The sequence below is a fragment of the Bacteroides faecis genome (assembly GCF_020091505.1).
Taxonomy (GTDB): Bacteria; Bacteroidota; Bacteroidia; order Bacteroidales; family Bacteroidaceae; genus Bacteroides; species Bacteroides faecis.
Genome location: NZ_CP081916.1, coordinates 1095759 through 1211101, shown reverse-complemented (window position 1 = coordinate 1211101; position 115343 = coordinate 1095759). Strand labels below are relative to the sequence as shown.

At 42.4% G+C, this 115343-nt stretch carries 86 protein-coding genes, 1 tRNA gene and 4 pseudogenes (2 of these 91 cut by a window edge); 32 read left to right on the top strand and 59 right to left on the bottom strand.

All coding sequences use genetic code 11. From position 1 onward, the window contains the following. The 3 genes from K6V30_RS05085 to ruvB form a co-directional block, all read right to left on the bottom strand. Positions 1 to 424: the 5' portion of a lipopolysaccharide biosynthesis protein gene (locus tag K6V30_RS05085; protein WP_010536028.1), read on the bottom strand. Its footprint begins 1028 nt before the window's first position; the window shows 424 of its 1452 coding nt (coding positions 1-424); it begins with the start codon at positions 422 to 424; its stop codon lies beyond the left edge, outside the window. A 35-nt stretch (positions 425 to 459) separates the two neighbouring features. After that, positions 460 to 1227, bottom strand: a complete 768-nt coding sequence (locus tag K6V30_RS05080) for a carboxylesterase family protein (RefSeq protein WP_010536027.1) — start codon at positions 1225 to 1227, stop codon at positions 460 to 462. A gap of 106 nt (positions 1228 to 1333) precedes the next feature. After that, positions 1334 to 2365: a Holliday junction branch migration DNA helicase RuvB gene (ruvB, locus tag K6V30_RS05075; RefSeq protein WP_055269530.1), complete on the bottom strand. Its 1032-nt coding sequence runs from the start codon at positions 2363 to 2365 to the stop codon at positions 1334 to 1336. A gap of 119 nt (positions 2366 to 2484) precedes the next feature. On the opposite strand from ruvB, the gene K6V30_RS05070 reads away from it, so the two are divergent. Together K6V30_RS05070 and ybeY are read left to right on the top strand one after the other, a co-directional pair. After that, entirely contained in the window at positions 2485 to 3717 is a 1233-nt protein-coding gene (locus K6V30_RS05070) for a nucleoside recognition domain-containing protein (protein ID WP_010536025.1), read from the top strand. Between the two features lie 15 nt (positions 3718 to 3732). Continuing rightward, entirely contained in the window at positions 3733 to 4146 is a 414-nt protein-coding gene (ybeY, locus tag K6V30_RS05065; protein WP_008767506.1) for an rRNA maturation RNase YbeY, read from the top strand. Between the two features lie 93 nt (positions 4147 to 4239). Here the strand turns inward: ybeY and K6V30_RS05060 are convergent, their stop codons facing one another. From K6V30_RS05060 to K6V30_RS04995, 14 genes are all read right to left on the bottom strand, one after another. Then, positions 4240 to 6789, bottom strand: a complete 2550-nt coding sequence (locus K6V30_RS05060) for a zinc-dependent metalloprotease (RefSeq protein ID WP_010536024.1) — start codon at positions 6787 to 6789, stop codon at positions 4240 to 4242. Between the two features lie 19 nt (positions 6790 to 6808). Further along, positions 6809 to 7708: a hypothetical protein gene (locus K6V30_RS05055; protein WP_055269502.1), complete on the bottom strand. Its 900-nt coding sequence runs from the start codon at positions 7706 to 7708 to the stop codon at positions 6809 to 6811. A gap of 6 nt (positions 7709 to 7714) precedes the next feature. Continuing rightward, positions 7715 to 9175, bottom strand: coding sequence for a RagB/SusD family nutrient uptake outer membrane protein (locus K6V30_RS05050; protein WP_055269501.1), 1461 nt, complete (start codon positions 9173 to 9175; stop codon positions 7715 to 7717). Between the two features lie 14 nt (positions 9176 to 9189). Beyond that, entirely contained in the window at positions 9190 to 12738 is a 3549-nt protein-coding gene (locus K6V30_RS05045) for a TonB-dependent receptor (RefSeq protein WP_010536021.1), read from the bottom strand. 33 nt (positions 12739 to 12771) lie between these two features. Then, on the bottom strand, positions 12772 to 13956 hold the full coding sequence (locus K6V30_RS05040; RefSeq protein ID WP_010536020.1) for a FecR family protein: 1185 nt from the start codon (positions 13954 to 13956) through the stop codon (positions 12772 to 12774). Positions 13957 to 14154: 198 nt separating this feature from the next. Next, positions 14155 to 14724: an RNA polymerase sigma-70 factor gene (locus tag K6V30_RS05035; protein WP_010536019.1), complete on the bottom strand. Its 570-nt coding sequence runs from the start codon at positions 14722 to 14724 to the stop codon at positions 14155 to 14157. 262 nt (positions 14725 to 14986) lie between these two features. Next, positions 14987 to 17593 carry a zinc-dependent metalloprotease gene (locus tag K6V30_RS05030; RefSeq protein ID WP_055269529.1) on the bottom strand — a complete coding sequence of 869 codons (2607 nt, stop codon included), beginning with the start codon at positions 17591 to 17593 and terminating at the stop codon, positions 14987 to 14989. An 8-nt stretch (positions 17594 to 17601) separates the two neighbouring features. Next, entirely contained in the window at positions 17602 to 20184 is a 2583-nt protein-coding gene (locus K6V30_RS05025) for a zinc-dependent metalloprotease (protein WP_055269528.1), read from the bottom strand. A 65-nt stretch (positions 20185 to 20249) separates the two neighbouring features. Next, positions 20250 to 21881: a PKD-like family lipoprotein gene (locus tag K6V30_RS05020; protein WP_010536016.1), complete on the bottom strand. Its 1632-nt coding sequence runs from the start codon at positions 21879 to 21881 to the stop codon at positions 20250 to 20252. Between the two features lie 19 nt (positions 21882 to 21900). After that, a complete protein-coding gene (locus K6V30_RS05015) occupies positions 21901 to 22611 on the bottom strand; it encodes a DUF4843 domain-containing protein (RefSeq protein WP_010536015.1) in 711 nt (236 codons plus the stop codon). 26 nt (positions 22612 to 22637) lie between these two features. Beyond that, positions 22638 to 24104, bottom strand: coding sequence for a RagB/SusD family nutrient uptake outer membrane protein (locus tag K6V30_RS05010; protein ID WP_010536014.1), 1467 nt, complete (start codon positions 24102 to 24104; stop codon positions 22638 to 22640). 13 nt (positions 24105 to 24117) lie between these two features. Continuing rightward, the gene (locus K6V30_RS05005; protein ID WP_010536013.1) at positions 24118 to 27447 is read right to left on the bottom strand and encodes a TonB-dependent receptor; all 3330 of its coding nucleotides are present in this window, start codon (positions 27445 to 27447) and stop codon (positions 24118 to 24120) included. Between the two features lie 43 nt (positions 27448 to 27490). After that, positions 27491 to 28699, bottom strand: coding sequence for a FecR family protein (locus K6V30_RS05000; RefSeq protein ID WP_010536012.1), 1209 nt, complete (start codon positions 28697 to 28699; stop codon positions 27491 to 27493). Between the two features lie 811 nt (positions 28700 to 29510). After that, positions 29511 to 30080, bottom strand: a complete 570-nt coding sequence (locus tag K6V30_RS04995) for an RNA polymerase sigma-70 factor (protein ID WP_010536011.1) — start codon at positions 30078 to 30080, stop codon at positions 29511 to 29513. A gap of 867 nt (positions 30081 to 30947) precedes the next feature. Here K6V30_RS04995 and mnmG point away from each other — a divergent pair. From mnmG to K6V30_RS04960, 7 genes are all read left to right on the top strand, one after another. Beyond that, complete coding sequence (gene mnmG / locus K6V30_RS04990; protein WP_010536009.1) at positions 30948 to 32834, top strand: tRNA uridine-5-carboxymethylaminomethyl(34) synthesis enzyme MnmG; 1887 nt, start codon at positions 30948 to 30950, stop codon at positions 32832 to 32834. Positions 32835 to 32884: 50 nt separating this feature from the next. Beyond that, positions 32885 to 33415: an adenine phosphoribosyltransferase gene (locus tag K6V30_RS04985; RefSeq protein WP_081030823.1), complete on the top strand. Its 531-nt coding sequence runs from the start codon at positions 32885 to 32887 to the stop codon at positions 33413 to 33415. Positions 33416 to 33489: 74 nt separating this feature from the next. Then, positions 33490 to 35319: an excinuclease ABC subunit UvrC gene (gene uvrC, locus K6V30_RS04980; RefSeq protein WP_055269500.1), complete on the top strand. Its 1830-nt coding sequence runs from the start codon at positions 33490 to 33492 to the stop codon at positions 35317 to 35319. Positions 35320 to 35913: 594 nt separating this feature from the next. Continuing rightward, a complete protein-coding gene (gene dtd / locus K6V30_RS04975; protein WP_010536006.1) occupies positions 35914 to 36366 on the top strand; it encodes a D-aminoacyl-tRNA deacylase in 453 nt (150 codons plus the stop codon). 46 nt (positions 36367 to 36412) lie between these two features. After that, on the top strand, positions 36413 to 36751 hold the full coding sequence (locus K6V30_RS04970) for a nucleotide pyrophosphohydrolase (RefSeq protein WP_010536005.1): 339 nt from the start codon (positions 36413 to 36415) through the stop codon (positions 36749 to 36751). After that, positions 36738 to 37640 carry a deoxyribose-phosphate aldolase gene (deoC, locus tag K6V30_RS04965; protein ID WP_022301783.1) on the top strand — a complete coding sequence of 301 codons (903 nt, stop codon included), beginning with the start codon at positions 36738 to 36740 and terminating at the stop codon, positions 37638 to 37640. The genes K6V30_RS04970 and deoC overlap by 14 nt, the downstream gene beginning before the upstream one ends. 410 nt (positions 37641 to 38050) lie before the next feature. Continuing rightward, positions 38051 to 38731, top strand: coding sequence for a DUF1266 domain-containing protein (locus tag K6V30_RS04960; RefSeq protein WP_022301782.1), 681 nt, complete (start codon positions 38051 to 38053; stop codon positions 38729 to 38731). Here the strand turns inward: K6V30_RS04960 and K6V30_RS04955 are convergent, their stop codons facing one another. After that, positions 38732 to 39706: a polyprenyl synthetase family protein gene (locus K6V30_RS04955; RefSeq protein WP_010536002.1), complete on the bottom strand. Its 975-nt coding sequence runs from the start codon at positions 39704 to 39706 to the stop codon at positions 38732 to 38734. Positions 39707 to 39794: 88 nt separating this feature from the next. On the opposite strand from K6V30_RS04955, the gene polA reads away from it, so the two are divergent. Then, positions 39795 to 42644, top strand: coding sequence for a DNA polymerase I (gene polA, locus K6V30_RS04950; RefSeq protein WP_055269499.1), 2850 nt, complete (start codon positions 39795 to 39797; stop codon positions 42642 to 42644). Positions 42645 to 42976: 332 nt separating this feature from the next. After that, positions 42977 to 43372, top strand: a complete 396-nt coding sequence (locus tag K6V30_RS04945; protein WP_055269497.1) for a DUF3836 domain-containing protein — start codon at positions 42977 to 42979, stop codon at positions 43370 to 43372. A gap of 108 nt (positions 43373 to 43480) precedes the next feature. Here the strand turns inward: K6V30_RS04945 and K6V30_RS04940 are convergent, their stop codons facing one another. Both K6V30_RS04940 and K6V30_RS04935 read right to left on the bottom strand, forming a co-directional pair. Beyond that, entirely contained in the window at positions 43481 to 44260 is a 780-nt protein-coding gene (locus tag K6V30_RS04940) for a LytR/AlgR family response regulator transcription factor (RefSeq protein WP_055269496.1), read from the bottom strand. Next, the gene (locus tag K6V30_RS04935; RefSeq protein WP_022301778.1) at positions 44257 to 46272 is read right to left on the bottom strand and encodes a tetratricopeptide repeat-containing sensor histidine kinase; all 2016 of its coding nucleotides are present in this window, start codon (positions 46270 to 46272) and stop codon (positions 44257 to 44259) included. Before K6V30_RS04935 ends, K6V30_RS04940 begins: the two co-directional genes overlap by 4 nt. Before the next feature lie 140 nt (positions 46273 to 46412). On the opposite strand from K6V30_RS04935, the gene epsC reads away from it, so the two are divergent. From epsC to K6V30_RS04890, 9 genes are all read left to right on the top strand, one after another. Further along, complete coding sequence (gene epsC / locus K6V30_RS04930; RefSeq protein ID WP_010535997.1) at positions 46413 to 47315, top strand: serine O-acetyltransferase EpsC; 903 nt, start codon at positions 46413 to 46415, stop codon at positions 47313 to 47315. A gap of 16 nt (positions 47316 to 47331) precedes the next feature. Next, positions 47332 to 48849 carry a THUMP domain-containing class I SAM-dependent RNA methyltransferase gene (locus tag K6V30_RS04925; protein ID WP_055269494.1) on the top strand — a complete coding sequence of 506 codons (1518 nt, stop codon included), beginning with the start codon at positions 47332 to 47334 and terminating at the stop codon, positions 48847 to 48849. Positions 48850 to 49014: 165 nt separating this feature from the next. Then, positions 49015 to 51213 (top strand): S9 family peptidase, encoded by a 2199-nt coding sequence (locus tag K6V30_RS04920; RefSeq protein ID WP_055269493.1) that lies wholly within the window; start codon positions 49015 to 49017, stop codon positions 51211 to 51213. A gap of 66 nt (positions 51214 to 51279) precedes the next feature. After that, positions 51280 to 52554: a phosphoribosylamine--glycine ligase gene (gene purD, locus K6V30_RS04915; RefSeq protein WP_055269492.1), complete on the top strand. Its 1275-nt coding sequence runs from the start codon at positions 51280 to 51282 to the stop codon at positions 52552 to 52554. Continuing rightward, positions 52554 to 53564 carry a hypothetical protein gene (locus K6V30_RS04910; protein WP_055269491.1) on the top strand — a complete coding sequence of 337 codons (1011 nt, stop codon included), beginning with the start codon at positions 52554 to 52556 and terminating at the stop codon, positions 53562 to 53564. The genes purD and K6V30_RS04910 overlap by 1 nt, the downstream gene beginning before the upstream one ends. Continuing rightward, positions 53549 to 54028 carry a YqaA family protein gene (locus K6V30_RS04905; protein ID WP_010535992.1) on the top strand — a complete coding sequence of 160 codons (480 nt, stop codon included), beginning with the start codon at positions 53549 to 53551 and terminating at the stop codon, positions 54026 to 54028. Before K6V30_RS04910 ends, K6V30_RS04905 begins: the two co-directional genes overlap by 16 nt. Further along, positions 54025 to 54813 (top strand): tRNA (5-methylaminomethyl-2-thiouridine)(34)-methyltransferase MnmC2, encoded by a 789-nt coding sequence (gene mnmC2 / locus K6V30_RS04900; protein WP_010535991.1) that lies wholly within the window; start codon positions 54025 to 54027, stop codon positions 54811 to 54813. The genes K6V30_RS04905 and mnmC2 overlap by 4 nt, the downstream gene beginning before the upstream one ends. A gap of 53 nt (positions 54814 to 54866) precedes the next feature. Next, positions 54867 to 55793, top strand: a complete 927-nt coding sequence (locus K6V30_RS04895) for a metal ABC transporter solute-binding protein, Zn/Mn family (RefSeq protein ID WP_010535990.1) — start codon at positions 54867 to 54869, stop codon at positions 55791 to 55793. A 59-nt stretch (positions 55794 to 55852) separates the two neighbouring features. Continuing rightward, positions 55853 to 56644 (top strand): metal ABC transporter ATP-binding protein, encoded by a 792-nt coding sequence (locus tag K6V30_RS04890; RefSeq protein WP_055269490.1) that lies wholly within the window; start codon positions 55853 to 55855, stop codon positions 56642 to 56644. Between the two features lie 151 nt (positions 56645 to 56795). Here the strand turns inward: K6V30_RS04890 and K6V30_RS04885 are convergent. Further along, positions 56796 to 57239, bottom strand: a pseudogene (locus K6V30_RS04885) (PD-(D/E)XK nuclease family transposase); the annotation flags it as partial. Between the two features lie 593 nt (positions 57240 to 57832). On the opposite strand from K6V30_RS04885, the gene K6V30_RS04880 reads away from it, so the two are divergent. The 4 genes from K6V30_RS04880 (at position 57833) to K6V30_RS04865 (ending at position 64391) form a co-directional block, all read left to right on the top strand. Beyond that, positions 57833 to 61207, top strand: a complete 3375-nt coding sequence (locus K6V30_RS04880; RefSeq protein WP_055269489.1) for a protein O-mannosyl-transferase family — start codon at positions 57833 to 57835, stop codon at positions 61205 to 61207. Positions 61208 to 61367: 160 nt separating this feature from the next. Next, complete coding sequence (locus K6V30_RS04875) at positions 61368 to 61982, top strand: polysaccharide deacetylase family protein (RefSeq protein ID WP_010535692.1); 615 nt, start codon at positions 61368 to 61370, stop codon at positions 61980 to 61982. A 30-nt stretch (positions 61983 to 62012) separates the two neighbouring features. Beyond that, positions 62013 to 62993, top strand: coding sequence for a tRNA epoxyqueuosine(34) reductase QueG (gene queG / locus K6V30_RS04870; RefSeq protein ID WP_055269488.1), 981 nt, complete (start codon positions 62013 to 62015; stop codon positions 62991 to 62993). A 231-nt stretch (positions 62994 to 63224) separates the two neighbouring features. Continuing rightward, on the top strand, positions 63225 to 64391 hold the full coding sequence (locus tag K6V30_RS04865) for a hypothetical protein (RefSeq protein WP_055269487.1): 1167 nt from the start codon (positions 63225 to 63227) through the stop codon (positions 64389 to 64391). 343 nt (positions 64392 to 64734) lie between these two features. Here the strand turns inward: K6V30_RS04865 and K6V30_RS04860 are convergent, their stop codons facing one another. The 12 genes and pseudogenes from K6V30_RS04860 to K6V30_RS04810 all read right to left on the bottom strand — a co-directional run. Next, positions 64735 to 65652, bottom strand: coding sequence for a BACON domain-containing protein (locus tag K6V30_RS04860; protein ID WP_081030822.1), 918 nt, complete (start codon positions 65650 to 65652; stop codon positions 64735 to 64737). A gap of 26 nt (positions 65653 to 65678) precedes the next feature. Next, the gene (locus K6V30_RS25465; RefSeq protein WP_473087761.1) at positions 65679 to 66203 is read right to left on the bottom strand and encodes a hypothetical protein; all 525 of its coding nucleotides are present in this window, start codon (positions 66201 to 66203) and stop codon (positions 65679 to 65681) included. 42 nt (positions 66204 to 66245) lie between these two features. Then, positions 66246 to 66810 (bottom strand): annotated as a pseudogene (locus K6V30_RS25460) (DUF4302 domain-containing protein); the annotation flags it as partial. Between the two features lie 135 nt (positions 66811 to 66945). Next, on the bottom strand, positions 66946 to 67707 hold the full coding sequence (locus tag K6V30_RS04850; protein ID WP_162533372.1) for a substrate import-associated zinc metallohydrolase lipoprotein: 762 nt from the start codon (positions 67705 to 67707) through the stop codon (positions 66946 to 66948). A gap of 36 nt (positions 67708 to 67743) precedes the next feature. After that, positions 67744 to 67938, bottom strand: coding sequence for a hypothetical protein (locus K6V30_RS04845; protein WP_055269482.1), 195 nt, complete (start codon positions 67936 to 67938; stop codon positions 67744 to 67746). A 57-nt stretch (positions 67939 to 67995) separates the two neighbouring features. Next, on the bottom strand, positions 67996 to 69234 hold the full coding sequence (locus K6V30_RS04840; protein WP_055269481.1) for a RagB/SusD family nutrient uptake outer membrane protein: 1239 nt from the start codon (positions 69232 to 69234) through the stop codon (positions 67996 to 67998). A 15-nt stretch (positions 69235 to 69249) separates the two neighbouring features. Next, positions 69250 to 72331: pseudogene (locus K6V30_RS04835) on the bottom strand (SusC/RagA family TonB-linked outer membrane protein). Positions 72332 to 73137: 806 nt separating this feature from the next. Then, on the bottom strand, positions 73138 to 74193 hold the full coding sequence (locus K6V30_RS04830; protein WP_055269480.1) for a BACON domain-containing protein: 1056 nt from the start codon (positions 74191 to 74193) through the stop codon (positions 73138 to 73140). 10 nt (positions 74194 to 74203) lie between these two features. Then, positions 74204 to 75433, bottom strand: coding sequence for a DUF4302 domain-containing protein (locus K6V30_RS04825; RefSeq protein WP_055269479.1), 1230 nt, complete (start codon positions 75431 to 75433; stop codon positions 74204 to 74206). 4 nt (positions 75434 to 75437) lie between these two features. After that, entirely contained in the window at positions 75438 to 76316 is an 879-nt protein-coding gene (locus K6V30_RS04820) for a zinc-binding metallopeptidase (protein ID WP_055269478.1), read from the bottom strand. A gap of 15 nt (positions 76317 to 76331) precedes the next feature. Further along, positions 76332 to 77903 carry a RagB/SusD family nutrient uptake outer membrane protein gene (locus K6V30_RS04815; protein ID WP_055269477.1) on the bottom strand — a complete coding sequence of 524 codons (1572 nt, stop codon included), beginning with the start codon at positions 77901 to 77903 and terminating at the stop codon, positions 76332 to 76334. Between the two features lie 13 nt (positions 77904 to 77916). Further along, positions 77917 to 81027 (bottom strand): annotated as a pseudogene (locus K6V30_RS04810) (SusC/RagA family TonB-linked outer membrane protein); the annotation flags it as partial. Between the two features lie 381 nt (positions 81028 to 81408). On the opposite strand from K6V30_RS04810, the gene K6V30_RS04805 reads away from it, so the two are divergent. Genes K6V30_RS04805 through K6V30_RS04790 form a run of 4 tightly spaced genes read left to right on the top strand, consistent with a single transcriptional unit; the run spans position 81409 to position 88598 of the window. Further along, the gene (locus K6V30_RS04805) at positions 81409 to 84720 is read left to right on the top strand and encodes a SusC/RagA family TonB-linked outer membrane protein (protein ID WP_055269462.1); all 3312 of its coding nucleotides are present in this window, start codon (positions 81409 to 81411) and stop codon (positions 84718 to 84720) included. Between the two features lie 32 nt (positions 84721 to 84752). Then, entirely contained in the window at positions 84753 to 86324 is a 1572-nt protein-coding gene (locus K6V30_RS04800; RefSeq protein ID WP_055269463.1) for a RagB/SusD family nutrient uptake outer membrane protein, read from the top strand. Between the two features lie 48 nt (positions 86325 to 86372). Next, entirely contained in the window at positions 86373 to 87266 is an 894-nt protein-coding gene (locus K6V30_RS04795; protein ID WP_055269464.1) for a zinc-binding metallopeptidase, read from the top strand. Positions 87267 to 87278: 12 nt separating this feature from the next. After that, entirely contained in the window at positions 87279 to 88598 is a 1320-nt protein-coding gene (locus K6V30_RS04790) for a DUF4302 domain-containing protein (protein WP_055269465.1), read from the top strand. 450 nt (positions 88599 to 89048) lie between these two features. Here K6V30_RS04790 and K6V30_RS04785 read toward each other — a convergent pair whose 3' ends face one another. The 18 genes from K6V30_RS04785 to K6V30_RS04700 form a co-directional block, all read right to left on the bottom strand. Continuing rightward, positions 89049 to 90290, bottom strand: coding sequence for a DUF4861 domain-containing protein (locus tag K6V30_RS04785; RefSeq protein WP_055269466.1), 1242 nt, complete (start codon positions 90288 to 90290; stop codon positions 89049 to 89051). A gap of 150 nt (positions 90291 to 90440) precedes the next feature. Next, positions 90441 to 91244, bottom strand: a complete 804-nt coding sequence (locus K6V30_RS04780; protein WP_055269467.1) for a gluconate 5-dehydrogenase — start codon at positions 91242 to 91244, stop codon at positions 90441 to 90443. A 39-nt stretch (positions 91245 to 91283) separates the two neighbouring features. Then, entirely contained in the window at positions 91284 to 92126 is an 843-nt protein-coding gene (gene kduI / locus K6V30_RS04775) for a 5-dehydro-4-deoxy-D-glucuronate isomerase (RefSeq protein ID WP_055269468.1), read from the bottom strand. A 336-nt stretch (positions 92127 to 92462) separates the two neighbouring features. Further along, positions 92463 to 92533, bottom strand: a tRNA-Gln gene (locus K6V30_RS04770). A 108-nt stretch (positions 92534 to 92641) separates the two neighbouring features. Then, positions 92642 to 93934, bottom strand: a complete 1293-nt coding sequence (gene tyrS, locus K6V30_RS04765) for a tyrosine--tRNA ligase (RefSeq protein ID WP_010535977.1) — start codon at positions 93932 to 93934, stop codon at positions 92642 to 92644. 84 nt (positions 93935 to 94018) lie between these two features. Next, the gene (locus K6V30_RS04760) at positions 94019 to 94675 is read right to left on the bottom strand and encodes a TatD family hydrolase (protein WP_055269469.1); all 657 of its coding nucleotides are present in this window, start codon (positions 94673 to 94675) and stop codon (positions 94019 to 94021) included. Positions 94676 to 94702: 27 nt separating this feature from the next. Beyond that, positions 94703 to 94942: a membrane protein insertion efficiency factor YidD gene (yidD, locus tag K6V30_RS04755; protein WP_371441472.1), complete on the bottom strand. Its 240-nt coding sequence runs from the start codon at positions 94940 to 94942 to the stop codon at positions 94703 to 94705. Positions 94943 to 94974: 32 nt separating this feature from the next. After that, complete coding sequence (rnpA, locus tag K6V30_RS04750; protein WP_081030821.1) at positions 94975 to 95364, bottom strand: ribonuclease P protein component; 390 nt, start codon at positions 95362 to 95364, stop codon at positions 94975 to 94977. Between the two features lie 5 nt (positions 95365 to 95369). Next, entirely contained in the window at positions 95370 to 96116 is a 747-nt protein-coding gene (locus tag K6V30_RS04745; protein ID WP_010535973.1) for a uroporphyrinogen-III synthase, read from the bottom strand. Positions 96117 to 96120: 4 nt separating this feature from the next. Next, positions 96121 to 96843, bottom strand: a complete 723-nt coding sequence (locus K6V30_RS04740; protein ID WP_022301595.1) for a DUF4271 domain-containing protein — start codon at positions 96841 to 96843, stop codon at positions 96121 to 96123. After that, complete coding sequence (locus K6V30_RS04735; RefSeq protein ID WP_010535971.1) at positions 96840 to 97427, bottom strand: LOG family protein; 588 nt, start codon at positions 97425 to 97427, stop codon at positions 96840 to 96842. Before K6V30_RS04735 ends, K6V30_RS04740 begins: the two co-directional genes overlap by 4 nt. A 97-nt stretch (positions 97428 to 97524) precedes the next feature. Further along, the gene (locus tag K6V30_RS04730) at positions 97525 to 99777 is read right to left on the bottom strand and encodes a TonB-dependent receptor (RefSeq protein ID WP_055269470.1); all 2253 of its coding nucleotides are present in this window, start codon (positions 99775 to 99777) and stop codon (positions 97525 to 97527) included. 15 nt (positions 99778 to 99792) lie between these two features. Beyond that, positions 99793 to 100800 (bottom strand): DUF4249 family protein, encoded by a 1008-nt coding sequence (locus tag K6V30_RS04725; RefSeq protein ID WP_055269471.1) that lies wholly within the window; start codon positions 100798 to 100800, stop codon positions 99793 to 99795. 13 nt (positions 100801 to 100813) lie between these two features. Further along, positions 100814 to 101824: a DUF4249 family protein gene (locus tag K6V30_RS04720; RefSeq protein ID WP_055269472.1), complete on the bottom strand. Its 1011-nt coding sequence runs from the start codon at positions 101822 to 101824 to the stop codon at positions 100814 to 100816. Between the two features lie 24 nt (positions 101825 to 101848). Further along, positions 101849 to 102838, bottom strand: coding sequence for a thioredoxin domain-containing protein (locus K6V30_RS04715; protein ID WP_055269473.1), 990 nt, complete (start codon positions 102836 to 102838; stop codon positions 101849 to 101851). Further along, positions 102838 to 103818 carry a hypothetical protein gene (locus K6V30_RS04710; RefSeq protein WP_055269474.1) on the bottom strand — a complete coding sequence of 327 codons (981 nt, stop codon included), beginning with the start codon at positions 103816 to 103818 and terminating at the stop codon, positions 102838 to 102840. Before K6V30_RS04710 ends, K6V30_RS04715 begins: the two co-directional genes overlap by 1 nt. A 33-nt stretch (positions 103819 to 103851) precedes the next feature. Further along, the gene (locus K6V30_RS04705; RefSeq protein ID WP_022302535.1) at positions 103852 to 104232 is read right to left on the bottom strand and encodes a DUF3244 domain-containing protein; all 381 of its coding nucleotides are present in this window, start codon (positions 104230 to 104232) and stop codon (positions 103852 to 103854) included. A 138-nt stretch (positions 104233 to 104370) separates the two neighbouring features. Beyond that, the gene (locus tag K6V30_RS04700) at positions 104371 to 106020 is read right to left on the bottom strand and encodes a tetratricopeptide repeat protein (RefSeq protein WP_055269475.1); all 1650 of its coding nucleotides are present in this window, start codon (positions 106018 to 106020) and stop codon (positions 104371 to 104373) included. Positions 106021 to 106143: 123 nt separating this feature from the next. Between K6V30_RS04700 and K6V30_RS04695 the strand changes: the two genes are divergently transcribed. The 3 genes from K6V30_RS04695 (at position 106144) to K6V30_RS04685 (ending at position 108974) form a co-directional block, all read left to right on the top strand. Then, positions 106144 to 106356 (top strand): hypothetical protein, encoded by a 213-nt coding sequence (locus K6V30_RS04695; protein WP_138339190.1) that lies wholly within the window; start codon positions 106144 to 106146, stop codon positions 106354 to 106356. A 449-nt stretch (positions 106357 to 106805) separates the two neighbouring features. Beyond that, positions 106806 to 107795 carry an IS30 family transposase gene (locus K6V30_RS04690; RefSeq protein WP_055271871.1) on the top strand — a complete coding sequence of 330 codons (990 nt, stop codon included), beginning with the start codon at positions 106806 to 106808 and terminating at the stop codon, positions 107793 to 107795. Between the two features lie 1026 nt (positions 107796 to 108821). Continuing rightward, the gene (locus tag K6V30_RS04685; protein ID WP_010535965.1) at positions 108822 to 108974 is read left to right on the top strand and encodes a hypothetical protein; all 153 of its coding nucleotides are present in this window, start codon (positions 108822 to 108824) and stop codon (positions 108972 to 108974) included. 95 nt (positions 108975 to 109069) lie between these two features. Here the strand turns inward: K6V30_RS04685 and K6V30_RS04680 are convergent, their stop codons facing one another. From K6V30_RS04680 to metK, 3 genes are all read right to left on the bottom strand, one after another. Continuing rightward, on the bottom strand, positions 109070 to 109246 hold the full coding sequence (locus tag K6V30_RS04680) for a hypothetical protein (RefSeq protein WP_010535964.1): 177 nt from the start codon (positions 109244 to 109246) through the stop codon (positions 109070 to 109072). Positions 109247 to 109405: 159 nt separating this feature from the next. Further along, on the bottom strand, positions 109406 to 110539 hold the full coding sequence (locus tag K6V30_RS04675) for a Fic family protein (protein WP_010535963.1): 1134 nt from the start codon (positions 110537 to 110539) through the stop codon (positions 109406 to 109408). Between the two features lie 364 nt (positions 110540 to 110903). After that, positions 110904 to 112196 carry a methionine adenosyltransferase gene (gene metK, locus K6V30_RS04670; RefSeq protein WP_010535962.1) on the bottom strand — a complete coding sequence of 431 codons (1293 nt, stop codon included), beginning with the start codon at positions 112194 to 112196 and terminating at the stop codon, positions 110904 to 110906. 266 nt (positions 112197 to 112462) lie between these two features. Between metK and K6V30_RS25270 the strand changes: the two genes are divergently transcribed. Continuing rightward, complete coding sequence (locus K6V30_RS25270) at positions 112463 to 112654, top strand: hypothetical protein (RefSeq protein ID WP_022302414.1); 192 nt, start codon at positions 112463 to 112465, stop codon at positions 112652 to 112654. On the opposite strand, the gene folK is transcribed toward K6V30_RS25270, so the two are convergent. The 5 genes in view from folK to K6V30_RS04645 are tightly spaced (at most 17 nt apart) and all read right to left on the bottom strand, a layout consistent with a single transcriptional unit that may run on beyond the window. Further along, positions 112616 to 113110, bottom strand: a complete 495-nt coding sequence (folK, locus tag K6V30_RS04665; RefSeq protein ID WP_055269312.1) for a 2-amino-4-hydroxy-6-hydroxymethyldihydropteridine diphosphokinase — start codon at positions 113108 to 113110, stop codon at positions 112616 to 112618. The genes K6V30_RS25270 and folK overlap by 39 nt on opposite strands. A gap of 12 nt (positions 113111 to 113122) precedes the next feature. After that, complete coding sequence (locus tag K6V30_RS04660; protein ID WP_010535960.1) at positions 113123 to 113452, bottom strand: hypothetical protein; 330 nt, start codon at positions 113450 to 113452, stop codon at positions 113123 to 113125. Between the two features lie 14 nt (positions 113453 to 113466). Beyond that, a complete protein-coding gene (gene queA, locus K6V30_RS04655; RefSeq protein WP_010535959.1) occupies positions 113467 to 114525 on the bottom strand; it encodes a tRNA preQ1(34) S-adenosylmethionine ribosyltransferase-isomerase QueA in 1059 nt (352 codons plus the stop codon). Positions 114526 to 114542: 17 nt separating this feature from the next. Beyond that, on the bottom strand, positions 114543 to 115265 hold the full coding sequence (truB, locus tag K6V30_RS04650) for a tRNA pseudouridine(55) synthase TruB (RefSeq protein ID WP_010535958.1): 723 nt from the start codon (positions 115263 to 115265) through the stop codon (positions 114543 to 114545). Continuing rightward, positions 115265 to 115343, bottom strand: partial view of an undecaprenyl-diphosphate phosphatase gene (locus tag K6V30_RS04645; RefSeq protein WP_055269311.1) — the final stretch only. 776 nt of this gene lie beyond the right edge of the window; only the last 79 of its 855 coding nucleotides appear in the window; its start codon lies off the right edge, out of view; its stop codon occupies positions 115265 to 115267. Before K6V30_RS04645 ends, truB begins: the two co-directional genes overlap by 1 nt.

The window sequence follows — 115343 nt, the reverse complement described above, 5'->3', positions numbered from 1 at the left end:
GAAGATAAGCAAACGGAATAGCCTGAATGGCATCCATAGCCAATACAATCAGCATCATACCCAAATACCATGGATGTTCACCATAACCCATTAATCCCGCAATAGGATTGAGGAAGACCAGACACAACAGCAAGAATATGAGCGATACGCCCCCGACCATCAATAACGAAACAGAATATACTTTCTTCGGATCGTCATCTCCTTTATTGGCAAAACGGAAAAAGCCGGTTTCCATTCCGAAGGTAAGCACCACAAGCAATAACGCCACAATAGCATACATCTTGGTGATCACTCCGTATCCTCCGGAAGCAGCAGGAAGCGAAAAAGTATAAATCGGTACCAGAAAATAATTCAGAAACTTACCAATAATACTGCTGGCACCATAAATCGCAGTGTCCTTTGCCAATGACTTTAATTCTGCCATGTTTATTTAGATCTCTTTATTATCAATGAATAATATTATTTCTTTTGTTTGAACAGCCACTCCATGAAGCCCGGATAATTGAATGCAGGATTCCAGCTGCCATGATTGCAACCGGGGAATTCGATATATTCCACCTTTGCTCCGGCAGCTTTCAGTGCTTTGTACGCTTCACGCGACCCTTCAACTGTTACCACATCATCGGCATCCCCATGAAATATACGGAACTTCACTTCTTTGGCAGCCGGCAAACGGTCCGGATTCACCGATCCGCAAATGGGAACGGCAGCCGCAAAAATCTCCGGATAACGGACCACCAAATCATACGTCCCCATCGCTCCCATTGACAATCCGACAATATATATCCGTTTTTTATCGACTTCGGGCATGACCAGATAAGTGTCCAACAATTGTTTGAGAGTCCGGATAAGAGAACTCATCTCCTGTCCTGCAGGCATATCTGCCGGAAACAGTGATTTCGGACGTTCCGTATAAGCCCAGTAGCTACCTGCCGGACATTGAGGAACAAGTACGAAAGCCGGATACTTCTCTCTGTTGACAGGATTCAGAAACATCTGTCCGCCATGCGTCAGTTGTCTTTCATTGTCATTTCCACGCTCACCGGCTCCATGCAGGAACAGGACCAGCGGATATTTCTTCCCCGCCTTCATTGGCTCGGGACGAATCATCCGATAAGGCAAAGAATCTCCTGTGGAAGAGACAAATACGTCCTTCTCATAACCTTGTTGAGCTGATAATGACAGACTCAAAGAGAGAAATACAAGTAAGATACTCCACTGCTTCATACTCCAATCATTCAATAAAATCAGTTATCTGTTTAAACGTTCCTCAAAAAGCCTGCTTTTAATTGTCGCCAACACTCTCCATTCCGACAGCCACCAGATCAAACTATCAGTCATTAAACAAGGTTTTCTGACTGCTATAGAGGCTCCTTCCCAAATGCTTATAGGCAAGTTCCGTCACTTCCCGTCCACGAGGAGTCCGTTTCATAAAACCTTCTTTGATCAGGAAAGGTTCATACACTTCCTCAATAGTGCCCGCATCTTCGCCCAAAGCGGTAGCAATGGTTGTCAAACCGACAGGACCGCCTTTAAACTTGTCTATGATGGTGCAAAGTATCTTGTTGTCTATCTCATCCAAACCATACCTGTCGATATTCAACGCTTCCAGTGCAAACTGAGCTATTTCCGTATCGATAGAGCCGGAACCTTTCACCTGCGCAAAATCGCGTACGCGACGAAGCAAAGCATTGGCAATACGGGGCGTACCACGACTTCGGGATGCAATCTCCGATGCCGCCCGCACCGAACAAGGCACGTCCAGTATGGATGCTGAACGTCGGATGATATTACTCAGAATATCATCGTCATAGTACTCTAAATGCAGATTAATACCAAAACGGGCACGAAGTGGAGCCGTCAGCAATCCGCTACGGGTAGTTGCACCGACCAGCGTAAACGGATTCAGGTCAATCTGAATGCTACGTGCCGAAGGTCCCTTATCAATCATGATATCTATCCGGTAATCTTCCATGGCCGAATAGAGATATTCTTCTACCACCGGCGATAAACGGTGAATTTCATCGATAAAGAGCACATCGTTCGGTTCGAGGCTGGTCAAAACTCCTGCCAGATCGCCCGGTTTGTCGAGCACCGGACCGGAGGTTACTTTAAAGCCTACTCCCAATTCGTTAGCTATAATATTTGAAAGCGTTGTTTTACCCAATCCGGGAGGTCCGTGCAGCAGAACGTGGTCGAGCGCTTCGCCACGTAACCGTGCCGCCTTCACAAAGATGCGAAGGTTTTCCACCACCTTATCCTGCCCGCTAAAGTCTTCAAAGCTTAACGGACGGAGCGCATTTTCGAAATCCCGCTCCCTTGAAGTCAGCTGATGTTCGCGTATGTTAAAATCTTCTTGTTCCATTTTCTTCTTGAAAAGTAGGAGACAAAGATAGAGAATTACCTTTATTTTCAGCATAAGAAAGGAGGTTTATTTAAAACGTAATAACTACTTTTGCATCATCTATATACACATCATCGACTATGGTTCTAAATTACATCTGGATAGCATTCTTCATCATCGCCTTCGTTATCGCCCTGATAAAAGTAATTTTTCTGGGAGACACGGAGATATTTACAGCTATCATGAACTCAACTTTCGACTCTTCGAAAACCGCTTTCGAGATATCTCTGGGACTGACCGGAGTATTAGCTCTTTGGCTGGGTATCATGAAAATCGGCGAGAATAGCGGACTGATTAATGCACTCGCCCGCTTTCTGAGTCCGGTACTCTGCCGCCTGTTTCCGGACATTCCCAAAGGGCATCCGGTATTGGGTTCCATCTTTATGAATATGTCCGCCAACATGCTCGGACTCGACAATGCTGCCACCCCATTGGGGCTCAAAGCAATGAAAGAACTGCAGGAACTGAACCCGAAGAAAGATACGGCTTCCAATCCGATGATCATGTTTCTAGTAATCAACACCTCCGGGCTCATCATTATCCCGATCAGTATCATGGTATACCGTGCGCAGATGGGGGCTGCCCAACCTACGGATGTGTTTATCCCTATCCTGCTGAGTACTTTTATCTCGACTCTGGTCGGCGTCATAGCTGTCAGTATCGCCCAGAAGATCAATCTGATCAACAAGCCTATCCTGATATTGATGGGCGTTATCTGCCTTTTCTTCTCCGGATTGATTTATCTGTTTCTGAATATTTCGCGTGAGGAAATGGGTACTTACTCTACGCTGATAGCAAATATTCTTCTGTTCGGGGTGATCATCCTGTTTATTCTGACAGGAGTCCGGAAGAAGATTAACGTATATGATTCTTTTGTAGAAGGTGCCAAAGAAGGCTTCACGACAGCCGTACGAATCATTCCGTACTTGGTTGCCTTCCTTGTAGGCATTGCCGTATTCCGTACTTCGGGAGCGATGGATTTCCTTGTGGGGGGTATTGGTTATGTAGTCGGTCTGTGCGGAGTGGATACCAGTTTTGTGGGAGCATTGCCGACAGCGCTGATGAAGTCTCTCAGCGGTAGCGGTGCCAATGGGCTGATGATTGACACGATGAAAGAGATGGGACCGGATTCGTTTGTAGGCCGAATGAGTTGCGTAGTACGCGGAGCTTCGGACACCACTTTCTATATCCTTGCCGTTTACTTCGGCAGCGTCGGAATCAGTAAAACCCGGAATGCAGTCACCTGCGGCTTGATTGCAGACTTCTCCGGTATTATAGCCGCCATCTTAATCAGTTATTTATTTTTCTTTTAAATCATAGACTCAATTATGGCTGTAACTTATCAAACCGAAGGCGTCAAGATGCCTGATATCAAAAAACGGGAAACTACAGAATGGATAAAGAATGTAGCTGCCTCTTATGGAAAAAGACTCGGTGAAATCGCTTATATCTTCTGCTCCGATGAAAAGATTCTGGAGGTAAACCGACAATATCTGCAACACGATTATTACACGGATATCATTACTTTCGATTATTGCGAAGGTGATCGTCTGTCGGGCGACCTGTTCATCAGTCTGGATACGATACGCACCAATGCCGAGCAATTCGGGGCAGCTTATGATGATGAACTACACCGGGTTATTATTCACGGTATTCTTCATCTCTGCGGTATCAATGACAAAGGTCCCGGGGAAAGGGAAATCATGGAAGAGGCGGAGAATAAGGCGTTGGCAATGCGATAGTTGGCGATGCAATAAAAAGCCATTGACCGGATAAAACTAGCACCCCGCCACAATCACTGCGACGAGGTGCCCCCAAGTATCTAAGAGAGATAGTTATTGTTCCGTTAACGCTTGCTTTATTTTAAAGACAAGACTTTGATAATGTGCCCGGGTAGTAGCATCACCCGTATTTACTTTGCTTCGCAGCAAACTATAGCTATCCATTACCTTCTGATGAATAGCCGGATTCTTAACCATATCCACACTTCCGAGCGGGTTGAGTTCAAAGCCGGCTTTCGTCCAATCGACATTATCCGTAAGCAGTTGTTTCTCCACTTCATTCAAGTCTTTAAATGAGAATGGAGAAGATTTTTGTTTCAGCATTCCTCCTTCTTTCAACAACTTTTCCACATAAGTAATTTGCAGGTTACGGTCGTACATATTCAACCGGGCACCGGATATAGTTTTCTTCCACACAAAATCATAAATATCATCCATATACTCAGCAAAAGTATAAGCCTGTTTGGGATATAACTCCTCGTACAAAACAAGACTGGATGTAATGTATGTGAAGAACAAACGATTCATAATGATTGACTGCAAAGTACTTGGCGAATAAGTCGGACCGGTATACTCAATCACCTTCTTGTCAAGTACCCATTCGGGGAGTTCCATCATGGTTTCCATAACAAACTTCAATGCCTCCTTCTGTTCTGCTTTCGACACAAAACGGATAACAGGCTTTTCGCTGTCCCGTCTCGGCTCATCAAAATAAATTCCACCGATGGACACCATGGCATGCAGTAAGTAGCGTTGCATCTGCATAATCACTTCCTGATATGATTCTGTCAGGCGTTCATATTGATGATCATCTTCACAGGTCCATTCCGGCAGGTTTTTCATGATAAGTTTCAGATTCTTTAAGCCATATCTTCCTGCCTTCACGGCATTATCACCCAAATCCTCAGATTTACAAGAAGGATCGACCTCATTAATAAAAGGCTGCGGACCGTATTTGTACATCGGATCATTCTCTTTCTCTTTGATCCACTTGTTCAAAGTAGCTTTCTCATCTTCAGGAGATGCCGCATCAAATATAGGTTTATATCCCCATTTGATGGCAAACTTATCATATACACCCAAAAGCGGAGGAGTCAGAGCAACTCCTTTGTCTTCCGGCTGAGCTACATAATTATAGCGCGTATAGTCCATGATGGACGGAGTTGTACCATACTTCTGAGTGAAAGTGGCCGAACGGAGCGAGTCCACCGGATACGAATAAGATGCACCGAAGTTATGCATCAGTCCCAGGGTATGTCCGATCTCGTGCGCTGCTACATAACGTAACGAACTTCCCATCGTCTCGTCATCAAACACTGCCTTGCGTACTTTGGGGTCAACAGTAGCAGTCTGAACAAACCGCCAGTTATGCAACAGCTTAATGATATTTGAATAAAACAAGACGTCTCCCTGAATGATTTCACCCGAACGAGGATCGGCACAGGAAGGTCCCATTGAATTTTGTATCGGAGTGGTAATCATTCGGTAGCAGCTATAACGAATATCATCCGGATCAAAGTTCGGATCATCCTTCGGATAGTCTTTCGCTACAATCGCATTCTTAAATCCAATTTCCTCAAACGCAACCTGCCAGTCTTCTATTCCTTTCTTTATGTAATCTCTCCACTTGTCAGGGATAGCAGTATCAACGTAATATACAATCGGCTTCTGAGGTTCCACCAACTCACCTTGCTTATAACGTTCCAAATCTTCTGGTTTTGGTTGCAAATCCCATCGGTTGATGTAAGTAAGTTCTTGCAAACCATCTTTCTTTTCAGTATAAAACCTCTTGCTTTCATCAAAATAACCGATACGCGAGTCTCCATAACGGGGACGCATAATTTCCTCCGGCAGCAAAATAATATTACGCGTCATAGTTACAGTGAACGGTCCTCCGTCAACAGTATAACTCATCAGCGTCTTGATGTTTATATTCAACGGAAAAGACTTCATTCCCAGGATAGCCGACTTGGAAGAAACAAGACTTCCCTTCAATGCTTTTCTCTTCATCAATACATCCATTATATTCTCCGAACGAAATGGGCTGAATTCCGGTACATCCGTTATAAAAAGCGAACTCATATCGATGACATATGCCGAAGAGTCCGGTGAAAGACTTTCTATCTTATATGCTTCCCAAATAGGATCCGAGAAGTTGCGCTGAAAAGCAGCGTACATATTGGAAGTAGTGTCACACAAATTGCGCACCATCTTTTTGTGCATGTAGATTTTCTTTTTATCTGCTGAGAAGGTTACCAGTACCGGATTTCGGGGCATTTGTCCGGCAGCTATATCTTTATTATTACTGGTACTCGATACTCTGGACGCAATCATAAAATCCCGCCCCATCAAGTCTTTAGGTATTTCGAAATAATACTTATCCTTAACGATGTGTATCTTAAACATACCATCAATCGTCTTGGCTCCTTTCAGCAGTTTTTTGTATTCGGTCATACTACTCTTCGTGGAATCTTTTGCCGCCGACTGCTCTGTTTCCGCTTTTGCTTTCTTTTTTTTCTTTTTAAAAATCTGACTTTCGGCATTAGCAGTTACCGCTCCGGCAGTTAATGCTCCTACAAGTAATAAAGTGAAAATTTTGTTCATATCATGTTGTTTTTAAGTTCTATAGTTCCAGTTTGGACAGATCGAATCCGTTTTCAAGCATAGCTTCCCGAATCACATCATACTTCTTCTTCATTACCGGATATTTATCGCAGATTTCCTGAATCTCGGCAGGAGTTTTCTCAAAGACGAAATTCATCCATTGCGCAAGGTCTTCACTCTTTAAAGGAGCATAAATGGAATTAAAATCCGGCCAATCTTCATCAATATAGGAGTTCTCAGAATAAGTAATCACCCCATACTTATAAAAATCGATTTCATTAGGGTCCGTTCCTTTAAAACGATACCAGTTCGGGTCGTACAATTTCGGTTCAACTTCTTCACTAGCTTCATAAAAAGCATCTGAAATAGTAAACAATCCTCTGACTTCCGACATATACTTTGCCCAAAAGCTGGCATTCACATCTACTCTGATTTTCACAAACTCCTCATCGGTCATTGTTTTCAGAGAAGATGATACATTACCTAAGGCTATAAAGCTGCTACTAGCATAGCAATTCATGATGGTTGTCTCACCATAAGAGGCCATCCGGACCTCTTCAGATAACAATATAGAAAAAGGTAAATTCTTCTTTAAAAAACTATCCGAATACAAATTCAATAATACCTTTTGCAAAAACTCAATCCCTTCATCAATAATCTCCTGCTTTTGTTCGGGAGCAGTTATTTTAATTCCGTTATTCGCCGTAAAGTTGAATTTATAATCAGCCTCAGTCGGATTGGTTATAATCACAGTCTGATATTTCTGATAAAACTGGTATATAAAATGCTGTGTCGGATCTGACGGATCATCTGTCAGAATGTTATACTTATCCGGTTGATCAGGAACGATTAACGCATCTTCATGATAACAAGAAGACATACCTGCCAGCATACAAATTAATAATATAAGTTTCTTCATAATCGATCAATTATTAACAGGTTCACTATTCGGACGGTCGAATATCTCTATTTCCGTATTTCTCTCTCTTTCGCTCTTAGGAATCGGCAACACGTATGAGCCTTTCTCTTTCAGTTCGAAGACATCCCCTGCTCCTTCGTTCTCCTTTGAACTGTAAGTATGCTTCAAAGGAGGGCAGCCATACCTGCGCAAATCAAACCAGCGGAATCCTTCAAATGCCAGTTCTCTACGGCGTTCCTTACGTACGGTTGCTACAATTCCGTCTTCATCAACAGCTAACGGCGGAGTTCCCGGTTTCATACGATTTTCACGGAGCTCATTTAAGTCAGCAAGAGCCTTGTTCGTATTGCCAAGTTCAGCAAAAGCCTCAGCACGATTCAGATAAGCTTCCGAAATACGGAAAGCATTGGAATAAACAGTAGCAGAATTCCTACTCCATTTAATAGGGGTATAGATATTATATTCTTTCGCGACAGGCCTCCTCTGCGAACCTTTCGTATGCTTAAAGAAGTTAGTCACTCGCAAATCGTCTGCAGAATACTGTTTCAGTAGATCATCAGATACAACCAATTCGCCTGCATATCTGAAGTCTTCCCTCATGTATGATTCAAGGGTTGTAGTTCCATAAGAAAACAATATTTCTTTATTGGCAAGAGAAAAGAAATAATTATCGTCTTTCTCTTTTAGCTTATAAAGAGCATGGGAAGACTCTTTAAATACCGAATCACAATACAAAATCGTTTGATCATATTTCTCCTGAAAAAGAGCAATACGCGATGCTAATAAATAGGCGCCAGGCAAATTCGGACGGTAAATACTCTTTTCTCCCCCTACCATTTTAAAACATTGGATAGCCCGATTTATATCTTTTTCCATTTGTGCATAAACCACAGAATTAGTAGCTCGCCTCATCATTTTGTCCGACAGACTGATCTCATTATTTACCGGCACACAGAGATCCTGGTCAGCAGTAGCGGGATGATAAGGCTGCCCATAGAGGTTTGCAAGCATAAAGTACGAAAAAGCACGCATGAAATAGGCTTCTCCAGCCAAATCCTGACGTTCGATATCTGTTCCCGTCATTTTAGGTAGGTTATCCAAAATAATATTAGTCATCAAAATCTTATGGAAATAAGAAACCCATGCATTATCAGCAGTAAATTCATTCAGTTTTCCGACTTCAGGATTAGCCTGCCAAGTATAATACGCCCATACACTTTCCCTAAAATCATTCGAGATTACACCCGGATTAGTTCCGTAATAGCACTGGTCTTTCACATCATCTGTCATATACTCCAGATAAGGATGTAAAACTTCACCATTCTTCAATATTTCACCGAAGAGTAATTCTTTATAGTCTTTAACCGACTTCGGGATCATCAAATCCTGCGAACTTTCCTCCAGGAAGTCACTACATGATGACAATATGACTATTAGCAATAAGAGATATAAATTATACTTTTTCATCGTCATTTTCATTATTAAAGAGTAAGACTAAAGCGAAGCGAATAAGAACGCTGTGGCGGTATGCTTCTCGAACCAAATCCGATTTGTTCAGGATCTCTCCCTTTCAAACTTTTATCTTTGATGACAAAAACATTACCAGCATCAAAACTGACACTAGCTCCTTTGAGATAGATCGGTTTCAACCATTCACATTTGAAATCATAACGGACAGACATCGAACGGCATCTGAGAAAACTACCTGAAACTACCCGAATATCACTTTTATTATACATATCCCATCCATTATCTGCAATACGATAAGTCACAGCCTTATCATTGATCTGCAAACTTTTATCCGACAAAACCGGTATAATAGTTCTGTCCTCGTCACCCGGTTCTCTCCAACGATTCACGAACTCACTGGACATGTTCTGGTCTGGATAAGGAAGCCGTTGTCCAGATGACTCATACAAATCGTTCAAACGTATCTTATTGCCAAAACTAAACGAGAACAATGCATTGAATGTAATATTCTTGTATTTCAAATAAGTAGAGAATCCGCCCGTCAGGTCCGGCTCACGTTTTCCGGAAAGGACAAAGGCACGGTCATACATCTCTTGCTGCGAATGAACGACAGCATTACCCTCTTCATCCTTCTCGTTAACATCCTTAAAGGTAGGATATCCCTGTGCATCCAGTTTATCAAACTTGTAAGAATAGAAACTGTTAATCGCATTACCATTACTCACCAATGTTCCTGCAATATAATCTTGCCAGGTAACAGCCGAGTTTCCAGCATTCAATACTTTATTATAGTTCTTACCTGTATTAAATGATATACTCCACATCCAGTTCCGAGTCTGGACAGGAACAAAAGATACAGCCAAATCCCAGCCTCTATTTTCAACATCTCCATCATTAATAGAAACACTCGATGCTCCCGTAGAAGGAGCTACGTTTTTCGTAACAACCTGATCAACGCCCTTTTTGTAATACACATCGAGAGAGCCATAAACTCTGTTATTCCAAAATGCCCAGTCAATTGCAATATTGTAAGAGTTGGTCTTTTCCCATTTCAGCTTATTATTCGGCAATTTATAAAGAGTTGACACATATTCCTGTGGCAACGATTCCAGCGTTCCCAGACTGGCAATCAGATTAGGAGTCTGGTCCGGATGTACGTTACCTTGTATACCGTATGAAGCACGGATTGCCAAATCATTCAGGAAACTGACGTTTTTCATAAATTTCTCATTGATAACATTCCATCGGGTAGATACAGACCATATCGGCAGAAAACGCACGCTCTTGCTCTGACCGAATTTATTGGAACCATCAGTTCGTATATTAAAGTTCAGAATATATCGGCTATCATACACATAAGAAGCAGTAGCGTACAACGAAATCACATTATTCTTTGTATCGGTCACTACATCCGGATGATTCTTAACCAAAGCGGCATACCTTTTCCATATCGTCGGATCAATATCTACAAACTTTTTACCTCTTTCCGGCAAATATCCATATTGTGTGGATTTTAATCCATCATATTTGGAAGATCTGACTTCCTGTCCAATACTTCCTGAGATTTCATGTTTTCCAAAACTTTGCATCAAAGCCAGACTATTTCTCCAGGTATAAGAAGTGTTACGGGTATTGGTCGTCGCTAATTCTCCTCCAAATGGAAGTAGACAGTATTCTTCTACAAATTTGGGATCTTCCGTTAGATCCGGTAGTTTCTTTCCATAAGGGCTTTGCCGCATAGATGAAATATAATATGATTGTTCATCCGCCCAGTTCTCCTGCGTTACGTTACTTCTAGATGCTCCCAATATCGATGAGAATTTTATCCATGAAGCCACATTCCAATCTAAGTTTATAGCTACATCTATCGAAGAATTATCATTTTTGTTACCTGTATGGTTCAGTTCATTCATAATATTATAAGGCAGAATCCCATTGTGTCCTGCCTCATTCGCATAAAAATACAACTCATCAGAAGCCGTCCGCAAAGGAATAGCTCGTGAAGTATTATAAGCATATTCATACACATCAATGGAAGTATGAGGATGTTCTGCTTTAGAAAGAGAGCCGCTTACCTTCAGTCCCAAATGTATATTCCGGTTGATTCTAGTATTTATTTTAGCCAGTACGTTATAGCGCTCCAGTCCTTCCTTGGTAGTCACACTGTTATTATTCGCATATCCTATGGACATATAATAATTGCTCCGCTCATTTCCACCTGTAATGGATACCGAATGCTGATGTGTAAATGCTGTACGGAACAGCAAGTCATACCAATCGGTATTCAGTCCTTTCAATATCTTTACTTGGTTTAAGAATTCCTGATAGGTAATATCTTTATTCCACAGATGTTGCAATGCTCCTTCATAGCCAATATCCGAAGGTTTGTAACTTCCGAAAGATAATCCCCTCTCCTGCATTTCGATAGACATATCAATTCTGTCGGCAGAATTCATCCGAAACATTTTATCGTAAGTAGGAGGAGCTGTTATCCCCAATGTAGCGGTATACGTGATACTCGGTTTCTGTTTTTTTCCTTGCTTGGTAGTGACCACAATAACTCCATTGGCCGCTTTGATGCCATAGATAGCAGTAGCGCTGGCATCTTTCAGAATATCCACACGTTCAATATCTTCCGGATTGACCGAACCGATGGCATTTCCGATCAAGTTTATCTTATCCGGACTATTCAACTCTTCTGTAGAGATATTGACAGGTTCTTCCAGAATAATCCCATCGACTACCCATACCGGTTCTCTATTTCCTGTAATAGAGGAAGATCCCCTAATTCTAATCTTAGGAGCAGCTCCCGGAGTAGATGACATATTCATCACAGCAACACCCGGCAGGCGTCCCTGCAACATTTTGTCGATAGACAGATACTCCCCACCAATCAGATCAGCTCCCTTTATAGAGGATATGGAGCTTGCCAACTTGCGTCTGTCAATCTCCTGATAACCTGTCACTACAACTTCATCGATTGACTTCACATCCGATTTCATCACGATTGTCATAGGTTTAGTACCGGCAACTTTTACTTCCTGTACAATCATTCCCAAATACGAGACAATCAGGACAGGCTCTTTCTGACGGAATAAATTAATAGAAAACTTACCTTCATTATCAGTTATCGTCGAATGTTCCGTTTTAGAGAGTTTTATATAAGCTCCCGGCAAGGGCAACCCTCCCTCATCAACCACAACGCCCGTAGCCGTGCGGACATTCTCTTTAGGTTGCTGATATACAATGGTTACAATATTTCCTTCTATTTCATAACTGTATCCGGTATTTGCCAGCACTTTGTTCAACACCTCACTGATAGGCTGACTATTGCTCTGAATAGTGATACGAGGCATATTCTTCACTTGCTCCGTACTATAAATAAAGTTCAGGCCAGTCTGTACTTTTACAGCATCAAAAAATTCTTTAACTGTTGCAGATTTAAGATCTAAGGATACCCTCATTGCATTAGATTGCGATGCAGCCAACACCGGTGTAAACAACAAGGAAATAATACAGAGAAACATGATAATGCGTTCTCGAGCTCTCTTTTTTTGCATGTCGTCCTCCTTTTTTAATAGTAGTTAATATGTTTATTTCTTTATAATTATGGTCTTCCCCTGTATTTCCATTTCCAGATGAGTCACCCGCTGTATCGCTTTCAATATGGGCTCTATTGAGCCGTAGCGATCAATATCTCCTGTAAAACGTATCTTCTTGGTATCTTCCGATTCGAATACGATATCTTTGTTGTACCAACGTGATATTACATTCATCAGACTCTCCAAAGAACAGTTATCAAAAACGAAGCGTCCACTGTTCCATGCGATATACGGCTCGATATCCACTACGCTAATTTGTACATCTTGCGTATCAGCCTGAAGAACCGCCAATTCCCCCGGTTTTATTTTATATTCCCCTCCCTGATTAGGAAGCACACTTACAGAACCTTTCACCAGCACTACTTTCGTTATTCCGGGCACATGTGTATTTACATTGAAAGTTGTCCCGTACTGCTTGACCACTCCATTCGCCGTAATGACACGGAAAGGGCGTTTGCTATCCTTGGCTACCTGAAAATAAGCCTCCCCATCCAAATAGACCGTGCGAGTGGTAGTACCGAAATGTGGTGGATATTTCAATGTCGTATTATAATTCAGATGCACCCTGGTCCCGTCTTCAAACGTCATCCAGAATTCACTGTCATCATAAGTACTCAACTTATTATTTTCTACAACAGAGACCTCTTCCGATTCGTTCATATCAGTCTTAGGAACTGACGGCTGAGCAACAGGAACTTGTTCCACCGAATCCTGTAATGGCTTAGCAGGCACTGATTTTAAATCCATCTTCTGTCCATTTGCCAGAACCAGTGTTGCCTTTTGTTTACCCATCTTCTCCGACCGGATCATAGCAATACGAACTTCATCCGAAATCACCGGCTGAGAATCCATCAGCCGCAAAGTCCAAAACCATATTGCAAAACCGATTATCGGCAATAAGAAGATTGCAGCATAGCGTCCTATTTTGACCCAACGAGCAGAGCGAATAGAGAAATGCTTTTTCTGAAACCTTTCCCAAGCACGTTCTTCATCTACCTGGGCAAACTGTTTATACCTGTCAATCAAACAAGCCTCACGCATCAGACGATCATAGTTCTCTCTATTTTCTTGAGAACTATCAAGCCATGACTGCAACTGTTTTTTATCTTCTTCCGAAGCGTATCCCAGCAACTGATCATGGATGATAGAATTTATACTTCTTTTACGCTTTATCATATTATTTCAGGTTATTTATAGTAAAGACGACTAAGAAGAAGAAATGGGGGACAGGATTCTGAAGTTTTTTTATTCAAAAGATACTTTATTTATTTAGAAGACCGTTCTTTTTGTACAATAATCAAGAAAAACAACGAACATTTTGTTCATTGCAAACAGGTGTTAACAAGTAAAGTGGATTGAGTGTTATGCTTCTTTTTAGGGAAGTAACATTTGCAATAATAGAAAATGATAGGAGCCTAATTTTTTTCTAAGGAAGGACATTGCTCTCTTCTTTTGAGTCTTCACAGTTTCAAGAGAAACATGGAGTGCAGTAGCAATCTCCTCGTTCTTCTTACCTTCCATATACATCAAAAAAACTTCCCGGCATCGATCTGGCAAAGCATCAATTGTCTGAAGTAACTGGCGATAGACTTCTTCACTAAAGAACCCTTCTTCCTCTTCTTCCATCCTAAATGTAGTGGAGTGGCTATCAAGCATCTTCTGAAGATAGCTACCTTCCACATCCTTATGTTTCAAATAATCCAGGGAAGCATTTCTGACAGAATTATACAGATAAGCCCTAAATGAAGCCAGAGACCGGAAAAGCATCTTCTTCTCCCAAATAGTGGAGAATAACTCCTGGACAATATCTTCTGCAGATTCTGAATCTCCGACAATTGTTATTGCATAGCAAACCAATGCTTTATAATAATTCTTATAAAGCAGTCGGAAAGCAGCCGCATCCAACTTATTAATTTGTTCTATGGAAATCTCATTGTTAGTCATTTCGGGAGTTTTGCGCCAAAAATACAAATTAAATAATAATGTTCTATACAGAAAGACTGATATTTTTCTCTCGGACAATCTAGTTGTATGGTACTTTCCAAAAGATATCCGCCTATAAAAGATTCACCCGGATTTACATTCGACAATGTAAACCCAGGTGAAAAATGCTCAATATTGCATAGAAGAAATCCTTAAAAATACCTCTTACAATATTGTTTTCATAGAGACAAATTAATTAAGAGAGAGTTTATGTAATAGAGATTTATTCAATTTCTATAGCCTTCTTGATGCGGTAGATCAACAAGTCGTAATGAGAACGATCTGCTTCGGGAGCTGCTGATACAGCTTTTTCGAGCATATCTTTCGTCTTCATCAACAAGTCGAAATAATACGCAGCAATTTTCGTCTGATTAGTGTAGATCGGCGGTACTGAAGAAAAACCTGCTATCTCTTCCGGATTCTGCAGGAGTTGCATCTTCATATCCACTCTTTCTCCGTTTCTCAGAGCAGCCAGATTAATCTCCGGCTTGCCGGAAGCTGCAAATGCAGTTTTAGAAGCTTTGAAACTACCGACAGGCGAAGTGGCTGTCGATGTCGAAATGATACTTTCCAGGAATGCAGTCTGCAAAGCTCTTTCAAAGTCTTTCAACGGACGGTGTTTCAATACGCCTTCCCAGACAACTCCGTAAATATCATCCAGATATTCCGAAGCCGTGTAAGCCGCATCGGGGAAACGTTCCGTACAAACTTCGACATAAGGCAGACGTCCGAAAATTCCATTGAAGATATCCAGACGAAGACGATCTGCCTTCTCATCTGCAATCTCGAATTCCTTGGCATGAGCATCATCATCCACCCACTCCAAATTCTTCGCCAGTTCCAGTGCCTTATCCAATGCTGCTTTCTGCTTCTCCCGATCTACCATTGAGTAGCTCGGTATCGCATCCTTCTCACGAATATCATTCAGGTAAATACCCCCAATATAACTCAGAACAGCGTAAATACGTCCGCTCAGCCTTTCACTTAGGGCAGAGTGTACACGTCTGCGCATTAAGAAATCACGGTCATCCTTGGCAAACCAGTTATAATAGTTCTCAAATCCTTTGCGGACATTGGGAAGCATATAGTCGAATGATTTCAAATGATCATCTCCCAAACTTCCACGGCTGTTACGGGGATCGGAATCGAAACGGGACTGATTGCGGATATAGGCATAATGCGGATCTCCTGTATGTTCACGAATCCAGCTGTCCAGCGTATCTTTCTCTTCCTGCAATGAAGAAGCATAAATAGGCTGATATAAATATTTAATCACCAGTTCGTCGTAAGGACCGGGCTTGGTATTAACCAGGCATACTCCTTTGCGTACATCGTCTTCCGTAGCCACATCATTGATCACTACTCCTCCCATAACGGAAGAAGCCAGTCCGTACTTCTGTGTAAAGCCTACCGAACGCAACGAATCTACCGGATAAGCACAGGAAGCCCCCCAGTTCATAGTCAATCCCAGACCGGTACCTACCGCCTGAGCGATAGCAGCCTCGATCAACTCACCTTGTATATCTTCCGGGAAAACAGTAGTACGTACACGAGGGTCGATAGCTACAGTTGCTCCGACACGGTCAGCATACTGCACACTGATCATGTTTGCATTGATCAGGATAGAAGCATTCAGAATCTCACCTGTACGTGAATCAGAGTGTATCGTAGTCTGCGCGGAATTCATCCAGGAAGCAGAATAACGTACGGTCATACAATCAAGACTGTTTGCATTGAACAATGTATCGTTCTTCGGAAACTCCTTCACACAGATAACATCTTTAAATCCTATCTTCTCAAACGCCTTATTCCATGATTCTGCACCGGCTTTGATATATGGATTCCATTTTGCAGGCATCAGGCTGTCGATATAAAAGACCAGCTGCTTTTTAGGTTGAACCAATTCTCCACGACGATGAGCAGCAGAGTCAGACGGTTCGATACGCCAGCGCTTTGCATAACGTATGCTTTTCACTTCCTGAGTAGCTCCCGCAAAGTCACTTTTCAGCTGCGTTGTCATTCCCAAGCGCGAATCAGCCAGACGGGGAGCCATCGGTTCCTCCGGCAAGATGCACAACATTTTATTGACCACAGCTGTCAGAGGCACATCCTTATACATGCTGTAAGCGCCCATCAGTGTGTGGTCAACCTTGTAAGACAGTTCTTCACGTACAGCTATATTATTCTCTGTAGCCGATACTCCAAGGATAGCCGACTTATCAGACTGCAGGGAGTGATCACGTGAAACGAATCCGTAATAACCGTTGGCAGAAGTAGAAGGGAAAGGCTTGGTAAATGCAGATCCTTCCATAAACAGTCCCTTCATATCCACTACAAGCGCAGAACTGTCCGGTGTACAAGCCAGTACTTTAAAGCTTTTGAAAATACCCGGATTGTGCGAATTGTCCAGTGCACGGGCAATATAACTGTCACCGCTCGTATTCACCGGTTTGCTCAGCAAGGGCATACGTGCCACCAGTGTAGAGTCGATCATCTCAAAGCGGAAACGTACATCCGTACCGCCCAGCTGTCCCGGAGCACCCTCACCGCCGTCGCTTGTATTCTCGATAGAAGAAGCAAACAGCATTTCGCGTCCTAACATATCGATCGGAAATTCCACATATATCTTTCCTTCCACTTTGTGAATGGTCATCAGGCCATGTGCTGTCTGCACCTTTTTGTTCTTGAACAGCTTCTGGTAAGGTGTCAGGTTTTCCTTCTTATCTTCTTTTTTCTTCTTTTTAAAAGGCCAGAAAGCATTTCCTTCCTGTGGCAGGCAACAGGCAAAAAGAAGTAATAAACAAAGTATCTTACTATATCTATTTCTCATACTTCCTATCATTTTAATGCCTGATCAATCTTGTACAACAATAAGCGGTAGTGACGCTGGGTATCAGCAGAGCCAGTAGAAGCATTGGCCGCAACCAGGCTGCGGACTTTCTTCAACTCACCGTAGTAAACGTGTTCCATCGGTTCAATCGGTGCTTTCAAATCCACATCGTCATCAAAACCGCTGATCTCTTCGAGACGGGCAGCCTGCATTTCACGAGGTTTGTTATTGAAACATCCCATAAACTCTTCCGAAATAATACCGAAACGTTCGCGGGAAGCCGATTTCAACCATTCGGGAACTTCAATGTGAGCATACATATCTGCAATTCCTCTGCGGCTGGCATTCTTGGCAACTCCGGCTACCGAACCTTCAATCAATTTAGTCAGGTAATTCATCTGCAAGCGCATTTCCGTTTCAGTCAGATTTCTGCCGGCACGTGTAGGAGCCCATACGAAACGTTCGATATCAGCCAGATATTCTTTCTGAGTGTAAGGAGATGATGTAGCTTTGTCCGAACAAATAGCTACTGCACCACAACGGGACAGAATACCATCTATAATAGCATCTTCCATCTGCATAGCAACAGAAGTACGAATCGGGAACTCTTTCAATGTCTCACGGGCATCCAGCCAGGAAAGGTCTTTCAACTCGTTCAACAGGAAGTTCAGTGCCTTCTTCTGCTGTTGCTTAGATACCGTTTTATAGCTCGGACGCTGGTCACCGTCATAGCGTTCATTCAAATAGATACCACCGATATCTCCCAATACGAAACTCAGATAACGTACATAAGCATACACCACTTCGTCATAAACCGCACTACGGAACTCAAAATCCTTATCCTTATCTGCTACCCAGTCGTTGATATGTTTCAGCAGATATTGCAGGTTACGGCGTCCGTATTCAGAAGCTTTCACCGGATCGTCCCCCAAATCCTCTTCTACAGAACTCGGGTCAAAGCGGCGTTTGAATTGTTGTTTACCATAACGATATTTATCATCTCCTGACTTTTCGCTGATCCATTTGTCCAGTATAGGAATTTCTTCTTCAGCTGTTTTAGCCTCAAATATCGGGGTGTACAGCCAGGCAATAGCATAGTAATCATAAGCTCCCAATTCCGGCGGAGTCAGACGTACGCCTTTCTCTTTATCACCCGGTTGCGCTACATAGTTATTACGTGCATAGTCCATGATAGAATAAGTAGTTCCGAACTCCTGAGTAAACTTCGGATCACGCAATGACTCTACAGGAATAGAGGAAGAACCGGCCATATTGTGCATCAATGACAATGTATGACCTACTTCATGAGAAAGTACGTAAGCGATGCAATCGCCCAACAAGTCCTCACGCAATACGATATCGCGAACATCTTTATCAGCAGGGGCAGTCTGCAAGAAGCGCCAGTACTGAACGAGTTGCACGATGTTGTGGAATACAGTCACAGATGCATTGATAATCTCTCCGGAACGCGGATCAATCCAGGATGGTCCCATCGCATTGGCTACCGTAGACGGTGCGTAACGGATACAAGAATACTTAATATTCTCGGGATCAAAATTCGGGTCGTCTTTCGGGAAGTCTTTAGCTACAATAGCATTCTTGAAACCAATCTTTTCGAATGCTTTCTGCCATACTTCAACTCCTTTGTGGATATATTTGTTCCAGTTCAAAGGGAACGCATCATCAATATAGAAAACGATGGGCTTCTTGGGCTCCACCAGTTCACCACGAAGATAAGCAGCAGAGTCAGATGGCTCCAGATTCCATCTGTGAGCAATGTGACGAGTGCGTAATCCACGTCCTTCGGAAGCAAATTCCACTACCGAATGCTCGAAAATACCGATACGTGGATCAGCATAGCGAGGACGCATCGGCTGCTCGGGCAACAGAATGAAACTACGGTTCATGACTGCTGTAAACGGCATTTTCTTCACGGCGTAGTTTCCTTTCACCCCTACACTGATTTTATAGGTCAGCAAAGAACGTACGCTGATATTATCTTCAAATCCTTTGATTCCTTGGATAAAGGAACTTTCTTTCTCGAAATCTTTATCGATATCCGCTCCCATCATCTCCATCATTGAATAAGGAGAGAAAGGAGAAAGAAGTTTCTGATCGCTCAACAAGTAGTCTGTCATATCGAATACGACTGCTGTGCTATCATTGTTATAAGCCTTAATTTCGAATGTTTCGGCGATAGCCGGCATTGTACTGCTCGTCAACCGTTTCTTGATCTCACGGTCCTCAGAAAACTGCCCTGCCTGCACGCGACGCAACGTAATAGTAGAATCACGCTGTACGAAACGGATCAGGAACGGATCACCGGACTTCTCTCCTACACAACCGAATTGGTTATCGGTAGTTTCAGCAATAGTAGAACCGAGCAGGATATCCCGATTCATCACCTTAATCGGTAACTCAAAATAGATCTTATTGTCCAACTTATGAAGAGTGATGAAACCTTTAGCTGTGGTGACCTTCTTGTCTTTAAACAGTTTGTCATACTTGGTTTCCTTCTTCTCTTTCTTCGTAGTCGCTTCGGTAGAAGCTTTCTTCTTGTTTTTCTTCTTAGCCACAGCGGGGTTAGTCATAGCCCCGCATAGTACGACTAGAAGAAGTAAATACAGTTTTTTCAAAGTTTTATCGTTTTTAAGTTTTAACTAAATGATTCATTCCAAGATTCTTTCCATTTATAACGAACCTGAATAATCCGCCCAAAATCTTTTTCATGGAACAATACAAATTTATTTTCAGCATCATTCACCTGAATTACCTTATTCTGTTGGATTACATATTTCTTAAGAGTATAATCCGAATTATCATCATCCCCTTTCAGAATATAGACATCTCCATTTTCCAAACCTACTATAATATATTTATTATTAAAGCATTCGGCATCAATAGAAGCAATAGGAGAATCAAATTGAGCACATGTGTATAACTTATTCCCATCTGTATAATAAAAATAGAGAGTCTCCCCTTTACTTATAAACAGATAAGGAGCTTTATCCTGATTCCGACAAAGATAAAAACAGTTTTTGGACGTTCCGTCAATTACTGAACTTAGCCCCTCAATCTCACTTTGAGATGTAAAACTAGCGCCAACTTTGGTGACAGAACTACCCCCTCCATAAGCTTCTACCGTAAATTTCTGTATATAGAACTTGCCAGCCTTATCTTTAATAATAGACATATAAGAGACATCTCCCCAGTCAACCAAACTAGCACCTACAAAGTATACAGAATAATCCTTCATGTTATCTAGCCTAGCATCAGAAGGACCATACTCATACTCCTCCACCTTCAAAGGTAGCACCTTGCCAGAATAGTTATAACCTTGCCAACTCTTATAATCAGCAATATGCAAATATTGCGAAGAATTTTTATCATAAAGAACCATACCTCCATGTTCATCAAAAGGAGCATAAGCAATCATGCTACCATCCACCTTTATTTTACCTTCTTCATCTGATGTTAATGGTCGGTCAAGGAAATTACTAGAGTTAAACAATAAATTGCTATCTTTAACGCGGGTATAAATAATTCCATCTTCACCAATTGCCATTGTAAGAAACTGCATATCAATAACACCTACCGGAACAAATCCTTCTGGATATGATTTACTAAGGAACATTTGAGACAATATCCCTTCCTGCTTATAACTGCTACCTGATATATCAATAGCTCCTTGGCCACCCTTCTGTGCTACCCATAGCCAACTGGTTTTATCTTCTCCATCCCAGCGTTCTGTCCAGTGAGGATACATAGAAACAGGCTGTGTTCCCATCGGTACACCATTAATCATTTGATAAATATCACGTGTAACAACAGGTTTTAATATTCCCTCTTCAGTCTGTTCTCTCAAAAAAGCTAAAGTACTGATACCTTCTTTCTCGGAGAGTACTACCCAGCCGTTAGAGGCATAAGCAGAAGAAACAGAAATGTACGTAGAACCAAAATAGGTAACTCCTGTGTTATTATCCATCACAGCCAACCGAAGTTCTTTAGTACTAGCAATTGTATCCGCTATCCACTCCAGGTCTCTAGTATCAGCTATGACATGTCCATCAAACGTCCATTCATATGATAAATCAGAAGGTTCTTTTCCTAAAGTGAAAACTAATTTTGGTTTTGATATCACTTTATCTCCTAACGCATACGAAGAACTTTCAGTCTCTACAGAAATCTCGATATCGTTCATTTCTCTATAATCATAATTTCCCTTATCCTCATAACAAGACGTGATGATCAAAAGGAACATTACAACAAATAATATCTTCATTTTCATATTTCAATTTCTATTCTAATTAGTTAATAGGTACAGTCATCGGAAACTCCTCACCAGTTGTATCATTTTTATCCATTACATTGTTTACTGCAATGTAATACTTGAATGTCAATGCATATTGCCGTTTTTCGGCAGTACTTAGTTTTCCAAAATCTGAGATATTAGTGCATTTTACAAACTCTTCATATTTCTTTCTAGAATATGTACCTAAATACAACTTCGTGACATCATTGGTCCACCATAAAGGTTTACTAATAATATTATTAAATACAATTTTAATTTGTTCGTATTCCGGTATTGATCCTTCGAAATACTCATTTGGAAGAATTTTCAAACACAACTTCACATTCTCTTTCAAATCTTCCGTTTTTAACAACACAACCTCCAATGTATCATTAGATAATCCAGCTTTAAACATTGGATTATCAGGCAAATGATAATTTTTCTGATCAGCATTCTTTATCTTATCTTCACTCTCATCTTCCGCAACCACACTTACTTCGTAAGGTGTATCTGTTGAAAACGGTTTTCCGACTAGCCCCAGACCAATCTTCACAATAATAGCATCACTAGTAGGATAGTTATTGAAAGATACTTCGAAATCCTCATCACCAAATTCCTTCAATTGGCTAAAATAAAGATATTGTCCACCATGATAGGGTTTTATCTCATCTTCCGAACATCCCCAAAAACAAAGAGATATTAAAGCAAATAGAATATTTTTTTTCATCTTTCTTTTTCGTTGATTATCACACATTAAATATCCTCATTATCCGGTTTATCAAATACAAAAATTGCATTATCTACCGGTTTCTTATCCATACGTTTGTATTGAAAAAACATTTGTCCTTCTCCTACAAATTCCTTACGCATATCCTTCAATAACTCTGTATGAAATCCTTCCAATGACCCAATACTGTTCTCCATATTAGTAGTCAGAATTCCTCTCGCATAACGTACTTCATCCAGCATTTTGCCAGCTTGAGAATATTCACCTTTACGAGCAAAGTACTCACCCATGATATAATACATCTCACTCAAGCGTATACCTGGAACCATATCTGAACCATCCTGTCCCAACTTAATATCATATTTTAAGGAATATGCATTAGAATTATAAGAACCTGTCTGTAGAAGGAAACGACGATCCTGTTCTTTATTATCAGCAAAGATATTATCACTGTCAAGGATAAACAGTGTTTGATTTCCTCTTGTTATATAAGGTATATAATCTTCTTGTAATGTTTTATTAAAAAAACACATAATAATGCTATTATAGTCTTTGAGATTCGTACCTAAACTTGAATATTCCACAAAATTAAAACAGGATTCAGGCTTGCTTCCATATGGATAAGTCGCTTCTACAACCTCTTTTGCTTCTTTATAAGCCTGTTCATATTCTCCTTCCCAATAATATACACGTGCTAATGTCGCTACTATAGCATAATAATTCATACGATATCCTCTATAAGCGAAGAATACATCACTAGAAGCTATATCGTTAGAAAGCATGCTTGATGCCAACATACGATAACTTGTGCTCATCCAAATTTTATGTTCATCAGTTATATCACATTTAGCTAACATCTCTTTCGCAGCTTTTAAATCTCTAATTATTTTAGAAAGAATCTCTCTACTACTCTCATATGGAGGAATAATGGTAGGATATACCTCTACATAGGGAATATAAGACTTTCCATCATCTTTCGATATGGCGGGAGCAAATAAACGAAGTAAATCAAAATGTATAAAAGCTCGTAGTGCCAATGCTTCTCCCCAAATCATATTTTTCTCAAATTCTCCCTCTTTGAAAACAGAAGGACTAGCTTTGCTAACATTGAGAATCAAATTATTACAATTAGCTATATTATTATAACCAATAGACCATATATTGGAAATAAAAGTTTTCACATCCGAATCATCAAATTGAAACTTAGCCGATTTATAATAAGCTGAATTTTTAGGTATAAAATTATTATCTGTTTGATAATATTGAGCAATAGCATCCATAAATCCCCATGACATTGCTCGTCCATACATGGAAGAAGTCCCCAAATTCAAATATATTCCATTCAAAGCATTTCGATATCCATCTCCTACTTCAAAAAGCTTATCCCCATTCACCTGATTACTCGGTGCTACATCCAGCCAATCACTACAACTTGTAGTAAACAGGCTTGTAGCCAACAGTAATATCGTATATAATTTCTTCATATTATTCATCTACTTTAAACTGTTAAAAACTCATTTTCACCGAAGCTGCAAAAGACCGTGAATACGGATAGTCCAATCCACGTTCAGCACGTACAGTAGCAACACGGAATAAATCATTTCCTGAAAGTTCTACACGTAACAGACCGATATGTGCTTTCTTCAACCATTCAGCATTAAAATCATATCCTAAAGTAAGAGAGTTAAATGTCAATACATTATAATCCTGAATAAAACGACTAGTAGGACGAGTTACTGCAACTACCCCATCAGTCTGCAAACGTCCATAAGGAGTACAATCTCCAGGCTTTTGCCAGCGCCCTGTTAATACACGACGGTCTACATTACTACTTTGAATATGTGCATTCTCAACTTTACTTACCAATGTAGAATTATAACGTTGTCCACCAAATTCATACATAAAGGTAGAATAAAGAGAAAATTGCTTCCAACGAAGGTTAAATCCAAAAGTACCCTGGAGTTTTGGCTCTTCGTTTCCAACTACAACTTGGTCAGCCGCATTCCAATCATATGTTATTGTACCGTCAGGACGAAGATAAATTTCCTTACCATCTGCAGGATTGATGCCTAATGATCTAACACCAAAAATAGATGTTAGCGAACCACCTTCTACATACTGCAAGTAAGTCTCACTATATTTTGAATCTCCTTTTCCTGAATCATATTTCGCATACTTTTCTTGTACGCGCTTATTGTATTCTTTCAGACTATCTGAGATCTTAGTTATTTTATTCTCATTATGAGCCATATTCGCAAAAACTGCAACAAACCAATCCTTAGTATTCAATATATTACTTCTCAATTGAATCTCAACACCCTTATTCATCACCTCACCGATATTATCTTTATAAGAAGTAAAACCTGTAGAACTAGGTAATGTAACACTATTAACCAAGTCCACCGTTTTCTTACGATAATATGAAAAATTCATCTGGAGTAGTCCTTTAAACATATCAACATCTAGACCTAAATCCATGTTATGAGTCTTTTCCCAACCCAATCCATTATTTCCCAATGCCATCAATGAAGCTCCTAGACCTGTTTTAAACCAGTTATCTGTTACCACTTTATAAATAGTCTGCGCTTCATAGGGAGAGAAGTCAACCTTACCAGTAATACCGTAAGTTCCACGAATCTTTAGACGGTCCATCCAATCAAACTGTTTCATGAACTTATAATTATGCAAGTTCAAACCAAGACCACCAGAAAAGAAAGGTGCAAAACGTTGATCAGCACCAAACTCTGAGTTTCCGTCGAAGCGTACAGAAACGTCCGCCAAATAAATATTATCAAATGAATAATTGAATGTCCCTAATGCACCAAAAAGACGACTTTTACTATCCGAATTTGAAGGCAATCCAGAGACTTTATTACCATAGCCTGGAGAAGACAATTCGCCAGAAGGAAATCCTTTGTAAGTAATACCAAAGCTATCACCAGTACTTGAAGTAGCATTAATACCTACCAAAAAATTCAGATTGTGCTTCTTTATATTTCTATTATAAGATAAAGTAGCAGTAGCATCCCAACTTAGACTATTGGAAGTAACAATATCCAATTGTCCTGAAACCACATTATTTAAACCTAACAAATCATCATTCTTCTTTGAACGCGGATCAAGAAAAGTACGTGCATCCGAATTTGACTTCGTAACACTAAATTGTCCTTTTAATAACCAGTAACTGTCGATATTCCACAACAATTCTGTATTATTAATCAATTCCCAAGACTTACTACGATCATAATTCTTCAATGTAGCTTCATACAAAGGATTTACTTCTCCTGAACCTCCAGTCCAAGGATAAGTTGTCTCCAAATATCTTCCATTCTCATCCATATATTCATCATATGGCAATTTTGAAGTATAGTCGGAAAAGCTTCCATAAGGAGACTCCTGAGATTTAGTATAAGTATATGAGAAATAGTTTCTTACCTGAAAAGCTCCAAGCCGATAAGATAAAGACAGCCCACCAGCCATACGATCGCGATAAGAACCTTTCATAACGCCTTCTCCACTATTATAAGAAAAGTCTGCTCCCCAGCGCAAATCCTCCGTACCGCCATCTAGATACAAACTATGTTTGTGATTGAATACTGTACGAAGGGGTTTGGATAACCAATAAGTATCAACACCACGAACTACATTGTTCAGTTTTTGGTTATAAAGTGCATCCAAACGACTTTGTTCATTAAAATCCTGTTCTGAATCCGCCTTAAATAAACCAGCTGCAACCTCCGTTTCAAGCTTTTCCCGCGCATTCATCATATTATAATCAGTCAAATCAGGATATTCCAACGTTCCAGTAAAATTATAATCAATATTAACCTTACCAGCTTTCGGAGTAACTGTTGTAATAATAACTACACCATTTGCTGCACGAGAACCATACATAGCAGTAGCGGCAGCATCTTTCAAAATTGTAATACTTGCAATACGGCTAGGGTCCATATCATACAATTTCTGCACACTGATCTCAAAACCATCCATTATAAAAGTCGGAAGGTTAGGATTATTCTTCAATGATGTTTTAGAAAGACTTTGAGCATCCAACTGAGTGGTTCCGATGCCTGAACGTCCACGAATATATAACTCTGGAACATTATTCGGATTCGACCCGGCTAAATTATTCTCTGCAATACGAAAAGAGGGGTCGAACGTTTGCAAAGCTCCCAATACATTCGTTTTGGAAACCGACATCAGCTGATCTGCCGTAACCGTCACTGAAGTACCCGTAAAGCTATTCTTGCTAATTTTCGCATATCCGGTTACCACCACCTCTTCCAGCTGCTTGGAATCCGGTTTCAACTTAAAGGTATGAACTTTATCGAGATTCAACTTACCTGTATGTATTTCCAAAGATTGCATACCCACAAAAGAAAGACGAATCGTAGCGTCTCCGTCAGGGAGTCCCAATGAAAAGGCACCGTCTGCATCTGTCATGGTTCCGATGTTTCTCTCTTTTCCGAGTATCAAAACTGTAACTCCCGGCAGTTCACCGCCCATATCATCAACCACTCTACCTTCCAAAACACGTGTTTTCTGATCTTTCTTCTTGATGACTACAATACCATCTTTGGTGGCATAAGTGAAACCTTTAGGTGAAAGAACGCGGTCCAGCAATTCTCTCCAAGGCTCGTTAGTAGCTTTTACAGTCACCGGTTCAACTCCTTTAAACATCTTCGAGTTATAAAGCATGTTGATTCCAGCTTTCTGTTTTACCGTGTTTAAAAATGTCTCCATCGGCACATCCTTCAAATCAAGTGTCACTTTCTTCTCATCAGGTGGAAGTGCCCATGCACTGAGAATCATGCTCAATGCAAACAGACATAACATAAAGACTCTTCTTTTCTCCATAATTTTTAATCAAAACTCAATATTACTCATTCTTATATATCAATATATTTCTGCCGTTTATTCTATAGTAGATATCGCCGGTTAGTTCTAAAGCATCCAGGAAAGTGTTGATCGTGCCATATCGCTGTAAGTCGCCACTATATGTCAAGTCGCATAAAGATGCATCCTCATAATAGACATGGACATCATACCAGCGCTCAAAGGTTTTCATGATATCTCCCAGTCGCTTGTTATTGAAAACATACACACCTCTTGCCCAACCGATATATTCATCTACATCGACTGCCCGCTTTTCAATTCCACGGGAAGAAGCAACAGCCTGTTCACCTGGTGCCAACGTAATGATTTTCTGATCAGGTGTGGAGAAGTTTACTTTTCCATATACAAGAGTGGTATAACATGCGTCCGCATCATTGTATGCATTGACATTAAATGCAGTACCGAGCACCGTTACTTCTCCAAAGCGCGTCCGGACAACAAACGGATGTTCCTCGTCTTTCCTCACATCAAAATAAGCCTCTCCTTCCAACGTTACAATTCTGCGTTTTCCGACAAAACGGGCCGGGTAGATCAATTTAGAACCGGCATTCAAATGAACGGTGGTTCCATCAGCAAGAAGGACAGTATTCTCTCCTCCCCGCGGTATAACCAGTTCATTTGACTTGGCCGGACTTTCATCGACGTTTTTTTCTGCGTGTTGTTGTGTTGTGACGGTCGGTCGATACGATAGCACCCCTTTATTATATTTTACTTGGACGCCATCTACTATTACATTTATATCTTTCTTTTGTACATCAATTGTGCTCCCATCGGGTAAGGTCAGCACTGCCTGTTTGCTACCCGGCTCGATTAGTGCAATACGTGCCTTGTTGTCCTCCATTGCCTGATAATGATTCACGGCATAAAAAGAAATTCCCACAGCCAATACTACCATAGCCGCAGCAGCATACCACCACGTCCGGATACGACGTATCTTTCCGTCAGACGGATTTTCTTTTTGTTGAATTTGTTGAAGGAAATGCTCGTAAGCCTTTTCCGATGAATATTCTTTATACTTATTAAAAGAGTCTTTCAGTTCCTCACTATCCTGCAATTTCTCATACACCGTTTTCAGTTCCGGGTGCTCAGATAAACGTTGTTCCAACACCAGCTGCTCTTCGTCGCTTGCATCTCCCAAAAGAGCCTTTTTTATCAAAGAGGCATCCTGATATGTGTTTTCTAACTTTTTCATAATTTTATCTATTTCTAGTGAGATTTTTATCTTTGCTTTACTATAGTTATACATAACGTCTATAAATGGGTGACAAAAAGATGATTATTTTTTAGATGAAGCATTCCTATCGAAGACTTTACAGAGGAAAATCCTATCATTTTATCACTAAACACAGGCAATTCAGAGTGTTTTAACAATAATGTCACTACAGCATAGCAAATAAAAAGCACTAAAGAACGACAATTAGACATCTTAGAAAATATTTGTTTTTTTGGTTGCCGCTATTAAATTCATCCAATATTTAACTTCTTCAGGAGAATCAAAAAACACTTTTCTATTGTCACTTATCACTTTTAAGACTTAGTAGGCTGATATACAACAATTAAAAAGTGACAATAAGAGGTGATAATAGAGTGACAATAAGAAATATTCAGTTTTCTATTGTCACTTTTACCCAAAGATGCTCCTATCAACAAAAGACAATATACTCCCCCAAATAACACATACAACCCCATAAAAGATGCCGGATTTAATAGTCAGCCTTCCGTTCATCAATGTGTTACGAAGCCTCAATTAACATTTTCACATAGTAACAAAACTTCAGTTCACGTACGTGGTCCCATCGGTTCACGCACATAGAGCGACGGGATCACGTACGTAAGCTCAACGAACCACGTACATGAAACAAGAATATGCTATATAGCAAGCACATTAATCAAGCCTTTGCTACATACTAATGTCGCCACCTTGCAGCATTAAACCTGCTGTATTACGGTTCTTATCTTCGAACAATAGAGAGTAAATATGAAAGAATTATCCGGATAGTATCTTAAAAAATCAAAGAAAGCAGGACGGAATAAGTTGAATTGCCCAGCTTTTCACGCAAGAATTTATAGCTGCGGCTCTTTTGGGTTTTAACCGTATTGATACTCACACCTAATTTAGATGCAATCTCATCCCAGGAATGACCTTCAATTCTCAACAAGATGATACGGCGTTGTTCGGCAGGAAGTTCTTCAATATAGAAATAGAGTTGCCGGATGGCCTCCTCTTTTACAGTCAGCGCATAGATCATTTCCTCGTCTTCAAAGTCTTCTTCCGAAGGCAGGGAGCTTAGTATAGAATCACGAATCTGATTGTTACGGATATAGAGTAATGCATTGTTATAGCATGCACGATAAAGATAATTAGTCAGTTCTTTGGAATCGGAGAAGATACGCTTACCTTCCCACACTGAAATAAAAACTTCTTGCACCAGATCTTCCACAGCATCGGATACGGATAAGAATTTGCTGACATAAGAGCACAAAGCAGCATAATAGCGATCATAAAAGTCCCTCCAGATCTTCTTGTCTTTCTGGTTGACTCCTAGCACTATAAAATCATCTTTACCATTCATATGTCCACACAACATTATTCATCAACATGAATACGACTCTCCCTAGATTATTGCAAAAAACTGGTTATAGCATATAGAATCCACAAATATATCTGTTTTTTCAGAATCTCAGTTCACACCCACACATAAAAAAACAGAATTAAAGGAGCATAAAATAAAAAAAGAGCGAATAATTCCGCCCCACCCTTAAAGAATCCCCCATAAATGGGATTCTTTTTTCTGCATCTCAATTTACTTGTTACCTAAAAACTACTTTTTTCCTAATACCTAATCAAACAATCTTTTTCCTAAAAACTAATCTTCTAATTAATACCTTAAAAAAATAATCTAATACCTAATTCTATAAACTAAAACTACTCTTTTCCTTTTGTTATTACCTTTTTTCTAATACCTAAAAATATAAGTAGTTTCACAACTACGATGCAAAGGTAGAGGTGTTTTGGAAAACAACAAGAACTTTTATGCTAAAAAACATCTTTTCCCTTGTTTTTTTGACTTATGTCAAGAAGAAGGGGGAAGATCGAATGCAAAAGACATATCTGACCACAAGTTTTACACTATTTTTGCCGGAACAATCATTTCACATTCTATTTCGTCAAATAATCCTGCACGTTTTCATGTGACAAAAAGAAAGTCTGACGCATCAAAGCAAAGCACATACTTAGCATTTTGAAAGAATTCACAGACTCATCGCACCACATACAAGCCAGATTACAATACATTCTGCATATTTCTAATTCAAAATTACGGCGTTTTTTAGAATCATCTCCGCCTCCTCCCCGAAATTTCGGAAGCAAAAACAGGCAGAAGACACATTTCTCGCAACTTTTCCGTAACTTTGCAGCGTTTGATAATAAATAAGGTAGAATGGATTTTAAGTACGACGTTATTGTAATTGGTGGCGGACATGCCGGTTGCGAAGCAGCAGCCGCTGCTGCAAATTTAGGTTCCAAGACTTGCCTCATCACGATGGACATGAACAAGATCGGGCAGATGAGTTGCAACCCCGCAGTAGGAGGAATCGCCAAAGGACAAATAGTACGTGAAATAGATGCACTGGGCGGACAGATGGGATTGGTGACGGACGAAACCGCCATACAGTTCCGAATCCTGAACCGTTCGAAAGGACCGGCCATGTGGAGCCCCCGCGCTCAATGCGACCGTGCCAAGTTTATCTGGTCATGGCGTGAAAGGCTGGAAAACACCCCCAACCTTCATATCTGGCAGGACACTGTGAGCGAACTGCTCGTCGAGAACGGCGAAGTAACCGGCCTCGTTACCCTCTGGGGTGTCACATTCAAAGCGAAATGCATCGTACTGACGGCAGGAACTTTCCTGAACGGACTGATGCACGTAGGTCGTCACCAACTACCGGGCGGCAGAATGGCAGAACCCGCCTCTTACCAACTGACAGAATCCATCGCCCGACATGGCATTGCCTACGGAAGAATGAAAACCGGTACACCGGTACGAATCGACGCCCGCAGCGTCCATTTCGATCTGATGGATACGCAGGACGGAGAATGTGACTTCCATAAGTTCTCATTCATGAATACCAGTACGCGTCATCTGAAGCAACTGCAATGCTGGACCTGCTATACCAACGAAGAGGTACACCGGATTCTGCGCGAAGGACTTCCGGATTCACCCCTGTTCAACGGACAAATTCAAAGCATCGGCCCCCGCTATTGCCCCAGCATCGAAACCAAGATTGTCACCTTCCCCGATAAAGAACAACATCAGCTATTCCTCGAACCCGAAGGAGAAACAACACAGGAATTATACCTGAACGGATTCTCTTCTTCTCTTCCGATGGATATTCAGATAGCCGCATTGAAAAAGATTCCGGCATTCAGGGACATCGTCATCTATCGCCCCGGATATGCAATTGAATATGACTACTTCGACCCTACGCAATTAAAACATTCGCTGGAATCGAAGATTATCAGAAATCTGTTCTTTGCCGGACAAGTGAACGGAACGACCGGTTACGAAGAAGCCGGAGGCCAAGGACTGATTGCCGGAATCAATGCCCACATCAACTGCCACGGCGGAGAAGCCTTCACGCTGGCACGTGATGAAGCATATATCGGTGTATTAATTGACGACCTGGTAACAAAAGGAGTAGACGAACCTTACCGTATGTTCACCTCGCGTGCCGAATACCGCATTCTTCTCCGCATGGATGACGCTGACATGAGACTGACCGAAAGGGCTTACCGCCTCGGACTGGCTAAGGAGGATCGTTACCAGCTGATGAAAAGCAAAAAGGAGGCATTAGATCAGATTGTAGATTTCGCAAAAAACTATTCGATGAAACCGGCATTAATTAATGATGCACTCGAAAAGTTAGGAACGACTCCCCTACGCCAAGGATGCAAATTGATCGAAGTCCTCAACCGTCCGCAAATTACGATTGAGAATATCGCAGAACATGTCCCCGCCTTCCAACGAGAATTAGAAAAAGCAACCGCTGCAGATTCCGACCGCAAAGAAGAGATTCTGGAAGCGGCAGAAATACTGATCAAATATCAAGGCTATATTGACAGAGAACGAATGATAGCAGAAAAGCTGGCACGCCTCGAAAGCATCAAGATCAAAGGCAAATTTGATTATGCTTCCATTCAGTCGCTATCCACGGAAGCTCGTCAAAAGCTAGTGAAAATTGATCCGGAAACCATCGCGCAAGCGAGCCGGATTCCGGGAGTATCGCCTAGCGACATCAACGTGTTACTGGTACTTTGCGGACGATAAGCGGCAACGTTTCACGTGAAACAAAGCATTTAAAGAAACGAGATAAATCAATGATTATGAGCAAAGAAACGCTAATTAAAAGCATCCGGGAAATTCCGGATTTTCCGATTCCCGGAATCCTTTTCTACGATGTCACCACTCTGTTTAAAGACCCTTGGTGCTTGCAAGAATTATCAAACATTATGTTTGAGATGTACAAGGATAAAGGTATCACCAAAGTAGTAGGTATAGAATCAAGGGGATTCATCATGGGCCCTATCCTGGCTACCCGACTGAACGCGGGTTTTATCCCCATCCGTAAACCGGGCAAACTTCCCGCAGAGGTAATCGAGGAAAGTTACGACAAAGAATACGGTAAGGACACGGTGCAGATACACAAGGATGCACTCGATGAAAACGACGTTGTTTTACTACACGATGATCTGCTGGCAACAGGAGGAACGATGAAAGCAGCCTGCGAACTCGTGAAAAAACTGAAGCCTAAAAAGGTATATGTAAACTTCATCATCGAGCTAAAAGACTTAAACGGTAAATCCCTGTTCGGAGATGACGTAGAAGTAGAATCCGTATTGACTTTATAAACAAATTGCTTATATTTGCAGGGCGTAGAAAAACTACGCCCTTTTTATTTCCCGCTATTTCATCTATAACGATTATGAATACAAAACCGGAGACCAAGACGAATGAATATCTGAAAGGTATTGTAAGCAACCTGCCTGAAAAGCCGGGAGTCTATCAGTATCTGAACACCGAAGGCACGATTATATACGTTGGAAAGGCTAAAAACCTGAAGAAAAGGGTTTATTCGTACTTCAGCAAAGAGCATGAACCCGGAAAGACACGGGTATTGGTCAGCAAGATTGCCGATATCCGCTACATCGTAGTCAACACCGAGGAAGATGCGTTATTGCTGGAAAACAACCTGATCAAGAAATACAAACCCCGCTACAACGTACTGCTGAAGGATGACAAGACCTACCCCTCCATTTGTGTGCAGAACGAGTACTTTCCCCGGGTTTTCAGAACCCGGAAGATCATCAGAAACGGTTCTTCTTATTATGGTCCATACAGTCACATTCCCTCCATGTACGCACTGCTCGATCTGATTAAGCATCTATATCCGCTGCGTACCTGCACTCTGAATCTCTCTCCGGAGAATATACGGGCGGGAAAGTTCAAGGTTTGCCTGGAATATCATATCAAGAAGTGCGCAGGTCCATGCGTCGGACTACAGTCCCAAGACGATTATCTTAAAAACATCGATGAAATCAAGGAGATTTTAAAGGGAAATACTCAGGAGATCAGCCGTATGCTGCTGGAGAAGATGCAGGAACTGGCCGGTGAGATGAAATTTGAGGAGGCCCAGAAGATTAAGGAGAAGTATCTGTTGATAGAAAATTATCGGGCTAAGTCCGAGGTGGTAAGTTCGGTGCTACACAATATCGACGTTTTCTCCATCGAAGAGGACGATTCAAATTCGGCGTTCGTCAACTATCTGCATATTACGAATGGTGCCATCAATCAGGCATTCACTTTTGAGTATAAGAAGAAGTTGAATGAATCGAAAGAAGAGTTGCTGACGTTGGGCATTATTGAGATGCGGGAACGTTATAAAAGTCATTCACGAGAGATTATTGTTCCTTTTGAGCTCGATCTGGAGTTGAATAATGTCGTTTTCACCGTTCCTCAACGGGGAGACAAGAAGAAATTGCTCGATCTTTCTATCTTAAACGTGAAGCAATATAAGGCCGACCGATTGAAACAGGCTGAGAAACTGAATCCCGAACAGCGCAGCATGCGTCTGCTGAAAGAGATACAGAGTGAACTGCATTTGGACAAGCCGCCTTTGCAGATCGAGTGTTTCGATAACTCGAATATACAGGGATCAGATGCCGTAGCGGCCTGCGTGGTATTCAAAAAGGCGAAGCCATCGAAGAAAGATTACCGCAAATACAATATCAAGACGGTTGTAGGACCCGATGATTACGCTTCGATGAAAGAGGTGGTCAGGCGGCGTTATCAGCGCGCTATCGAAGAGAGTTCTCCCCTTCCCGACCTGATTATTACCGATGGTGGTAAAGGACAAATGGAGGTCGTCAGAGAGGTGATCGAGGATGAATTGCATCTGAATATTCCAATTGCAGGTTTGGCTAAGGATAATAAGCATCGCACGTCAGAGTTGCTTTTCGGATTTCCCGCACAGACGATTGGAATTAAGCAGCAAAGTTCTTTATTCCGTCTGCTAACGCAGATTCAAGATGAAGTACACCGCTTTGCGATTACTTTCCACCGTGATAAGCGCAGTAAACGGCAGGTTGCATCGGCTCTGGACACGATAAAAGGCGTTGGAGAAAAGACCAAAACAGCCCTATTAAAGGAGTTTAAGAGCGTAAAACGAATCAAAGAGGCATCCCTTGAGGAGATCGCAAAGGTCATAGGAGAGGCAAAGGCTCAGACCGTAAAAGAAGGACTAAGTAACGAATAGGCTCACTTCTTATCTTATTTGACTCCAACGAGTATCAGGAATACCTAGTTGTTGGGGATATAGATCCACACATACAGGGCATATATAAGCTGTGTATTGGATGTTATATTTCTCTTGGTGACTTATTGCGCATTCATTCCTGTACCGAAATGAATAAATCTCATAAGTCGATAGTAACTCAAATTCCCCTCCTTCGGGAAGGAGGGGTGCCCAAAGGGCGGGGTGGTAGGTATACAAACAGCATTGTAAATGAAAGCTTTATGCATTCACCTACCACCTCCCCCTACGGGTACTCCTCCTTCCCGAAGGAGGAGATTTAAGATACTACCGACTTTTAGTCGGCCCCAATAAAGATACTGCCTACTTTTAATTTAGCTCATTCCGGTACAGGTTATGAGGTAAATACGGTCTTCCCCGTTGGTCGTCTGAACAACAAATAGATATTTCTGCACAACAGATAGATACACTTTTGAATGACAGCCACGGTTAATACTTACTACTTATCCTATAATATTTCCCTTCAATCCATCGTTTTCTCTTCTTAATTTCGTAAATTTGCCTTTCGTAACATTCAATAGAATAGAGAAAATATCAATGAGAATAGTTGTACAAAGAGTAAGTCACGCATCAGTAACCATCGAAGGACACTGCAAGTCCTCCATTGGGAAAGGAATGCTGATATTGGTCGGAATTGAAGAATCCGACGGGCAGGAAGATATAGACTGGCTCTGCAAAAAGATAGTAAATCTGCGCATTTTTGACGATGAAAACGGAGTAATGAATAAATCCATTCTGGAAGATGGAGGCGAAATTCTGGTGATCAGCCAGTTCACATTGCATGCCTCTACCAAGAAAGGTAACCGTCCGTCATACATCAAAGCTGCCAAACCGGAGATCTCTATCCCACTCTACGAACAGTTCTGCAAAGACCTGAGCGGGGCATTAGGCAAAGAAATAGGCACAGGAACGTTCGGAGCCGACATGAAAGTTGAACTTTTAAATGATGGCCCTGTTACTATATGCATGGATACCAAGAATAAAGAGTGAAACCTTACTCAATTATCAAACAAATAATCATAAATCAACAGCAATTATGACTCTGGAAGAAGCTCAAAAAGAAGTAGACAAATGGATAAAGACATACGGCGTCCGCTACTTCAGCGAATTGACCAATATGGCTGTACTGACCGAAGAAGTCGGAGAACTGGCCCGCGTCATGGCCCGCAAATACGGCGACCAGTCCTTCAAAGCAGGCGAAAAAGACAACCTTGACGAAGAAATAGCTGACATCTTATGGGTGCTCTTATGCATCGCCAACCAGACAGGGGTAGACGTCACCAAAGCCTTCCGGGAAAGTCTGGAAAAGAAAACGAAACGAGATAATAAAAGACATATCAATAACCCAAAACTGAACGATCATGGAAGAGAATAGCTCACAATCCAACAAGTATGATGCCGCATTGGCAAAGTATAACACCAATCTGAGCGATGCAGACATACAGGCTCGGGTGGCTGACCTGATTGAAAAGAAAGTGCCGGAGAACAATACGGAAGAAGTCAAAAAACTCCTGTTCAACTGTATCGACCTGACTACACTGAACAGCACGGACAGCGATGAAAGCGTGATGCATTTCACCGAAAAAGTGAATGAGTTCGACAATGAATTTCCCGATATGAAGAACGTTGCCGCTATCTGCGTATATCCCAATTTTGCGGATATTGTAAAAAATACGCTGCAAGTAGACGGCATCAATATCGCTTGCGTTTCGGGCGGATTCCCTTCCTCGCAGACTTTCATTGAGGTGAAAGTAGCGGAAACAGCACTGGCTATCGCCGACGGCGCAGACGAAATAGATATCGTGATCTCAATAGGCAAATTCCTGAGCGGTGACTACGAAACAATGTGCGAAGAAATCCAGGAATTAAAGGAAGTCTGCAAGGAGCGCCACCTCAAAGTTATCCTCGAAACAGGAGCTTTGAAAACAGCTTCCAACATCAAGAAAGCCTCTATCCTATCCATGTATTCAGGCGCGGATTTCATCAAGACATCGACCGGAAAGCAGCAGCCTGCCGCCACTCCGGAAGCCGCTTATGTAATGTGCGAAGCAATCAAGGAATACTATCAGAAAACAAATAACAAGATCGGTTTCAAACCGGCAGGAGGAATCAATACAGTCAATGATGCCATTATTTATTACACTATCGTGAAAGAAATATTAGGCGAAGAATGGCTGAACAACCGACTGTTCCGTCTGGGAACCAGCCGCCTGGCAAATCTTCTCCTTTCTGACATCAAGGGCGAAGAGATCAAGTTCTTCTAAGGAATTACATTAGCAATCAAATATGCCTTACCGCGCTTCATTTTCCGTTCATACGGGAAGAAGTGCGGTATTTTTTATCTAATAAAAACTAAAGATACTTATAGGGAAAAATCATTATTTTCATTACCTTTGTCATAAAGGTAGCTATAGTAATATAGCTAACCTACTGTATTAGAGAACGTTTCTTTTATTACCTGATTCCTGGAATTCGGCAAAATTCAAAGTTATGAATGGTAATAAGCAAACGGGTCTCACGCACCTTCATGTATATACTTTTGTTATATATCGAACGGAGCGTGAGACTGTTGCTTATATGTCGTCATAACGGTTTGCCGAAACCCCAGGAAAAGACATATTGCAGCAGTTCTCACGCTTTTTTTTAGTTAACCATAAGTGATAAAGAGTATAAAATGAAGTCACACACAAAGAGTTTACGTTTTAACCATAACCCCTTAAACCTGATACTCGGTGCCAGAAGAAAACAAGGCCTGCGCATCGGCTATATGGAAGCTGCATTAAACGGCTTCTATCTCAACTGCATAAAAACCGGAGTACATCCGCAGCAACTAGCCCAACTGCTATCGGAGAAATTCCATTGTATAGACACCATTTCTTCCAGCCAGTTATTTCTGTTTCTCATCAACGAAGGAAACAGGTCTTCATACGCTATCATGCTCCCCTATTTGCTCTCTACAGAGAACTTACAGCAGTTTGAAAACACCATCCGCGAACGCTTCTATGGAATAGACCGCTTCATTCAGCAAGGCAGAAATCTATACAATTTCAAAGAGTATATAGAAGAAAGAGGAGATCCGATTGTATGGATTAATGACTTGGAGAGAGGGGTTATCGGATGGGATATGGCACAAGTAGTCGGGCTGGCACGGGCTGCCAAAGACTGCGGTTACATCTCCAGAGAACAAGCTTGGGAATACATCGAACAAGCAAGCGCAGCGTGTGCCGAAATCCTCCGCACACCGGAAGAAATAGACAAGAGTTTCCTCATCGGAGGAGCGATGAAATCGAATAAAATAGAAGATTGGGAGGAATTAATCCTATGCTACTCTCTTCTCAGAAACAGCAGAGAGTAGTTATTTCTCACGGTCGACCACATAGTCCAGATAAGTCCGGAGGGCCACACAGATATTGGATTCAGGCAGAGAAGCCAGCAAATCAAATGCTTTCTTTTTATATTGTTCTATGATCCGGCAGGCATATTCAATACCGCCATTCTCCTTGGTAAATTGAATCAGACGAACAATTTCATCGGGAGTAGCCGTACCTTCCTTCACCTTCAACGCTGTTTGCTCCGCCCATTCATCTTTCGTAGTATTCAATGCATACAGGACAGGCAGCGTCAGCTTACCTTCAAGCATGTCATTACCGGTCGGCTTACCGATTTTCTTGCTATCAAAGTAGTCGAAAATATCATCTTTAATCTGGAAGCAGATGCCGATATATTCACCCAGCAGACGGGCAAAAGCAACTTCTTCTTCCCCCACCTCTACCGACAGGGCAGCCGCCTCGGCACAAGCAGCGAAAAGTGCCGCCGTTTTTTTACGTATTACATCAAAATAAACTTCCTCCGAGAAGCTATGATTACTTACATTCGAAAGTTGAAGCAACTCTCCTTCAGCAAGCTTCTGCCCCAGCGAGGATACCAGACGGATAATCTTATAATTATTGGTCTGCTCGGCATGCACCAGACTGGTAGCCAAAAGATAATCACCCGCCAGTACAGATACCTTATTATTGAAAACAGCATTCACCGAAAGCTGGCCGCGACGTTCGGTGCTCTCGTCGACTACGTCGTCGTGCACCAGACTGGCCGTATGAAGCAACTCCAAAGAGACTGCCGCATGAAGAGTAGCAGGAGAAACAGCACTATAAAGACGTGCCACCAATAGGACAAGAATAGGACGCATCATCTTACCATTCCTCTTGCGTATATGAGTTATTACGCTATCGAGCAATGCGTTCGAATCAGAAAGAGGGCTATCAAAAAGATCCTTAAAATCCTCCAGCTCCGCTTCAATCGGGGTTTTGATAAGTGAGATACTATCCATTCATAACACTATTTGAGCACAAAAGTAATAATAAAACGCTTAATACGGTATTTTTTTGTACTTTTACCATGAAAAATTAATTAAATCTATGGAGTCAGACAATAAATTATTTCTTTTAGACGCTTATGCACTGATATATCGGGCTTATTACGCCTTTATCAAGAATCCCAGAATCAACTCCAAAGGGTTCAATACTTCAGCCATTCTCGGCTTTGTCAATACCCTCGAAGAGGTGCTGAAAAAAGAGAACCCGTCACATATAGGAGTAGCCTTCGACCCCTCCGGCCCTACTTTCCGTCACGAAGCTTTCGAACAATATAAAGCCCAGCGCGAAGAAACACCGGAAGCCATCCGCCTCTCCGTACCTATTATAAAGGAGATCATACACGCTTACCGCATCCCGATTCTGGAAGTGGCAGGCTACGAGGCCGATGACGTGATCGGGACCCTCGCCACAGAAGCCGGGCGCCAAGGCATCACTACTTATATGATGACCCCTGACAAGGACTACGGTCAGCTGGTGACAGACAATGTATTCATGTACCGCCCCAAACATACGGGAGGCTTTGAAGTGATGGGTATCGAAGAAGTGAAAGCGAAGTTCGATATCCAGTCGCCCGCGCAAGTGATCGATATGCTCGGACTGATGGGCGACTCTTCCGACAATATCCCGGGCTGCCCCGGTGTCGGTGAAAAGACCGCTCAAAAACTAATCACCGAATTCGGAAGCATCGAGAATCTGCTGGAACATACCGACCAACTGAAAGGAGCGTTGAAAACCAAAGTGGAAACAAACAAGGAACTGATCACTTTTTCCAAATTCCTCGCCACGATCAAGATCGATGTTCCTATCCAACTCGAAATGGACAAGCTCGTCCGCGAACAAGCAGACGAGGATTCACTCCGCCGGATTTTTGAAGAACTGGAATTCCGGACACTTATCGACCGGGTACTGAAAAAGGAAAGTTCAAAAGGTGGAGTAACTACGCCTACCGGAAACAAAACGGCAACCCCTCAAAGTGCCCCCTCTCCTCTTCCTCTTTTTCCCGAAGAAGGAGGAGCCATCCAAGGCGATTTATTTGCGAATTTTACGGGCAACGAGGCAGGCGAAGCGAAAAAATCGAATCTAGAGACGTTAGAAACGCTTAACTGTGATTACCAACTCATTGATACAGAGAAGAAAAGAAGCGAAATTATTCAAAAGTTAATTACATCGAAAATTCTCTCGTTAGACACGGAGACCACAGGAACAGAACCAATGGATGCCGAACTGGTCGGAATGAGTTTCTCTATAACCGAAAATCAGGCCTTTTATGTTCCGGTCCCCGACAATCGTGATGAAGCGTTAAAAATAGTCAATGAGTTTCGACCGGTCTTCGAAAATGAGAATTCCCTGAAAGTCGGACAAAATATCAAGTACGACATGATCGTTCTTGAAAATTACGGAGTGCAGGTGAAAGGTGCACTCTTCGATACGATGATCGCCCACTATGTTCTTCAACCGGAACTTCGTCACGGAATGGACTATCTGGCAGAAATCTATCTTCACTATCAGACTATTCACATCGACGAACTGATAGGTCCGAAAGGAAAGAATCAGAAAAACATGCGCGATCTCGACCCGAAGGATGTCTACCGTTACGCATGCGAAGATGCAGACGTAACGCTGAAACTTAAAAATGTGCTGGAGAAGGAACTGAAAGAGAACGATGCCGAACGTTTGTTTTACGATATCGAAATGCCGCTCGTACCGGTATTGGTCAACATAGAACGAAACGGAGTGTTGCTGGATACAGATGCGCTCAAACAATCGTCTGTCCATTTCACCGCCCAGATGCAGCGCATCGAACAAGAGATTTACGAACTGGCGGGCGAAACCTTCAATATCGCTTCGCCCAAACAAGTCGGCGAGGTACTGTTTGACAAACTGAAGATCATAGAAAAAGCAAAGAAGACCAAAACCGGTCAGTACGTCACCTCGGAAGAAGTGCTCGAAAGTCTCCGGCACAAACATCCCGTAGTAGAAAAAATACTGGAACATCGCGGATTGAAAAAACTGCTGGGAACGTATATAGATGCACTTCCCCAACTGATTAACCCACGTACGGGACGGGTACACACATCCTTCAACCAGACTGTAACCTCTACCGGACGCCTCAGTTCGAGCAACCCGAACCTGCAGAATATTCCTATCCGCGACGAGAACGGCAAAGAAATCCGCAAGGCATTCATTCCGGACGAAGGCTGTCTTTTCTTCTCTGCCGACTATTCGCAGATAGAACTCCGTATCATGGCACATCTCAGCGAAGACAAAAATATGATCGATGCCTTCCTCAGCAATCATGATATCCATGCGGCAACAGCTGCCAAAATATATAAGATAGACCTGAAAGACGTCGACTCTGACATGCGCCGCAAGGCGAAAACCGCCAACTTCGGTATCATCTACGGCATCTCCGTATTCGGACTTGCCGAACGTATGAACGTAGACCGGAAAGAAGCCAAGGAACTGATCGACGGTTACTTCGAAACTTATCCAAGCGTCAAGGCTTATATGGATAAAAGCATCCAGGTAGCTCAGGAAAAAGGGTATGTAGAAACGATTTTCCACCGGAAACGCTTCTTGCCCGATATCAACTCACGAAATGCAGTTGTACGCGGCTATGCAGAACGAAATGCCATCAACGCACCAATTCAGGGAAGTGCCGCAGATATCATAAAAGTAGCAATGGCACGTATTTATCAGCGTTTCCAGACAGAAGGCATACAGGCCAAAATGATACTCCAAGTGCATGATGAATTGAACTTCAGTGTACCGATGAACGAAAAAGAACGGGTAGAAGAGATCGTCATTGAGGAAATGGAAAATGCATACCGCATGCATGTCCCCCTGAAAGCAGATTGCGGATGGGGCAAAAACTGGCTCGAAGCACACTAAAACAATGTTTATCCTACTATAGCAAAGCAGGGCTGAACAGCCAAATAAAGGAAAGAATGAGTTATAACATTATTTAACCCATTATCCAGAAAGCAAGAAAAAGGTTCACTTCCTCAACGAAGTGCTCCGTTCTATATCCGGCAGGTTGACTGCCGGATTTTTTTTTGTCACCAATCTTGGCAAAAAGCAAGATAGTTTTCCAGTCGACATCTGACATTTTGATATTATTTCAGCTTTATATTTGCATAAATACCGGATAAATATATAACTTTGCAGCGTAATACAAGAGTATTAATAGACAAATGAAAGTATAATTCTAAAATCAAATAGCCATGAAAACAAAAGTATCTTTAAAAATGTATGTTCTATCTGTAGTTCTTCTGATGACCTCTTTTGTTGCTTCTGCACGTAGTTATGATGGTCAGCTGGTTTATAATCCGGTAGAAGAAAATGGAGTAATGGTAGGTCAGACTGTTTACAAGATGAACGGAAACACACTTGCCAACTATATGAAATACAACTATAAGTACGACGACAATAAGCGCATGATTGAAAGCGAGACCTTGAAATGGAACAGTACTAAAGAAGAATGGGAAAAAGATCTCCGTATCCAATATGCTTATAAGGGAAAAACTGTAACGACCAATTACTATAAATGGAACACCAAGAAACGTGCTTACGTATTAGTTCCGGAGATGACAGTAACCATGGACAATACTAATTTGTAACAGCATTTTTTTAACAATATACTCTCTCATTCTAATATTCTAACAAAAAGAAAGCGCCGTTCCTGATGAAGAAACGGCGTTTTCGCGTATATTCGCAAAAGTGTAGATTTATAGCACAAAGAACCGATCCTGCAGACCTTTCAGAAAACTTCGGGAGATTATCAGATCGCTTTTATCATGAAAAGGCGGATAGAGCTGGCAACATTTCCCATCAATCATTGCAAGATAATTAACATTGACAATAGCTGACTGGCTAATCTGAATAAAAGCTTGTGAGTAACCAATGATATCTTCGGCTTTTGTATTTCGCTTCAAGTTCAACCGGGTCTGATTGAACAGAGCTACCTGCCACTGGCGCTTGTCTTTCAGATATTCGAAATACCCGATCTCTTCCAGCCGCAAAAGCTTGAAACCGGTCACCGTACTGATCATAAACATTCCCTGTTGCGGCATCAGGGCACTGACAGAAGAAGCAAAAGAGGACGAAGGAGCCACCGGTATCGAAGCGACAGCTTTCCGGTAGCGTTCTATAACGATCTTCAGATCTTCCGTCTCAAAAGGTTTCAACAAGAAATCAAAAGCGGACTCACGCAGAGCCTGAAGCAGATATTTATCATATGAAGTATAAAAAACAACTTTCATATCCCACAGCACTTCATCGCGTATCTCACTCAACAGGTTAAGCCCCAGCACATCCGGAAGCTCCACATCCAAGAACAACAGGTCCGGACGCAGTTCCATTATCATCTTTTTCCCTTTTGCTCCATTGCTTGCTGTTCCTTTTATTTCAAACTCCTGATAAGCGCCCAGCTCCCTGCGCAAAGCATCAATCGCAGTACGCTCATCATCCACAATAACAACTTTATATTTATCTTCTACATTCATCATAATTCATAAGAAAAATGAAACGGTATATACACAGACACTTGTGTACCGGTCTGACCATCGTTTCGGTTGGTTATGTCAAAACGCATTTTCTCGTTTTTATTCTTTGTATTAAGCAGCTGGACCGTTTGATAGAGCACTTTCAGTCCGGTTCCCGTCCCTTTAGTCGAAGAAACAACTTGCGGAAGATACCCTCGTCCATTGTCACAAACCAAGATACGGATTCCTTTTCCTTCACGGGAAACACGGACAGACAACTCCTTTTCTCCATCTTTTCCAGCCAGTCCGTGCTTAATCGCATTCTCTACCGGAATCTGAACAATCATGGAAGGAATCATGATACGTTTTGCATCCAGTCCCTCCTCTACTATCACCGACGCTGTAAAGCCTTCGCCGATACGACCGCTTTCGAGGCTGATATACGACTGCACGAAATCCAGTTCGTCCTGCAAAGATACGCTTAACTTTTCAGTCAGTTCAAGGCTCCGACGGAGATATTTGACCAGTTCCATCAAATTATTCTTCACTTCCTCCGACCCATTGAACTGATTAATCTCCCGTCCCAGCACATTGAAAGTGAAATGAGGAGAAATCCGGCTCCGCAAGTTCTCCATACGGACACGATTGATCTGCTGAAAGAAACGTTCGCGGAGAAACTCTCTCTTTTTCCTCATATACCAGATGATCACTACCGTTCCGGCTGCGAGCAACAGGCAGACAAGCACCCAGATATACATGCTCAGCCTCAAAACCCGTACCTCACCAGCCTGCCGTTGAATCTGCATTTCTTTGCGCAATACGATCGTATCCTGACGGTAACGCATATCCAGTTCGGCCACACGAGTACGAATCCGCTCGCTACGGATAGAGTCATTCAGTTGGTAATCACGCTTCAGATATTTATATGCATTGCGGTAGTCGCCGGCCTTTTCATAATAATGCTGCAGATATTGGTTGCGTATAGTGAGCATATTGGCATCCACATGGCCGGTAGAAGCAGTCCGTGCAATCATCTCCCTGGCACGTGCGATATTTCCTTTTTTCAAGGAAAGCTCAATCATCAGTGTCTCAATATAGTGCATGGCGGAGTTATTCTTTATCTCCGAAAAATAACGATAACCTTCATTCAGATTGTTTTCAGCAGAATCCAAACGGTTAGTCAGCAGATAAAGATCGCCCAGATTGACTTTCGAGAGATTACTTTCAAATACCATTTGCGGATAATTCGCTATCATATCAGCCGCCTGCCGCATATAAACCAGTGCTTCCTGATAATCTTTCTTGTAATAGTAATGATTCCCCCGATTATTGAGATACACCCACTTCTCGCTGACAGTCATTTCATCAAAAAACTGCCCTGCCAGCTCGTAATAATGATTTGACAAATCAAAGTCGCGCAAATCCATGTAAGTCTGTCCTAATCCGCAATAAACCGGAAACTTGGCATGTTCCGACAGGTGCAGGGAGTCGCAGATAAACAACGCCTTCCGATAATAAGAAGCGGTATGTGCCAGTTCCCCACGATGCAGATGAGCATCAGCCAGATTCATACAAATATCCGATAGAAGATGCGCCTTGTCTCCTTTCAGACGATAAGCGTAGGATTTCTCATAATAGGCAACTGCCGAATCGGGCTGATTGAGTTGCATCCAGACATTTCCCTCGATGTTATATACATCCGAAAGCACATCATTCCAGCGCGGGCAGGCAGTTGCACGCTTGTCATACTCTTTCACAGGGCGGTTATAATAGAGGATAGAATCAAAATCGGACGATACGAAAAAAGTCTTTCCATACAATGCCATCAGGCGGTAATATGTCATCGAATCCTGCGTCTGGTGGAGTGCATTACGCAATAAAGAACGCGAATAAGGCAAGTTAGAGAACAGAGAATCCTGTGCACGGACTTCCAAAGAGTCAATAAATGATTGCTCACACAAAGAGTGACTGCGATGCTTATCCACACAACTGCAGCTCAACCATATCACCAACCCTATCAACCCAAATAGCTTCATAGCAGATTTCGCTTTATTTCGTCCCCTCGTCCGTGTCTAATTTTGAATGCCACAAAAATACATTAATTATATTGAATCTCAACGAAATTTATTATTTTTTTAATACCTTTGCGCCCATATAAACATGAGTAACTGACCTAATGAGTCCATTGAACTTTACCCACATTCTGACACAGGCAGTCGATGAGCTATCGGAAAGCGAATCTTACAAAGGGCTGTTTCATCAACATAAAGATGGCGAACCATTGCCCTCTGCTAAAGTTTTGTATGAAATTATCGAGCTTTCACGTGCCATTCTCTTCCCCGGATACTACGGAAATTCCACCATCAACAGCCGGACAATCAATTATCACATCGGTGTAAATATCGAAAAGTTATTTGACTTGCTCACAGAGCAAATCCTTGCCGGATTATGTTTCGGAACGACAGAAGGAAAATGCAACGTCTGCTCGGAGTCGAGAAGAGAAGAAGCTGCCCGACTAGCCGCGAAGTTTATCAGTAAACTACCCGCTATGAGAAGAATACTGGCAACGGATGTAGAAGCCGCCTACAACGGCGACCCTGCTGCCAAGAGCTACGGTGAAGTTATTTTCTGTTATCCCGCTATCAAAGCGATCAGCAATTATCGTATTGCACACGAACTGCTAGAACTGGGTGTTCCCCTGATTCCGCGCATGATTACGGAAATGGCACATAGCGAAACGGGAATCGACATCCATCCGGGAGCGAAAATAGGCAGTCACTTTACCATAGACCACGGAACGGGTGTCGTGATCGGTGCAACAAGCATCATCGGAAATAATGTCAAATTATATCAGGGTGTCACCCTGGGAGCGAAAAGCTTCCCGCTGGATGCCGACGGAAAACCGATCAAGGGCATTCCCCGCCACCCGATTCTGGAGGACAATGTCATTGTCTACTCCAATGCTACTATCTTGGGAAGAATTACTATCGGAAGAGACGCCACCGTAGGAGGTAATATCTGGGTAACAGAGAATATCCCCGCCGGAGCGAAAATAGTACAAACAAAAGCAAAGAAATAAAATCAATTAACTATATATGAGCGAACAATTCGAGATGATAGCCAAGACCTTCCAGGGACTGGAAGAGATCCTTGCTGAAGAACTTACAACACTGGGAGCCAACGATATCCAGATAGGACGCCGCATGGTTTCATTTACAGGAGACAAGCGTATGATGTACAAGGCAAATTTCTGCCTCCGTACTGCTATCCGCATTCTAAAACCGATCAAGAATTTTACGGCAAAGGATGCTGATGAAGTTTACAACCAGATACAGGCTATTCCATGGGAAGAGTATCTTGATGTAAACAAGACGTTTGCGATAGATGCAGTTGTATTCAGCGAGGAATTCCGTCATTCCAAGTTTGTATCGTATAAGGTGAAGGATGCTATTGTGGATTATTTCCGCGAAAAGACAGGCAAACGTCCGTCGGTACGCATCAATAATCCGGATGTACTGCTCAATATTCACATTGCACATACCACTTGTACGTTGTCGCTGGACTCTTCCGGAGAATCGCTTCATCGTCGCGGATACCGTCAGGAACAGGTAGAAGCTCCGCTGAACGAAGTATTGGCTGCCGGTATGGTTCTGATGACAGGATGGCGCGGCGAATGTGACCTGATTGACCCGATGTGCGGTTCGGGAACGATTCCTGTGGAAGCAGCACTGATAGCAAGAAACATCGCTCCGGGAGTATTCCGCAAAGGATTCGCATTTGAGAAATGGGTGGATTTCGATTCGGAGATGTTCGACGAGATTTACAATGATGATAGCCAGGAGCGCGAATTTACGCATAAGATTTACGGATATGACAACAGTCCGAAAGCGAACGAAATAGCAACACATAATATAAAAGCGGCAGGCGTATCCAAGGATGTGACACTGAAACTGCAACCGTTCCAGCAGTTTGAACAACCGCAGGAAAAGTCCATTATCGTCATGAATCCCCCTTATGGTGAACGTATCTCCACCAATGACTTGCTTGGATTGTACCAGATGATTGGTGAGCGTCTGAAACATGCATTTGTAGGAAACGAAGCCTGGGTACTCTCTTACCGCGAAGAATGTTTCGATCAGATTGGCCTGAAAGCAAGTCAGAAAGTACCGTTATTCAATGGTGCACTGGAATGCGAGTTCCGCAAATATGAGATTTTCGACGGAAAATATAAAGAGTTCAAGAGTCAGGAGGGAGAAGGAGAAGAGAAAAAAGAGACAGAAGGAAGCTATGATGCTTCGAACCCCCGGGAAAGAAAAGAATTCAAGCCACGTGGGGAAGGAGAATTCAGACCCAGACGGGAAGGTGAGTTCAAACCGCGTCGCGAAGGGGAATTCAAGCCACGCAGAGAAGGTGAATATAAACCACGCCGCGAAGGAGAGTACAAACCACGTCGGGAGGGTGACTTCAAACCCAGACGAGAAGAAGGAAGCTTTACACGGGATGACAGGGACAGAAAGCCGAGAGGCGAGTTCCGGGGAGAAAGAGATTCGAGAGCTCCGAGAGAGTTCAGAGGAAATCGGGAGCCCAGAATTCCGAAGAAGGAAGAAGAGTAATTTCATTCCTTCATTGACTATCAATATAAGGTTGCAAAATGCGACCTTATCAATATTTGGAAAAGGCCTATCATCCGACAAGGAAAGGTATGCCATTCAAATAAAGACAACCTCCTTGGACAGGGTAAAAATAGAAGGATTTAAAAACAAATAAAGTAAAAAGCAATGAGTAAAATTGGAAAAAGAGCCATCTTGATATTGCTGGCACTACCAATCGTAATCAATGTTATGGCACAGGAAACTAAAAAGCTGACACTGGAAGATTTGATTCCAGGTGGCGAAACCTACCGCCATGCAGAAAACCTGTACGGCCTGCAATGGTGGGGAGATGTGTGTATCAAACCAAGTACCGACACCATCTACACCGTCCAGCCCCAAACGGGGAAAGAGGCGGTACTCACTACCCTTGAACAAATCAACAAAGTACTTGCAGACCATAAAGCAGGGAAACTGTCGACCCCGTATTCTATCCTTTACCCATGGGCAGACAAGCCGCAAATGCTACTGAAAGTATCCGGCAAGTTCATCGTATACGATTTCAAGAACAACCGGATTGTCAGCACACTGAAACTGAAGGAGAAAGCAGCTAACGAGGACTATTGCGCAGCCAACGGAAACGTAGCCTACACAGTAAACAATAACCTGTATGTGAACGAACAGGCCATCACTAACGAGCCCGAAGGCATTGTCTGCGGTCAGTCCGTACACCGCAATGAATTCGGCATCAACAAAGGCACTTTCTGGAGCCCGAAAGGAAACTTGCTCGCTTTCTACCGCATGAACGAAAGCATGGTCACGCAATATCCGCTTGTAGACATCACCGCACGCGTAGGGGAAGTGAACAACGTCCGTTATCCAATGGCGGGAATGACCAGCCACCAAGTAAAAGTAGGCATCTACAACCCTGCTACCGAAAAGACGATCTATCTGGATGCAGGCGATCCGACCGACCGTTATTTCACTAATATCAGCTGGTCGCCGGACGAAAAAAGCCTCTACCTTATCGAGCTGAACCGCGACCAGAACCACGCCGTACTTTGCCAATATGATGCAACGACAGGCAAACTGACGGGCAAACTGCTGGAAGAAACGCACCCTAAATATGTAGAGCCTCAGCACCCCATCGTATTCTTACCGTGGGATAACAATAAATTCATCTACCAAAGCCAGCGCGACGGATACAATCACCTATACCTATGCGACATCACCACCAGCCTCAAAGGCGACTGGAAAAGCGAAGCCGCAGGCGGCAAGCATATCGAATACATCCCGGTGAAACAACTGACCGAAGGTAAATGGCTGGTAGGCGACATTCTGGGCTTCAACGCGAAGCGGAAGGAAGTCATCTTCCAGGCAGTAGACGGCAAAGGCTGCAATAACTTTGCGGTGAATGTAAACACAGGAAAACGAAGTCTCCCGTTCAGTTTCCGTTCTACCACCGAAGGAGAACACAACGGAACGCTCAGCGCATCGGGAACCTACCTCATCGACCGTTATTCGACTCCTACCCTTCCGCGCTGCATTGACATCGTGGATACCAAAAGCCTGAAAACAGTCAACCTGCTGACCGCCCTAAACCCGTATGAGGGGTATCAGATGCCCACCATCGAAACCGGTACCATTAAAGCTGCAGACGGAACCACCGACCTATATTACCGCCTCACCAAACCCGCAGACTTCGACCCGAACAAGAAGTATCCGGTCATCGTCTACGTATACGGCGGGCCACACGCGCAACTCGTCACCGGCGGCTGGCTGAACGGTTCCCGCGGATGGGACATCTACATGGCCAACAAAGGCTATATCATGTTCACCCTCGATAACCGGGGCAGTGCCAACCGGGGACTGGAATTTGAAAACGCCACCTTCCGCCGGCTCGGCATTGAAGAAGGCAAAGACCAGGTGAAGGGCATTGAATTTCTGAAATCTCTCCCCTACATAGACGGAAACCGCATCGGCGTGCACGGATGGAGCTTCGGAGGTCACATGACCACTGCCCTGCTGCTCCGCCACCCGGAAATATTCAAGGTAGGCGTAGCCGGCGGACCTGTCATCGACTGGGGATACTACGAAGTGATGTACGGCGAACGCTACATGGATACTCCGGAAAGCAACCCGGAAGGCTACAAAGAATGTGACCTGAAGAACCTTGCCGGACAGTTAAAAGGTCATCTGCTCATTATCCATGACGACCACGACGACACCTGCGTACCGCAACACACACTTTCGTTTATGAAAGCCTGTGTAGACGCCCGCACTTATCCCGACCTGTTTATTTACCCGTGCCACAAGCACAACGTATCAGGCCGCGACCGCGTACATCTGCATGAGAAAATCACCCGGTACTTTGAGCAGAACCTATAAAGACCGACAGCCCACAGTACCATACCGAAAAGCTCATAACTGAAAACCCATAACCCAATACTCATTATGAAAATATTATTACTAGGCTCGGGTGGCCGCGAACATGCACTGGCATGGAAAATTGCCCAAAGTCCGAAAGTTGAAAAGCTGTACATCGCTCCGGGAAACGCCGGAACAACCGCCGTAGGCGAGAATGTCAACATCAAAGCTACCGACTTTGAAGCGATCAGCGCTTTCGCTCTGAAAGAAAACATCGAAATGGTGGTAGTAGGTCCCGAAGATCCATTGGTAGAAGGCATCTACGACTATTTCCAGAATCGTCCCGAACTGAAACATATCGCCGTTATCGGTCCGTCCGCCAACGGAGCACAGCTGGAGGGCAGCAAGGAGTTTGCCAAAGGCTTCATGATGCGTCACCGAATCCCGACAGCCCGATATAAAAGTATCACAACCGAAAACCTTGAAGAAGGGCTGGCTTTCCTCGAAACGCTGGAAGCCCCTTACGTACTGAAGGCAGACGGACTCTGTGCCGGAAAAGGCGTTCTCATTCTCCCTACGCTGGACGAAGCCAAGAAAGAACTGAAGGAAATGCTTGGCGGCATGTTCGGCTCCGCATCGGCAACAGTCGTTATTGAAGAGTTTCTGAGCGGCATCGAATGTTCCGTATTCGTGCTTACCGACGGCGAACACTACAAAGTACTCCCCGTAGCGAAAGACTACAAACGCATCGGCGAAGGAGACAAAGGTCTCAACACAGGCGGTATGGGCAGCGTGACTCCGGTTCCGTTTGCCGACGAAGAATACATGGAGAAAGTACGCACCCGCATCATCGAACCGACCATCAACGGGCTGAAAGAAGAAAACATCGTCTACAAAGGCTTCATCTTCCTCGGACTGATCCGAGTGAAAGGCGAACCGATGGTAATCGAATATAACGTCCGCATGGGCGATCCGGAGACAGAAAGCGTCATGCTCCGCATTCAGAGCGACTTTGTAGAATTGCTGGAAGGCACAGCCGCAGGCAACCTCGACGAAAAGACGCTGGTGATAGACCCGCGTTCGGCAGGCTGCGTTATCCTCGTGAGCGGCGGTTACCCCGAAGCATACGAAAAAGGCTTCCCTATCAGCGGTCTGGAACAGGCTGCCGCTACCGAAAGCATCATTTTCCATGCCGGAACAGCCATGAAGGACGGACAAATCGTAACGAACGGAGGACGCGTGATCGCTGTCTGCTCTTACGGGGCCACGAAGGAAGAAGCACTGGCACAGAGCTATAAAGTGGCAGACATGATCAACTTTGACAAGAAGTATTTCCGTCACGATATCGGATTCGACTTATAATGAGAAACAAGAGACTACAAGGTCAGGTCACAGCAGGGCGGTGGACACTCCCTGCTGCCATTTTCATCTGCACCCTTTGTTGGGTGCTGACCTCTGTCCTATTGCCGGGACTCACCATGCCGGCGGGCGAAGAAGGTGGTTCCGTCCTCTGGCAGTCCGCCCGCACGCTGTTGCTTCCCACATGGGCAGAACACCTTGTCAGTTTTCTTATCTACGCAGCTGCCGGCTATTTCCTGATTGAGCTGAACAACCGGTTCGGCATCATTCGTATGCGGGCTTCCGTACAGACAGCCATTTATTTTCTGCTGGTCACGGTCTGCCCGGAAATGCACCTGCTGTATGCAGGAGACGTGGCTGCCATTGCCTTTTTATTCTCCATCTATTTTCTGTTCAAGAGTTATCAACAGTCGCAGGCGGCAGGATATTTGTTCTATTCCTTCCTCTTTATCGGTGCAGGAAGCATTTTCTTTCCCCAGCTCACCTTCTTTTCGGTGCTCTGGCTGTTTGAGGCATACCGTTTCCAATCGCTTACGTTCCGCAGTTTCTGCGGTGCATTAATAGGATGGACGATGCCCTATTGGATGCTGTTCGGACATGCTTTCTTCCACGATCAGATGGAGCTGTTCTATCACCCATTCAGGGAACTGGCTACTTTTGGAGATTTACTCAACCTGCAGGTACTCCAGCCTTGGGAACTGGCAACACTCGGTTACCTGTTTGTGTTATTCATCGTCAGCGCCGCCCATTGCGTCGTTGCCGGATTCGAAGACAAGATACGTACACGTGCCTATTTACAATTTCTCATAGACCTGACGCTCTTCCTCTTCATACTGATTGCGCTGCAACCGTCGCAATGCAGCAACCTTCTGCCGTTGCTTATGATAAGCAGCAGTATACTGATCGGACACCTTTTCGTGCTGACCAACAGCAAAACATCGAATGTATTTTTCATTGTTTCTCTGGTCTGCCTCATCCTCTTATTCGGTTTTAACGTATGGACGCTTTTATAGACTCAACAATACAACTCCTCATCGAATGGGGACTTCCGGGATTGTTTATCTCGGCCCTACTTGCAGGGAGTATCATACCGTTCAGTTCCGAACTGGTGCTGGTAGCACTGGTGAAACTCGGTCTGAACCCTACCGCCTGTATATTGGCTGCCGCGCTCGGCAACACCGCAGGCGGAATGACCTGTTACTATATGGGACGTCTGGGCAAAATAAGCTGGATTGAGAAATACTTCAAAGTAAAGAAAGAGAAAGTAGACAAAATGATGAAGTTCCTGCAAGGAAAGGGAGCATTGATGGCATTTTTCGCCTTCCTGCCAGCTGTCGGAGAAGTAATCTCCATCGCACTGGGATTCATGCGAAGCAATGTATGGCTTACCACCGCTTCCATGTTTGCCGGGAAACTGATACGCTACATCTTACTTTTATACGTGCTGGAAAGCGCATGGAATGTTGTTGCAGGATGAAAAGAGTAATTGAAAAGACTGACGACGGGAGTGCTACCCTATTTGTTCCGGAATTGAATGAACATTATCATTCGACCAAAGGAGCACGTACGGAATCGCAGCATATTTTCATCAATATGGGACTGAAAGCCTCCGATTCCCCCTCCCCACATATCTTGGAGATCGGTTTCGGAACAGGACTGAATGCCTGGCTTACCCTTGAAGAAGCAGAAAGAAGCGGACGCAACGTACACTATACAGGCCTCGAACTCTACCCGTTGGAATGGCAGATGGTGGAGCAACTGGGATATATAGGGAAAGAGAATGATGAGCATTCAGCGATCAATAGCGGACAACAAGCAGCCATCGATCTATTCAGAGGCATTCATACATCACCGTGGGAAGAAGAAATATCCTTTACCCCACACTTCACTCTCTGTAAAATACAAGCCGACGTTAATAAATGGATAATGAATAATGAACAATGGGCAATAAACCGTACCATTACACAGCACAGCCATTCTCCATTGTCCATTATCCATTCTCCATTATCATTTGACGTTATCTATTTCGATGCCTTCGCTCCGGAAAAGCAACCGGAAATGTGGTCGCAGGAACTATTTAACCGTTTATATGTTTTATTAAATGAAGGAGGCATCCTCACCACTTATTGCGCCAAAGGAGTCATCCGGCGCATGTTGCAGGCAGCAGGCTTTACCGTAGAGCGCCTTCCCGGTCCTCCGGGAGGAAAGCGGGAAATACTACGTGCCCTGAAGCCGAAAGAAAAGCAAGAAGCTGAAATATAGAAATACAGAGATACAAGGAAAAAGTAGCAACCCCCGATATTAATACAATAGTCATGAAACAACAACTAAAAGATCTGAAAACACTCCTTCTTCTTGGCTCCTGCCTCCTGTTGGCAGCCTGCACGGGCCGAACGTCCAAAGCAAGCGGCAACGAAGAAGCAAAACCGGTCATTACCGTCACCATTGAACCGCAACGCTACTTCACGGAAGCGATTGCCGGTGACAAGTTTACGGTAGTGAGCATGGTCCCGAAAGGTTCCAGTCCGGAGACATACGACCCGATTCCTCAACAACTGGTATCCCTGGGAGACAGCAAAGCATACCTCCGCATCGGCTACATCGGCTTTGAGCAGACCTGGATGGACCGGCTGATGAATAACACTCCGCACATCCAAGTATTCGACACCTCAAAAGGTGTAGACCTAATTCTGAACAACAACGAACAGGAACACACAGCCGGACATCATGACCACGACGGGCACAATCATGCCGTAGAACCACATATATGGAACTCTACCACCAACGCCCTGATACTTGCCGGAAACACCTTTAAGGCACTTTGCATGCTCGACAAGCCCAACGAGGCCTATTATCTGGCACGCTACGACTCCCTCTGCCGTCGTATCCAACATACCGACAGCCTCATCCGCCGGCAACTTTCCGCCCCGAAATCGGCCAAATCCTTTATGATTTACCATCCGGCTCTCTCCTACTTCGCCCGCGACTACGGACTGCATCAGATTTCAATCGAGGAAGGCGGTAAAGAACCTTCACCTGCCCATCTGAAAGAACTGATAGACTTGTGCAAATCGGAAAAAGTAGGTGTCATCTTCGTACAACCGGAGTTCGACAAGCGCAACGCAGAGACCATCGCGCAGCAAACCGGCACAAAGGTAGTCCCCATCAACCCGTTAAGTTATGACTGGGAGACAGAAATGCTGAACGTAGCCAAAGCACTCACCCCTATGGACCCCGAATAAAAACGGGACTCTATAGAATGAACGACCGAATCATACATAAACGAAGTAACTCTCCAAATATGAAACCGATTATCGAAATAAAGAACCTTGCTGCCGGATACGACGGTCGTACTGTACTCCACGACGTAAACCTGAACGTTTACGAACGGGACTTTCTGGGCATCATCGGTCCGAACGGAGGCGGCAAGACGACACTGATCAAGTGCATCCTCGGTCTGCTGAAACCGACTGCCGGAGAAATCATCTTCCACACTCCTACAGAACCATCCGGCACGCCCCAAACCGTCACTTCCGGTGCTCAGACTTCCCTCGGCTATCTGCCACAGTACAGCACCATCGACCGGAAGTTTCCGATTTCGGTGGAGGAAGTGATTCTCTCCGGACTAAGTATCCAGAAATCACTGACTTCCCGCTTCACTCCCGAACAGAAGGAGAAAGGCAAACAAATCATCGTCCGCATGGGACTCGAAGGACTCGAGCACCGTTCCATCGGCCAACTTAGCGGCGGACAACTACAGCGTGCACTGCTCGGACGCGCCATTATCTCCGATCCTTCGGTACTGATTCTCGACGAACCCAGCACGTACATCGACAAACGTTTTGAAGCACGCCTCTACGAACTGTTGGCTGAAATAAACAAGGAATGCGCCATCATCCTCGTCAGCCATGACATCGGCACCGTACTGCAACAAGTAAAGTCCATCGCCTGCGTCAACGAAACACTGGACTACCACCCCGATACGGGCGTCTCTACAGAATGGCTGGAAAAGAACTTCAACTGCCCCATCGAACTGTTAGGACACGGCACGTTGCCACACCGCGTTCTCGGTGAACATCACCATCATCACTAAACGTTCACTGTAAAATGTACGTCCAGGAACTACTGTACTATATTGAAAAGGGAACATATACAAACATTTCGTCCCACTTCCTTCCAAACAGAAAAGAAATGGGACGAAACAATATCATATAAAATAATGACTTCTTACAATCTCTGAATTTCTTCAGGTACTCAATCCATTCTTCCAGTGGAGTAACGGCTACTTTATTGAATTCATTCACATGAATCAGGAAATACTCCGGAAAAACTTCTGCGGGAAGTTTACGGACGAGGGCATCCTTTTCTTTAGTGGTTATTTCGAGCCGATCTCCGGTGTGTACTCCCGTAAAGTTATTCTGACCATGATACAAATAATCGCCCCCTTTGCCGATATCGAAGTAGAGGATACTTATAGAATAAATCTTTTTCACCTCGTAGTAGCGTTCACCCAAAGAAATATGTTCCATAATCACTTTCGCCACTCCGTAAAGGATGCGTTCCAGATAATATAACTCACGGGTATTCTGAATCTCTACAATGATTATTTCATCTTTACTATTTCTGGCTTTGATGTCCACACGGTTGAACTTATCATCAATGGTCTGCTGATTACTTTCACTGCCCAATCAAAACGTATATATCTGTCCTGTTGTTCCATATCAGTCTCTTTTTTAAGTTATTGCAAAGCTACGATTTTTCTGATAATGCTAAGAAAAAGATCAAAACAAATCAGGAATGAATGCACAATAAGTCACCGAGAGAAGTATAACATCCAATATACAGGCTATATATGGCCTGCATATTGGATCTATACATGCTGTACGCTGTATCTATATGTCCTGCACGTTGGAACGATATCACCAACAAACAGCCATTCCTGATGCTAGTTGGAGCCAAATTTGTACAGAAATGAAGAATATCACTTCATCAAAAGAACAATTCTATAATCCGAACCAGACTAAATATGGAGGCATCAGACTGCAGGATGGCTTGTGAAAGTTGCCCTGCCGACCCACCTCCCAAAGAGGATGTCACCCTTAATACCCCATAGGGCAGGACACCCTCTTGTTGATTCTCCAATTTCACTAAAAGGACATAAGATAAAGTAAATCACCTTTCTGTTACTTAATATTTCTTACTTTCTGCCTCATTATCCTTACAAATCACTATCTTTGCGCCCACGTAATCTGTTTTTAACGAAAAATCGACGATAGTGCTAATGAAACAGTACAGAACTATAAACAACCTTGTAGGTTGGATTACCTTCATTATTGCGGCAACGGTCTACTGCCTGACGATAGAACCTACTGCCAGTTTTTGGGATTGTCCCGAGTTTATAACTACCGGTTATAAACTGGAAGTAGGACACCCGCCCGGCGCACCCTTCTTTATGTTGGTAGCGAATCTCTTTTCTCAATTCGCCTCCGATGTAACTACCGTAGCGAAGATGGTAAACTACATGAGTGCCCTCATGAGCGGCGCCTGTATCCTGTTCCTTTTCTGGAGCATCACCCACCTGGTTCGCAAACTGGTGATCACCGACGAAAACAATATCACGACAGGCCAGCTTATCACAGTGATGGGTAGCGGACTGGTCGGCGCATTGGTCTATACATTCAGCGATACCTTCTGGTTCTCTGCCGTAGAAGGCGAAGTATATGCTTTCTCCTCCCTGTTCACAGCCGTTGTATTCTGGCTGATTCTGAAATGGGAAGACGTAGCCAATCAGCCCCACAGCGACCGTTGGCTGATTCTGATCGCATATCTGACCGGATTGAGTATCGGTGTCCACCTGCTAAACCTCCTCTGCCTGCCGGCAATCGTACTGGTTTACTACTACAAGAAAACGCCGAACGCCACCGCTAAAGGCTCCTTGCTCGCCCTCCTCGGATCGGGTGTACTCGTTGCTGCCGTGCTTTATGGCATCGTGCCGGGTATCGTAAAAGTGGGCGGCTGGTTCGAACTGCTATTCGTCAACGGACTGGGTATGTCGTTCAACTCAGGCGTAGTGGTATATATCATTCTGCTTGCCGCAATCCTTATCTGGAGTGTGTACGAAAGCTACACCGAAAAGAGCAGACTCCGTATGGCGATCTCCTTCATCCTGACCATTGCCCTGCTGGGTATTCCGTTCTACGGTCATGGAGTGAGCAGTATTCTGATCGGTATTGTAGTTATCGCCTTATTAGGCATTTACCTTGCACCGCAGGTACAGGAAAAGATCAAAGAGAAATGGCGCATTTCTGCCCGTACCATGAATACAGCACTGCTGTGTACGATGATGATCGTGATCGGTTACTCTTCTTATGCACTGATCGTGATCCGTTCTACCGCCAATACTCCGATGGACCAGAACTCTCCAGAAGATATCTTCACGCTGGGCGAATATCTGGGCCGTGAACAATACGGAACCCGTCCCCTTTTCTACGGTCCCGCTTTCTCTTCGAAGGTAGCGCTTGACGTGAAAGACGGATACTGCGTTCCCCGCCAATCACAGACGGGAAGCAAATACGTCCGCAAAGAAAAGACTTCACCGGACGAAAAAGACTCATACATCGAACTTCCGGGACGTATCGAATACGAATACGCTCAGAATATGCTTTTCCCACGTATGTACAGCTCGGCACACTCTTCCCTCTACAAGCAGTGGGTAGACATCAAAGGGCATGACGTACCCTACGACCAATGCGGTGAAATGGTAATGGTCAACGTACCAAACCAATGGGAAAACATCAAATTCTTCTTCTCCTACCAGCTCAACTTCATGTACTGGCGCTACTTCATGTGGAACTTTGCCGGACGACAAAACGATATCCAGAGCAGCGGAGAAATAGAACACGGCAACTGGATCACCGGAATCCCGTTTATCGACAACCTGCTGGTGGGCAATCAGGAACTGCTTCCGCAGGATCTCAAAAACAACAAAGGACACAACGTATTCTACTGCCTGCCTCTGCTGCTCGGCTTGATCGGACTCTTCTGGCAAGCCTACCACAGCCAACGGGGTATCCAGCAGTTCTGGGTCGTATTCTTCCTGTTCTTTATGACAGGCATCGCCATCGTGCTCTACCTCAACCAGACACCTGCACAGCCGCGCGAACGTGACTACGCATATGCTGGCTCGTTCTATGCCTTCGCCATCTGGGTCGGTATGGGAGTCGCGGGTATCATCCGTCTGCTGCAGGATTACTGCAAGATGAAAGAGGTTCCGGCTGCCGCACTCGCATCAGTACTCTGCCTGCTTGTTCCCATTCAAATGGCAGGACAAACGTGGGACGATCACGACCGCAGCGGTCGCTTCGTAGCCCGTGACTTCGGTCAGAACTACCTGATGACATTGCAGGAAGAAGGGAATCCGATCATCTTCACCAACGGTGACAACGATACTTTCCCGTTGTGGTACAATCAGGAAACAGAAGGTTTCCGTACCGACGCACGTACCTGTAACCTCAGTTACTTGCAGACCGACTGGTACATCGACCAGATGAAACGTCCGGCCTACGACTCTCCTTCGCTCCCGATCACTTGGGATCGTGTGGAATACGTGGAGGGACAGAACGAATACATCCCCATCCGTCCGGAAGTAAAAAAGAACATCGACCAAATGTATGCGCAAGCAGACAGCGCGCTCGAAAACGGAAATCCGGAAGTAATGAACGAACTGAAAGAACAGTTCGGAGAAAACCCGTACGAACTGAAGAATATCCTCAAATACTGGGTACGCTCGGATAAGGAAGGATTGCGTGTCATCCCTACTGACAGCATCGTAATGAAGATCGACAAGGAAGCTGTCCGCCGTTCCGGCATGAAAATACCGGAAGCATTGGGCGACTCCATCCCCGAATACATGACTATCTTGCTGAGAGACGCCAACGGCAGCCCGAAACGCGCCCTCTACAAGAGCGAACTGATGATGCTCGAAATGCTTGCCAATGCCAACTGGGAACGTCCTATCTACATGGCCATCACCGTAGGCAGCGAAAACCATCTCGGCATGGACAACCACTTCATGCAGGAAGGACTGGCATACCGCTTCACTCCGTTCGATACGGATAAGCTGAACAGCAAGATCAACAGCGAAAAGATGTACGACAACCTGATGAACAAGTTCAAGTTTGGCGGCATCGAGAAACCGGGCATCTATATCGACGAAAACGTGATGCGTATGTGCTACACACACCGCCGCATCTTCACACAACTTGTAGGACAACTCATCAAGGAAGGCAAGAAGGACAAGGCACTCGCCGCCCTCGACTACGCCGAGAAGATGATTCCGTCATACAACGTACCATACGACTGGGCAAACGGCGCTTTCCAAATGGCGGAAGCCTACTACCAGCTAGGACAAAACGAGAAAGCGAACAAAATCATCGACGAGCTTGCCAACAAGTCTCTCGAATACATGGTCTGGTATCTCAGCCTGACTGATTATCAGCTTTCCATCGCCAGCGAAAACTTCATGTACAACGCAGGATTGCTCGACGCGGAAGTACGCCTGATGGAGAAATACAAATCAGAAGATCTGGCAAAACATTACTCGGAACAACTCGACCAGCTATACAGCGAGTACGTTGCGAGAATGAAAGGGAAATAACTAACGTTGAGGATAAGCATGTATCAGAAGTCTATGCCCATCTCTTAATCGCGAATGACGCGGATAACACGGATTCTACATCAGAAAAAGTCCGCGTTATCCGCGTCATCCGTGTTTAAAAAGTTCTCAACATATTTATAATTAACTATCTATCAACAGCATGTTTATAGAACAACCACCTTGGTTCTTCCGAGCGCTGTATCCACAAGCCATCTTCCGGATGGACCCGAACGAACGGGCAGTCTACCTGACTTTTGACGACGGCCCTATACCGGAAGTTACCCCTTGGGTACTGGAGCTACTGAAGAAACACGATATTAAAGCTACTTTCTTTATGGTAGGTGACAATATCCGCAAACACCCGGACGAATACCGGATGGTGGTAGAACACGGACACCGCATCGGCAACCATACCTTCAACCACATCCGCGGCTTTGAATACTCGAATCCGGATTATCTGGCAAACACCAGAAAAGTAGACGAAATGATCCACTCAGACCTGTTCCGTCCACCACACGGGCACATGGGATTCCGGCAATATTACACCCTTCGCCACCATTACCGTATCATCATGTGGGATCTCGTAACCCGTGATTACAGTAAGCGAATGCGCCCGGAACAGGTACTGAACAACGTAAAACGTTACGTACGCAACGGCTCTATCATCACTTTCCACGACTCCTTGAAATCATGGAACAACGGGAACCTGCAATATGCCCTCCCCCGTGCCATCGAGTTTCTGAAAGCGGAAGGGTATACGTTCAAAGTATTTTAATTACCGATAAGGTTTTCGTTCATATCCATTATGAAAAAGCTCCTCTCCTCAGACCGAATTAAAGCCGAAGCACTACGTCTCGGCTTTTCCGCCTGTGGACTGGCGCCTGCCGAAGCTGTGGATGAAACTGTGGCTACCGCCTTCCGCCAATGGCTGGCGGACGGCTGCCAGGCAGAGATGGCGTATATGCAGAATTATGAGGATAAACGGCTCGATCCGCGCTTGTTGGTGGAAGGGGCACGTACGGTTATCAGCGTTGCGCTTAATTATTATCCGGCAACGAAGATTCCCGAAGGCGAGTATCAGATAGCATGGTACGCATATGGAAAAGATTATCACGATGTCATGAAGGTTAAACTGAAGGAACTTTTCGAGTTTATACAGAAAGAAGTTTCATCCTCCGAAGCTGAGATTACCACACCACCGGTTCAAGGTCGTATATTCTGCGATACAGCTCCTATACTGGAACGTTATTGGGCATGGCGCTCCGGCTTAGGCTGGATAGGAAAGAATACCCAGCTCATCATCCCCCGCTCCGGTTCCTTCTTCTTTTTGGGAGAAATTATCATTGATCTGGAAGCTGACAGCTATGACTCTCCACAGCGCAACCAATGCGGCTCGTGTACACGTTGTCTGGATGCTTGCCCGACAAAAGCATTAGAAGGACCTTTCAGACTCAATTCCGAAAGATGTCTTTCGTATCTTACCATCGAATACCGCGGGGATTTAAAGCCCGAAACGGGCAAAAAAATGGGGAATAAGATATATGGCTGTGACGAGTGTCTGAAAGCTTGTCCCTGGAATCGCTTCGCCCGTCCTTGCAGGACGGCGGAATTTCAACCGTCCCCTTCTTTGTTGAGTATGAGAAAGGACGACTGGCATTCGCTGAGCGAAGAGCAATATAAAAACGTTTTCAAGGGTAGTGCGGTGAAAAGAGCCAAGTATAATGGACTGATGCGTAATATTCAGGCGATTCATTCAAAATCCACACGCAACAATAGCACAAATTAATTTGATCTCTTAGATGCCAGTATTATTTCAAAACCTCATCAAGAGATTATTAATATAATATACTTTATCAAGAATAATACTTTAGTAAAGTTAACAGCTGATATTTTTATTGTTACCTCTAAATATACGTCCAAATTACATGTCATAAAACATACGAAACAAATATACATTCCCGATAATTATGATTATATTTAAGGTAATAATCTTTTCTTAAATTTAAATCATAACATCATGAAAACAAAAACATTTTTATTAACTCTATGCTCTGTATTTATAATATGGAGTTGTGAACAGGATTCATCTTTGTCCTCATTAGGAGGAAACTCAAAATTAGAAAATGAAATAGCCGATAAAGCACTAGTTGCAAATTCAGGCAGTACTTCTAACTCTAGAGACATTCTATATCACATTCATTTCGATAATGCTACAGGACGATTTATTCTGATTTACCTCCCTAGTGATGCCTATGCACTTCTATTTGGAGGTACTTCAGGTGGTGAGCTTGGTGGAAGCGGGAACAGTAATAAAGGAACAGGTACCATCGCCTTTCCCTTACCTGCAGAATCTACTCCGCCAACAGAGCAAACTCTGAATTATATATTAGACATTTATGTTACTGGTGAAAACAAAATATTATATCCTCCCCTTCTCCTACCATATTACCACAATGCTACTGGAATGCCTATCAGATTCGAAACAGGTGAAGAGGAGCAAACGGAACAGTACTTTGACAGAAATCAGTATTCAGATATTTTTTATAATGCGAAAAGGTCTGATTTTGTAATTATGAAAAGCGAACTGGAGAGGGCTGATAAAATAAAGTATTCAAATGACAAATTGGTAATTTCCAATCCTGCAGAAGGCCAAGAAGAAACAACAGAAAGCACCGTTTTCTACATCATCAAAGATGACAAAATGTATTTCCATATAGATCCTTCTTCAGCTATCTTCACAAAAGGTGTATTAGAAGTTGATAAGGGTACTTTTCATATTGTAACTTATAAAACAGAGTGGACAAAACCTGTCTGTAGTGGAGGTTTTTATATTATTCCAATAGTAACATATAGAATTAACGTTACTCTCAAACTAGTCAAAGGCGATCCTTTTGTTAATTCTGGGACAGATGATAGCATAGCCTTACCGGTTTCCAAACTCTACAATATTCTTGTATCAGGACAAAGCATTCAAATAATGCCATTAGAAAACAATAATTACTTTCAAATCGATGACGAGGATTCCAGAACTTTTTTGAATTCCGCATATTACATAAACCAAGATGGAACCATTTCCATACTAAATTCAAATGGCATACAAATTGCCAAATATCCAAGTTATTATACATTAATAAAAATAGAAGAGGAAAATAAAGTCTTAGATATAGGAGGTATACCACTATAGAAAATATTGCTACAATAAACGTTTTAAGCCATGCATGCAAGACCATACTTATACGTATAATTATAAGTTTAACTATATAATATAAAAACAGAGACAGGAGTAAATCACTTTGCCCCTGTCTCTTTAAGAGTCGAATTTATGGAAAGTCTCACTCCGTATAAGTCGTATTTCTTGTTTCAGAATTATAATACATACTTATATCGGAACGTCGTTAAGGTGTCATTTACACAAAACCAAGTTGTCATAAACTGCATAATAAGCAGCAGCCGTTAAACCAGAAGGAGTAGCAGAAGTAAAAGCAACCACTCCCATACCTATAGTCACTTTACCAGACCAACTACCATCATCTCCAAACGGAAGAGATAATGCAATCTTCTGCCACATCAAAAGAACTGGAGTAAGTATAACTAGTATCCCAGGAAAAATAGCCATCCTCAGAGGAGAAAATACCAAAGAGATAATAAACAGCATATTGTCCCATTGCAGTTCCATTCGCTATTTTATAAGTTCCGTTAGCGTATGTACATTGGAATACAGGATTTGGTGCATTAGCATAAGGCGCTTTAAACTTAAGCTCAAATTTATTATTGCCAAGGTCTGCAATTTCTACTTGCTCGGTAGTAGAAACTCCTTTAGAGTTCAGAAAATCAGCCGTCCATGTTCCTGCAAATTCATATTGAGCAATTGTCAGGGTAACCTTTCTTTCGCCGCTTGTTATGATAACATTGGCCGCACGGGGCACTTCCGTTTCATTAGCCGTAAGATTGAAAGTCACCTTTCCTGCTTCGTCTATACAGCTTAGCCAGGAAGTAGCATAGGACGGAATGTTAATGGCATAAGACGATGAACTATCTATAGTAATATATGATGAATTCACACCATTGTCATTAACGATTTTCAAGGTTGATGTATCAATAGTACAGGCAAGTCCTTCCTGATAAACAGCTACCAAAGAAGTCAAGACACCGTCACTCACAGTTATTGTACCCGCACGGCTCTCTATTGAAGTATTTTCTGCAACTTTGGCAGCGATTACACCACCAGACACACTGACTGTGCACCAATCGACAGATGATGTTGCCTGTAACCCATTATTGCTTTTTATCTCAATGATTCCTGTGCCACCACTTGATGTGAAATATAAATCGGCTTTCGTTACATTCAATGTTTCGGGTGCAGTATACGTATAGTCGTCATCGCCACACGAAGTTAAGCAAAGAAGGCCCATTAACAGGAGGAATAAACTATATAATTTCTTCATAATTTACTTACTTTTTCATGTTTCCACTAATCTTGTTTTACCAATACTGGTCCAATTATTCTTTCGATTGATCCAACAGCATTTCCATTTACAGGCGGCAGCCCACTGAAAGCATATACAATGAATGAATCAGATTCCCCCCATACACCATTATCGACGAAAGAAATAGTCAATGGATCGTCTGTACTATTTACGCCCATCATGCCGAATCCTTCCATCCAGTTCAAATTTCCACTAGAAGTATTCCATGCACACAACTGTGCATAGTAACCATACGCCATACCTACAGATTGAGCTTTGATGGAAAGCGTACCTATTGAACGCGCATATTCCGCCTGAACTCTGGAAAGACTATAAAAGCCGGTAAGTGTATAAGTATTTCTATCAGCATTTGCAGTCACCGTAACCGTCTTAGTTCCCATTTTATAGATACCAACCAGTTGATCGTAGAAACGATAGCCTCCAGGATAAAAAGCTTCGAGTTTGGCGTCTACACCTGCATCCGCACAAACAAATGAAACGCTTGCAACATCAGACTTAAAAGCAGACATCGCTACTCCGTTTATAATTATCGGTTCATACAATTTAATACCTTCATCAGTATATAAAAAAGGAATTTCCACCTTAGGGTCACGCTCGTCTGCACCATTATAAGTAAGAGTAAACACATTATAATCTTGCACAACCGACCCGACTTCTTTTCCGTTCACCATTAATTTGAACGTTCCCAGAAAAATAGCGTCCTGATTTGCAAGAACACCTTCCAAATAACTAGTCCATGTCCGCTCTTTTGGCATCGGGGTAAGCGTAATCATATTCCGCGTTTTTGTTCCGCTCATCACCACTTTATCCGGAGCAGCACTCATGATAGTAAACTCAAAATCACCTCCCAAGCCACCAACAGGTTCACTGAGCAGATGCATTATAACTATCGAATGTAAGCGCAGGGCCTGCACTCTGTTTCAACGTATAGAGACTCGTTACAGACTTATCAGCATCAGTAAGTTCATCGGCTATGGTCGCACTTCCGTTTTCATCGAATGAAACCAGCAGGTTGTATCCTCCAAAAGCCTGATTATTGCCCGGATAGTATTGCATAAGCCAGCCGTTCTCCGGTGCAACAAGTATCTCCTTATAACTTTTCAACGCTTCACTCATACGATTAGCTGAAGAGTCATTGAAAAAGTTCTCTTCTTCATGCAGCGAGCAGGCACCCAATAGTAAAAGTGTCAGCAAACCAATCATAGTATATATCTTCTGTTTTCTCATAATGTTTCTTATTAATTACGTTGCTTAATCCAGTGCAGTCAATTCCAAATCCGGCACTTCTTCCATACGTCGTTGAACAATCTGCTCCAGTTTCTCAATATCAATCTCCCACTTCGTTTTCAAATAGTTTTTGATCAAAGCATATTTCCGAAGCATCTTCTCCGCACCGTCTTCACCGACAAGAGTCAGCATTCTTTCCCAATATTCTTTACCATAAACGACATAGAAAGATAGTATCTCAACAAAGTCCTCACCCGGTTCCGAAGAAGCATAGGCGCTGATGAAACCCATTTCGAGCGCTTCCGTATCACGACCATTCTCATAATCGCCTACATTCACCCTGCTAGGACCCTGATAATCGGTAGAAATCGTATTGAGATCCGTCGAATAATTCTTGGTTTGCTGGAGGATATGACCAAACTCATGATACATGGTCTTAATATAATAGAATCTGATAACAGACATATCAGGTTTCTTAAGATCAAGCAAATTCACCTTGTTAAGGAAAATCTTCATACCACCTTCGGCAGTACCCAACACCTCAGAACTGTCTTCCTTGTACTCTGCCGAACCGATCAGCTGAATCATACGAGGAGAATATTGACGCAAAAAATCCCGTCCCATCAGTTCATTATATGCATCTACCCACAGGTCAAACTCATTCTGCGTAGTCTTATCCACGCCATCGGGGAAAATACTTTTGTGATCGAGATCTGTATCGTTGTTGCAGGAAACGAACGAAACGAGAGCTGCGACAGCTATTACTAAATAATATATCTTATTCATATTCATGCTCTTTTTTAATTTCGTTAATAGTTCGTATTACTTACGCGGATTTCCCGGAACACCGGCAGAAATTACATCCTGCGGAAGTTGCCATGCACGACGCAGGTCATCTTTAGTCAGAACATCCGGCGTTTCACCATCGCGGTTGTGCGAAATCTCAATACCATAGCGCTTGATGTCAAGCCAACGCAATCCTTCGTGCACAGTCTCAACACGACGTAAATGCAGCACACATTGTATCAGATTCTCCTGATCGCCATCTTCAACACTGATACCTACAGGATTCAGTTACTTCTTAATTGTACGCTGGCCCATATTCTCAGGAACAGTAGGCATATAAGCTATTTTGGAATAGAAGTCAACCAGATCAGTACGACTTTTCGCCTGATACGTCACGGTGTGGTTTTTCAGCCAGTAATTGATATCTCGCACTCCGGCATCCAGATTTCCATTTAAGATATAAGCCTTAGCACGGCAAAGCGATATTTCGTCTGTGGTAAACATTGGAACTACCAAGTGAAGAGACCCGATACCGGCTGCCTTATCACCGTATTCGAAATAAGCATTCATCTTCGGCACAAACGACTTCTGAGACAATCCGAACAGTTTTCCTACCGTACACAAATTAGAATAGGTACCCCATGACCCGGCAGCCTGTGGCCCTTCTCTAGCAAAAAGCGTATTCGCATTACCATAGCGTCTGTTACGTCCTGAATAAGGTCCGTGTGCATAACCCCATACTGACAGAATCGGACTAAGCAGTAAGTTGGCAGGATCACCTTCTCCAAGCACTACATTGGCACAGTTTATGGCTTTCGTGTAATTGGACTTATCAGCATGTGTATAGAACAGATAAAAACGGGTTGCGAAAGCATAAGCGGCTTTCCGGTTGAAATGATATTTAGGTACAGTATAAATATCTTCATTGATAAGCGGCAGCGCTTCTACAAGGTCTTTTTCAATATTTGCATAAAGTTCGGCCATCGTACCACGATCTGGTAATTCCATAGGTTTCGTTTCCGATACAAATACATATGGAACTCCTACATCTGTTTTTGCAGTCTGCGGATTATAAGGCATACAGAAGGTATTAGCCAATACAAAATGGCAAAAAGCACGGCAAACCAGCGCTTCGCCCCTTTGCGCATCCAGGCTGGCAGGACTTCCCAACTCTTCAATGGCCTGCAAGGCAATGTTCGCAGAAGCAATAGCGCTATAACATCCCTCCCAGATACCCTTAGGATCGTCATCATCTATTTCATTCACATCTTCCCAACGATACATCTGGGTAATTGACTTCCAGTAAGGATCATAGTTGGAGCCATTGTCCATCGTATTGTCCGAAGCAAGCTCATAAGACATGATGGGATAGGTCTGCGGATAAGCTGACACCAGTATCGCAGTAATCTTTTTCTCATTATTCACCTCTGTACGACTATCCGGCATTTTATCCAGAAAATCGTTGCAGGAAGAAAGTGCGATTGTCACTCCTATAACGGCGGTATATAATAGATTTATTTTCTTCATAATTTTCTAATTGCTTTAAAGTCCGACACGTAATGTTAAAGTAAACTGCTTAGACACAGGGGCTGCCACACCACCGGCGTTAAAGAATTCAGGGTCCTGAGCGTTCAGTTTTTTATCCGCATAAATCAGGAAAAGATTGGTAGCCTGCAATTTCAACGAAAGGTTATTCAACTTCCATGGCTCTATCCACTTTTTCGGAAAATCATATCCGAATGATATCTCTTTCATACGGATAAAGTCACCCTTCGCAACACGTGCTGTTGAATAATTGTAGGCATTGTAAGCATAGTTAAGCTGAGAATCCTGTTGGTTCAACCGCTTATCTGCAATCACCGGAATACTGGTATGTTGCTCGTCACCCGGCAATGTCCAACGATTCTTAAATTCACGAGGCATAGATGTCAAGTCCGTATATGTGTTCTTAAATACCGGATCGAGACGAACCACATTACCAAATGAATAAGTGATGGACAAATTCAGATTAAAACCTTTATAACGGAAGGTGTTATCGAAGCTACCCGTAATAGTAGGATCTGTAGGTTCTTCGTAAACCAGGTGAGCTTTCTTCATCGTTTTCTGGAAGTTGAGGCCACTGACGGTCAACTCACCGTTTTCGTTGATGAAAGTGGGTAAACCGTACTCGTTCAATCCCTGAAAATCAATGGAGAACAAAGAACGAACCGGATAGCCTGCCATCGTAAATCCAGTACCTGTAATCATTTCAATCACCCGGGCATTGGACTGAAGGTCGGTCACTTCATTCTTCGCATGCGAGAAGATGAAGTCGGTGTTCCAACTGAAATCTTTCGTTCTGATGTTCTTAGTAGACAACGTCAATTCCACACCATGACTCTTCATGCTTGCTACATTAGCAAACTTGGTTATCTTGACACCTGTACCGGCAGAATTAACCAATCCGATCAAATCATAGTTGTCACGTTTGTACCAGTCGATTGCGAAGTTAATACGGTTGTCTATAAATCCGATTTCAGCTCCGATATTCAACTCATGCTTCTTCTCGTAAGTCAGAGCACTATTTTCTACATCTTTAAGAAGAAGTCCGCTCTCCTTCACATTCGTGAAAGGACGCCACGGGTTATAACTCTGAATGATAACAAGTGAGTTTGACACGTCAGCCGGACCACGATCGGCTGTCAGCAAATAAGAAGCCTTCAATGTAAAGTTAGAAAGCGTAGGCTCCAAAGTCTGCCAGAATTTTTCTTCATGGGCATTCCACGCACCGGAGATATTCCATGTCGGCAACCAACGGGCGCTGGTCGATCTACCCAGTTTATTGGTTCCCTCATAACGCACCGTACGGCTTAGCATATATCGTCTCTGGTAGGAGTAAGTAGCTGTACCAAAGAAAGCAACCGAACGTGTAGAGGTAGACTTCACTGTATAATATTGGGCATTCTCTTCACTTCCCTGTTTAAAGAAAAGATAGTCATAAGCCGTCAGCATACCCATATCGTACTGCATACCGGCTCCATTATACCACGTTTCCGAGCGGTCAACAGAGTTTGCTTCCATACCTCCGAAGAAGTTGAAAATATGATCTTCATTGTATACATCATTGTAACTACCCGTGGCACGGAAGTCCCAGCTATTCATAGAGTATTTGGTTTCTTTAAAGAACCCTCCTACGGGAAGTACGCTTACCGGTAACGAGTTTGCTTTATCCGGGTCTGTATAAAGCCACGGATTAGCGTCACGCATCGTCGCATCATCCATTGCACGGTACGCCCATGCCTGATTGGAGTAATCCTTGATATAGTGCGACTGAGTAGTTGTAGAATACTTATAAGCTCCCAAAACAGCTAATTCCACCTTTGAAATCGGTCGGTATTTCAGTTCTGCCTGAAACTTACTGTCAAGCACATTCAAGTCCATATAATTGTTCACCAACTCATTCGTGATATTAAACGGAGCGTAGTTTCTGACATAATATTCAAGCGTACGGGAAGTATTCAATGCATATGAATAAGGATTGATATCAAAATCACGTTTCACCTCACCGCTAACCACATCAATGCCCGATCCTAATGTTCCAGGCGCTTTCTGTTTACGATAAGCCGCATTCCCAATCAGATTCAATTCAAACTTTTTACTCAAATGATAGAATGCGTTCACATTTGCCGTATAACGCTGCACAGAACTTTGCCTGGTCCACCCCGGATCATTCATAAAGCTAAGTGAAGCATAATACGATGCCTTTTCTGTACCTGTAGACAGGCTGACTGCATGATTCTGCATTACATTCGTATTGAACAGTTCGTCAAACCAGTCCGTATTACGGTATTCGGCTTCACGTAGGTAAGCATTGCGTGCTTCTTCCGTATTGAGCAATCCATAGCCACCTGTAACTGGGTTATAATCATTAATTAAGTGATACATTTTCCCATATACACCACTGTTGGCTGCCCGGAAAGTACCAGCAAGAGTCAGATAGCCATTGGCCTCCATCTCTTTATAAACACCCATTTGTTCCTGAGAATTCATAATGTTGAAGTCATTGTATTTAGGCTCCATACGCATCGTAAATTCACCGGTATAGTTAATACGACTTGTTCCCGCTTTACCTTTTTTAGTGGTTACTACAATCACACCAGCCATGGCACGCGTACCATAGATAGAGGTTGCCGAACCATCTTTCAGAATCTGACAGCTCTCAATATCATCAGAGTTCAATCCCGCAACAGCAGAGGATATCAAAGTTTCGGCATTACCGGAAGATAATGCATCAGCACTGATTTCCGTCACATCTTCCATGATGACCCCACCTACGACCCACAACGGCTTTGAGCTACCGTAAATGGAAGTAGCTCCACGAACGCGAATCTTCGGAGCAGTACCGAACGTACCGTGATACATTCTGCACAGACACACCGGCAGAGCGTCCTTCCAATGCACGGCTAATTTCTGGCATTCCGTCGATCTTAACATTAGCTGCCGCTAACTGATCCGCTGCTCCTGTAAAGAGACGTTTGTCCATCTTCTGCATACCTGTTACAACAACTTCCTGCAAAACTTCTGCATCCGGTTTCAATATCACTCGCAAAGGAGTAGATTTAATAGCAACCTCCTGAGTCCGCATACCAATATAACTGATTTGCAGAGTTCTGCAAGAACTTATTGGTAGAAACCCATTTTAATTTACATCATCATTATATCTTTCCTCACACTGCCACTTATACTTCAAGAAAACACAGACTTTACACTCTATTAATTTTCAAACATTTAGGAGATGCCAACAGCATTCTTCCAACAATAAGAACACCAAGTTTCTTCACTTTCCCATAAAAGTGAGCCCGCAATTTAAGTACTTTGGGAGCACAAACATTCCCAAATCATCGATCCAAAGGTATAAAAGCTACCGTAACATTCACCTGTTACTCGTTTATATCACATTGGCTGCTCTTTCCCCTGTCATCTATTAATAGAAAAGTTGTTTTCCTTCCGATACTAACTTCCTTTTCCCTAATAACAAAGTGGTTCTTACATAAAACCAATCTATAATTGCAAGCTTCATTTATAAAAATGAAAGCTTTGTTTTTATAATTGAAGCTTGCAATTATAAAAACGGAACTTGCGTTTATAGATTACATTAAATAAAAAACAAGTTTAGCATTAAAGAAAAACAAGTTATCCTCTAATGAAATGGAACTTATCAAGCGTTCTGTGACAGGAGAAAGACTATTCCCGTACACTCAAATTAAAATACTTATATTCTGCCCATTTGTCTCCAGCAGAGAAAATACCCATTCCCAACATTAAAATACAGTAAGATTCTGAGGTAAATCTGCTAAACTAACAAGAGTTGCCTCCCCGAAGAAAGCAACTCTTATTAATTAATGAATAGCTAAGCTCAATCAGCTATCCATGTATGTTTGATATCTTATATTATTGGACAACCTTTTGCATTAAAAGAACAGGGAAATCGATAGAATATCCCGTATAATTATTAGCCGTAGGTACTCTATTCTTAAACAATCCCAGAATTGGATAGACATCGGACCCATAAACCAGTCCTATTCGCCCATTAGACAATAATGTGGGAGCAATTAAAATAGATGCCTGCAAATATAGTCCATCATCCGATTTAGCTATAATAGAACCATACCCAGCCGATATCTGATAAGCTTGCTGCTGTGGAGTCGTTATAACGAATGCGCCATTTCGATAAGTGGCAGTCATCTTTAAGACTGCACCCAACAAATTCAACATCGGCAACTGTATCAAATAGGTCCCATCACCAGTTACACTACTAGTAATTAAAGTGTTATCTTCAAGCGGAAGAGCACCATCAAGGCCAAAAACATCCGAATAGACTTGAATAGCTCCTGCATATTGCCCCAACAGATCATCTATACCATATTGATAGAAATAATAGTCTACCGAAGTGCTACCGGATGAAATAGTAGCCTTACCCAAACGTGCACTCCCGGTATCATTTGCCGTACCGGTAAATACATAGCCACCCTCAGCATTTGTGTATGACAGCCAATCCTGAGCATCAGAATTAATGGACACAGATACCGGCAAAGTACTGGTGAAATTTATGGTTCTTGAAAAAGCTACATTCTCAGAATAACGATAGAAGGTATCTGAAGCATATTTAGCAATTACCCCAGATTGAGTAATGCTAACTCTCTTCATCTCTCCACCCAATTTCACAGTTATTGCAGCAGCTCTTGTAACAAGATCATTATTTAAAGCAACATTAAATGTGATCTTATCACTTGTCACACTTTTAATACTGCACCACTCCATATTAGATAAGACTTCCAAATTATCATTTCCATTTTCTAACGTTATAAAGCCCTCTCCCCCCGCTGCACTAAAATCAACAGTGGACTGCACAATATTCAATGAAGCAACTTCAACAGCGTCGTCGTCACTACAAGCTGATACCCCAATACAGAGTATAGCCAACAAAGTATACAATATCTTATTCATAATCACCGATTTACTGTTTTATCATTCCTACTACATAAGCAATTTGGAATATAGATGATCCAGAGGCTAAATCATAAGCAATGAAAGAGTCAGCCACATTTCCCCATACTCCATTATCTTTTAGTAAAATGCTACCATTTGACAAGTTTTGCCCTACCATACCTGTCCCTGACATATTAGTCAAAGGACCAGAACCTGATGCGCCAAGAGCCCAAGGGCATAAATACACACTACCTTCCAAAGGCTGTGACTCTATGCCTATAACTCCTTTATCTGCTTTGAAAACAATCCGGATGTCCATCGGAAAGCCTTCCATTATAAAACTATGATTAAATAATTCCTCCCGAAGAAGTACAGGAGCCGAATCATTTCCGTCACCATATACAAAGATATATTCTCCCAAGAGTTCCTCATACTTTTTGTAACCAGCCGGAAGCTCCTGCGCTACAATACGGATATTATTATTAGCATAAGCCATCGTTTCACTGTCCCAAACCAAAGATTGCACATCTTGTCCGCCGATCGTCACAGGTTCGGAGAATTTGATACCTTCCACTGTATATACAAAAGGAAGATCCTTCTCACTGCCATCTTTATTGACTAATACAAACTTATGATATCGTTGCGTCACAGCATACTCAACATTCTCTCCAACTTTGACATCATACAAAGCAGGATAAGCCTCTTTAGCTATTTGCTTCACAGTTCCCATATAGTGTGCCCATTCCTCATTCTCCGGCAATGGGGTCATTAGCATTTTATTACCTGTTTTCTTACCTTTAAGTACGACTTTCTCAGGCGTACATTCCAGAATCAAGAATTCATAATCGCCTTCCATCCCCTCGCCTTGTTCGCCTATACCCAAATAATTGGAAGGTTCAGAAAAGAAATGAAAGATTTCATTGTAAGTATCAAAAGTCAGCATTACACCGGCACTTTGCTTTACTTCATATTCACTTTTTACTCCTTCGCCATCCGCAAAGAAATCACACATCACATTCGCTTTCCCATCTTCACCGAAAGAAACCAAGAATGTATATCCACCATACATCTTTGTCGGAGAAGGATAATATTCCATTACCCATCCGTTCTTTGCTCCACGCAACACGGACAAATCTTGCTTAATAGCCTCATCTATTCGTTCAGCCGCTGATTTATCAAACAAATCGTCTTCCTCCGGGGAACATGCCGCAAAAGCCAGCAGAGCCAATAAAAACCAAATACTATATATTTTTCTCATAACTCTAATCATTTAAGTTTGTCAAATCCAGTCTCACCACCTCAGAAGAACGGCGTTGTACAATATCACGCAGACTTTCCAAATCAATATTCCAGGTTTCTGTCATATAAGATTTGGCTAGTTCCAGTTTCTGATCGATATAAGAAGCACCGTCACCTGCAATACTCAGTTGCTGTTGCCACCAGGCCTCATCATGAGTAACATAATTAGCTACGGTTTCTGCAAAATCTTCATGAACTTCAGTACTTGCATAATTTGTTATAAACCCTCTTTTCAAGGCTTTCTCATCCGTAATATTTACCCAACCTGCTCCTGTATATCTTCCTGTTGAGACTTCATAGAATTCTTTAGGAAACTCAACGGTCTGATGCAGAATGTGAGTAAATTCATGATGCATGGTCTTGAAGTACCAAAAGTTCAGAACTTCAATATCCGGGTTATGAGGATCAAGCGTATTTACATTATACAAAGTCACCTTCAATCCTCCTTCTGCCGTACCTAATGTAATCTGCCCCTCATCGTAAGCAGGAGAACCTACCAAATGAATCATTTTGGGACCAAGGGTACATATAAAAGTACGATCTCCCATTACTTCTGTATATGCATCAATCCATAAAAATTTAACCAATTTGGCCATGGCTACAGACTTATCATAATCCGCAGGAGTCAGGTTATAATCATGATCTGATTCTTTATCCTCCATACGGTATTTGAAGTCGATATTATAAGGATATACATAGTTGTTCAATAACCATATATCAAATTCATTTCTTTGTGGAGCCTCGGTGCTAAATACACTCTGATCATCCAAACTATCTTCACTACAGGAGCACACTCCACACGCGAAGAAGGCTGCTAACGCAATGTATTTTATATATTTCATACTTTCTATTTTTTACTAGTTTCTAGGATTAGCTTTCATTCCGGCATTAATCACATCCGGCGGCAACTGAATAGCGCGTCTTGGATCATCTTTAGTCAGAACAATGGGAACATTTCCAGCACGATTATGAGAGAATTCAATTCCATATCTCTTCAAATCATACCATCGAAGCCCTTCCTGCAGCCCCTCCAAACGACGCAATTGAAGTATTAACTGGATGAGATTCTCCTCTGTTCCAGCATTGACTGTAAAACCTTCAGGATTTAATTTCTTCTTCAAACTTCTGTCAGCAACAGTATTTACTAAAGCCGGTTCATATGGAAGAGCATCATAAAAACTGTTCAGAGCTTCAAGAGTTAAGTCAGCACCTTCATCCTCACTGATTACACTATGATACACAATCCAATTATTGATATCCTCCAAGGCTTTTTCGTAATTGTGCTGCGAACTCAATACATAGGCCTCTGCACGGCATAAAATAGTTTCATCTGTGGTAAAAGGAACAACAACTGTATGGGCATAACCAATATTATTCGCCTTATCTGTATATTCAAAGAATGTAGTAATTTTAGGGAACGGATTTTTTTGAAGAACTGATATGATAAAATTCGCCATCATCAATCCGCCTCTTACACTCCAAGGACCATAAGTATCTATTGTCTGATGTTTATAGATTTCTTGCCCATGACCATAACGCTTATATATATCCCAAGGACCAGTCACATATCCTGATTCCGAGAAGGCCGTAGAGATTAATAAGTTTGCAACTTTCTTTTCTGACGTATATTGTGAAACGACATCAGAGACTAAAGACAATTCTCCAAAATCTTCTTCCCAATGACGCAAGGAAGTTCCGGGATTATTTCCAATGACCCGGTCTGCACATTCTATTACCTGATCCCATTTCTGATAGTAAAGATAAAAACGCGCAGCGAATGCATTTGCCGCCTTTTTATTAAAATGGTACTTAAGCACACTATATGAAGCGTCACTAATTAATGGCAACCCTTCTTCAATATCGGCTGCTATCTGTTCGTAAGTTTGAGCTAATGTACCTCTCTCATAATTAACAAAAACTTCTTTCTCTGTCGTTTTGCAATAAGGAATTCCCAAATGCTGATCTGCAGTCTGGGGATTATAAGGCATACAGAAGATATTGGCTAGCAGAAAATGCGAATAAGCCCTGCATATTAATGCCTCACCACGCTGGGCCTTGACATTATCAGGATTACCCAGAGCATCCATACCTTCCAATGCCTGATTGGCAGAAGCAATAGCATTATAACATGCTTCCCACAGCCCATAAGGAGAATCATCGTCATTGCCTGTGGGATCTTCCCACAAATAGAGCTGCTCCTGCAATAACATATCATCAAACTGCGCTCCATTATCCATAACATTATCCGAAGACATTTCACCCATCAGCATAGGTAACTTTGTCGGATAAGCGGAAACCAACAGAGGAGCAAACTTATCAGCACCATCAATATCAATACGATTATCAGGCACCGTATCCAAAAAATCGCTACAGGACGCAAGCGCGAAAAGCGAAGTTATAAAGGTTAGTGTTATTATATTCTTTTTCATAATGCATATTCTATTAAATTCCTAATCTTAATGTCAAAGTAAACTGCTTAGGCATAGGTACGGCCACACCACCTGTATTAAAAAATTCGGGGTCCTGACCATTCAACTTATCATCCGAATAAATCAAAAATAAGTTTGTAGCCTGCAACTTTAATGAAGCGGTCGATAATCCTAAATGGCTCATCCATTGTTTCGGAAAATCATATGATAATGAAATTTCCTTCATTCTAATAAAGTCTCCTTTTGCTACACGTTCGGAGGAAAAATTATATGCATTATAAGCACGGCTTAAATGAGTATCTTGCGTATTCATACGCTTATCTGCTATAACCGGAATAGTTGTGTATTTTTCTTCACCAGAATTCACCCAGCGATTTTTAAACTCTTTGGGGGTAGCATCCAAGTCCGAATACTTATTGTGGAATGCCGGGTCAAGACGAACTACGTTTCCAAACGAATAAGTAATGAATACATTCAGTTTCAGACTCTTATAGGTGAATATATTGCCAAAACTACCTGTAATCGTTGGATCTGTAGGTCCTTCATAAACCAGGTGTGACTTCTTATCACGCTCCTGAAATTCAATATCACTTGTAGTCAGCTCCCCATTCTCATTGATAAAAGTCGGAACACCTTCCTCGTTCAAACCTCTAAAATCCATAGAGAAAAGACCTCTAACCGGATATCCTTCCATGGCAAAACCATTGCCCGAAATCAATTCCATAACAGTAGAGTTAGATTGAAGATCCGTCACTTTATTTTTTGCTTTAGAGAAAATGAAGTCTGTATTCCACTTGAAGTCCTTACCAACAATATTGCGAGTAGACAAAGTAAACTCAACTCCATGAGATCTCATGCTGGCAAGATTAGCATACTTTGCAATCTGACCTCCTACGCCCTGAGTATTGGTAATGCCTATCAAATCGTAGTTATTACGTTTATACCAGTCTAAAGCGACATTAACACGGTTGTTCCAAAAACCTAAGTCGATTCCCAGATTCAATTCATGCTTTTTCTCATAAGTCAGGTTATTATTCTGAATTTCTTTAATCTGTAATCCGGATTCCTGTACCCCAGAACTAGGTCGCCACGGATTATAACTATTGATAATCACATAAGAATTACTGACGTTAGCAGGGCCTCTATCGGCAGTCAATGAATAGGAGGCTTTTAATGTAGCATGAGAAAGTGTAGGTTGCAACCCTTCAAACCATTTTTCCTCATGCGCATTCCATGCACCGGAAATATTCCATGTTGGCAACCAACGTGCAGAACGACTTTTACCCAGTTTATTAGAACCTTCATAACGGAGAGTACCATTCAATGTATATTTCCCCTGATAAGAATAAGTGGCAGTTCCAAAAAAGGCTATTTCACGAGAGCGGGTCTCATCGATAGTATAATAAGCTGTGTTTTCTTCATTCCCTTGTTTAAAGTAAAGATAATCATAAGCTGCCAATGTTCCCATCCCATATTGTGTTCCCACACCATTAAACCACGTTTTACTACGATCCGTAGCGTTCAACTCCATACCAGCAAATATATTTAAGATGTGATCTTCGTTAAAAACATCATTGTAACTTGCAGTTCCACGAAAATCGTAGCTGTTCATACCATATTTTGTTTCACGATAAAAACCTCCTACCGGCAGAACTGATTCCGGCAAAGTATTTATTTTATCCGGATCAGTATACAACCACGGATTAGCTTTTTGCATGGTTGCATCATCCATCGCTCTGTATGCCCATGCCTGGTTAGAGTAGTCTTTTACATAATGGTTTTGTGTAGTAGTAGAATATTTATAGGCACCTAAAGCTGAAAGCTCCAACTTTTTAATGGGTTTCCATTTCAGTTCCCCCTGAAACTTCAAATCAACTACATGCAAATCCATATAATTATTATCCAGTTCATTAAATATATTGAATGGTGCATAATTACGTACATAATATTCATTAGGGTCCAATGTACGCGAACTGTTCAATGCATAAGAATATGGATTAATATCAAAATCACGCTTTACCTCTCCGTTCACAGGGTCAGATTGCGAGCCCAAGGTTCCCGGCGCCTCCTGTTTACGATAAGAGGCATTACCTATCAGATTCAATGAGACCTGCTTGGAAATATTATATAAAGCATTGACGTTTGCTGTGTATCTTGACACCTTACTTCTTTTACTCCATCCCGGATCACTCATAACACTCAATGAAGTATAGTACGATGCCTTTTCTGTACCCGTCGACATACTGACAGCATGATTTTGAGAGATGCTATTACTAAATAACAAATCAAACCAATCTGTATTATTATATTCGGCCTGCTGTAAAAACCCGTTTCGTGCCTCGAGCGTATTTTCCAACCCGAAAGTTCCGCTCGTCGCATCATATTGATTAATCAAATGATACATTTTTCCATATACACCACTTTTAGAAGCGCGATATAAATCAGAAAAATTCAGATAGCCTGCCGCCTCTAAATCTCGATACACGCTCATTTGCTCTTGAGAGTTCATAATATTGAAATTACTATAGCTCGGCTTCATGCGCATAGTAAACTCTCCGGTATAATTAATCTTATTTGTGCCAGATTTTCCTTTCTTGGTTGTAACAACGATTACCCCTGCCATCGCACGTGCACCATATATAGAGGTAGCAGAACCATCTTTCAATATCTGGAAGCTTTCGATATCATCCGCATTCAAACCCGCAATAGCAGAACTAATCAAAGTTTGCGCATCTCCGGAAGAAAGTTGATCTGCACCTACTTCTGTCACATCTTCCATGATTACGCCATCTACTACCCACAGAGGCTTGGAACTACCATAGATAGAGGTAGCACCACGAACACGAATTTTAGGAGCTGTACCAAATGTACCGGAGACATTCTGTACGCTTACGCCAGCAGCACGCCCCTCAAGCGCACGACTAACGTCAGCCAAACCATCCATTTTTGCATTCTCTGCAGATATTTTCGTAGCCGCTCCTGTAAAGAGACGTTTATCCATCTTCTGCATACCGGTCACTACAACTTCTTCCAAGACCTCGGCATCAGGTTTTAATATGATTCTTATTGTTCCAGATTTAATAGGAATTTCTTGAGTTTTCATTCCAATGTAGCTAACTTTCAAAGTTCTAGAAGAACTTTATATATTTCACCCTTTCGATATAACAAATAAATATGTACATACTGTGTAATAAACGTTTTTTATACAAATTGTCCGGAAATAGTATATTTTTTCTATCATTGACAGTCTTAAACAATTAATAATAGACGAATAAAGTGACATATTGATAATATTACCGCTTGTTATTCCAATAAAATATGAATAAAATTGCCTTAATGATATATCTTTATACATAAACTAGAATCACTGCTATCAATATGAATATACAAGTAATTTCAAATATTTTTTGATATATTGTTTTGCGTTTATAAATATATGCTTATATTTGTAAAATCGCACTTATAAAATAAGCGGATTATTAATTATTAATAATAAAGCGTGTTTATGAAAAGAAAATTAATGCTGTTATTGGCCTGCCTGCTGGCAAGCATAGGCCTAGTGATTGCCCAAACACCTAAAAAGGTGACAGGTGTCGTCATTTCTGAGGAAGATGATCAGCCTGTTGTGGGAGCATCCGTGTTAGTGAAAGGTACAACGATGGGAACAGTTACCGATATTGATGGTAAGTTCACCATAGATAAAGTACCAAGTTCTTCTAGAACTTTGAAAATATCATTTATTGGTATGCAAACCCAAGAGGTCGCTATCAAACCTGATCTGATGAAAATTGTTATGAAAGCAGATTCGGAAGTGCTTGAGGAAGTTGTTGTTACCGGTATGACAAAAGTAGATAAACGTCTCTTCACGGGTGCAGCTGCCAACTTAACCGCAGATAATGTAAAGTTAGACGGACTTCCCGAAATCAGCCGTGGACTTGAAGGCCGTGCAGCCGGAGTATCTGTACAGAACGTTTCCGGTACATTTGGTACCGCTCCCAAAATTCGTGTCCGTGGTGCTACCTCCATCTACGGTAGCTCCAAACCCCTATGGGTAGTAGATGGCGTAATCATGGAAGATGTTGTAGACGTTAGTGCCGATCAACTTTCGTCAGGAGATGCCACTACACTAATCAGTTCTGCCATTGCAGGACTAAACTCGGACGATATTGAAAGCTTTCAGATATTAAAAGACGGTTCAGCCACCTCAATCTATGGCGCACGCGCTATGGCAGGTGTGATCGTAGTCACCACTAAAAAAGGGAAGGCAGGAATGAATCGCATCAGCTACACTGGAGAATTCACCTACCGCATGAAACCCCATTATTCAGAATTCAACATTATGAATTCGCAAGACCAGATGGCTGTTTATCAAGAAATGCAACAGAAAGGATGGCTTACTTACGCCGATCTGGCTAATGCCAGTGAAAGCGGTGTATACGGGAAAATGTATCAGAAAATATCTAATAGTACATTGCTGAATACAGAAGCTAGTCGTAACGCTTATCTCCGTGATGCAGAATATCGTAATACAAACTGGTTTGACGAGCTCTTCCAAAGCAACGTAATGCAAACACACTCAGTCAGCATTACTTCTGGTAATGAGAAAGCAAATTACTATGCTTCTCTTAGTGCATTGGTCGATCCGGGATGGTCACGTCAAAGTGAAGTAAATCGTTACACAGCCAACCTGAATGCTACTTACAATGTCCTAAAAAACCTATCGATGAACTTAATTTCCAGTGCTTCTTATCGCAAACAGCGGGCACCGGGAACACTCTCATCAGAAATCGATGCCGTGAACGGAGAAGTAAAACGTGACTTTGACATCAACCCATATTCTTATGCACTAAACACTTCACGCGCACTTGATCCGACAGAAATCTACACACGTAATTATGCTGATTTCAATATTTTCAATGAATTGGAAAACAATTACCTGGACATCAATGTAGTTGACTTGAAATTTCAAGGAGAAATGAAATGGAAACCCGTCAAAGGACTGGAACTGGCAGCTTTGGGAGCAGTGAAATATCAGGCCACCTCACAGGAGCACACCATCACTGATTATTCCAATCAAGCGCTGGCTTATCGTGCAATGCCCACTACACATATACGTGATAATAACCCTTTCCTTTATACAGATCCGGACAATCCGTATGCAGTCCCCATTACAGTATTGCCACAAGGGGGTATCTACGAGCGTACCGACTACCGAATGTTGGCTTATGACTTCCGTGCATCAGCTGCTTATAACACAGTATTTAATGAAATTCATATCATGAACCTCTATGGTGGTATGGAAGTCAATTCTATTGACCGCCGTAAAACATGGAACCGTGGCTGGGGTATGCAATATACAATGGGGGAAATACCTTTTTACGCATATGAAGTATTCAAAAAGAGTAAAGAAGAAAACTCAGATTATTTCACGATGGATAACACCCATGCACGCGATGTCGCATTTTTCGCTAACGGTACCTATTCTTATAAAGGACGTTATACACTTAATGGAACAATTCGATACGAAGGTTCCAATAAACTAGGGCGAAGCACTTCTTCCCGCTGGTTACCTACATGGAATGTGTCTGGCGCATGGAATGCACATGAAGAAGAGTTCTTTAAAGCACTGCAACCAGCCATGTCCCACCTCACACTAAAGGCATCATATAGCCTTACTGCAGACCGTGGACCAAGCAATGTAACCAACTCACGCGTAGTTATTAGTTCCCGAAACCCATGGCGTCCATCAAGCGGTGTTACAGAATCAGCTCTCTATATCAAGAACCTTGAAAACGGTGCATTAACCTACGAAAAAAAGCATGAGCTTAATATTGGTGCTGACCTCGGTTTCCTTGATAACCGCATCAATGTAACTGCCGACTGGTATAAACGTAATAACTATGATTTAATAGGTATTATCACAACACAAGGCCTAGGTGGAGAAATCGAAAAATATGGAAACGTAGCTTCCATGAAATCCAGTGGATTTGAGCTCTCTATTTCTACCCGAAATATTGTGACCAAAGATTTCACCTGGTCTACAGACTTCATCTATTCACACAACAAAAATGAGGTCACCGAATTGCAGGGCGGAAAAAAACGTATTATTGATCTCGTTTCCGGTAATGGATTTGCTGTTGAAGGTTATCCTGTACGTTCCATTTTTTCTATTCCTTTTATGGGACTAAATGAAGAAGGACTTCCAACCTTCCAAGATCAGAATGGAAACATCAGTGTATCTGATATATACTTCCAAGATCGTGAACATACAGACTTTCTTCAATATTCCGGTTCAGCAGACCCGACAGATATTGGTAGTTTAGGTAATACATTTACCTACAAAAACTTCCGTCTGAACCTGTTCATTACATATTCGTTTGGAAACGTAATCCGCCTTGACCCGGTATTCAAGAAAAAATATACTGACCTTACCGCAATGCCAAAAGAATTTCGTAACCGCTGGGTAGTACCAGGCGATGAGAAATATACTGATATACCTGTAATTGCCAGTGTACGTCAAGAGAAGAATGACCGCAATCTATCTGTGGCATACAACTCTTATAACTATTCAACGGCACGTATAGCAAAAGGTGACTTTATCCGTATGAAGGAAATCTCTCTAGCATACGACTTTCCTAAAGATTTGATAAACAAATGGAACTTAGCCAACCTTTCACTAAAACTACAGGCTACCAACCTCTTCCTGCTTTATGCCGACAAGAAGCTGAACGGACAAGACCCAGAATTCTTTAACACCGGTGGTGTAGCAGCTCCCGTACCTAAACAATTCACGCTGACATTGAGAGTTGGATTTTAATAGATAGATTGCTGTAAAAAACAAAAAAAGTTATGAAAAAAAGAAATATATTACTGACATTTTTAGCTGTGGCAGGTATGCTGACCGCTACTTCGTGCAAGGATTACTTGGACGAAATGCCTGATAACCGTGCCGAACTGGACAGCGAATCAAAAATCATCAGTTTATTAGTATCTGCCTATCCGGAAACTGACTATATTTTCTGTACGGAACTAGGAACAGATAACGTGGATGATTTCGGAGAATCAAATCCCTATGGCGACCGTTTTATGGAACAGATTTACAATTGGCAGGTGATTACTGAAGCAGACAACGAAGACCCTTCCCGGATCTGGGAAGGCTGCTACAATGCTATAGCTGTAGCCAATCAAGCACTGGCGTCTATCGCTGAGATGGAAGAAACGTCAGCCTTAAAAGCGGCAAAAGGCGAAGCATTAATATGCCGTGCCTATTCTCACTTCATCCTCGTCAACACATTTGCTCAGCATTACACAAAAGCAAATGCCGCAACAGATTTGGGAATTACTTACATGGAGGTACCTGAAACAGAACTTGACCCGAAATATGAACGCAACACTGTAGCTGAAGTATACGAGAAGATAGAAAAAGACTTAAAAGAAGGCTTGCCACTAATTAGTGATGAAATCTATACTGTACCTAAATATCACTTTAATATGAAAGCAGCTTACGCCTTTGCTACTCGTTTCTATCTTTATTATCAAAGATGGCAAGACGCAATAGACTGTGCAACAAAAGCACTTGGTTCTTCACCTGCCGGACAACTTCGTGACTATGCCGCACTAGATGCACTACCTAAAGATCCATTCAGTAAAGTATGCGAACAATATGTAAGTGCAAACGTGAAAGCTAATTATCTATTGCAAACTGCATATTCTCAACTCGGATTAGTATTTACTTCTTATTATACTGGGTCTCGCTATGCACACGGAGCATATTTAGCACAAACAGAAACCCTTATGAGCCGTGGCCCATGGGGACCGTTTGCAAATAAAGTGTATAAATTCTATCCTTGGGCATCCACTGGAACCAATTTTGACAAAACACTAGTACCTCGTTTTCCATATTTGATAGAATATACTGACCCTGTAGCGCAAACCGGATATGCGAGAACTGTTTATGCAGCCTTTACTGCTGAAGAAACACTGTTGGCACGCGCCGAAGCATATATCTTGCTCAAGGAATATGATAAAGCACTGGCAGATCTTCAAACATGGGTAAATAATACAATCAATGGTCCGTATACACTTACGAAAGAGGCTATAGAGAACTGGGTAGCTAGCTATGAGTATTATACACCTAATGCACCTACACCTAAGAAAAAACTAAATCCAGAATTTACTATTGAAGAGGGACAACAAGAGGCATATTTACAATTTTTGCTTTACGCCCGGCGTTACGAAACACTATTCACTGGACTACGTTGGTTTGACATAAAACGTTACGGCATCGAAATCTACCGTCGTACAATGCAAAGCGGGCAACCTGTCACCATTGGAGATATGTTGAAAGTACGTGATAACCGTTGTGCATTACAAATCCCTACTGATGTTATCTCTGCCGGTATTACCCCAAACCCAAGATAAAAGATTCAGTATTGAAATAATGTATTACATCTAAAAGAAGTAAAGACAATGAAGAAAAATAAAATTTATATTTTTATAGTTGTGCTGTTTGCCGCACTCTTCGTATCCTGTTCAGAAGATGACTTGAACAGTGAGAGCGTTATTACTGAAGCACAGCGCGTTGAAAACGATTTCGATCGTTGGATTGTAAAACACTATGTAACTCCTTATAACATAGACTTTAAATATCGCATGGAAGATATTGAGTCCGATCGTGACTATAATTTAATTCCTGCTGACTACACAAAATCTGTACAACTTGCTAAATTAGTTGAGTTCCTCTGTCTCAATGTTTATGACGAGGTAACAGGAAGTAAAGAATTTATCCGTGATTATTTCCCCAAAATGATTCATTTGGTAGGTTCTCCTGCTTACAAAAACAATGGTGACATGATTTTAGGTACAGCCGAAGGTGGATTGAAAATTACACTTTATAACGTAAATAACATAAATGTACTTAACGTGGCTGATTTAAACTATTATTATTTTAAAACAATCCACCACGAGTTCGCACATATCCTCCATCAAACCCGTCCATATCCCACTGCTTTCAAAGAAATCAGTGGAAGTGAATATGTAAAGGACAGCTGGAGTTCTGCATGGGGAAGCGGCAGTGCAGCCGATGCTGCAGCCTTGAAAGCAGGTTTTATTACTCCATATGCTTCAAGTGCCGTAGATGAGGATTTTGTGGAACTGATAGCCACTTATGTAACAAACACAGAGGCCACTTGGGCAGCACGCCTGAAAACGGCAGGTACTACCGGAGCCCCCATTATTAATTCCAAATTCGAAATTGTATATAATTACATGCTTGACACATGGAACATTGACCTTGATGTATTGCGCGATACAGTGCTTGATCATCAAGAAAGAATAGGAGAACTCGACTTAGATGAACTTTAATCCGAACAAATTATGAAGAAAATATACTATCTTTTATTACTAGCATTGCCCTTAATATTTCAATCATGCTTTAAGGACGACGATGATATTTTTGACAAACCGGCTTCCCAACGTATGGAAGAACGGCTAATGCAAGACCAACAAATATTGATGGGAGCAACCAACGGCTGGATAATGGAATATTTTCCTGAAAAAGAGCAATCTTATGGAGGATATACAATGTTTGTAAAATTTGGAGAAAACAACTCCGTTACAGTTGCCTCCGAATTAGGCAAAGCTGACCAAACGGAAACAAGTATGTATGAATTGATTCCGGATAGCGGCCCAGTATTGACCTTTAACACCCACAATTCTTTATTCCACTATTTCTCCGACCCGAGTAATCCAGATGGAATCGGTCCTGTTGACAGTGGTATGGGAGGTGATTATGAATTTATGGTAGTAGAAGCTACTGCTGAGAAAGTATATCTAAAGGGAAAGAAAACCGGAAATACCATCATTATGACCCCGATTGCTACGGATATAAGTTGGACTGATCTGATGCAGAAGTATATTGATATGGCAAACATAATGAATTCTGCAGGAGCTTCTTTCAATTTTACAATGGGGGATATAAAAGCAACAGCTACCATGAATTATCGTACGCTGCTATTCTCCTACCCAGGAGAAGAAAGTTATGAAGCAGCTACCGCTTCCTTCCGTGTGACAACAGACGGCATTGCATTCTATAAACCTCTACAAATCGGAGGAAAAGAGATTACAGGCATGAAATATGTAGGTGAAGACGAAAATATGGTACTTACTTTTACTGATGAAGCGACAGGCGCTACAATGCATGACACATGGCCTGCGTTGAGTGAACTCTTCTTTAGTGGTAAATGGTATTTTGCAAAGAGTCTAATGAGTGATTACGGTAAGGGCTTGTGGACGTCAGCTATCAACAAGTTATATGCAGATCCCAATGGTTATTATGATATTTACTGGGCTCATATGGGAGTATATTCAGGATTATACGGATTCTGTTTTGCACCACTTGACACTCCTTCAACATTTGCAAGATCTATTGTATCCTATACATATGGTACAGTAGACGATAATCATATTTGGTTACAACTAGAAGGAAGAACAGATCAACTAGGAATAGCCTATGTAAATGCTGGTGTAAGTGATATTCTGAAAATGATTGGCTCACTGAATGGAGAAAAGAAAACATTTACTCTAACAGCAGATAATCCTAAGAATCCATCTGTGATACAATTACAGGACAATGATCTCGCTAGCAATTACTTTATGTTAGTTCCATTTGAAGTTCGTTGGCCAAATGAACAGTAAATGCATTGCATATTACTAGAAAGCGAGTGCGCTTCTTCTTTTGCTAATTTCTAGTTTTCCAAACCTCTAGATTTAGCTTTACATTAATTGTCTTGAAATGGGGCGTACCGTGAGGTATACCCCATTTTAAATAATTATTTAATCAAAAGTTCCAAACTTATTAAAAGAATACAGGGCAATAAACAGATATGCCTAAACATTATCTTATATACTTTTGCAATATTCATATAGAAATATCCCAAAATATTCTTTATTATGATATACCCATGTTCTACCAATGCAATATATCTTATTTCAAACATTGATAGATGTCATAGCAAAACTGCTACCTTTCCTTATAAATATTACACTACGAAAAAACATAGTCAATTAGCGGTAACTAAAAAACCTATCCTCGCAGCCGCTCCTTATCGAGCGAACTGTGAGGATAGATTACAAACATTCTATTCCTTAGTAAGCCACCGTCAACGGTGTGCGCACTTTCTGTGCATACTCAGCCATATACGCATTCCAGGCATCAACCGTCTTGATAGCAGCTTTATCCCAGGCAGATCCCCAATAATAAGTATATTCCGAACCCGGTTCATACTCGCTGATTGCCAGCACATGACCGTCAGCGCCGCCACGCTCCTTCTTTTCCTTTTCTTCGAAAAGAACAACTTTAGCCTCTTTCACTTGTGCAGGAAATGCAGCACCAACAAATATCTTTCCGTTTCCTCCGCTTCGGTCAGTCGTAGGATCTACATAAGTAATATAGCCATTGACAGCATCAGCCACAACCTTACCGTCCGGTTCACGAAGAACGATTCCGGTGGTCACAGGCATCGCTTCTTTCAGATTGGTGTACGAGATAACTGCTTTGTTGAGGTATGAACCGGCATCCAATGTAATCACACGCGTCTCTACTACGTTAGAATCTCCACGAACAGTCAGCGGATTAAATTCCAGTTTCACAGTGAAGCGCAGCGGTCCATTATCAAGGATTTCCTGTGTGCGATAGCAATAAGGATAGATAATCGTATCACCCGCCATCAGAGCAGCTGTACCGCAACCCAGCGTAGGACCTACGGCATAACAATCCATTCCGTAGCCATGGTCAATGTGGTAAGAGATAGCATTTTGCAGTTCGGCAGCTGCTTTAGGGTCTGTCTTTTTCAGTTCGGCAATTTTGGCACGCTTTTCCTTATCCAGTTCTTCAGCGTAAAGACTTTCCAGAATCGGTTCCGTAGTGTTATACTTCGTAAAGAGGTCGTAGCCGAAACCACGTTCACCACGCTTTTGCAAGGCAGGACCATAGGCACGGTATCCGCCCAAGTCATTCTCCCATGCCACATCGTCCAGACGTTCGGGATAATAGCGGCCACAGGCAATTACATTATACGGTTCGGGAGTACCAGATTGGATAGTATAAGTGGCTGTGCCATTTGCTTTCACCGTAGCCGGAAAAACCACTTTCTCGTCATACGTCACTTGATAAGGTACTTGCTGACCATCTTCATTAAGCACTACGATCTGAGCCGTATCAGCCAGCTGCAACTTGGCCGTAACGTCACTCATCGGAACTTCAACCATTTCACCTGCGCGCTCCAACGCCAGAGAATTGGTCACTGTAACCGTCATTGACTGCTTGCTGCCAGCACAAGAAGCAAAGCCCATCAGGGCAACAGCAGCCAGAATAAATATCTTCTTCATATTATACACAACAAATAAGGGGATAGAATCAGGTAAAAACGAAAGGGGATAAATGTAAACCGTAAACTATTCAACAGAAAAACGATAAGGTGACAGGCAGTAAGGAATCTCCTCACCACCCTATCACCTTATAGCAATTTCTTGTTATCGTTATTTCGGTTGTTTTCCGATATAAGCAAGGATACCACCGTCTACGTAAAGGATATGACCGTTTACAGCGTTAGAAGCCTCAGAAGCCAGGAACACAGCAGGACCTGTCAGTTCTTCCGGATCCAACCAACGACCGGCAGGAGTCTTGGCGCAGATGAATGAATCGAATGGATGACGGCTTCCGTCTGCTTGTTTCTCACGCAGAGGAGCAGTTTGCGGAGTAGCGATATAACCCGGACCGATACCGTTACACTGAATGTTGTATTCACCATATTCAGAGCAGATATTGCGAGTCAACATCTTCAGACCACCTTTGGCAGCAGCATAAGCCGATACAGTTTCACGACCCAGCTCAGACATCATAGAGCAGATGTTGATGATTTTACCGGCACGCTTCTTCATCATGGCAGGCAACACAGCCTTAGAAACGATGAACGGAGCGTTCAAGTCGATATCAATCACACGACGGAAGTCAGCAACTTCCATTTCGTGCATAGGAACACGGCGGATAATACCGGCGTTATTAACAAGGATATCAATCGTACCTACTTCTTTCTCGATAGTAGCAACCATTGCCTGAACAGCCGGTTCGTCTGTTACGTCGCATACATAACCGTGAGCTTTAATTCCCTTTTCAGCATAAGCAGCCATGCCTTTGTCCACCAACTCCTGGTTGATGTCGTTAAAACAAACAGTAGCGCCTTGTTCTGCATAAGCAGAAGCGATAGCAAAACCGATACCGTAAGAAGCACCTGTAACGAGAGCCACTTTACCTTTCAAAGAAAAATTCAAATACTGATTCATAATTTTTTGTTATTAAATGATGAAAACTATTGTAGTTGTTTATTTTAAATCTGTAATTAATGAGAAGTCCTGATCGCCATAATCGAGATTCTCGCCGCCCATACCCCAGATAAAGGTATAGTTATGGGTAGCCGCAGCCGAATGGATCGACCATTCGGGAGACAGAACCGCCTGATCGCCCTTCATCCATACGTGACGAGTTTCGTCCACCTCACCCATAAAGTGGCAGATAGCGTGCTCTTCGGGGATTTCGAAGTAGAAGTAAGCCTCCATACGACGGCTGTGCACGTGTGCAGGCATCGTGTTCCATACGCTTCCCGGAGCAAGTTCCGTCATACCCATCTGTAGCTGACAGGTGGGCAATACCTGATTGACCAGCATCTTATTGATGTTACGGTGGTTGGAACCTTCCAGCGAGCCCATTTCAGCCACTACGGCATCCGCTTTCGTCACTTTACGGTCGGGGTAGTTGCAATGTGCGGTCAGTGAGTTGAAATAGAATTTGGCAGGATTGGAAGCGTCTTTGCTTTCGAACGTCACCACACGGTCGCCCGAACCAAGGTAAAGGGCTTCTTTATAGTCAAGTTCGAAAACCGCGTCTCCGGCCTTCACTACGCCCGGTCCGCCTACATTGTAAATACCCATTTCACGACGGGTCAGGAAGAACGGAGCTTTCAACGGGTCAATCGCTTCGAGTGTCAGCACCTCTCCTACCGGAAGCGCGCCGCCTACAACCATACGGTCGTACATGGAGTACACCATATTCACTTCGTTGGGAACAAATATCTTTTCGATTAAGAAATCGCGACGGATTCTTGCAGTATCATAACTTTTTGCATCCTCGGGATGCGCAGCATAGCGAATTTCATAGTTCGTTTTCATACCTTATTTATTTATAGTTATTGAATAAGCTCTCTTTCTCAAATGCACGTCGTTTACGTACACGATGCAAAAATAGTAAAAGAAAACGGGTTAACCTTGCAATTTTGTTCCAATTATCCACCAAAAATGTCCAGAATTGATGCAATGTACATCTTTTTAACGAACTATAATACGTTTCGAAGGAGTTTTTCACCTAACAGAATAGAAATAGACTCTTACCTTTTTTCTCTGAAAGAACAAGCCGGCATACGCATAGTTTGACAGCCATTTCGACGATATAAAATGATACAAAAAAAGAAAGCTCCGATAATCAATGACTATCGGAGCCTCTTTTTGTTGTCCTACCAAGATTCGAACTTAGACAAACAGAACCAAAAACTGTTGTGCTACCATTACACCATAGGACAAACATAAGTGCTTTCTGTTAAAAAGCGGTGCAAAGATAGAGGTTTGCGAGCAAACCTCCAAATATTTCGTTTACTTTTTTACTTTGCCACCCTGCAAATTGCTGAATTTTACTTCGCAATCAGCAGATAATAGTTCTTTTTACCACGCTGAACAAGCAGGTATTTCTCGTCAAGCAGGTCAGCAGTCGTAATTACCTGGTCAAAGGCTTCCAGTTTCTCTTTATTCAACGATACGCCACCGCCCTGAACCAGCTTACGCATTTCACCTTTCGAGGCAAATACAGCCGCGTTATCAACAAACAGGTCAACAGCCTTCACTCCTTCCGCCAGAGCGTCACGAGAGATTTCGAACTGAGGCACCCCTTCGAATACAGCCAGCAGCGTATCTTCGTCCAATTTACGCAGCGATTCGGAAGTAGCATTACCGAACAGTATATTAGACGCATCTACTGCTGCATTGTAATCTGCTTCGGAATGAACCATGACAGTCACTTCCTTCGCCAGACGTTTCTGCAAAGCACGCAAGTGCGGAGCCTGCTGGTGTTCGGCAACCAGTGCTTCTATTTCTTCCTTCTCGATTGAAGTGAAAATCTTGATATAGCGTTCAGCATCAGAGTCGCTCACGTTGAGCCAGAACTGATAGAACTTATATGGAGACGTATAGCGGGGGTCCAGCCAGATATTTCCGGATTCGGTTTTACCAAATTTACCGCCGTCAGCTTTCGTGATCAACGGGCAAGTCAGCGCGAACACCTCTCCCCCATTGGTACGGCGGATCAGTTCCGCTCCGGTAGTGATATTTCCCCACTGGTCGGAGCCTCCCATCTGAAGTTTACAACCCTTGGTTTCATATAGATGAAGGAAGTCGTAGCCTTGAAGCAGCTGATAAGTAAATTCGGTGAATGACAATCCATCACGTGCTTCTCCGTTCAGACGACGCTTTACAGAGTCCTTTGCCATCATATAGTTTACAGTGATGTGTTTGCCCACTTCGCGAACAAAGTCAAGGAAAGAAAACTCTTTCATCCAGTCATAGTTGTTCACTAATTCAGCACGGTTAGGCACATCCGACTCGAAGTCGAGAAACTTGGCAAGCTGTTCTTTGATACATGCCTGATTGTGACGCAATGTTTCCTCATTCAGCAGGTTACGTTCTGCCGATTTTCCGGAAGGGTCGCCAATCATACCTGTAGCGCCACCGATGAGTGCCAGCGGTTTATGGCCGCAGCGTTGTAAATGACGAAGGATCATCACTCCACAAAGGTGACCAATGTGTAGTGAATCGGCAGTCGGGTCGATACCCAAATAGGCAGTCACCTGCTCTTTGTTCAGCAACTCTTCCGTTCCCGGCATGATGTCCTGCAGCATGCCACGCCATCTCAATTCTTCTACAAAATTCATCGTATTACTCTTTTTATTAAGTTTTTATTGTCTTTCAATTCCATGTGCGACAAAAGTACGACTCTTTCTCGGAAGATACAACTCTTAACGCCTAAAAAAGACTTTTTGGATATTTTCCCGAATCGCCTGCCGCAACTCTTCCACATCCGTGCCTCGTGTTCTTGCTACCCGGTGCAGCACTTCCTCAATGTCAACCGGACTATCATCCGTCTCCAGAAACATACAGTCGACAGGCATCGTCCTCACTGTCTGTTCCGGATAATGCTCGCCGAAAGAAAGATATATGCCATTTTCCATCAACTGCCTTGCTTGTTGTGGTTTTCCGCGAAAGCCATGCCAAATCCAGGGTTGAACCGGTCGAAGCTCCTTCTTTACCGCCAATAATTCCTCCATCGCCTTCACACAATGAATAATCAACGGCAACCGGTACTTTTCCGACAATTCCACCTGCTTTCCCAATATCCTGACCTGAAGTTCCATCGGAGCAGCCGTCAGCTTATCAAGCCCCGCCTCTCCTACCGCCACCAACCGCCCTTCCACAAGCAGTTTCTGCAGATACGCAAGCTGTTCTTCCGCATCCCGTTCTGTCAGTTGCCAGGGATGAATGCCAGCCGAATAGAAGGACGACAGGCACAATGCGCCCCCTACCGGCAACTGATAGTTGATAATCGCCCTGCCGTGAGAAGCCTCCTCCGACTTGTGAGTATGAATATCCAGAATATGACTTGCATTTTTCTCCATCTCTCTCATTCTTTGGGTAAATCGTTTCTAAGGTACCGGATCATAGCCGGAACCACCCCACGGATGACACCGGAGAATGCGCCGGACAGTCAGATAAAGTCCTTTGAAGGGTCCGTGTTTCTTGATGGCTTCGACCGCATAAGCCGAGCAGGTAGGCGTAAACCGACAAGAGGGAGGAGTAAGGGGCGAAATACATGCCCGGTAAAAATAGATGGGAATTAGTAGCAAGAATGACAACACCTTCCTCACAATGCTTCTCAAGGACATCCAGCAGGCGGATATCCGGCAAACATGGGGTTTCATGAGGATAACTTTTCAGAAATGCGCGAAAGCGCTATCTTCATTTTCTCTTCCAGTTCGGCAGTAGCAACAAGCTCGTCCGACAGATAGATAAAGGCGATTGCGAGACGCTGCCCCCTGCTTTGAAGATCGTCCAGCAGTTGCAGTTTGTTCTTCCGGTAGACTTCGCGTATCTGCCGTTTCACCCGATTGCGCTTTACAGCCCGTTTGAAACGCCGCTTCGAAACGCTGATCAGTATCGTGGCGGGTGCTTCCCCCTGTTCTATGGGCATATATACAACACGTATCGGAAAGATGGAAAACGACTTGGAATTGCCGCCTTCGAACATCTTTCCGATCAATATTTTACTATTCAGCCTTTCGGCTTTACACAAAGTATATACGCTCACTCTGTTTATTTATTGTTTTCCTTGATAAACATGTCGAGCGCAGCCGTCATTGAGGGAGCTTGCACTGTTGGTGCTTCAAGGTCCAGACGGAGTCCGGCGTCGCGTACAGCTTGCGCGGTAGTCGATCCGAAGGTACCGATTCTGATCTCTTTCTGATCAAAGTCCGGGAAGTTTTTCTTCAAAGAAGTCACTCCTGCAGGGCTGAAGAACACGAGCATGTCATAATCAAATTCCTCATCCGACGTGAAGTCGTTGCTCACGGTGCGATACATCACAGCTTCTGTGTGCTGTATATGATTCTTGTCGAGCAGGTTTTTCACATCATCATTGTGCACGTCCGACATAGGGACGAGATATTTCTCCGTTTTATGCTTTACGATAGATGGCACCAGATCTTCAATCTTTCCGGTAGCACCGAAGAAGATTTTACGTTTGCGATATTGCACATATTTCTGAATGTACAATGCAACCGCTTCCGTGACACAAAAATACTTCATTGTTTCCGGAATAGCTACACGCAGTTCCGTGCACAAATTAAAGAAGTGATCGATTGCGTGACGGGAGGTGAATATAACGGCAGTGTGATCAAGAATTGAAACTTTCTGTTGCCGGAATTCTTTCGCCGAAAGACTCTCGACCTTTATAAACGGTCGGAAATCTATTTTTACGCCATATTTCTCTGCTATGTCGTAATAGGGAGATTTCTCTGACGCAGGCTTAGGCTGCGAGACTAGTACTTTTTTAATTTTCAACGTCCTAAATTTTTATTAGCAATACATTGTTTACCTGAATCATTCCCTGATAGAGTAGCAGACAGGGTATGATTTCAAGAGCGCAAAAGTACAAAATTAATAGGAAAACCGCACTTAATTGATGAAAAAAAAGCTTTATCCACTTATAAAACATCAATATTTTAGTGAAAATTAGAATAATTAGTCCGATTATCACTAAATTGGTCAGATTCAGATCGAAATAAACCAGAAAAAGAACAAAGGGAAAAAGGGCAAATCCGACGTAATATATGAGTGTAGAGTAAGACTCCAGCCACATATTTGTCTTGTTTTTGTCAAAAAACACCCACCCAAGGAACATATAAAGTAACCATTTTAGTAAAAAATAGGCCAGACAGAAGCCGACATAAATCCCCAATAGTAGGAGAGGGGAGACCCTGGTCATGAGCATCGGGCAAGTATCATGAAAATAATTGAAGAACACAATACCCGTCAACACACAGGTCTGTACTACCAACACAAGGAGGTAGCGCACATCGGCTGCCGTAGAACTATCAAAAATGCTTGTCCGTTCGCGATGCAGCACAAAGTCTTTCACTTGCTGCGTGAGAAACTTCTTTCCGCGTGCCAGAGCGATGGAGGACAGAAAGAAACAGGCGAGCAAGGTCAGCGCAATCACATCATCCGTGCGGGGAGAGTAGGAGATGGGGGTTCCCTCAAATCCGGAGTTTAGTATAGCGGCTATCATATCGCTGCAAATTTACGGATAGAAGCGTCCCATACGGGAGTTGTCTGAAGCAGCTCCACCGCTTCTTCCGGTGTTCGTGCTACTTTCCATATATCACCGTGCTGCCGGCGCATGAAGTTTTCTTCTATCGCCCGTTCGAGCATTTCGAGCAGCGGATCAAAGAAGCCGTTTACATTCAGAATGATAATCGGGTTCAGATACAGTCCAAGCTGCTTCCATGTGATAATCTCAAGCAACTCCTCCAGAGTGCCGCATCCACCCGGCAACGCAATGATGCCGTCGCTCAGATTCGCCATCTTCTGCTTGCGTTCGTGCATGGAAGTGACTTCGATCAGTTCCGTCAGACCTGTATGATGCCAGTTTTGCTCTACCATGAAGTGGGGGATAACTCCGGTCACTTCACCGCCATTCTCCAACACTGCATCGGCTACGGATCGCATCAGTCCGATACTTCCGGCACCATTTATCAGACGGATATGCTGTTTGGCAAGCAGGCTGCCGAGCTTTTCGGCTGCTTCAAAATATACGGAGGCTATCTTAGTGCTGGATGCGCTGTACACGCATACGGAATGTATCTGATTCATTGTCTTTTGCAAGTTTACTGGATGAATGGGTACAAAAGTACAAAGAAATCATATACATATCAAAATGAATGTGCAATTTATGTTTCGGTTTGATTTTTTAAAATTCAAAGCTATAGGTTATGGATGGGACTATCCCGTAAAGATAGATTTTATATGTTTTCGCGGCATCCATAGAATAATGTACATCTCCACGCCCTGCATAAATAGAAAATACATTCTTCCTGTTATAAAGATTAATAATTGAACAAGTAAGAGTTCCTTTTTTCATACGATAGACTGCTGATAAATCCAATTGATGGTAAGCAGGTGCACGATAACCATTTCTAGAACTATAAATATACAAAAGAGCACCTTGAAACTCATATTTACCAACCGGAAGAGTCAAATTCATCCCCGAACAATAAGAGAAAGTAGAAGCTAACGACCATCGTTTATTGATATTGTAGTTCAAAAACAATTTCAAATTATGAGGTCTGTCATACACCGGACGATATTCTGTGTCCTTTATATTAGCCAGTCGGTTGCGAGCGTGAGAAAGTGTATAGCTTGCCCAACCCGTCAGATTTCCTCTGTTCTTGGAGAGATAAAATTCCACTCCATAACTTTCAGCTTCTCCTTGTTCTACCTCTTTCTCAATCAAATTATTCATAAAGATGTTGACATTATCTTTAAAATCAATGATATGATCTGACTTTCGATAGAAGGCTTCCACGGAAAACGTATACTGCCGATCTGCCTTGTTCCATTCATATCCGGCAGCCAACTGCCTCATCACTTCAGGTTCCAGATTCCCATTGGCTGGAATCCACATATCCGATGGGATACCAACAGAAGAATTAGAAAGCATGTGCAGGTTCTGCGAAGCCTGATTGAAAGATATATTCAAACGGTTGTTATGATTCAGATCATAAGAAAGTTCCGCTCTCGGTTCGGGAACGATAAATGTCTTTGCTTCATAACCGGGACCTGAAGGGGTACGAAGTGCAGATAGCCGAATCCCTCCATTTAATTGAAAACGGGAAGCAAACCGATACTCGATTTCTCCATAAAGCGCTATATCCAGCATTTTCCTCCGGTCCATCCGAAAAGGGACCACATGAGTGAAGCCACCATAGTTATCAAGACTGCCCGGTCTTGTAGTAAAAAAATGCAGCGCTCCTCCAGCTTTTATTTTCAGATTGCGGGAAGCAGTATGCTCCATATCATACTTCAGTTGATAAGATTGCACATTTGACTTCCACAAATAATGCAACCCATCCGAATAATTCTTATAGCGATAATAGTAATTACTAAAGATAGCACTCAAGTTAGCATAAGTCTTATGGTTAAGTACATGATTCCAACGGAAAGTAGATGTAGCATTTCCCCAATCCATTCCATATCCCCGAACAAACCGGTCAAAAACAGTATGGTCGCCACCTGCATATACTGAGAAATAAATCCGATTACGGTCGTTAATAATCGTATTAATCTTTGCGTTTACATCGTAAAAGTACATCTGTGGATCTGGTGCAAGCTTATTTCCCAACAAACTGCAAGTTAGCCCGGGATAAGCAAATCTACCGGCAACCAGATAGGAACTTTTATCCTTCTCCAACGGGCCTTCGAACATGACTTTGGAGGCAACCAACCCGACTGTAGCCATTCTTTTACATTCTTTATTGTTGCCCTCTTTCATCCGTACATCAATCACTGAAGAAGCCCGTCCACCAAAGTTCAGCGGGAAATACGATTTATACAGATTCACACTTTGCACCGCATCATTATTGAACGCAGAGAAAAACGAAAGGGCATGATTAGGATTAAAGACGATAGCTTCATCAAGCAGAACCAAGTTCCCCCATTGGTTACTGCCACGCACAGAGATATTATTCGCTCCTTCATTTCCACTAGCAACTCCAGGGAGGAATTGTAGAGACTTCAACAAATCGGGCTCACCACCTACTGTCGGCAGAGCCTGTATATCCTTCTGCCCTAACCGAAACTGCCCGGTATGCCTACGGTCTGCCACTACTTCCACATCCTTTAGTTGATAATTGCCTGGCTGAAGGGCAAAGTTCAAAACTCTATCTGAGGTTATATTCAAAGTATCTGTCTGCGTAACATAGCCTAAAACGGAACAGTGAATAATTCGTTTCCCTTTTTCAAGACTTAACGAATACATACCATACGAATTTGTAGAAACTCCAACACCCGATGTATAATCAAAAACATTGGCATCAGACAAAATCTCTCCGGTCTGCCCATCAACGACGCGCCCTCTCACAACCAATGTCTGTGCCAATAGCTCTGAAAAAGGACCGAAACAAAAAAGCACAAACAGGAATATGTAAACGACCAGTTTCTTCATATACAATATTATATGTTAATGTCTTCTATCTATAAATATTCCTTTCTCTGAATAAGCACTTACCCGAAAAATACCCCACACGTTACCGCTAATATTACTTTCTACATTTGTGGGAGTAGGGGTATATGCACCTCCATCCGTCCGAAGTTGCTCAATAGCCTTATCATAAATATCGTAGCATGCTTTAGATATAGATTCCATAGTGATAAATACAGAATCACCAATGGTTGGATAATGCGACCCGGGAGCAATATTCCTCACGCCTTCTCCGTCACTCACAAGAAGATCAACTACTGTATCGCCCAAATGTTCATCACTCAGGATAGAATAAGACCAATGTTCATCAGCTCTAAATAACCGATAGATAGATGAGATAGGAAACGTCAAAGAAGAATGCCCATCCACATGAAACAGATAATAATTATCTATCTCCGGCTGATTGACAAAACTAATAATAGGAGCCCAAGATGCCGTTTTTCCTTCTCCTAAATCAAAACTCTGTACTTTCAAATCTGTTATTTCAGTTTTAGGAACCATTATCTCTGTAGCTGTGTGATGCTCTCCTTTATAATAAATATCCAGCATATAGGTATGTCCCTCAATGCCATAGATCTTTGTAGTCACATATATTCCATGCCCCCTAAGCCACTCTTGAGAGCTCATCATAACCTCTTCCTCTTTCTGAGTACGATAATTCCAGTAATTTAAATAGAAAACGCCATCCCCTTTGCGAGGTACTATCAATCGGAGCGTATCTTTAATTCCTGCTGTCACGTCCTCTATAACTACTTCCGCATCTTCAATACCCTCATAATGCCACTTTTCTGCAGAAATAGCAGCAGGCTTATTCAAGTGAAAAAAATAAGGAGGAGGACCGTTTGAAATAAGCCCTCGGAAAACAATGCCATCAGCTACATTATCAGGCATGTTGACTTTAAACTCTTCTTCGCAGGATAAGAAAAAAAGACAAAGGAAGCCAATCCCCCAGCTGGCAATATAGTTAATATATACAGGTTTCTTCATTAGCTATTTCATTTTAATGTCTTCTATCTACAAACATCCCTTTCTCAGAATAAGCACTCACCCGAAAGATTCCCCACACGTTACCACTAATATTGCTTTCCACACTGGTGGGAGTAGGGGTATATGCACCTCCATCTGTCCGAAGTTGCCCAATAGCCTTATCATAAATATCATAGCATGCTTTGGATATTGACTCCATTGTGATAAATACAGAATCACCAATGACTGGATAATGCGACCCAGGCGCAATATTCCTCACCCCCTCACCATCACTCACAAGAAGGTCCGCTACTGTATCGCCCAAATGTTCATCACTCAGAATGGAATATCTCCAATTTTCATCAGCCCAAAATAAGTAATGAATAGATGAAACCGGGAATGTCAAAGAAGAATATTCCTTCACATGGAATAGATAATAATTGTCGATCTCCGGTTGATTGACAAAACTGATAATAGGAGCCCAAGATGCCGTTTTTCCTTCTCCTAAATCAAAACTCTGCACTTTCAAATCTGTTATTTCAGTCTTAGGGATCATTGTTTCTGTGGCTGTATGATGTTCTCCCTTATAATAGATATCTAATGTATAGGTATGCCCTTCTATACCATACATTTTTGTAGTTATATATACTCCACGTCCCCTATACCGCCCGTTACCTAATGGCTCATATTCCATTTTCTGAGTCCTGTAATTGTAATAATGCAATTCCACATAAGAAGAGCCTTCTTCTTCTTGAGGAATTAGTAACTGGAGAGTATCTTTAATTCCTGCCGTGACATCTTCTATCACAATCTCGGCATCTTCAATCCCTTCATAATAATACTTCTCTGCCGACATAGCAGCCGGCTTAGTCAGTTGAAAAAAATAAGGAGGAGGCCCACTTGAGATAAGTCCGCGAAAGACAATTCCATTGGCTATATTGTCAGGCATATCGACTTTAAATTCTTCTTCGCAGGAAAGGAAGAAAAAACAAAAGAAACAAATTCCTAATTTTATAGCAAAAAGAAAACATATAGATTTCTTCATAGTCAGTTATAGGTTTTTCAGTTTCTACTTCAATTCATATTCTAAAAGTCTGGATAGTTCTTCATACGAATTAGTCATGTATACAAGACGATCATTAATGATGATAGTAGGAGTTGCAAAAATTCCTCGATTCACCAAATCATTGATAGTTTTGTCCAGCGTCTCGTAGTTCTCGGACGAAAGTAAATCTCGCTTAAATCGCGTCATATCTAAGTTATTGCTTCTTGCCAGATTAAATATGTAAGTGGAATCAGCAACTCCTTCATATGCAAAAATAGCATCATGAAAATCCCAAAATCTATTTTGCTGACCAGCTGCCTCACAAGCTAATGCAGGAAGGGTAGGGGAATCACCAAAACTGACAAAACCAAACTTTACTCTATCTTTATATTTATCATAAATGCGTTGTAATGTACGCTCAAACGCCACACAGCGTTCACAAGTAAAATCAGAAGCTACAATAAAGCTAACAGAAGCATCCATGTTTCCTCTATAATAGACACATAAGTCGGCTATTACGCATTTAGGTTGTTTGGGAGGAAAGATATACTTCTTGATACTTGCTTTGCTATACAATGAATCAACTAACTGTTGGACAAATATTGAACGGAGCTTGTTTTTCAGAGCAAGTTCCCCCTCCATCGTTTTTTGAGAGGAGCCATACAATTGACTTCTTACTACATTTACCTGATTATCAGCCAATCCATAAAGCGCCTTGATACTATCTAAGTTAGTACCTGTTCTCATATCCACATACATTTCCAAATATTGCTCAATAGTCATGTTTTGTTTTTTAGCTTCTTTCTCCAATAGTTTCATCTTTATCAGATCGTCCAATACTTTTGATTTTATTTCATAAGCCATATTCAATAAATCAAAAAGTTCCTGTTTACTTGCTTCCGACAGATCTGATAAAAGAATAGTTTCGTCATTCACTTCTGCCACTATCTCCTTATTCGCATGGGAGCAAGAAAATAGCAACAGAAGCAAACATATGTATAATAATTGTTTCATCAATATAAACGAGAGGGATAAAATCTATTATTTTTACTAAATTTAGCATCTGTACTTAAAGATATTGAATAGGTCGTATTTCCATTTTCAGTAATCCCAAAATCATTTAATGCTACAGACTCATTAAAACTATTATCTAAAGTATATCCAAGATTATATCTTTGCACCCAATTCTTATTATTGCTATCTTCATCATCACAATGAATCGTTCCTGTTGCAGCATTGGTAGTCGATAATAAACCATATTGTATACCAGCAGGACCAAAATAATTGGCAATACTAAAAGGAGCTCCATTAGACGGGAATCCCCAAGCTAGTGTAACATCGTTATCAATTTTCGTATAACCCATAAAATGATTTATATCATTATAATAATTATCATCACTAAATAAAGAGTTAGATGGATTATTATCCTCCGTATCGTGATGACAAACAATAACATCCATTTGGCGATTTTCCCTACGATATTCTTGAGTCAACGTCAAATTATAATTTATATGATCCACAAGCAATACGCCTCCAGGATAATAACGACTTGCATTTGTTAAGCAGAAAACAAAATTAACATTACCATTTTCAATATAAGTAGCACCTACATTTCCCGTAGTATACGAATTATCTCTCTTATCCTCACAATCCATAGATATTCTGAGTTCTTTGTATGTACCACAGCTACTGATTTTAAATACACCAACAACACCCCCCTTTGCTGCATACACATCTCTCATCACTCTCTCTTTAGCCACAGACTCACGATTCATCAGTTCTGCCTTATACTCATCCATAGATGCTTGAATCTCAGCTTCACTAGCCAAAGTCTCGATCTTTTCTCCCTCGTCATCAGCCTCTTTAGCCTTAACGTCATCATACTCGCTATTCAATTGAGCCAAATCCTGCTCAGTCTCCGGTAAATAATAGCTGTCGCTACATGAACTGCATATTGCGAATGCAGCTAATGCGATAAAAATGTTCCTTTTCATCGTGTTGTACGGTTAACCACCACCATAAGTTTTTTATTCATATTCAAGAAGAAAATCACCTGACAAAATCGTATCGCCGATACCAATCTCTAAAGAATACTCGCCGGCACTCTTTCCTGTGAGATCAATCCGAAGTGTAGTTACATTCATTTCTACAGATGAATAGACTATTTCACCTGTTGCAGAGTTCCTTACTGTAACTGCCGCAGAAGTTACAGCAGAAAGAAAATCGACCGATAGTAATGATCCGTCAATGAAAGCAGTAGGGAGGACAGGCATTGAGCGATGAGATCCTGACGCCTTGATATCCTTTAGCATTATCCGATGTGCGTCTTTCAGAACCATCGCAGAAGTACTCATGTTTACTTGAAGCAACATTAATAAGAAGAAGAAAAATAGAAGCTTTGTTCTCATAATAATTGTGTTTTAAAAATCTTGTTTCAAAAGTACACAAGTATAATGGAAAAAGCCATTTTTATGAGGTAACAACGGTAACAGCCCTCCCAACAAGAGGTAACAGGCAGTAACAAAACATCAATAACGTACTGATTATCAATCCAAATATATGTATTTAAATATATCTTCTCTCAACTTACCCTTAATACGGCTCTTCCGCATCTTAAGAGCATCCGAAGATACATTCATCAATTCTATAATAACTCTGTTTGAGCAATGCATCAATGAGAGTACACAATAAAATAAATCATCGTTAGTCAAAGCCGGGCAACACTTCTCCAAATTCGCCATTACATCAATAAACGCCTCGCGAATCGCTACATTTATCTCCATTCTAAAAGCACTACTCATTGACAGCAATTGTTTAGGAGTCGCTTTCTCCATTTCTTGCAGTTTCTTATAGCACTCAGTTTCCTCAAACATGGACATACATAGTTTTAGCTGATGCTCCCCAAGCTCTACCAATTTATTTATGCGTTCGTCCTCAGATTCAAGAGCTTTTTCTTCCCTTAACTCCATAGTGTCCACACGCTTCTGCATAAGCTCTCTTTGCAAAGCAATATAACGTTTCTTTCTTCTTCTATCATTCCACATGAAAAAGAAAATACCTGCTAACACAAGAAAAAAAACGGTACCTACCAAATAACCTATCACAGCCCGTTCTTGCTGAGACACCATTCTTTTGTGCTCCTCCAATTCATGATTATCCATTAATTCATCAAGTTTCTGTCTATCGGATAATTTCTGGATAGAATCATAAACAACCATATAAGCATCCGCATATTGCATTGCAGCTTCCCAGTTACCCAGTCGCTTTTCTACTTCACGGAGCCCATTATAACGTACAGCTTCCCCATAAATATCTTGTTCATCTTTATACTTATTAAAAAAATACCGGGCAGAATCAAGTCGGTTCAGACCAAGCATTATCATCCCTTTCAGATGATAAGCTCCACTTAAGTTATCAGAAGGCATCATAGATATGGCTTTTGAAACATATTCATCTGCCCGAACGTATTCTTTCTTCTCCAAATATATTGTTGAAAAGTCATTATACAACAACGGAAGCATACTTGAGTCTTGAATTGCCAGAACACAATCATACGCTTTCTGAAAATAACACAATGCACTATCTAATTGATGCTGCAATAAAAATACATGGGCAATTCCCCTTAACGGATAAGATATTGATTTTTTATCTCTACATACTATCTGATAAGACTTTCTATAAGACTCTATTGCCACATCATATAGGTCTTCATCTTCATAACATTCTGCCAAATTATCATATATCATTGCCAAAAACTCATTCTCACCAGGCATTAACTGAATAGCATCCAAATACTTATCTACAGCAAAAGGGATACGTCCCATATCCCGATAGGCAGCTCCCCAGTAATAGTGAGCTTGTGCAGCTCGCAAACTTTTCTTTTTACCATAATAATCCACCGCAACTTTTATCAATGAATCATCATCCAATGTGATATAATTCTTATATCGTGCTTGAGTCAGTAACAAAGCATACAATGCTCTATCAGCACATGATAACTTTTGTGGAAACGGAATGCTTTCAAGGAAAATCAGTGCACTATCAGGATACTCAGCCATTAAAGAGTCGGCATGCAACAGCAGCTTATTTTCTTTTTGAGAAGTGCAAGAGAAAAGAAATAACAGAAGAAGACCGATAAAAATAGAGAATCGGAGAGCCACACGTTTGAATAAATAATAGATTTGTGTATCTGCCATTATCGTTTTGTATTATGGTTATGCAAAGAAAATCTTTTTTTACGACAACGACAACCTTTACCGCTAAAAATAAAGATTAACCGGACACATTATAAATATGAGTTTTGAGCAAAAACCGATAAGATGATAAGCATTAACCGTAGCTGTCATTCAGAAGCGTATCTGTCTGTCATTCAGACGACCAAAGGGAGGAAGAATCTCCTCTTTGTGGGTATAGGAGAGGAGATCCTTCGTCGCTTTACTCCTCTGGATGACAGATACATTTGCCGCATAACCAGATTGAGTTTGCCTCAAAACTGTTCAAGTTTGCCTCAAACCCGAACAGAAATGAACTAAATTAAAAGTAGGCAGTATCTTTATTGGGGCCGACAGAAAAGTCGTTAGTATCTCAAATCTCCTCCTTCGGGAAGGAGGAGTACCCGTAGGGGGAGGTGGTAGGTGAATGCATAAAGCTTTCATTTACAATGCTGTTCGTATACCTACCACCCCGCCCTTTGGGCACCCCTCCTTCCCGAAGGGAGGGGAATTTGAGATACTAACGACTTATGAGATTTATTCATTTCGATTCAGTATGGAGCTCAAACCGGGTTTTCGGACTGACCCAGTAATTTTTCATTCTTCATTTAAAACCCTGGGTTCAAGTTATAAATGCGACAGTTGATTGAGAATTTAGTGTAGAAGCATAATTTTAGAGAGAAGCTGATGAAAAAAAACTTCATCTTGCTTCTCCCTTGGAATAAAGTTCCTATCTTGCCTCCTCAATCTCCTACCAAATCAGTTGCAAGATGAAACAATTAACCGAAGGACAAAGATACAAATTAGAAGCGTATCTGCAAGCAGGTAAAAAGAAAGATGATATTGCCTCTTTATTAGGTGTACATCGTAGTACCATTTATCGTGAGTTACGTCGTAATAAATTGCGGGCTTCCGACAAGTATGACGGAGATTATGCACAATATAGGTATGAGTTACGCAAATCACAGCGTTCTCGTTACGTAAAGTTTACAAATATAGTCGAAGCTCATGCTCGTACCATGTTGATTGATCTGAATTACAGCCCTGAGCAAATATGTGGACGATGCAAGCTCTTAGGCTACCCAATGGTTTCTCATGAACGCCTGTATCAGTGGATATGGAAAGACAAACAAAATGCCGGAAATCTATTCTGGTATTTAAGAAGAAGAGGCAGGAAACATAAAAAGAGAGGGAACAAGAATAAGGATCGTGGTTGGGTGAAAAACCGCACAAGTATATCGGAGAGACCTCCTATTGTGGATACAAGAAGCAGATTGGGCGATTTGGAGATTGATACAGTTATTGGAAAAGGACAGAAAGGAGCTATTCTGACCATTAATGACAGGAAAGCAGGATTTTTATGGACAGCAAAATTGCCCAGTAAAGAAGCAAGGTGGGTAACAACAGCGACAATTAACATATTAAAACCGTATAAGGGATATATACACACTATAACATCCGATAATGGAAGCGAATTTGCAGGGCATATGGAAATTGCAAAAGAACTGGGTATTAAATTTTACTTTGCAAGACCATATCATTCATGGGAAAGAGGATCTAATGAGAATCTAAATGGAATACTTAGACAGTATATACCTAAAGACAAAGAGTTTAAATATATTACGGGAGAAAGATTGAAGGAAATTACATACGAAATTAATATAAGACCGAGAAAAAGGCTAGGATTCATGTCGCCTAAAGAAGCCATAGCCTTTAAAAATATGAAACAGTTTAAAAAATATATGGAGAAGTTTAAATAGGAATGTCGCGTTTATAACTTGAATTCAGCAACTTCTTTATAATGATTAAAACCAATATTTTATTGTCATCTGTCAGGTTTTAGCAGGCAAAGTATTTATAATGAGATAATTATCGCCTGACAATACACCCTGATAATACGGCTGACAATAGCAATCGTCCATTCTATTGTCAGCCGTATCATGCTGTTATTCCAGCTTGACTACTTGATAAGAGTCCCTTTGTAAGTATGCCTTGCTCGTGCCACGCCTTTGGCATGCTTGTGCCACGCCTTTGGCACGACTGTGACAAGCCTTTGGCACAACTGTGCCAAGCACTTTGCACAACCGTTTCAGAGGTTTGGCACAATCATTTCCGTAGGTGGCACAACCGTTCTGATAGCTTGTCACAAACCGTATGTATACTTGAACGGGAAACAACGAAAGGAGAAGTGTTGGTGACAGTGTGAAATGAAGGCTCTTCTCGCACACAAAAGAGGAGATTCTTCCTCCTTACAGTCGTCTGAATGACATAGCCGACCATTTCTCATTGGCATTCGTCTGAATGACAGAGCCAAATGATGGCAAAAAAATATATTGATACACTTTAATGTGAGATATATCGGAAACTTCCCTCACTCCATAAGCTGACAGTAAAATGAAACTTTTGCTATTGTCAGCTTATTGTCAGGGCTTATTGTCAGGAAGTAATCTGTTTATTATGAGACTATTATATGTGAAAAGCTGACAGATGACAATAGAAATCCATATTTAATCATTATGTAGAAGATACGGGAAAATTATTTCTCCGGTCATTTCTTGCTTAGATCTGAAAAATAGTATCGTTTGCAACGACTAACATTTTATGATGGGGCGCAGGGAATCCTGCTCTTGACCAGTTGCAGGCATCTTTTTGCCTGTGACTCTTCTCATAGGCGGTTTCGTACCCCCGTGGGGAGTATGTAATGTACCTCCAGCATCCTTATATGTGTTAGTCAAAGGGAAAGGCGAAAACGTTCTTTTTTGCCCCTTTATTAATACTTTTATCCTATGGAAACAGAAAACACGTTGACTACCGCAGAAGAAAGTCTCAATGAACTCTTTTTTGAAGAAGAAGCCCGTCTGTGGGCAGAGGTGTACGGCAAGCAATCTGATAAGCCGGACCTTCAATCCCTTCATAATGCCTGGTTTCTGCCGAAATAACAGCCGGCTTAGTTAACTGAAATCAGGAAGGAATTAATCAGATGAAAACATAGCCATTTACCATTTATGCTCCAATATAACAAGTAAATATTCGCTTACAGGTTTGTCAGCCGCAAGAAATCAAGTAAATGCAAATGTGCGATACCGGCAACTTCGCTTCCCTGATTAAACTCATCCAAGCTGACCACATATTTAGGATAGTTATCGGGAATATTCACCAAATTTCCGAACTCACGTTCTCTTGTTTTCTCGTCTGCTATCAAACAGGTCACTTGAATATATACACGCTTTCCTTGTTTTATTCCGACAAAATCAATTTCTTGCTGTTCATGTTGCCCTACATAAACGTAATACTACAAATATAACGATTTTATCAATCATAGCTTATAAACAGCTCAATTTTAACCAAACGGTTAAAATGGCCAGTCGCATTAAATCATATTTCTGTCATTCTCTTCGTTCTTAGAATTGTAAACGGTCAATCCTTTTACTGTCAGCAAATATTTCTGACGAGGATGTTTTGGGCTGTTAGGGTAGAGCATCGCAACAAAACCTTCTTTCATTGCAGGATTCAGATAATTTGCCATAAAGTTCTCTCGGTCTTTCAAATTCATAGCCGCAAGCATTTCCTTGATTGATAGTTGCTGTTTTGCCAATATTTCAATCAATGCTTGTACTGTTGCTGAACATGTCGGGTACTTGTCGGCTGCTTGTCGGCTACTTGTCGGGTTTTGCCCTTCCGCCCATTCAGATGGAGGATTCACAACCATATACCGATTCTTTAATTCATTGTGTTCGCCCATCATCAAGTTTCTGAAAAACAGAGTCAAAAAACTCATATCCGGTTCGATACCTTTACGCACATTGCGGTAATTGGCCCGAACCAGCGCATTGCGGAAATACCAAGAGTGTTCGGCAAATAGATCATTGTTTACATCGAAGCCGATGCTCCTCAGATATTTTATGGTGAAAACAGCCGTTGTTCTGGTGTTTCCCTCGCCAAAAGGATGTATTTGCCAAAGGTTTGAAACGAACTTTGCAATATGCTCAACTACTTTATCTAAAGACAATCCTTTGTAAGAGAAGTTTTTTTCCTGTTCCAAATCATACTCTATTGCCCTACGTAAATCTTCTGCATTGACATACAATACGGTATCGCCACGAAGCACCCATTCTTTCTTTGTGATGTCATAGTCTCGGATTTTACCTGCAAATTTGAATACACCTTCAAACAGCCTTCGATGAATTGAAGTGAATCCGGTTACAGAAAAAGCAAATGACTTTTCATTCAAGATTCGGGCAATGTTGGCAGAAACCTTGTCCGCTTCCTCCGTATCTTCATCATTTGGAGTGCGTACAGTCTTGGATTGGTAATATCCATTGATAAGTGCTTTCACTTCATCAATGCTGATATCACCCTCAATATGTTTGACCGCAGTATCTTTCAGATAATCGGAGGTCTGCAAACCATCTACAGCTTGAAGACCGATAGCGGTTTTCCAAGCCGAAGCCCTTTCTTTCTTGTCAGGTTCTCCGTTACGGATGTATTCGTCGAAGTTTGGCATTTTATGTAATATATCAGAGTTGATATGCTTTTATATATTGTTTGATGTCATCACCAATACATCATTTTCTGTTGACATATATTCTTGAAGCATTTTTTCTCGCTTTTCTTTCCTATATAGGTAACCCCCAACTGCTTATAAAACAGGAGAAACTCACGGAAAGGGATACAAATATAGTCATTTGCTGTTTACAAACAGCAAATAAAACTGAATTTTGCTGTTTGCAAACAGCAAATAACTATATTCCCTGTAAAACCTCCCGAACAACAAAAGCCGCAATCCATCTCTCCCGCTTAAGAAGAGATGATATTGCGGCTCACTATGGACTAAATAGCTGTAAAGCTATAAGCTGATTTCAAACAAATTACAGACCAAAAGCAGCTTTGATCTTATCCACGTAGTCCAGTTTCTCCCATGTAAAGAGTTCTACTTCTACGGTCTTGTTGCCCTCATAACGAGAGAAGAACGTTTTCGATACCACCTGCGGCTCACGTCCCATGTGACCATAAGCGGCAGTCTCCTGATAGATCGGGTTACGAAGTTTCAGGCGTTCTTCGATAGCTTTCGGACGAAGATCGAACAACTGGTCGATGACACGGGCGATTTCGCCGTCAGTCATATTCACGTGACTGCGTCCGTAAGTGTCGACAAAGATATTGATAGGACGCGCTACACCGATGGCATAGCTCACCTGTACGAGCATTTCGTCGGCAACACCTGCTGCAACCATATTCTTAGCAATGTGGCGGGCTGCATAAGCTGCGCTGCGGTCTACCTTGCTGGGGTCCTTTCCGGAGAAAGCACCACCACCGTGAGCACCCTTGCCACCGTAAGTATCAACAATAATCTTACGGCCTGTCAGACCGGTATCTCCATGAGGACCGCCGATCACAAATTTCCCGGTCGGGTTGACATGATAGATAATCTGATCGTTGAACAGTGCCAGCACTTTATCGTGGTGGATGGAAGCGATGACACGAGGCATCAGGATGTCGATAACATCACGACGGATGATAGACAGCATCTCTTCGTCAGCCTTGAGCTGAGCTTCGGCAGAATCGTCTGCCGGCTGAATAAAGTCGTCATGTTGGGTAGAAACTACAATCGTATCAATACGAACGGGAGTTCCGTTGTCGTCATATTCAATCGTTACCTGGCTCTTGGCGTCGGGGCGGAGGTAAGTCATCACCTTTCCTTCACGACGAATGTCGGCAAGAACCTGTAGAATACGGTGCGCCAGATCGAGTGAAAGCGGCATATAGTTTTCCGTCTCATTCGTAGCGTAACCAAACATCATACCCTGATCGCCCGCACCCTGTTCCATCGGGTCCTGACGCTCTACGCCACGGTTGATATCGGGGCTTTGCTCATGAATGGCGGAAAGAACACCACAAGAGTTGCTTTCGAACATGTACTCTCCTTTGGTGTAACCGATTTTCTTAATAACTTCACGTGCAATGAGTTGGAGATCAACGTACGCTTTAGTTTTCACCTCACCCGCTAATACTACCTGTCCGGTAGTTACTAGTGTTTCGCAAGCTACTTTAGAACTGGGGTCGTAAGCCAACAGTTTGTCAAGCACGGCATCCGATATTTGATCGGCTACCTTGTCGGGGTGTCCTTCTGACACCGATTCGGATGTAAATAAGTATCCCATCTTTCTTAAATTAAGAATTAAAAATTAAGAACTAGAAATGAGAAAAGACGGAGAAGAGGTGAGTGCTGCGGAAATGCTGCCGAAAAGGCGTCAACAAGACGTGTTTTAGCATTTTTTTCCGTGGTTGCAAGCTACTCAAATCTGTCCACACTTTCATTTCGGGGACAAAGATAAGTATTATTCGGAGATTATATTTATCTTTGGGCAATGTTTAACACATATATACAGGAAATAAAACGGATTATTTACCTGAAACAAGAAAAGTCATGATTCTAAATAATAAGCTAAAAACAATCTTTGTATTGGCTCTTTACATCGGATTTACGATTGCCATTTACGCCATTGTATGCCACTTCTTGAAAATTGAATTTCAAGACATTCACCTGTTATATGCAGTATTGGTAGGGTGTATCGCTTATCTACCTAAGTTTATCGCCGATAAGAAGAGAAAGAAGTAGGCTCATTGTCTTTCCCAGCACCGGATGCACCAGTTCGGGGGCAATCTCTGCCATCGGCTTCATCACGAAGTCACGTTCCGCCATCAAGGGATGGGGGAGGTTCAGTTCTGCTCCAGAGGGAGAAGTAGCCGAAAGTATCAGATCGTCATACATCAAAAGGTCGATATCAATCAAGCGGTCGCTGTACACACCGCCTGTTGATTTATGTGTGCGTCCCAGTCCACGCTCTATCTCCTGCGTCTTCTGCAGCACTTCCAGAGGCAGCAACTCCGTTTCTATGCATGCGGCTGCATTCAGAAAGCTGTTATCCGACTCAAAGCCCCAGGGAGCTGTCATATAAAAAGCAGACAGGGAAATCACTTTCCCTATCTGCTCCTCTATTTTATGCACGGCATCCCGGAGATTCTTCTCTTTATCTCCCAGATTAGTGCCGAGACTCATATATACTCTTGCCATTAGAAATCTATTCTACCTTAAACGGTATTCTTCGTTCAATGGAACAAAGAACTCTACCTTGCCACACTTGGGGCAGACATACAGATCGAAAGCTTCACGATTCTGGAACAATTCGAACAGGTTTCCGAAGACTCCCGTATTCATTCCCTCATGAAACTCATATTTGCCGGAATAGATCATCTTCACCTGACAACGCAGGCAATCGATGGAACGTCCGCTATCGTCCGCTTCTTCTACAGCAGACAGGTCCAATATCTTATCATCCGGGAAACTGTAGTTACAGTTCCAGCAGATTTCAAAGCTATCTTCTACCTCTTCGTGGCATTTAGGACAGATTTTCATGGCCGTGCCTTTCCTTATTTGTCCAGAATCAGCATCGCATCACCGTAGGTACCGAAGCGATAGCCTTCCTTCAACGCTACATGATAGGCATCCATCACCTGATCGTAACCACCGAAAGCGGCAACAATCATCAGCAGTGTAGAAAGCGGCATGTGGAAGTTAGAGATCATCGAATTGGCTACGGTAAACTCATACGGAGGGAAGATAAACTTGTTGGTCCATCCTTCAAACTCCTTCAAGTGGCCGTCCGTGCTCACTGCACTTTCGATAGCGCGCATCACGGTAGTACCCACCGCGCACACGTTTTTGCCCTTATCTTTGGCATTATTGACTGTATTTACGGCTTCTGCATTCACAATCATCTGCTCAGAGTCCATCTTATGTTTTGTCAGGTCTTCTACGTCGATATCACGGAAATTACCCAGACCGGCATGCAGGGTGATATAGGCGAAGTCGATCCCTTTGATTTCCAGACGCTTCATCAGTTCGCGGCTGAAGTGAAGGCTGGCTGTCGGAGCAGTCACCGCACCTTCGTTCTTGGCAAAGATGGACTGGAAACGTTCCGAATCTTCCGGCTCTACAGGACGGTTGATGATAGAATGGGGCAGGGGAGTCTCACCCAATGCATAAAGAGCTTTCTTGAACTCATCGTGCGGCCCGTCATAAAGGAAACGGAGCGTACGTCCACGGGAAGTGGTATTGTCGATTACTTCCGCCACCATCGAGTCGTCAGCACCGAAATACAGCTTGTTACCGATACGAATTTTACGTGCCGGGTCTACCAGTACGTCCCACAGACGGAGTTCTTCGTTCAGTTCACGCAATAAGAATACTTCGATACGTGCGCCCGTCTTCTCTTTATTACCATACAGACGTGCCGGGAATACTTTCGTATCGTTGAATATAAATACGTCTTTATCATCAAAGTAGTTCAAAACATCCTTGAACATCTTGTGTTCAATCTCTCCAGTACGACGGTGTAACACCATCAAGCGCGACTCATCTCTATACTTCGTAGGATGCAAAGCGATTTTATCCTCGGGTAATTTAAATTTGAATTGTGATAGCTTCATATCTATTCCTTATTACGTTAATTATTATCTTCGTCGTTTTCTATTTCCTGCCGGTCTATCCACTCTTTAAAGTGCTCCGGGTCCAGACAATCTTCCAGACGGACGTCTCCTACACGTGTGCGGATCAGTCCCGTCAGATGAGCTCCGCTGTGGAGGGCTTCGCCAATGTCACGGGCAAGAGCACGGATATACGTCCCTTTGCTGCACACCACACGGATTCGGATCATCGGTTCCGGATCGTCCAGACGGCATTCCAGCAGCTCTATCTCATCAATAACAAGCTGCTTCGCCTTTAGTTCCACATCCTCGCCTTTACGTGCCAGCTCGTAAGCGCGCTTGCCGTCCACCATGCAGGCGGAAAAGGCAGGGGGCACCTGCTCGATAGCACCCAGAAAGTGCGTCAGCGTTTCTTCCACCAGCTCCCGCGTGATATGTTCGGTAGGGTAGGTGGCGTCTATCTCATGTTCCAGATCGTACGAGGGAGTAGTAGCACCCAGCCGGAGCGTGGCTACATATTCCTTGGTGTGATACTGAAATTCTTCTATTCGTTTCGTAGCCTTACCGGTGCATACTATCATCACTCCCGTAGCAAGAGGGTCGAGCGTTCCGGCATGGCCTACTTTCAGCTTTTTCACTCCTATCCGGCGGCAGATATGGTAACGGACGTGTCCTACTACCTTAAACGAAGTCCAGCCGAGAGGTTTATTGAAAAACAGTACTTCTCCTTTTTTAAAATTCATCAGCCAATTTCTAAATTGTATCCCAGCAACAACATGATCAGGATCGTTCCGCCTACAATAATCCGGTACCAGCCAAAT

Coding starts and splice junctions, on each gene's coding strand:
- epsC (WP_010535997.1), top strand. CDS start 46,413: ATGAGTCCATTGAACTTTACCCACATTCTGACACAGGCAGTCGATGAG.
- K6V30_RS04725 (WP_055269471.1), bottom strand. CDS start 100,800: ATGAAGAAACCTGTATATATTAACTATATTGCCAGCTGGGGGATTGGC.
- K6V30_RS04955 (WP_010536002.1), bottom strand. CDS start 39,706: ATGGATAGTATCTCACTTATCAAAACCCCGATTGAAGCGGAGCTGGAG.
- K6V30_RS25465 (WP_473087761.1), bottom strand. CDS start 66,203: ATGTCTGCTTTTAAGTCTGATGTTGCAAGCGTTTCATTTGTTTGTGCG.
- K6V30_RS04760 (WP_055269469.1), bottom strand. CDS start 94,675: ATGGAGAAAAATGCAAGTCATATTCTGGATATTCATACTCACAAGTCG.
- K6V30_RS04730 (WP_055269470.1), bottom strand. CDS start 99,777: ATGAAGAAACTGGTCGTTTACATATTCCTGTTTGTGCTTTTTTGTTTC.
- K6V30_RS04685 (WP_010535965.1), top strand. CDS start 108,822: ATGGAAACAGAAAACACGTTGACTACCGCAGAAGAAAGTCTCAATGAA.
- K6V30_RS04875 (WP_010535692.1), top strand. CDS start 61,368: ATGTTTATAGAACAACCACCTTGGTTCTTCCGAGCGCTGTATCCACAA.
- K6V30_RS05040 (WP_010536020.1), bottom strand. CDS start 13,956: ATGATAAAGCGTAAAAGAAGTATAAATTCTATCATCCATGATCAGTTG.
- K6V30_RS05035 (WP_010536019.1), bottom strand. CDS start 14,724: ATGACTAACAATGAGATTTCCATAGAACAAATTAATAAGTTGGATGCG.
- K6V30_RS04995 (WP_010536011.1), bottom strand. CDS start 30,080: ATGAATGGTAAAGATGATTTTATAGTGCTAGGAGTCAACCAGAAAGAC.
- K6V30_RS04925 (WP_055269494.1), top strand. CDS start 47,332: ATGAGCGAACAATTCGAGATGATAGCCAAGACCTTCCAGGGACTGGAA.
- deoC (WP_022301783.1), top strand. CDS start 36,738: ATGGAAGAGAATAGCTCACAATCCAACAAGTATGATGCCGCATTGGCA.
- K6V30_RS04795 (WP_055269464.1), top strand. CDS start 86,373: ATGAAGAAAAATAAAATTTATATTTTTATAGTTGTGCTGTTTGCCGCA.
- K6V30_RS04690 (WP_055271871.1), top strand. CDS start 106,806: ATGAAACAATTAACCGAAGGACAAAGATACAAATTAGAAGCGTATCTG.
- K6V30_RS04960 (WP_022301782.1), top strand. CDS start 38,051: ATGAAGTCACACACAAAGAGTTTACGTTTTAACCATAACCCCTTAAAC.
- K6V30_RS04800 (WP_055269463.1), top strand. CDS start 84,753: ATGAAAAAAAGAAATATATTACTGACATTTTTAGCTGTGGCAGGTATG.
- truB (WP_010535958.1), bottom strand. CDS start 115,265: ATGAATTTTAAAAAAGGAGAAGTACTGTTTTTCAATAAACCTCTCGGC.
- K6V30_RS04840 (WP_055269481.1), bottom strand. CDS start 69,234: ATGAAGAAAATAAATCTATTATATACCGCCGTTATAGGAGTGACAATC.
- purD (WP_055269492.1), top strand. CDS start 51,280: ATGAAAATATTATTACTAGGCTCGGGTGGCCGCGAACATGCACTGGCA.
- K6V30_RS05025 (WP_055269528.1), bottom strand. CDS start 20,184: ATGACTAACCCCGCTGTGGCTAAGAAGAAAAACAAGAAGAAAGCTTCT.
- folK (WP_055269312.1), bottom strand. CDS start 113,110: ATGGCAAGAGTATATATGAGTCTCGGCACTAATCTGGGAGATAAAGAG.
- K6V30_RS04740 (WP_022301595.1), bottom strand. CDS start 96,843: ATGATAGCCGCTATACTAAACTCCGGATTTGAGGGAACCCCCATCTCC.
- K6V30_RS04970 (WP_010536005.1), top strand. CDS start 36,413: ATGACTCTGGAAGAAGCTCAAAAAGAAGTAGACAAATGGATAAAGACA.
- K6V30_RS04830 (WP_055269480.1), bottom strand. CDS start 74,193: ATGAATAAGATATTGTATACTTTGTTGGCTATACTCTGTATTGGGGTA.
- K6V30_RS05000 (WP_010536012.1), bottom strand. CDS start 28,699: ATGAAAAAGTTAGAAAACACATATCAGGATGCCTCTTTGATAAAAAAG.
- metK (WP_010535962.1), bottom strand. CDS start 112,196: ATGGGATACTTATTTACATCCGAATCGGTGTCAGAAGGACACCCCGAC.
- K6V30_RS05070 (WP_010536025.1), top strand. CDS start 2,485: ATGGTTCTAAATTACATCTGGATAGCATTCTTCATCATCGCCTTCGTT.
- K6V30_RS05020 (WP_010536016.1), bottom strand. CDS start 21,881: ATGAAAATGAAGATATTATTTGTTGTAATGTTCCTTTTGATCATCACG.
- K6V30_RS05015 (WP_010536015.1), bottom strand. CDS start 22,611: ATGAAAAAAAATATTCTATTTGCTTTAATATCTCTTTGTTTTTGGGGA.
- K6V30_RS04805 (WP_055269462.1), top strand. CDS start 81,409: ATGAAAAGAAAATTAATGCTGTTATTGGCCTGCCTGCTGGCAAGCATA.
- dtd (WP_010536006.1), top strand. CDS start 35,914: ATGAGAATAGTTGTACAAAGAGTAAGTCACGCATCAGTAACCATCGAA.
- K6V30_RS04705 (WP_022302535.1), bottom strand. CDS start 104,232: ATGAGAACAAAGCTTCTATTTTTCTTCTTCTTATTAATGTTGCTTCAA.
- K6V30_RS25270 (WP_022302414.1), top strand. CDS start 112,463: ATGATTCTAAATAATAAGCTAAAAACAATCTTTGTATTGGCTCTTTAC.
- ybeY (WP_008767506.1), top strand. CDS start 3,733: ATGGCTGTAACTTATCAAACCGAAGGCGTCAAGATGCCTGATATCAAA.
- queA (WP_010535959.1), bottom strand. CDS start 114,525: ATGAAGCTATCACAATTCAAATTTAAATTACCCGAGGATAAAATCGCT.
- K6V30_RS04880 (WP_055269489.1), top strand. CDS start 57,833: ATGAAACAGTACAGAACTATAAACAACCTTGTAGGTTGGATTACCTTC.
- K6V30_RS04695 (WP_138339190.1), top strand. CDS start 106,144: ATGATAAGCATTAACCGTAGCTGTCATTCAGAAGCGTATCTGTCTGTC.
- K6V30_RS05010 (WP_010536014.1), bottom strand. CDS start 24,104: ATGAATAATATGAAGAAATTATATACGATATTACTGTTGGCTACAAGC.
- K6V30_RS04850 (WP_162533372.1), bottom strand. CDS start 67,707: ATGAATAAGATATATTATTTAGTAATAGCTGTCGCAGCTCTCGTTTCG.
- uvrC (WP_055269500.1), top strand. CDS start 33,490: ATGAATACAAAACCGGAGACCAAGACGAATGAATATCTGAAAGGTATT.
- K6V30_RS04785 (WP_055269466.1), bottom strand. CDS start 90,290: ATGAAGAAGATATTTATTCTGGCTGCTGTTGCCCTGATGGGCTTTGCT.
- K6V30_RS04780 (WP_055269467.1), bottom strand. CDS start 91,244: ATGAATCAGTATTTGAATTTTTCTTTGAAAGGTAAAGTGGCTCTCGTT.
- K6V30_RS04940 (WP_055269496.1), bottom strand. CDS start 44,260: ATGATGAATGTAGAAGATAAATATAAAGTTGTTATTGTGGATGATGAG.
- K6V30_RS05080 (WP_010536027.1), bottom strand. CDS start 1,227: ATGAAGCAGTGGAGTATCTTACTTGTATTTCTCTCTTTGAGTCTGTCA.
- kduI (WP_055269468.1), bottom strand. CDS start 92,126: ATGAAAACGAACTATGAAATTCGCTATGCTGCGCATCCCGAGGATGCA.
- mnmG (WP_010536009.1), top strand. CDS start 30,948: ATGGATTTTAAGTACGACGTTATTGTAATTGGTGGCGGACATGCCGGT.
- K6V30_RS04825 (WP_055269479.1), bottom strand. CDS start 75,433: ATGAGAAAAATATATAGTATTTGGTTTTTATTGGCTCTGCTGGCTTTT.
- K6V30_RS05030 (WP_055269529.1), bottom strand. CDS start 17,593: ATGAGAAATAGATATAGTAAGATACTTTGTTTATTACTTCTTTTTGCC.
- ruvB (WP_055269530.1), bottom strand. CDS start 2,365: ATGGAACAAGAAGATTTTAACATACGCGAACATCAGCTGACTTCAAGG.
- mnmC2 (WP_010535991.1), top strand. CDS start 54,025: ATGAAAAGAGTAATTGAAAAGACTGACGACGGGAGTGCTACCCTATTT.
- K6V30_RS04985 (WP_081030823.1), top strand. CDS start 32,885: ATGATTATGAGCAAAGAAACGCTAATTAAAAGCATCCGGGAAATTCCG.
- K6V30_RS05050 (WP_055269501.1), bottom strand. CDS start 9,175: ATGAAAAAGTATAATTTATATCTCTTATTGCTAATAGTCATATTGTCA.
- K6V30_RS04675 (WP_010535963.1), bottom strand. CDS start 110,539: ATGCCAAACTTCGACGAATACATCCGTAACGGAGAACCTGACAAGAAA.
- tyrS (WP_010535977.1), bottom strand. CDS start 93,934: ATGAATTTTGTAGAAGAATTGAGATGGCGTGGCATGCTGCAGGACATC.
- K6V30_RS04860 (WP_081030822.1), bottom strand. CDS start 65,652: ATGAAGAAATTATATAGTTTATTCCTCCTGTTAATGGGCCTTCTTTGC.
- K6V30_RS04945 (WP_055269497.1), top strand. CDS start 42,977: ATGAAAACAAAAGTATCTTTAAAAATGTATGTTCTATCTGTAGTTCTT.
- K6V30_RS04735 (WP_010535971.1), bottom strand. CDS start 97,427: ATGAATCAGATACATTCCGTATGCGTGTACAGCGCATCCAGCACTAAG.
- K6V30_RS04700 (WP_055269475.1), bottom strand. CDS start 106,020: ATGGCAGATACACAAATCTATTATTTATTCAAACGTGTGGCTCTCCGA.
- K6V30_RS04890 (WP_055269490.1), top strand. CDS start 55,853: ATGAAACCGATTATCGAAATAAAGAACCTTGCTGCCGGATACGACGGT.
- K6V30_RS04935 (WP_022301778.1), bottom strand. CDS start 46,272: ATGAAGCTATTTGGGTTGATAGGGTTGGTGATATGGTTGAGCTGCAGT.
- K6V30_RS05045 (WP_010536021.1), bottom strand. CDS start 12,738: ATGCAAAAAAAGAGAGCTCGAGAACGCATTATCATGTTTCTCTGTATT.
- K6V30_RS04865 (WP_055269487.1), top strand. CDS start 63,225: ATGAAAACAAAAACATTTTTATTAACTCTATGCTCTGTATTTATAATA.
- K6V30_RS04820 (WP_055269478.1), bottom strand. CDS start 76,316: ATGAAATATATAAAATACATTGCGTTAGCAGCCTTCTTCGCGTGTGGA.
- K6V30_RS04815 (WP_055269477.1), bottom strand. CDS start 77,903: ATGAAAAAGAATATAATAACACTAACCTTTATAACTTCGCTTTTCGCG.
- K6V30_RS04920 (WP_055269493.1), top strand. CDS start 49,015: ATGAGTAAAATTGGAAAAAGAGCCATCTTGATATTGCTGGCACTACCA.
- K6V30_RS05060 (WP_010536024.1), bottom strand. CDS start 6,789: ATGAACAAAATTTTCACTTTATTACTTGTAGGAGCATTAACTGCCGGA.
- K6V30_RS05005 (WP_010536013.1), bottom strand. CDS start 27,447: ATGTTATGTCTGTTTGCATTGAGCATGATTCTCAGTGCATGGGCACTT.
- K6V30_RS04910 (WP_055269491.1), top strand. CDS start 52,554: ATGAGAAACAAGAGACTACAAGGTCAGGTCACAGCAGGGCGGTGGACA.
- K6V30_RS05055 (WP_055269502.1), bottom strand. CDS start 7,708: ATGAAGAAACTTATATTATTAATTTGTATGCTGGCAGGTATGTCTTCT.
- polA (WP_055269499.1), top strand. CDS start 39,795: ATGGAGTCAGACAATAAATTATTTCTTTTAGACGCTTATGCACTGATA.
- K6V30_RS04660 (WP_010535960.1), bottom strand. CDS start 113,452: ATGAAAATCTGTCCTAAATGCCACGAAGAGGTAGAAGATAGCTTTGAA.
- K6V30_RS04895 (WP_010535990.1), top strand. CDS start 54,867: ATGAAACAACAACTAAAAGATCTGAAAACACTCCTTCTTCTTGGCTCC.
- K6V30_RS04905 (WP_010535992.1), top strand. CDS start 53,549: ATGGACGCTTTTATAGACTCAACAATACAACTCCTCATCGAATGGGGA.
- K6V30_RS04710 (WP_055269474.1), bottom strand. CDS start 103,818: ATGAAAAGGAACATTTTTATCGCATTAGCTGCATTCGCAATATGCAGT.
- queG (WP_055269488.1), top strand. CDS start 62,013: ATGAAAAAGCTCCTCTCCTCAGACCGAATTAAAGCCGAAGCACTACGT.
- K6V30_RS04790 (WP_055269465.1), top strand. CDS start 87,279: ATGAAGAAAATATACTATCTTTTATTACTAGCATTGCCCTTAATATTT.
- K6V30_RS04720 (WP_055269472.1), bottom strand. CDS start 101,824: ATGAAGAAATCTATATGTTTTCTTTTTGCTATAAAATTAGGAATTTGT.
- K6V30_RS04715 (WP_055269473.1), bottom strand. CDS start 102,838: ATGAAACAATTATTATACATATGTTTGCTTCTGTTGCTATTTTCTTGC.
- yidD (WP_371441472.1), bottom strand. CDS start 94,942: ATGTCCTTGAGAAGCATTGTGAGGAAGGTGTTGTCATTCTTGCTACTA.